The sequence below is a fragment of the Peribacillus sp. FSL H8-0477 genome, from assembly GCF_038002765.1.
Lineage (GTDB): Bacteria > Bacillota > Bacilli > Bacillales > DSM-1321 > Peribacillus.
Genome location: NZ_JBBODE010000002.1, coordinates 1 through 113,645 on the forward strand (window position 1 = coordinate 1; position 113,645 = coordinate 113,645).

The following is a 113,645-nucleotide window of genomic DNA, read 5'->3' on the forward strand; positions in this document are numbered from 1 at the left end:
AACAAGAAAGAAAAGATCAGCTGCATAGCTGGTCTTTTTTTTGTGGTGTCTTTTAGAAGTTGAGCAGGATACGTGGTACCCTTAGGGGTATTTTGTGCTTGAAAGTAGCTCCCAGACGGGAATACGAGGTCTCTAGACGGGAATATGCAGGGCATGGACGGGATTAACGTGAACTCAGACGGGAATATGGATACTCCAGAAGGGATTAATGGTTGGAATAGCATAAAAAAAGATAAAATACCCCCCATGGAAACTTAGTTACCAGGTCTTCCTAAAAAGTGTATCTAAAGAAGTAGACCTAAAGAGTAGCGACCCATTTTCAAAAATCCTTCAAACAATGATGCCCAGTGGGGTAATTTGGGGATGAAACTAGTCCCCAGAAGGATTATTAAGCAGAATAACAAAAAAAGATAAAATACCCCCCATAACAAATCCAGAAGTCAGCATGTTTTCAAAGAATAGCGCCCCATTTTCAACCGCTTTGAAAAATAGATAGGAATAATATCATAAGTGGCAAATATATATGATATCCCTAAGAGCCAGGATGTTTCCTATTAGAATGACTCTCTGTGGACTTAATTCAAAACCCTTTTAATTTTGCGAAGGGTTTTATCAGCAGCTATAGGAGGTATACTGCAAATAGAGCCAAATTTTAAAATGCACGTGTGTAAATGAACTAAAATGGAAAAAATAATTTATGGATGAGAAAATGCGTTAAAGTTGCAAATAAAAACATTCATTTGTATAATATTAGTCAAATATAGTCAAAGTCAGGATGGGGGAGGATAGGTGAGAAATATATCCGATGTTATCGAAATTTATTTAAAGAAAATTTTTGAAATGAGTCAAAATGACACACTTGAAATTAAAAGAAGTGAGATAGCTGATAAATTTCAGTGTGTACCTTCCCAAATAAATTATGTGATTAATACTAGGTTCACCATTGAACGCGGATATTTAGTAGAAAGTAAACGAGGCGGCGGCGGGTATATCAGAATCATGAAAGTCCAATCGTATGATGATGTGGATTTAATTGATCAATTACTATCTTTAATTGGCATGCGGGTTTCGCAAGCTGCTGCTGAAGGAATGATAAATCGTTTAGTCGAAGAAGAAATTATTAATAACCGTGAAGCAAAAATCATGATGAGTGTAATTGATCGTTCAGTGATTTATATTGATTTACCAGAACGTGATGAGCTTAGGTCGCGGATATTGAAAGCAATGTTAACTACTTTAAAGTATAAATAGGGTTTTTGCTGAGGTGATAATGATGCTTTGTCAAGAATGTAATCAGATGCCAGCGACTCTCCATTTTACCAAGTTTATAAATGGCGAGAAGAATGAAATTCATATCTGTGAGAAGTGTGCTCAAGAAATGGGCGAGGTTTATATTAATCAAGCAGGGCAGGGTTTCTCTTTTAATAATTTACTATCAGGATTATTAAATATTGAACCTATATTTCAGTCATCTACGGCGAGTGCGAAGCCTAAAACAGAGGAACTGCGCTGTAAGCGTTGTAACCTTTCTTTCAAAGAGTTTGTCCATGTAGGCAAATTTGGTTGTGAGGATTGTTATAAAACATTTGATAATCAACTGAATCCGATTTTAAAAAGAGTGCATAGCGGCAATACTGCCCATATTGGTAAGATTCCAAGCAGGATGGGTGATACGATTCATCTTCGGAAACAAGTGGCACAGTTAAAAGAGGTTTTAAAAGACTTAATTGAAAAAGAAGAATTTGAAAAAGCAGCGGAAATTAGAGATGAGATTCGTTCACTCGAGAAACAAAATGATCATCACGTTGATGGGGGGCCTCAATCATGAGTTTTGAACGATTTGTGCAAAGTGCTTTGAGTTCTTGGATGAATGAGGATGGTCCTGATACGGATATTGTATTAAGTTCTAGAGTGAGATTAGCGAGAAATTTTAAAGACTTTACTTTTCCTACCGTTTTTTCAGACAAAGAAGGGCAGGAAGTCATTGAGTTAATTAAAAAGGAGTTCGTAGGTAAGAAAATAAGTGATTGCGGCCAGTTAGAATTACTGGAAATGGATTCACTTGAACCTCTGCAAAAAAGAGTGTTAGTCGAAAAACACTTAATCTCCCCAAATTTAGCCAGTGATTCTTCTTTTGGAGCTTGTCTCTTATCTGACAACGAGAAGGTTTCCATTATGATTAATGAGGAAGACCATATTCGAATTCAATGCTTAGCTCCTGGTCTGCAGCTGACGGAAGTTTTACAAATGGCTAATCATATTGATGATTTGGTTGAGGAAACCGTTGACTATGCATATGATGAAGAACGCGGGTATTTGACCAGCTGCCCAACAAACGTTGGGACTGGGTTAAGGGCTTCAGTAATGATGCATTTACCTGGTCTGGTTCTAACTCAACAATTGAATCAAATTATTCCAGCTATGAACCAGCTTGGCTTAGTGGTACGAGGAACATATGGTGAGGGCAGTGAGGCTCTGGGGAATATTTTTCAAATATCGAATCAGATTACACTAGGCAAATCAGAGAAGGATATCGTAAATGATTTAACGAGTGTAGTTCAACAGATAATTGCGCAAGAGAGATCAGCTAGAAACGCTCTCGCGAAGACCTCTCATATACAACTCGAAGATCGGATTTACCGGTCATTCGGTACGCTGATTAACGCAAGAATTATCGAATCCAAAGAAGCGGCTACTTGTATATCTGATGTACGTTTAGGGATCGACCTTGGATATATTGATAGTATCTCTAAAACAATTCTAAATGAATTGATGATTTTAACCCAGCCAGGATTTTTACAAAAATATGCTGGAGGACCGTTACAGGCATATGAACGTGACATTCGCAGAGCATCGTTAATTCGCGAACGGTTAAAGCTGGAGAAAAACGAAAATTCTTAAGGAGGATTTAACCTATGATGTTTGGTCGTTTTACTGAAAGAGCGCAAAAAGTATTAGCATTGGCACAAGAGGAAGCTATACGTTTAGGACATAATAATATCGGTACGGAACATATTCTGCTCGGCCTTGTGCGCGAAGGAGAAGGAATTGCTGCTAAAGCTCTTTACGCACTTGGATTGGGCTCTGATAAAATTCAGAAGGAAGTTGAAAATCTGATTGGTCGGGGTCAAGAAACGGCACAAACGATTCATTATACACCGCGTGCAAAAAAAGTGATTGAACTTTCAATGGATGAGGCACGAAAACTAGGTCATTCTTATGTGGGAACAGAACATGTGTTACTTGGTTTAATCCGCGAGGGTGAAGGGGTCGCTGCCCGTGTACTTAATAATCTTGGTGTAAGTTTGAATAAAGCTCGCCAACAGGTATTACAATTGCTAGGCAGTAATGAGTCAGGAAGCCACCAAGGCTCGACATCAGCAAACGCGAGTACGCCTACTCTAGACAGTCTGGCTAGAGATCTAACAGCCATCGCACGTGAAGGCAGTCTTGATCCGGTTATTGGCAGAGGTAAGGAAATTCAACGTGTCATTGAGGTCCTAAGCCGACGTACTAAAAACAATCCGGTTCTAATTGGTGAGCCGGGTGTTGGTAAAACAGCCATCGCTGAAGGTCTTGCGCAGCAGATTATTAATAATGAAGTGCCAGAAATTTTACGCGATAAACGTGTAATGACTCTTGATATGGGAACAGTTGTAGCAGGAACTAAATATCGTGGAGAATTTGAGGATCGATTGAAGAAGGTTATGGACGAAATCCGTCAGGCTGGAAACATCATTCTTTTCATTGATGAACTTCATACGTTAATTGGTGCAGGAGGAGCAGAAGGAGCTATCGATGCTTCTAATATCTTAAAACCTTCTCTAGCTCGCGGGGAACTTCAATGTATTGGTGCTACAACACTTGATGAATACCGTAAGTATATCGAAAAAGATGCAGCACTCGAGCGTCGATTCCAACCGATAACCGTTAATGAGCCAACCATTGATGAGTCTATTCAAATCCTTAAAGGATTGCGTGACCGTTATGAAGCCCATCATCGTGTGTCTATTACAGATGAAGCCATCGATGCGGCTGTAAAAATGTCAGATCGTTATATCTCTGATCGTTTTCTTCCAGACAAAGCGATTGATTTGATTGATGAGGCAGGTTCAAAGGTTCGGCTGCGATCGTATACAACTCCTCCAAATTTAAAAGAGCTTGAATTGAAACTTGATGAAGTGCGAAAAGAAAAGGATTCTTCCGTGCAGAGTCAAGAATTTGAGAAAGCTGCATCGCTTCGAGATACAGAACAGCGATTACGTGAACAGTTGGACGAAACGAAGAAAGTATGGAAAGAAAAGCAAGGCCAAGAAAATAGTGAGGTTACAGTAGAAGATATTGCCCATGTTGTATCCAGCTGGACTGGGGTGCCTGTAACAAGACTCGCACAGACTGAATCAGATAAGTTATTAAACATGGAGGCTATTCTTCATGACAGGGTTATCGGTCAGGACGAAGCTGTTAAAGCAGTTTCAAAGGCGGTTCGACGTTCAAGAGCAGGATTAAAGGATCCAAAACGTCCAACCGGTTCATTCATTTTCTTAGGACCAACTGGGGTTGGTAAAACAGAATTAGCAAGAGCACTTGCTGAGTCAATCTTTGGCGATGAAAATGCGATGATCCGTATTGATATGTCTGAGTATATGGAAAAACATTCGACTTCACGTCTAGTTGGTTCGCCTCCAGGATATGTAGGGTATGAGGAAGGCGGCCAGTTGACAGAAAAAGTACGTCGTAAGCCGTATTCTGTAGTTCTGTTGGATGAAATTGAAAAAGCACATCCAGATGTATTTAACATTCTTCTGCAAGTGCTTGAAGACGGAAGACTTACTGATTCTAAAGGCAGAACCGTTGATTTCAGAAATACGCTTTTAATTATGACATCGAATGTCGGAGCATCCGCGTTAAGAATGAATAAGTACGTTGGATTTGCTGTACAGACTCAGGCGAATGGGTATTCAGATATGAAAGGAAAGGTTATGGAAGAGTTAAAACGTGCCTTCCGTCCAGAATTCCTGAATCGTATTGATGAGACCATCGTATTCCATTCACTTGAGAAAAAACATCTGAAGGAAATTGTTTCTTTAATGACCAATCAATTAACAGAACGATTGAAAGAACAAGACATCTTATTAGAACTTACCGATAAAGCAAAAGAAAAGATAGCAGACGAAGGGTATAATCCGGAATATGGAGCACGACCAATTCGCCGGGCTATTCAAAAGCATGTGGAAGACTATCTTTCCGAAGAATTACTTAAAGGAACCATTGTAAAAGGAAAGAAAATTATTATGGACGTTGAAAATGGTGAATTCCTAATAAAAGACGGGGAAACTGTTGATAGTAGTAAATAATAAGAAATAGATTCTTCACGGAGGTACACGTGTTTCATGCCGTGTACCTCTATTTTTTTTATAATTCCCCCGAAAATCACTTTTTAGCATGTGACTTGCAGAAACAGTCGATAAATGAAAGGAACTTTAAGAAGGATAATAGCAGGGTTCTATATAATTTATAAAGTAGTTATTTTTTTCAAGGTTAACTCGATAAGGAGTACTATCCTTTGGAGCCCGCCTGTTGATGTTATTTCGTCAGGTAGATAGACTAACCAGGAGAGGGACTGAACTGCATGAAGGAGGCGGCTACACTAGATGTGAGAAATTAGAACCCTCTGATTAGCAGACGTTTCACCGATGTGAAAACTCTTAAATAGGTGGAGGAGGGTGAAGATGACCGATAAAAAGACATATGAAAAAATGAGATTGGACATTCTTCAACTAGTGGCACCAGGAACCCCTTTGCGAGAAGGTATAGATAATGTCCTGCGGGCTAATACAGGTGGGTTAATTGTCATTGGAAGTTCAGAAAAAGTCCGTTCGGTAGTGGATGGCGGGTTTCCGATTAATTGCACCTTCACACCCAGCACTCTTTATGAATTAGCAAAAATGGACGGAGCCATTATTCTAAACGACAAAGCTGACCGAATTATCCTTGCTAATGCTCAGCTGGCACCAGACACGACTGTTCCTTCTAGGGAAACCGGAATGCGCCACAGGACGGCTGAGCGGGTAGCCAGGGAAACCAAAGCAATGGTGATTGCCATTTCGCAGCGTCGGAACATCATTACTTTATATCAAGGGACCTTTCGGTATGTTTTAAAGGATATAGAAGTTATTCTCGCGAAAGCCAATCTAGCTGTACAAACACTGGAGAAATATAAAGTTGTGTTTCAGCAGAGTATAACGGATCTCGGGTTAATGGAGTATGAAGAGGTGGTTCGTTATGCCGATTTACTTCAAGTATTTCACCGCTACTTAATGGTGCTGCGCATAAAAGCAGAGCTGGCAGCCTATTTAAATGAATTAGGTACCGAGGGGCGGTTAATACAGCTGCAAATGAATGAACTGTTAGCAACCTTAGAAACAGAAGGACTGCTATTGATTAAGGATTATTCTAATCATACAGATGAACAGCCTGCTTCTATTCTTAGCCGAATGCATGAGCTTGCTCAACAGGAAAAACATGAGGAGAGCGTAGTATTAAAAATTCTCGGACATAACGGATATATTCATCTTGATGAAATAATCCATCCAAAAGGATACAGGATCCTGCATAAAATTCCTCGCCTCCCATTATTAATTGTCGATAATCTAGTCGCTCGTTTTAAAAACTTCGGCAATATTACAAAAGCCTCCACACAAGAGCTCGATGAAGTGGAAGGAATCGGAGAAGTAAGAGCAAAAAAAATTCAAGAAGGACTCAAAATCTTGAAAAATCAATTATTAGCAGAGCGGAGGATGTAAGCAAGAACAGATATTATGTGTCAAGAGGGAATTATTTTTGACACGTAAATTTTTGGGTGCTAGTCTAGAAATGAATGAGAGAGACACGCTGTACCATGGCATATGGCGGAATTATAGCAATATAGAAGGAAAATCATACACGTAAATGTTTCATTTTTAAAAATATGTTAATAATGATAATAGGGAGGTGAAGGAATGTTAAAACGCATCATACAAGCTTGTTTCTTAATAGTAGGTGGAACGCTGGGAATAGTGTTAATTCCTGAACTATTTAATGTTATACAGACAGATAATTTTGCATTTATAAACAATCCTTATGTATCTGCTATTTTAGGTGCAATTATATTTTATCTTATTACGTTTTGGGCAATAGAGTACGTGGTCGAATTTATGAAGTGGCTGGAGGAAACGCTGATAAAAGCTCCTATTACTGATATTATTTTCGGGAGTGTTGGTTTATTAGTTGGACTGCTGGTTGCATTTATCTTTGGTTCCGCTTTTAATGCCATTCAGGTTCCTATTTTGAACACTGTTGCGCCTATTCTCTTAACATTGTTATTTGGTTATCTCGGTTTTCAAGTTGGATTTAAAAAGCGTGATGAGCTATTAACATTGTTTAGAACGAATAAGAAGAAGGATACGGATCCTGAAGAAGTGGTTGAAGGAGCAAGCAAACTCAAAATTCTTGATACAAGTGTTATTATTGATGGGCGTATAGCTGATATCTGTCAGACAGGATTTTTAGAAGGTACGATTGTTATTCCTCAATTTGTTTTAGCAGAGCTGCAGCATATTGCTGATTCGTCTGATGCTTTAAAACGAAATCGAGGCAGACGGGGGCTCGATATTCTTAATCGAATTCAAAAAGAGCTTTCAGTTAAAGTAGAGATGTACGAAGGTGATTTCGAAGAGATACAGGAAGTTGATGCAAAATTGGTCAAGCTTGCAAAGGTTTCGAATGGAGTCGTTGTGACCAATGACTTTAATTTAAACAAAGTTTGTGAATTTCAGAGTGTACCAGTTCTAAATATCAATGACCTTGCGAATGCTGTGAAACCGGTTGTTCTGCCAGGTGAAGAAATGAATGTACAAGTGATTAAGGATGGTAAGGAACAAAACCAAGGAATTGCTTATCTAGACGATGGAACGATGATTGTTGTAGAAGGTGGAAGGGACTTTATCAGCAAACGAATTGATGTGCTGGTAACAAGTGTTCTTCAAACGTCTGCAGGAAGAATGATTTTTGCAAAACCAAAAATTCTAGAAAAAGCTTTATAATAGGGAGTAACGATATGTATGAAGTAGTAATTCCAGCTGCAGGGCAGGGAAAAAGAATGAAGGCGGGAAAGAACAAGTTATTTCTCGAGCTATCTGGAGTGCCGATTATTGTCTATACATTGAGAGTCTTTGATGAAGACCCTCAATGTGCAGGCATTATTTTAGCTATTAATCCGGATGAAGAAGAGATGTTTGCTAATTTGATAGCAACGTATAAATTAAAAAAGATCAAACAATTGATACCTGGTGGTAAAGAGCGGCAGCAAAGTGTTTATAATGGCATAAAGGTCATTCATGCTGAAACCGATATCGTTCTGGTTCATGATGGGGCACGTCCTTTTATCCATCATGCGCTTATCAATCAACTAACTGAAGCTGCTACGACTCATGGAGGAGCGGTGCTTGCAGTCCCTGTTAAGGATACAATTAAGAAAGCAACAGATAATATAGTTGTTGAAACGGTAGAACGATCAAGCTTGTGGGCTGTTCAAACACCACAAGCTTTTCGTGTGCCTCTATTGACCAAAGCCCATGAGACCGCTGACAGTGAGGGCTTCTTAGGGACAGATGATGCAAGTCTCCTTGAGAGAATTAACGAACCTGTTATCATTATAGAAGGCGAGTATGATAACATAAAAATAACCACTCAAGAAGATTTATATTTTGCAGAAGCCATTTTACAAAAACAACGCTCATTTAAGGGCTAAGGAGAGAAAGATATGTTTCGAATTGGACAAGGATATGACGTTCATCAACTAGTTGAGGGGCTCCCGCTGATTATTGGTGGAATAACGATTCCCTATGAAAAAGGACTACTAGGGCACTCGGATGCAGATGTATTGCTTCATACTGTAGCTGATGCCTGTCTTGGAGCTATTGGGGCTGGCGATATAGGGAAGCATTTCCCGGACACGGATCCTAATTTCTTGGATGCTGATTCAGCTGAATTGTTAAAGCATGTTTGGGGTATTGTGAAAAATGAGGGGTATGTTCTGGGTAATGCGGATTGTACGATTATTGCACAAAGTCCAAAAATGGCTCCTTATATTGAAGAGATGAGATCAAAGATAGCAGAGCTGTTAGAAGCCGCTCCGAGCCAAGTAAATGTTAAGGCAACGACCACTGAAAAACTTGGATTCACAGGTCGTGGTGAAGGGATTGCTTCACAAGTAGCAGTTCTGTTAGTAAAGGCAGATTGATGGGATTTCTCTGAACCTTTATTCTCACCAATAGAAGTGATAAACTATATACATAGAGGAATTTAGGAGGCGTCAAAAAATGAGCAGTGATATTCGGGTTCGTTATGCACCAAGTCCGACTGGGCATTTACATATAGGAAATGCACGTACCGCTTTATTTAATTATCTTTTTGCAAGAAGTACTGGTGGTCAATTCATTATTCGAATTGAAGACACGGATTTAAAACGCAACATTGCAGGTGGCGAAGAAAGCCAGCTTAAATACTTAAAGTGGCTTGGAATGGATTGGGATGAAAGTATTGATATAGGTGGAGAATATGGGCCGTATCGTCAATCTGAACGTCTTGATATTTATAAAGAGCTCTATGATCAGCTTCTGGAAAAAGGGCTTGCTTATAAGTGTTATTGTACAGAAGAAGAAATTGAAGCAGAGCGAGAAGAACAAGTTTCTCGTAATGAAACACCGCATTATTCGGGAAAATGCCGTCATTTAACGGATGAGGACAGAGAACGTTTAGCGCTTGAGGGAAGAAAACCTAGTATTCGTTTTGCTGTACCAGCAGGGAAGATTTTGACTTTCAAAGATATGGTTAAAGATGACGTGTCCTTTGAATCCGATGGTATTGGTGATTTCGTCATTGTGAAAAAAGATGGAATTCCTACCTATAACTTTGCTGTAGCAGTGGATGATTATTTGATGAAAATCTCTCATGTTCTTCGGGGCGATGATCATATTACGAATACGCCGAAACAGCTAATGATATATGATGCGTTTGGCTGGGAACCGCCAATCTTTGGTCATATGACATTAATCGTTAATGAAAGTCGCAAGAAATTAAGCAAGCGGGATGAGTCTATCATACAGTTTATTGAGCAGTATGAGGAACTAGGCTATCTTCCAGAAGCATTATTCAATTTTATTACCCTACTCGGCTGGTCGCCGGTTGGAGAAGAAGAACTGTTTTCTAAAGAAAAATTAGTTGAAATCTTTGATGCAGCTCGTTTATCCAAATCACCAGCACTATTTGACCAACAGAAGCTTGCTTGGATGAATAATCAATACGTGAAACAAATCGAAGTAGGAAAAGCGGTAGAACTAGCTTTACCACATCTTGTGAAATCGGGCAGAGTATCTAGTGAGTTAACTGAAAGTGAAATGGAATGGGTAACTGATTTAGTTTCTCTTTATCAGGAGCAAATGAGCTTTGGGGCTGAAATTGTTAGTCTGTCTGAGATTTTCTTCAAGGATGACATTGAATTCGAGGCAGAAGCCAAAGAAGTGCTTTCTGAAGAGCAGGTACCAGAAGTAATGCAGGCTTTCCTTCAAGAAGTTGAAGCTATTGAGAATTTCCAACCTGAGGAAATCAAAAAAGCCATAAAAGCTGTTCAAAAAGGAACCGGCCACAAAGGTAAGAAACTGTTCATGCCAATTCGTGCTGCAGTGACAGGACAAACGCACGGACCGGACTTACCTAAGGCAATCTCATTATTAGGCAAAGAAAAAATTAAACAACGCCTAGAGAGTATTTTAAGTTAACAATTCGTTGAAAATATAATATAGTATTAAATAATTATAGTGATTAACACGAAGATAGGGAGAAGTAGAAAAACGATGCTTGTAGAGAGAATCACATCTGCTGAAAGTGATTTAAGTTTCTCGTTTTTCGAAATGCACCCTTGAGTCCCTTATTGAAACAGCTACAGCTGCTAGGTAAGGGCGGAAGATCCTCCGTTATAGGGATTAAGTTGGGGATGGCTTGTTTTGTTGATAAAACAAAAACAATTAAGGTCATGTCAAACAGAGTGGAACCGCGCCTGCAAGCGTCTCTGTCTATATGACAGGGGCGTTTTTTGTGTGTCGGTAAAGGGATAAGGAAATGAAGGGTGATGGAGGTAACGACGGTGTTTAAAATGCTAAAGGAAGACATAGAGGTTATCTTCGATCAGGATCCGGCTGCTCGTACCTATATTGAAGTCATGTTGACCTATTCAGGGCTGCATGCCATATGGGGACATAGGCTTGCACATGCTTTTTATAGACGTAAATTCTTTTTTCTAGCCAGGTTTATTTCCCAAGTCAGCCGTTTCTTCACGGGTATTGAAATTCATCCAGGCGCCCAGATTGGCAGGCGGTTTTTTATTGATCATGGAATGGGAATTGTGATTGGTGAAACATGTGAAATTGGGGATAATGTTGCGGTGTTCCAAGGGGTTACTCTAGGGGGAACAGGGAAAGAAAAAGGAAAACGTCATCCAACGATTAAGGATAATGTTCTAATCGCCACAGGAGCTAAAGTGCTTGGGTCTATAACAGTCGGAGAAAATTCAAAGATTGGCGCCGGATCAGTAGTCCTAAAAGAAGTGCCGCCTAATTCAACAGTTGTCGGCATACCGGGAAAAGTAGTTATTCAAGATGGTATACGAATAAAAAAAGACTTAAACCATACAGATCTTCCAGACCCAATTGCAGATCGTTTTAAAGAGCTTGAACAGGAAGTAGCTCTTCTTAAAGCAGAACTTCGCAGTCGGAAGGAAGAAAAGGAGCAAAGAACATGACCATAAAAATCTATAATACGCTGACGAGAAAAAAAGAAGTATTCACACCGCTTGAAGAAGGTAAGGTCAAGATGTATGTCTGCGGGCCTACTGTCTATAATTACATTCATATCGGTAATGCACGACCAGCCATCGTCTTTGATACCGTTCGCAGGTACTTCGAGCATCGCAAGTATGATGTGCAGTTTGTGTCGAATTTTACGGACGTTGATGACAAGTTAATTCGAGTTGCTAAGGAGCTCGGGGAAGATGTCCCGACCATCTCAGACCGATTTATTAAAGCTTATTTTGAAGATGTCTCAGCATTAGGCTGCAAAAAAGCGGATGCCCATCCAACGGTTATGGATAATATGGATGTCATTATTGAATTTATTAAAGAATTAGTGGACCGCGGCTATGCTTATGAATCAGAAGGAGACGTATATTACCGTACACGCAAATTCGATGGGTACGGGAAATTATCTCAGCAATCGATTGATGAGCTGCGTGTAGGCGCTCGTATTGAAGTAGGTGAAAAGAAACAAGATGCTCTAGATTTCGCCTTATGGAAAGCTGCAAAAGATGGCGAAATATCTTGGGAGAGTCCGTGGGGAACGGGCCGTCCAGGATGGCACATTGAGTGCTCAGCAATGGCGAGGAAATACTTAGGGGATACCATTGATATCCATGCAGGAGGCCAGGACCTCACCTTCCCGCATCATGAAAATGAAATTGCACAGTCAGAAGCCCTAACAGGTAAGACATTTGCTAACTACTGGATGCATAATGGGTACATTAATATAGATAATGAAAAAATGTCGAAATCTCTTGGTAATTTTGTGCTTGTTCATGACATTATTAAACACCATGATCCGCAAGTATTAAGATTTTTCATGCTGTCTGTCCATTATCGTCACCCAATTAACTATAGTGAAGAGTTAGTAGAAAAGACAACGGCCGCATTAGGCAGATTAAAAACATCTTATCAAAACCTTAAGCATCGATTGGATATAAGTACAGGATTGACGGAAAAAAATGATGAATGGCTGCAAAAAATAGCGGATCTAGATGCAGAGTTTATTCGTGAAATGGACGATGATTTTAATACAGCAAATGCTATTTCAGTATTGTTTGAGTTATCCAAGCAGGCGAATTATTACCTCATGGAGAAAAACACAGACAAAAAGGTAATTGAGGCATTCATGGGTGAATTTGAACAGTTATTTGGTGTCCTTGGTTTGACGCTGATTGAAGATCAGTTGCTGGATGAGGATATTGAATTATTAATTGAACAGCGGAATCAAGCACGCAGAGACCGTGATTTCCAACTTTCTGATGATATCCGTGATCGTCTAAAGGACATGAGTATTATACTAGAAGACACTCCTCAGGGCACAAGATGGAAACGAGGATGATTTATGTTACATTATGAAGATAAAATTGACGAAAGATATTTAAACAGCTTGGCTCTTGCCTACATTGGCGATGCCGTATATGAAACCTATATTCGGCATCACCTCATTCAAAAAGGAGCGGTTAAGCCTCACTTTCTTCACAGAGAGGCAACGTCTTTTGTGTCGGCTAAAGCGCAAAGTAAAATCATTCATTATTTTATTGAAACCAATCAGTTGTCGGAAGAAGAATTAGCCGTCGCCCGTCGAGGCAGGAATGCAAAATCGGGTTCTGTACCAAAGAACACGGACGTACAAACCTATCGTTATGGGACAGCCTTTGAGGCATTATTCGGTTATCTATATTTAGCAAAAAGAATCGATAGGCTCGAAGCGTTAGTTGAGGCTGCCATTGAATACATTGAAGCAGAAAAAAGGGAGATGAAGTCATGAGTATGGAATATACGATCGGGAGAAACCCGGTCTTAGAAGCATTACGTTCTGAACGTGATATAAATAAAATTTGGATTGCCGAAGGTTCTCAAAAAGGACAGATGCAGCAAATTATTGCAATGGCCATTGAGCAGCAAGTATTAATACAATACGTGCCACGGAAAAAAATTGACCAAATGGTGGAGGGAATCCATCAAGGGGTTGTTGCACAAGTCGCTGCATACGATTATGCAGAAATTGACGATTTATTTGCCTTAGCGGAATCAAGAAATGAAGCACCGTTCTTTATTCTGCTTGATGAAATTGAAGATCCTCACAATCTCGGTTCAATCATGAGGACTGCAGATGCAACAGGAGCTCATGGTATTTTAATCCCTAAACGAAGGGCAGTTGGCCTAACTGCAACGGTTGCTAAATCATCGACTGGAGCTATTGAATACATACCCGTAGCTCGAGTGACGAATATGGCAAGAGCTATAGATGAGTTAAAAGAACGCGGCGTTTGGATTGTAGGCACTGATGCAAAGGGAACAGATGATTACCGGAACATGGATGGCAAGATGGCAGTTGGACTTGTTATCGGCAGTGAAGGAAAAGGAATGGGTCGTTTAATCAAAGACAAATGTGATTTCCTTATTAGGATGCCAATGGTTGGAAAGGTTACTTCTCTTAACGCGTCTGTTGCAGCAAGTTTATTGATGTATGAGGTCTATCGTAAAAGAAACCCGCTGGGAGAATAGGGATGAATACCATTCTGCTGGTGGACGGTTACAACATAATCGGTGCCTGGCCGGAATTAAGAGAATTGAAGGAGCGGGATTTTGCTGCATCACGAGATCGATTGATTGAGCAGATGGCTGAATATCAGGCTTTCACAGGTATTAGGGTAATTGTTGTCTTTGATGCACAATTTGTCCAAGGAATAGAGCGGAAGTACAAAAACCACAAAATTGAAATTATTTTTACAAAAGAAAACGAAACGGCTGATGAGCGGATTGAAAAGATGGCAATCGCTCTTAATAATGTCAAAACACAAGTGCATGTAGCTACCTCGGATCTCACAGAACAATGGGTCATTTTTGGACGAGGAGCCTTACGTATATCTGCACGCGAACTCCTAATTGAGATGGAACAAATTCATCGAGATATTGAAAAAGATGTCCGTGTAACGGTTAAAAAAAAGCCCGTTTCGAAGATTCCTCTAACAGATGAAGTGGCCGAAACCTTTGAAAAATGGCGTCGTGGGAAATTATGAGTTGTTGACGGACAAAATTCCTCTACTGTATAATATTGGTTAAGTATTTTGTTCGGTCAGGGGGATAAAGTGTGGGTATCAACTTCGGAATGAAACTGAATGAAAACTATTTACAGTTTGATGATGATGTATTGGTGGACTTGGTACACAAAGGGGACAGCGAAGCGCTGGATTATTTGATCCAAAAATATCGTAATTTTGTAAGGGCAAAGGCACGGACGTACTTTTTAATTGGTGCAGATAAGGAAGATATAGTCCAAGAAGGCATGATTGGTCTTTACAAGGCAATACGTGATTTTAAAGGAGATAAACTTTCTTCTTTTAAAGCGTTCGCTGAGTTGTGTATAACTCGGCAAATTATAACGGCAATTAAGACTGCTACCCGGCAAAAGCATATCCCGCTCAATTCCTATGTTTCATTGGACAAGCCTATTTATGACGAGGAGTCCGACCGCACGTTAATGGATGTTATATCAGGAACGAAGGTTCTGGATCCTGAAGAACTAATTATAAATCAAGAAGAATTCGATGATATTGAAATCAAAATGGCTGAGCTTCTAAGTGATCTGGAACGGAAGGTGTTAGCTCTGTATTTGGACGGGCAGTCATATCAAGAAATTTCTGAAGAACTAAACCGCCATGTCAAATCCATTGATAATGCGCTGCAACGTGTAAAAAGGAAGCTGGAACGCTACCTAGAGGTGAGAGAACTTACACAGTGACCGCAGATAAAGATTTTCTGTAACCGATTGACAAAAAAAGACAGCCATGATACATTTTTAACGTAAAGTTAGGATAGGTGTATTATATGAGAAAAAAGATTATTTTGGCCTGTAACGATTGCAGTTCAAGAAACTATAGCTCCGAAAGTAATAAGGAAACAAGTTCTGAACGAGTAGAAATCAAAAAATACTGCAGTACGTGCAACGCCCATACGATCCATAAAGAAACAAAATAAATAATGTTTAAATAGATTGACAGAAGCTATCGCTTGGAGGTTGCATTCATGAAACGTATTACTGACTTTTTCCGTAATGTTGCACGCGAGATGAAAAAGGTAAGCTGGCCAAAACGGAAAGAGCTTACGAAATACACAATCATCGTCATCACAACTGTGATGTTCATGGCCCTGTTCTTTACAGTGGTGGATTTTGGACTTTCTAAATTAATTCGTCTAGTTATTGAATAAGAGATTCGAAAATAAGGTATAATAGTGATAGAATCATATCAAGAAGCAAAGAAGCCCGGTGACGGGTTTTTTAATTTGTCTTTTTTCTTACAGCTGCAAAGGCGGATAGATTGTTAGTAATAGAGACATGCAGCAGATAGATATAATAGCAACAATCATAAATGTTATCTTACGGGGAGGGAAGGACGAACTAGTCCTAGTAAAAATGGAAAAAAATTGGTACGTCGTACACACTTATTCTGGTTATGAAAATAAGGTGAAGGCAAATCTTGAAAAACGAGTAGAAACGATGGGGATGGAAGATAAGATCTTCCGTGTAGTTGTTCCTGAAGAAGAAGAAACTGAAGTAAAAGACGGCAAGAAAAAAGTTGTTAAGAGAAAAGTATTCCCTGGTTATGTATTGGTTGAAATCATCATGACGGATGATTCATGGTATGTTGTTCGTAATACACCAGGAGTAACTGGTTTCGTTGGCTCTTCAGGTGCGGGTTCAAAACCAACGCCGCTTCTTGATGAGGAAATCGAGGTCGTTCTTAAACGTATGGGTGTGAATGAACAACGCTATGAAGTCGATTATGAAGTCGGCGATACGGTTCAGGTTAAAGAAGGTCCATTTGCTACCTTTGCAGGTGCTATTGAAGAACTGGACAAAGATAAAGGCAAGGTACGAGTTCTTGTTAATATGTTCGGTCGTGACACCCCGGTAGAACTAGACTTTAACCAGGTGGAAAAAATATAATTTGAAAAAACTTGAATTCTTATTTTGAAAGTGATAAAATTTTAAAGGTCAGTATGTTTACATTACAGACCTGATTTAGGAAAACATTCTTTATTTTATTATTATAACTATAAAGAATATAGATGAGTGGGAGGGGAAAACCCCTATTACCACATCACGGACTTAGACTTATAAGGAGGTGTGTCTCGTGGCTAAAAAAGTAATTAAAATGGTTAAATTGCAAATTCCTGCTGGAAAAGCAAATCCGGCACCGCCAGTTGGTCCTGCACTTGGTCAAGCTGGAGTTAACATCATGGGATTCTGTAAGGAGTTCAACGCTCGTACAGCAGACCAAGCGGGTCTTATTATTCCAGTTGAAATTACGGTATTCGAAGACCGTTCATTTACATTTATAACAAAGACTCCACCTGCTGCTGTTTTACTTAAAAAAGCAGCTGGAATCGAATCTGGTTCTGGTGAACCTAACCGTGTTAAAGTTGCTGTAGTCAAGCGTGATCAAGTACGCGAGATTGCTGAAACTAAAATGCCCGATCTAAACGCTGCAAACGTTGAGTCTGCAATGCGTATGGTTGAAGGTACTGCTCGCAGCATGGGTATTACAATCGAAGATTGATTCGTGCTTAAGTAAGTGTTCTACGGGGTTGCGACTGATACTCGCAACCTTTATTCGTGGGAGGTTATTCCGTTAAAACCACAATCTAGGAGGATTATATATCATGGCTAAAAAAGGTAAAAAGTATCTTGAAGCAGTAAAGTTAATTGACAACTCTAAAGCTTATGCAGTTGCAGAAGCAGTAGAACTTGCTAAAAAGACTAGTTTTGTAAATTTCGATGCAACTGTTGAAGTAGCATTCCGTCTGGGTGTTGACCCTAAGAAAGCTGACCAGCAAATTCGTGGAGCAGTAGTGCTTCCAAACGGAACTGGTAAAACTCAACGCGTTTTAGTATTTGCTAAAGGTGAAAAAGCTAAAGAAGCTGAAGCAGCTGGTGCTGATTACTTTGGTGATACTGACTACATCGAAAAGATCCAAAAAGGTTGGTTTGATTTCGACGTAATCGTTGCTACTCCAGATATGATGGGTGAAGTTGGTAAACTTGGACGCGTATTAGGACCAAAAGGCTTAATGCCGAATCCTAAAACGGGAACAGTTACTTTCGACGTAACGAAAGCTGTTAACGAAATTAAAGCTGGTAAAGTTGAATACCGTGTTGATAAAACAGGTATCATCCACGCTCCTATTGGTAAAGCTTCTTTCGAAGACAACAAACTTGTTGAAAACTTTACAACAATTTATGATACATTAATCAAAGCAAAACCAGCGGCTGCTAAAGGAACTTACATGAAGAACGTTTCTGTAACAACTACAATGGGTCCTGGTGTGAAAGTAGATCCTTCTTCTTTCTAAAAAGTAATTGACATAACAAAGACATTGTTGTTATAATATGTTTTGTTGTGAATAATTGAATACCATTTGTACCGTAGACAGCAGGAGCTCTTTTGAGCTTAATATCCTGCCGAGGTAATTCGATAAATAGTCATTGACTATGAACTTGTAATTACTGCCTCCATGTCTGCAAGATATGGGGGCATTTTCTTTGACCGGTATAAATGTTTTCAAGCAAATCTAACAGGAGGTGTAAGGATGAGCGCCATTATTGAACAAAAGGTTAAACTGGTTGATGAGATTACTGAGAAGTTAACAGCCAGCCAATCAACTGTTGTTGTTGATTACCGCGGTCTAACTGTTTCTGAACTAACAGAACTGCGTAAACAACTTCGTGAAGCCGGCGTTGAGTTTAAAGTATACAAAAACTCAATGGTTCGTCGTGCTGCTGAAGCAGCTGAACTTTCTGGTTTAGTTGACTCTCTAACTGGTCCAAATGCAATTGCATTCTCTAACGAAGATGTTATTGCTCCAGCGAAAATCCTTAATGATTTCGCGAAGAAACATGAAGCATTAGAAATTAAATCCGGAGTTATTGAAGGTAATGTTGCATCTGCTGAAGAAATCAAAGCACTTGCAGAACTACCATCACGCGAAGGCTTGCTTTCTATGCTGCTTAGTGTGCTACAAGCACCTATGCGCGGTCTTGCTCTTGCTGCAAAAGCTGTTGCAGATCAAAAAGAAGAACAAGGCGCGTAAGCTAATTCTTTTGTAATTAATAAAAAAAACCCATACCTTTAGGAGGAAATATACAATGACTAAAGATCAAATCATTGAAGCAGTTAAAAATATGACTGTTTTAGAATTAAACGACCTTGTAAAAGCAATCGAAGAAGAATTTGGCGTAACTGCTGCTGCTCCTGTAGCTGTAGCTGGCGGAGCTGACGCTGGTGCTGCTGAAGAGCAAACTGAATTTGAAGTTATCCTTACATCTGCTGGAGACCAAAAAATCAAAGTTATCAAAGCTGTTCGCGAAATCACAGGCCTAGGTCTTAAAGAAGCTAAAGAAGTTGTTGATAACGCACCAAAAACTGTTAAAGACGATGTTTCTAAAGCTGATGCTGAAGAAATCAAAGCTAAACTTGAAGAAGTTGGAGCTGGCGTTGAAGTTAAGTAATTCTTTCTGAAAAAAAGCTCGCTGAAATTTGGCGGGCTTTTTTTCGCTTACTAAATCCAGTACCATGAAGGCTGTTCCAGAAAGCGAAGCTATTGCTATCCATCACATGGAAAACAAACTCCTTACTCTTCAATAACCTTCTCTCTTAATAATCTTCAACTATTTCTTTCTATAAGGAGGAGATGACCCTGGCAGATCATTACTACACAAAAAAGCCGGATGTCGAAAGCAATCCGAAATATTGGGACTATACGTTAAGAGGACGCAGTTTTCGCTTTAAAAGTGATAACGGTGTATTCTCAAAAAACGATATTGATTTTGGTTCCCGCCTCTTAATTGAAACCTTTACGCTTGATGAAGAGCTAGAAGGGGATATCCTCGATGTTGGATGCGGCTATGGCCCTATCGGATTATCCATTGCGGCATCATATCCCGAAAAAAACATAGAAATGATCGATATTAACAGCAGAGCAGTAGAGCTAGCCAAGGAAAATGCTGAATTGAACCGCATTAGAAATGTTATGGTTCATGAAAGTGATCGTCTTGAAGGAGTAACATCTACTCGATTATCTGCCGTTCTAACCAATCCGCCTATCAGGGCTGGAAAAAATGTAGTTCATGCAATTCTTACCGAAAGTTTTCAACGCCTAATTCCAGGTGGAGTGCTTTGGGTAGTTATCCAAAAGAAACAAGGAGCGCCTTCAGCTATGGAAAAGATGGAGAATCTCTTTGGAAACGTTGAAGTAGCAGCAAAAAGCAAGGGTTATTTTATTCTTGTATCTAAAAAAGTTTGACTCTGTTTTTTTGCTATGTTAGTATTATAAAATGCATATATATAATTCCTTTACTATGCAATTTTTATACTTCTTAAGTATAGACATTGGTTAAAATGGGAAAAATATATAAATAATAGTTCGTTTTATGAGAAATAGTGGTTTTTATAATGAAAACCATTTTCTTTTTGTCTGAGGAATTTTGCAGTTTCCGAAGCAAATAGATCCTTATTAACGCTTGATTTAAGGGGTGAATCAGTTGACAGGTCAACTTGTTCAGTATGGACGGCACCGCCAACGTAGAAGTTATGCAAGAATTAGTGAGGTTTTGGAATTACCAAACCTAATTGAAATTCAAACAGCTTCGTACCAGTGGTTCTTGGATGAAGGATTACGTGAAATGTTCCAGGATATTTCACCTATCGAAGATTTTACAGGTAATTTATCGTTAGATTTTATTGATTACAGCCTAGCTGATCCAAAGTATCCAGTAGAAGAAACGAAAGAGCGTGATGTAACTTATTCTGCGCCGCTTCGTGTCAAAGTACGACTGGTAAATAAAGAAACGGGAGAAGTCAAAGACCAAGATGTCTTCATGGGTGACTTCCCGCTAATGACCGAAACCGGCACCTTTGTAATTAATGGTGCGGAACGTGTTATTGTTTCACAGCTTGTTCGTTCTCCTAGTGTTTATTACAACGGGAAAATGGATAAGAACGGTAAACGTGGATTTACAGCTACTGTCATTCCGAACCGTGGTGCTTGGCTTGAGTTTGAAACTGATGCCAAAGATGTCGTTTATGTAAGAATTGACCGTACTAGAAAATTACCGATTACTGTATTGTTACGTGCCCTTGGGTTCGGAACAGACCAAGAAATCATTGATTTAATTGGTGATAACGAATACATCAGAAACACGCTTGAAAAAGATAACACTGAGAGTGTGGATAAAGCACTTTTAGAAATCTATGAGCGTTTGCGTCCAGGAGAACCACCAACTGTTGAAAATGCGAAAAGCCTTATGGTTACACGCTTCTTTGACCCTAAACGTTATGATTTAGCGAATGTTGGTCGTTACAAAATTAATAAAAAGCTTCATATTAAAAACCGTTTGCTCGGCCAGCGTATTGCAGAAACGTTAATTGATCCTGAAACAGGTGAAATAATCGTTGAATCCGGTACAGTGCTTGATCGACGTATTTTAGACCGGATTATTCCGTTTCTTGAAGCTGGAATTGGAAATAAATCTTATCAGCCAGTGGGCGGCGTAGTAGAGGAAGATACCATTCTTCAACCTATTAAAGTATATGCTCCTATTGATCCTGATGGAGAAAAAGTGATTAATATCATTGGTAACGCTAATGTTTCAACTAAAGTGAAAAACATTACGCCAGCTGATATTATTTCATCAATTAGTTACTTCTTTAACTTGCTTCATGGTGTCGGAATCACAGATGATATTGATCATTTGGGTAACCGCCGTCTTCGTTCTGTAGGAGAATTGCTTCAAAATCAATTTAGAATTGGTTTGTCACGGATGGAACGTGTTGTTCGTGAAAGAATGTCTATTCAAGATACAAATACAATCACACCACAGCAGTTAATCAATATCCGACCTGTTATTGCCTCTATTAAAGAGTTCTTTGGCAGCTCGCAGTTGTCTCAGTTCATGGACCAAACAAATCCGTTAGCAGAATTGACGCATAAACGTCGTCTGTCAGCGCTTGGACCCGGTGGTTTAACAAGGGAACGTGCTGGATTCGAAGTACGTGACGTTCACTATTCCCACTATGGTCGTATGTGTCCGATTGAAACGCCTGAGGGACCGAATATTGGATTAATTAACTCCTTATCGAGTTATGCAAAAGTTAACCCATTTGGGTTTATTGAAACACCTTTCCGTCGGGTTGACCCGGAAACAGGGAAGGTAACTAGTAGAATTGATTACCTAACTGCTGATGAAGAAGATAACTATGTAACCGCACAAGCAAACGTAAAATTGTCTGATGATGGTTCATTCCTTGATGACAAAGTCGTTGCTCGTTTCCGTGGTGAGAACACTGTTGTTCCACGTGACCGTGTCGATTACATGGATGTTTCTCCTAAGCAGGTTGTGTCAGCTGCGACGGCTTGTATTCCATTCCTTGAGAATGATGACTCCAACCGTGCTCTTATGGGAGCGAACATGCAGCGTCAAGCAGTGCCTTTAATGCAGCCTGAAGCACCAAGGGTAGGTACAGGTATGGAGTATGTGTCAGCGAAAGATTCTGGTGCTGCTGTTATCTGTAAACAGCCTGGTATCGTAGAGCATGTTGAATCCCGTGAAGTTTGGGTACGACGTGTCAGCGAAGTAGACGGTAAACAAGTAAAAGGTAACCTTGATAAATACCGTATGCAGAAATTTATTCGTTCCAATCAGGGAACTTGTTATAACCAACGTCCGATTGTAAGTGTTGGAGATGAAGTTGTTAGAGGAGAAATCCTTGCAGATGGACCTTCAATGGAAAAAGGCGAATTGGCACTAGGCCGAAACGTACTTGTTGCATTCATGACTTGGGATGGTTACAACTATGAAGATGCGATTATTATGAGTGAACGTCTTGTAAAAGATGATGTTTATACATCGATCCATATTGAAGAATATGAATCAGAATCTCGTGATACGAAGCTTGGACCTGAGGAAATTACGAGAGACATACCAAACGTAGGGGAAGACGCTTTGCGCAACCTCGATGAACGCGGTATTATCCGTATTGGTGCTGAAGTAAAAGACGGAGATTTACTTGTTGGGAAAGTAACACCTAAAGGTGTAACTGAACTTACAGCTGAAGAACGTCTACTACACGCTATCTTTGGTGAAAAAGCTCGTGAAGTTCGTGATACATCCCTTCGCGTACCACATGGCGGCGGCGGAATTGTACATGATGTTAAAGTGTTTAATCGAGAAGATGGAGATGAACTTCCACCAGGTGTTAACCAGCTTGCCCGTGTTTATATCGTTCAAAAACGTAAAATACACGAAGGCGATAAAATGGCTGGACGACATGGTAACAAAGGTGTAATCTCTCGTATCCTTCCTGAAGAAGATATGCCTTATATGCCGGATGGCACTCCAGTCGACATCATGTTGAACCCATTAGGCGTTCCATCACGTATGAACATTGGTCAGGTATTAGAACTTCACTTAGGTATGGCAGCTCGTTCACTAGATATTCATGTAGCGTCACCAGTATTTGATGGTGCTCGTGAGGAAGATGTATGGGAAACAATTGAAGAAGCTGGAATGGCTCGTGACGCGAAGACTGTCCTTTATGATGGTCGTAACGGTGAACCATTTGATAACCGTGTATCAGTCGGAATCATGTATATGATTAAACTGGCTCACATGGTTGATGATAAACTTCATGCTCGTTCAACTGGACCATACTCACTTGTAACGCAACAGCCACTGGGCGGTAAAGCACAGTTTGGCGGACAGCGTTTCGGTGAAATGGAAGTTTGGGCACTTGAAGCGTATGGTGCAGCTTATACACTTCAAGAAATTCTTACTGTTAAATCCGATGACGTTGTGGGCCGTGTGAAAACATATGAAGCAATTGTTAAAGGTGAAAATGTACCAGAACCAGGTGTTCCTGAATCATTCAAAGTATTAATTAAAGAACTTCAAAGTTTAGGATTAGATGTTAAAATCATGAACGCTGAAGATCGTGAAATTGAAATGCGTGATTTAGAAGATGATGAGGATGTAAACCAAGCAGATTCATTGAACATCGAATTAGATACTAAAGACGCAGCTCCACAAGGTGCTGGGCTTAAAACAAACGCGATTATAACTGAATAATTCATTGATTGAGCCAAAATCCTTTCCGCTTAGCCGGCAGCGGACCCTGATAATGAACAGGGCTGCTGCTGGCTTAAGCTGATTGTAGTACGAAACATCCGACGGGGTAAAAGCAACACCGCCTGGTGCATGTCCGTTTATATAAGTAAGTTGTTGAAAGAACCTGGAGATCAAAAGGGAGGTAGGCCCCTTGTTAGACGTTAATAATTTTGAGTATATGAAAATTGGTCTAGCATCACCGGACAAGATTCGTTCTTGGTCCCATGGTGAAGTTAAGAAACCAGAAACCATTAACTATCGTACATTGAAACCTGAAAAAGACGGTCTGTTTTGTGAGAGAATATTTGGACCACAAAAAGATTGGGAATGTCATTGCGGAAAATACAAACGTGTTCGCTATAAAGGCGTAGTTTGTGACCGTTGTGGTGTAGAAGTAACTCGTGCGAAGGTCCGCCGCGAACGGATGGGCCACATTGAACTAGCTGCTCCTGTATCACACATCTGGTATTTCAAAGGAATCCCAAGCCGGATGGGTCTCGTATTAGATATGTCTCCACGTGCTTTGGAAGAGATCATTTACTTTGCATCATACGTAGTCACTGAAACAGGCGATACTTCTTTAGAAAAGAAACAACTTCTTTCTGAAAAAGAATACCGCGCATACCGTGAAAAATACGGTAAGAAGTTCCAAGCTGCAATGGGTGCCGAAGCTATCAAAAAACTCTTACAAGATATTGATACTGAAAAAGAAGGCGAAGCCTTGAAGGAAGAGCTTAAAACAGCTCAAGGCCAACGTAGAACTCGGGCAATTAAACGCCTAGAGGTACTAGAAGCTTTCCGTAATTCTGGAAATGAACCATCTTGGATGATCCTTGATGTTCTGCCAGTTATTCCTCCTGAACTTCGTCCGATGGTGCAATTAGATGGTGGACGTTTTGCAACATCTGATTTGAACGATCTTTACCGTCGCGTTATTAACCGGAATAATCGCTTAAAGAGACTATTAGACCTTGGAGCTCCGAGTATCATTGTTCAAAATGAAAAACGGATGCTGCAAGAAGCTGTAGATGCTCTAATCGATAACGGTCGCCGCGGCCGTCCAGTTACAGGACCAGGTAATCGTCCGCTTAAATCATTGTCACATATGTTAAAAGGTAAACAAGGACGTTTCCGTCAGAATCTACTTGGTAAACGCGTAGATTACTCTGGCCGTTCGGTAATTGTTGTTGGACCAAACTTAAAAATGTATCAGTGTGGGTTACCAAAGGAAATGGCGATTGAATTATTTAAGCCGTTCGTAATGAAGGAGCTTGTTCAAAAAGGACTTGCACACAACATTAAATCGGCAAAACGTAAAATCGAACGTCTATCTCCAGAGATATGGGATGTACTTGAAGAAGTTATTAGAGAACACCCTGTACTGTTAAACCGTGCACCAACATTGCATAGACTTGGTATCCAAGCCTTTGAACCAACCTTAGTAGAAGGACGCGCAATTCGCCTTCATCCGTTAGTATGTACTGCATACAATGCGGATTTTGATGGTGACCAAATGGCCGTCCACGTTCCGTTATCATCTGAAGCTCAAGCTGAAGCACGTCTTTTGATGCTTGCTGCGCAGAACATCTTGAATCCTAAAGATGGTAAGCCAGTTGTTACCCCTTCACAGGATATGGTTTTAGGAAACTACTACCTAACCTTAGAAAGAGAAGGCGTAATGGGAGAAGGCATGATCTTTAAAGATACAAGCGAAGCTCTAATTGCGTACCAAAATGGATATGTACATCTTCATTCTCGTGTAGCAGTTGCAGCCTCTTCTATGAATAACGAAACATTCACTGAAGAACAAAACAAACAGCTCTTGATTACAACAGTAGGAAAAATGATCTTCAATGAAATTTTACCTAAATCGTTCCCGTATATTAATGAACCTACATCATATAACTTGGAAGTGAAAACGCCTGAGCATTATTTTGTTGAAAAAGGTGCAAATATTCCTGAACTGATTAAGGCACAACCAATTGTAGAGCCATTCAAGAAGAAAATTCTTGGGAATATTATTGCTGAAGTCTTCAAACGCTTCAAAATCACAGAAACATCTAAAATGCTTGACCGTATGAAAAACCTTGGTTTCAAACACTCGACTAAAGCTGGAATTACAGTTGGTGTCGCAGATATTGTTGTACTAAGTGAGAAACAAGAAATTATCACTGAAGCACAGATTAAAGTCGATAATGTTATGAAGCAGTTCAGACGTGGTCTTATCACTGAAGACGAACGTTATGATCGAGTCATTTCGATTTGGAGTGCGGCTAAGGATACAATTCAGTCTAAACTGATGAATTCTCTTGATCGTCATAATCCAATCTTCATGATGAGTGATTCTGGTGCCCGTGGTAACGCATCTAACTTTACACAGTTAGCTGGTATGCGCGGACTGATGGCCAACCCGGCTGGACGTATCATTGAATTACCGATTAAATCAAGTTTCCGAGAAGGCTTAACAGTTCTTGAATACTTCATCTCAACACATGGTGCTCGTAAAGGTCTTGCGGATACAGCATTGAAAACAGCTGACTCAGGTTACCTGACACGACGTCTAGTTGATGTAGCACAAGATGTTATTATTAGAGACGATGATTGTGGAACAGATAGAGGTCTCTTGATTTCTCCGCTTAGAGAAGGTACTGAAATCATTGAAACACTTGAAGAACGTCTGATTGGCCGTTATGCACGTAAGGCGATTAGACATCCAGAGACAAATGAGCTGATTGTAGCTCAAAATGATTTAATTACTGAGGATCTTGCGAAGTACATTCAAGATGCTGGTATTGAACAAGCATGGATTCGTTCTGCATTTACGTGTAATACAAGTCATGGTGTTTGTAAGAAATGTTATGGACGTAACTTGGCTACAGGTCAAGAAGTTGAAGTTGGCGAAGCTGTGGGAATCATTGCTGCCCAATCTATCGGTGAGCCAGGTACACAGTTAACAATGCGTACCTTCCATACAGGTGGTGTGGCCGGAGATGATATCACACAAGGTCTTCCTCGTATCCAAGAAATATTTGAAGCTCGTAATCCTAAAGGGCAAGCCATTATTTCTGAGATAGAAGGAACGGTCGTTTCGATTAACGAAATCCGTGATAAACAACAAGAGATTGTTGTTCAAGGGGCAATCGAATCACGTACGTATACTGCACCTTATACAGCCCGTTTAAAAGTGACTGTTGATACGCAAGTACGTCGTGGTGAAGAATTAACAGAAGGATCAATTGATCCGAAAGAACTGTTAAAAGTAACCAATGTTCTTACTGTTCAAGAATACCTGCTTCATGAAGTTCAAAAGGTATATCGGATGCAGGGTGTTGAAATTGGCGATAAACATATCGAAGTTATGGTTAGACAAATGCTTCGTAAGGTACGTGTAAATGATGCAGGGGATACAGATGTTCTTCCGGGAACGCTGCTTGACGTGAATCAATTTACTACTGCTAATACAAGTGCAGTTGTTGGCGGGAAAACACCAGCTACTGGTCGTCCAGTCTTACTCGGTATTACAAAAGCATCACTTGAAACAGATTCATTCTTATCGGCTGCGTCGTTCCAAGAAACGACAAGAGTACTCACAGATGCTGCAATTAAAGGTAAACGTGATGAATTGCTCGGCCTGAAGGAGAACGTAATCATCGGTAAACTGATCCCAGCTGGTACAGGAATGCTTCGTTACAGAAAAGCAAACCCGGTTTTAGCAGATGGAACAGTTGAAGATACTGTTTCTGTAGACTAACAAAACATGCTGGCTCGTAGATGTTAACCTTTAAGATTGGTAATAGGGTGTTAATTCACCTTATTATCAATTGGTCAGCAGATACGAGTCAGCAATATTTTACGATTGGAAATCCACTTGCTAGATTTATTTCACAAAGTCGGGTTGACAGTGTGAACATAAAGATGATATTATAGCAAAGGTGCTCCTATGATACCCTGTAACTTTGGAGGATATGAAATATGTCTTATGAAAAAGTATTACAGGCAAAGTCAGTTGTTATAGGAACAAAACAGACAGTGAGAGCTCTTAAAAACAATATGATTGTTGAAGTGTTCATTGCTGAGGATGCTGATCCTTTTATAACATCCCGGGTAGCGATGACATCCCGCGAATTAAATGTTCCAATCACATATGTTGATTCGATGCGTTTGCTTGGAAAAGCATGCGGCATAGATGTCGGAGCAGCAACTGTTGCCATTAAAAAGTAAAACTGTTTTTGCAGAATAGACTGCAAGAACTTTGTTTTTACCCAATTATGAACCACCTGGATGTGTGGTTCTAGATGAAAAAATGAAGGGAGGAAAAAATAATGCCTACTATTAATCAATTAGTTCGTAACGGTCGTGTATCTAAGATCGTAAAGTCAGGATCTCCTGCACTTAATAAAGGCTTTAACAGCTTTAAAAAAGCTCAAACAAATGCAACATCACCGCAAAAACGTGGGGTATGTACTCGTGTTGGTACAATGACACCTAAAAAACCTAACTCCGCATTACGTAAATATGCGCGTGTTCGTTTAACAAATGGTATCGAAGTTACAGCATATATCCCAGGTATCGGTCACAACCTACAAGAACATAGTGTTGTACTTATCCGCGGAGGACGTGTAAAAGATTTACCAGGAGTTCGTTACCACATCGTTCGTGGAGCGCTTGATACTGCTGGAGTACAAAATCGTATGCAAAGCCGTTCTAAATACGGTACTAAGCGTCCGAAAGCTGCAAAAAAATAATAATAAACTAGCAAGCTTACCGAAAGGAGGAAAAACACATGCCACGTAAAGGTCCTGTAACAAAAAGAGACGTATTACCAGATCCAATTTATAATTCAAAACTTGTGACTCGTTTAATCAACAAAATGATGGTTGACGGACAAAGAGGTAAATCACAAAAAATTCTTTACTCTGCATTTGATTTAATTCAAGAGCGCTCTGGCAACAACCCAATTGAAGTGTTTGATCAAGCACTTAAAAATATCATGCCGGTATTAGAAGTTAAAGCACGCCGAGTAGGTGGAGCTAACTATCAAGTACCAATCGAGGTGCGTCCTGATAGACGTTCAACTCTAGGCCTTCGTTGGTTAGTTAACTATTCTCGTCTTCGTGGAGAAAAAACGATGGAAGAACGTTTAGCTAACGAAATCATGGATGCTGCTAACAACACTGGCGGTTCTGTTAAGAAACGCGAAGATACACACAAAATGGCTGAAGCTAACAAAGCATTCGCTCATTATCGTTGGTAGAATTCACACTATAAAAAGATACCTAAACCAGAAGGGAGAAAGACCAAATGGCAAGAAAGTTCTCCTTAGCAAATACTCGTAATATTGGTATCATGGCACATATTGATGCTGGTAAAACGACAACTACAGAGCGTGTGCTTTATTACACCGGTAAGATTCACAAAATCGGTGAAACCCATGAAGGTGCATCTCAGATGGACTGGATGGAGCAAGAACAAGAACGTGGTATTACAATTACTTCTGCTGCAACTACAGCAGAATGGAAAGACCACCGCGTAAACATCATCGATACACCAGGTCACGTGGATTTCACTGTTGAAGTTGAACGTTCACTTCGTGTACTTGATGGTGCAGTAGCAGTTCTTGATGCTCAATCAGGCGTAGAACCGCAAACAGAAACTGTTTGGCGCCAGGCTACTACTTACGGGGTTCCTCGTGTAGTATTCGTAAACAAAATGGATAAAATCGGTGCTGATTTCCTATATTCTGTAGGAACTATCCATGATCGTCTTCAGGCTAATGCACATCCAATTCAACTTCCAATTGGTGCAGAAGATGATTTCTCTGCAATCATTGACCTTGTGGAAATGAACGCTGTTTTCTATGGTAATGACCTTGGAACTGATATTACAGTTGGAGAAATTCCTGAAGAACATAAAGAATTAGCAGAAGAGTGGCGTGAAAAGTTACTTGAAGCTGTTGCTGAACTTGATGAAACCTTAATGGAGAAATTCCTTAACGGAGAAGAAATTACTAAAGCAGAACTAAAAGCTGCTATCCGTAAAGGTACTGTTAACGTTGAATTCTACCCAGTAATCTGTGGTTCTGCATTCAAAAACAAAGGTGTTCAATTAATGCTTGATGCAGTAGTGGACTACCTTCCATCACCACTGGATGTACCAGCTATCACTGGAACACTTCCAGACAGTGAGGAAACAGTTGAGCGTCATCCTGACGACAGCGAACCATTCGCAGCACTTGCGTTTAAAGTTATGACGGACCCTTATGTTGGTAAGCTAACATTCTTCCGTGTATACTCTGGAACATTGAACTCAGGTTCATATGTTAAAAACTCTACTAAAGGTAAGCGTGAGCGCGTAGGACGTATCCTGCAAATGCATGCTAACTCTCGTGAAGAGATTTCAGTAGTTTACGCTGGGGATATTGCAGCTGCTGTTGGTCTTAAAGATACTACTACTGGAGACACTATCTGTGATGAAAAGGATCTAGTTATCCTTGAGTCTATGGTATTCCCAGAACCAGTTATCTCGCTTTCAATTGAGCCAAAATCAAAGGCTGACCAAGATAAAATGACTACTGCACTACAAAAACTTCAAGAAGAAGATCCTACATTCCGTGCACATACTGACCAGGAAACTGGACAAGTTATCATCGCTGGTATGGGTGAACTTCACTTAGATATTCTTGTAGACCGTATGCGTCGTGAATTCAAGGTTGAAGCTAATGTTGGTGCTCCACAAGTTGCATACCGTGAAACTTTCCGTGCATCAGCTAAGGTTGAAGGTAAGTTTGTACGTCAATCAGGCGGACGCGGACAATTCGGACACGTTTGGATTGAATTTGGTCCAAACGAAGAAGGAAAAGGTTTCGAATTCGAAAATGCGGTTGTTGGTGGAGTAGTTCCACGTGAATACATTCCTGCTGTTCAAGCTGGTCTTGTTGACTCTCTTGATAGAGGTGTACTTGCTGGATATCCTTTAGTTGATATTAAAGCAAAACTTTATGATGGTTCTTACCATGATGTTGACTCCAACGAAATGGCATTTAAAATTGCTGCTTCAATGGCACTTAAAAATGCAGCATCAAAATGTAAGCCTGTCATTCTTGAGCCAGTTATGAAAGTTGAAGTTGTTATTCCTGAAGAGTACATGGGCGACATTATGGGTGATATTACATCACGCCGTGGCCGTGTAGAAGGTATGGAAGCTCGTGGAAACACGCAAATGGTTAAATCCATGGTTCCATTATCTGAAATGTTCGGTTATGCAACATCACTTCGTTCTAATACTCAAGGACGCGGAACATTCTCTATGCACTTTGACCATTATGAAGAAGTGCCGAAGAGTATTTCTGAAGAAATCATTAAAAAAAATAAAGGTGAATAATTGATTTTCATCTCTATTTACAGTATAACTACTATTGAAAGCTGTGGAAGTTTCTGACTTTCACAGCATTTAAATACTTATAATCAATACAATTCTGAGGAGGAATATCCTAATGGGTAAAGCTAAATTTGATCGTACTAAACCACACGTTAACGTTGGAACAATTGGTCACGTCGACCACGGTAAAACTACATTAACAGCTGCTATCACAACTGTTCTTGCAAAATCAGGCGGAGCAGAAGCTCGCGCTTATGACCAAATCGATGGTGCACCAGAAGAAAGAGAACGTGGTATCACAATCTCTACTGCACACGTTGAGTACGAAACTGAAACTCGTCACTATGCACACGTTGACTGCCCAGGCCATGCTGATTACGTTAAAAACATGATCACTGGTGCTGCACAAATGGATGGCGGAATCTTAGTTGTTTCTGCTGCTGATGGCCCAATGCCGCAAACTCGTGAGCACATCCTTCTTTCTAAACAAGTTGGTGTTCCGTTCTTAGTAGTATTCATGAACAAATGCGACATGGTTGATGACGAAGAACTTCTTGAATTAGTAGAAATGGAAATTCGTGACCTTCTTTCTGAATACGATTTCCCTGGCGATGACATTCCAGTTATCAAAGGTTCTGCTCTTAAAGCTCTTGAAGGAGACGCTGCTTGGGAAGAAAAAATTCATGAATTAATGACTGCTGTTGATGAATATATCCCAAATCCAACTCGTGACACTGACAAGCCTTTCATGATGCCTGTTGAGGATGTATTCTCAATCACTGGACGTGGAACAGTTGCTACTGGCCGTGTAGAACGTGGAGTAGTTAAAGTCGGAGATGTTATCGACATCATCGGTCTTAACGAAGAGCCAAAACCTACTACAGTAACTGGTGTTGAAATGTTCCGTAAACTTCTTGATTATGCTGAAGCTGGCGACAACATCGGCGCACTACTTCGTGGTGTAGCTCGTGAAGATATCCAACGTGGACAAGTACTTGCTAAACCAGGTACAATCACTCCACACAGCAAATTCAAAGCTGAAGTATATGTATTATCAAAAGAAGAAGGTGGACGTCATACTCCATTCTTCACAAACTACCGTCCACAGTTCTACTTCCGTACAACTGATGTAACTGGTATTTGTAACCTTCCTGAAGGCGTAGAAATGGTTATGCCTGGTGATAACATCGAAATGTCTGTTGAGCTTATCGCTCCAATCGCTATCGAAGAAGGTACTAAGTTCTCTATCCGTGAGGGTGGACGTACTGTTGGTGCTGGAGTAGTAGCTTCTATTACTGAATAATTGATCTAGAACTAAATATGGAAGGGACGCCTTCCGAAAGAAAGCAGCTGGGACGCCGGCTGCTTTTTTTTATGACATTTTATTATATTTAAAATTAGACATTTATCTTTAATGATGTATAATAACATTCTAGCTGTTTTCATAGCTAGTCGTTATAAGTCGCCTTTCTTCTATAGTATACTTACTAAACGGCTGAAGGATCTATGAGAGCGAATACGGGTATTTGACGTATTATTGACACAGTTGGAAATTACCAACCATTAAATTTATTATCCTCTTGAAAATCACTAATCATGTATGTATAATAGTAAAAGTGTGCTACATAATGTTTATAAGTTATTACTTGCTTATTCATTATGTTTTATGTATAATAGACAATGTTGGTCTTTGACTGCGATGATATGGAAGGTTGCTGACACACCCGGCCGCTTTGCCATGGCGAGTGTGTGGGAAATTTCCATTGAGAGAGTCTATTTTAAAAATAGGCGAAAAGGAGGGAAAATTATGGCAAAACAAAAGATTCGTATCCGTTTAAAAGCATATGATCACAGAATTCTTGATCAATCTGCTGAGAAAATTGTAGAAACTGCAAAACGTTCTGGTGCGGCTGTATCTGGTCCGATTCCATTACCAACTGAAAGATCTGTATATACAGTTCTTCGTGCGGTTCATAAATACAAAGATTCTCGTGAACAATTTGAGATGCGTACACACAAGCGTTTAATCGATATCGTTAACCCAACACCACAAACTGTTGATTCGTTAATGCGTTTAGACTTACCGTCTGGTGTGGACATTGAAATTAAACTTTAAGAATAGATGCAAGGAAAAATTATAGGAGGTGTGACTAATGACCAAAGGAATCTTAGGAAGAAAAATCGGTATGACGCAAATTTTTGCTGAAAACGGTGAGCTAATCCCAGTAACAGTTGTCCAAGCTGCTGATAACGTAGTTTTACAAAAGAAAACTGTTGAAAACGACGGATATGAAGCAATCCAAATCGGTTTCGAAAACAAACGCGAAAAACTTTCAAACAAACCTGCTAAAGGCCATGTTGAAAAAGCTAATACCGCACCTAAGCGCTTCATTCGCGAATTCCGCGAAACGAATCTCGATGCTTACGAGATCGGTCAAGAAGTCAAAGTTGATATTTTTGCTGAAGGCGATGTAGTTGATGTAACTGGAATTTCGAAGGGTAAAGGTTTCCAAGGCTCAATCAAACGCCACGGACAATCTCGCGGACCAATGAGTCACGGTTCTCGTTACCATCGTCGTCCAGGTTCTATGGGACCTGTAGCTCCTAACCGTGTTTTCAAAGGTAAAAAATTACCTGGCCGCATGGGTGGAAAACAAATCACTGTTCAAAACTTAACTATCGTTAAGGTTGACGTTGAGCGTAACATTCTACTAATCAAAGGTAATGTACCTGGCTCGAAAAAAGCTATGATTAAAGTAGTAAGTGGCGTAAAAGCTAAGTAATTTTTTAAGAAAGGAGGAGCATTAAATGCCTAAAGTTACTATGTTCAGCCAAGCTGGATCAGAAGTTGGAGCAATCGAACTTAATGATTCTATCTTTGGTATCGAACCAAATAACCATGTATTATTCGAAGCAATCATCATGCAAAGAGCGTCTTTGCGTCAAGGAACACATAAAGTAAAAAATCGTTCTGAAGTTGCAGGCGGTGGTCGTAAGCCTTGGAAACAAAAAGGAACTGGACGTGCGCGTCAAGGTTCTATTCGTTCTCCACAATGGCGTGGCGGTGGGGTTGTATTCGGTCCTACTCCAAGATCATATGCTTACAAATTGCCTAAAAAAGTACGTCGTTTAGCTATCAAATCTGCATTATCTGCTAAAGTATTAGAAGAAAATGTATTGGTGCTGGATAACCTTGCTTTTGAAGCTCCAAAAACAAAAGAATTTGCAGCTGTTTTAGCTGGTCTTTCTATTGATACTAAAGCGTTGATCGTTACTGACGGTTTAGATGAGAAAGTTGCCCTATCTGCTCGTAATATCCCTGGTATTACTGTAGTGGAAGCTACTGGTCTTAATGTTCTTGATGTTGTATCACACAACAAATTGATCATGACTAAGTCAGCTGTCGAAAAAGTAGAGGAGGTGCTTGCATAATGGATGCACGCGATATCATTAAGCGCCCCGTAATTACTGAAGCTTCTTCAGACCTTATGGCTGAAAAAAAATATACGTTTGAGGTTGATGTTCGGGCTAACAAAACTCAAGTTAAAGATGCTGTTCAAGAAATTTTCAGTGTTAAAGTTGAGAAAGTTAACATCATGAACTACAAAGGTAAATTCAAACGTATGGGTAAACACGCAGGATATACGAACAAGCGCCGTAAAGCGATTGTTAAATTAACTGCAGATAGCAACGAAATCGAATTATTCGAAGCTTAATCTAATAGAGAAGGAGGGAAATACACATGGGAATCAAGAAGTATAAACCTACCTCTAACGGACGACGCGGCATGACTGTTTCTGATTTTGCTGAGATTACAACTAGCACACCAGAAAAATCATTGCTTGCTCCTTTACACAGAAAAGGCGGCCGTAACAACCAAGGTAAGTTAACCGTTCGTCATCATGGTGGTGGACACAAGCGTCAATACCGTATCATCGATTTCAAACGGAATAAAGATGGTATACCTGGACGCGTTGCCACGATCGAGTACGATCCCAACCGTTCAGCAAACATTGCATTAATCAATTACATGGATGGAGAGAAATTGTATATCCTTGCTCCTAAAAACCTAGAAGTAGGTATGGAGATTATGTCAGGTACAGAAGCTGACATTAAAGTAGGAAACGCTCTTCCATTATCAAATATCCCAGTGGGTACAGTTATACACAATATCGAATTAAAACCAGGCAAAGGTGGACAATTAGTCCGTTCTGCTGGTACATCTGCACAGGTTCTTGGTAAAGAAGGCCGTTACGTGCTTGTACGTTTAAATTCAAGTGAGGTTCGTATGATTCTTGCTACTTGTCGTGCTACAATCGGTCAAGTTGGTAATGAGCAGCATGAACTTATCAATATTGGTAAAGCTGGACGTAACCGTTGGTTAGGAAAACGCCCAACAGTTCGTGGATCAGTAATGAATCCGAACGATCACCCGCATGGTGGTGGTGAAGGTAAATCTCCTATCGGACGTAAATCACCAATGTCTCCTTGGGGTAAACCAACACTTGGTTATAAAACTCGTAAGAAGAAGAACAAATCCGATAAATTTATCGTGCGTCGTCGTAAAAAATAACGCGGTTGAACTACGGTTCAAGATTCGGACCGTAGAACAATCACGAAGGGAGGTACCCACATGGGTCGCAGCTTAAAAAAAGGACCATTCGCTGATGAACATTTAATCGTTAAAGTTGAAAAATTAAATGAAGCTGACAAAAAGCAGGTTGTTAAAACTTGGTCTCGTCGGTCAACAATCTTCCCGCAATTCATCGGACATACTATCGCAGTATATGATGGTCGCAAACATGTACCAGTTTATGTTACTGAAGATATGGTCGGTCACAAACTTGGTGAATTCGCACCTACACGTACTTATAAAGGTCACGCAAGTGACGATAAGAAAACAAGACGTTAATGAGAGGAGGGCATCTCATGGAAGCAAAAGCTGTTGCTAGAACAGTACGTATTGCTCCTCGTAAAGTCGGTTTAGTCGCAGATTTGATTCGAGGAAAAAAAATTGGTGAAGCACTTGCAATTCTTCGTTTAACACCGAAAGCTGCATCTCCAGTCGTAGAAAAAGTTCTTAAGTCTGCTATTGCAAATGCGGAGCATAACTACGAAATGGATATTAATAACCTGTTTATTTCAGAGGCTTACGTTAACGAAGGACCAACCTTAAAACGTTTCCGTCCTCGTGCGATGGGTCGTGCTAGTGCAATTAACAAACGTACTAGTCATATTACAATCGTAGTATCAGAAAAGAAGGAGGGATAATCTGTGGGTCAAAAGATAAATCCAATCGGATTGCGAGTAGGCATTATTCGTGATTGGGAGTCTAAATGGTACGCTGATAAAGACTACGCCGTTCTTTTACATGAAGATCTTAAGATTCGTCAATACATTGCAAAACGTTTAAGCGAAGCTTCAGTATCTAAAGTAGAAATCGAACGTGCAGCCAATCGTGTGAATGTTTCCGTTCATACTGCTAAACCTGGTATGGTTATTGGTAAAGGCGGTACGGAAGTCGAAGCACTTCGTAAAGCATTGAATCAACTTACAGGTAAAAGAGTTCATATTAACATTATTGAAATTAAGAGAGCAGATCTTGATGCGAAATTAGTCGCAGAAAATATCGCTAAACAATTAGAAAATCGTGTTTCTTTCCGTCGTGCACAGAAACAAGCTATCCAACGCACAATGCGTTCTGGCGCTCAAGGAATTAAAACACAGGTTTCTGGTCGTCTAGGCGGAGCAGATATCGCTCGTTCTGAACATTATAGCGAAGGAACAGTTCCTCTTCACACACTTCGCGCTGACATTGATTATGCGCATGCTGAAGCAGATACTACTTATGGTAAGCTTGGCGTGAAAGTATGGATCTACCGTGGAGAAATTCTTCCTACTAAGAAGAAATCCGAGGAAGGAGGAAAATAATATGTTATTGCCTAAACGCGTAAAGTATCGTCGTGAACATCGTGGTAAAATGCGTGGTAAAGCAAAAGGCGGAACAGAAGTTCATTTTGGTGAATTTGGTTTAAAAGCTACTGAAGCTTCTTGGATCACTAACCGTCAAATTGAAGCTGCCCGTGTTGCAATGACTCGTTACATGAAACGTGGTGGTAAAGTTTGGATTAAGATTTTCCCAAGCAAGCCGTTCACTGCTAAACCACTTGAAGTGCGGATGGGTTCTGGTAAAGGTGCTCCTGAAGGCTGGGTAGCTGTCGTAAAACCAGGCAAAGTTATGTTTGAAATCGCAGGTGTACCTGAAGAGGTGGCTCGTGAAGCATTACGTCTTGCCGCACACAAACTTCCTATCAAATGTAAGTTTGTAAAACGTGAAGAAATTGGTGGTGAATCCAATGAAAGCTGATGAAATTAAAGATCTAACCACGGCTGAAATTGAACAAAAAGTAAAATCTCTTAAAGAAGAATTATTTAATCTTCGTTTCCAGTTAGCTACTGGACAACTTGAAAATACAGCACGTATCCGTGAAGTACGCAAATCGATCGCTCGTATGAAGACAGTTGTTCGTGAAAGAGAGATCGGCGTCAACAATCGATAATGAGGGGAGGTTTGCATAATGAGCGAACGCAACCAACGTAAGATATACACTGGCCGTGTTATTTCCGACAAAATGGATAAAACGGTAACAGTAGTAGTTGAAACGTACAAAACGCATTCTCTATACGGGAAACGCGTTAAGTATTCAAAAAAACTTAAAGCTCATGACGAACAAAACGAAGCTAAAACTGGTGATGTTGTCCGTATTATGGAGACTCGTCCACTTTCAGCAACAAAACGTTTCCGTCTAGTAGATATAGTAGAAAAAGCAGTAATTATTTAATCAGTGTTCGGATTAAGTTAATTCCGAAGGGAGGTTTCGTACATGATTCAACAAGAATCACGTTTAAAAGTAGCTGATAACTCTGGAGCTCGTGAAGTTCTAACAATTAAAGTCCTTGGTGGTTCCGGCCGTAAGTATGCTAACATCGGTGATGTTATCGTATGTACAGTAAAACAAGCAACACCAGGTGGCGTTGTTAAAAAAGGTGAAGTAGTTAAAGCTGTAGTTGTTCGTACAAGACGCGGTGTACGTCGTCCTGACGGTACTTACATTCGTTTCGACGAAAATGCTTGTGTAATTATCCGTGACGATAAGAGCCCGCGTGGAACTCGTATTTTTGGACCTGTTGCTCGTGAATTACGTGACAGCAGTTTCATGAAAATCGTTTCACTAGCTCCAGAAGTATTATAAAGATAAATCCCTTAAAAGGCCTTTCAAGGAGGTGCGAAGCTAATGCATGTTAAAAAAGGTGATAAAGTCGTAGTTATCTCTGGTAAGGACAAGGGCAAACAAGGTGTTATTCTTGAGGCATATCCTAAGAAGGATCGTGTGCTTGTTGAAGGAATTAACATCGTGAAAAAGCATTCTAAGCCGTCACAAATTAATCCACAAGGTGGAATTATTAGTCGCGAAGCTGCTATTCACGTATCAAATGTTATGCCACTTGATCCTAAATCAGGAACACCTACTCGTGTTGGTTACAAGGTGGAAGACGGCAAGAAAGTACGCGTAGCTATTAAATCAGGTGAAATTCTAGATAAATAAGTTTATAAAGAAGGGAGGTACACTAAGCAATGAGCCGCCTAAAGGAAAAATTCCAAAGTGAAATCACTCCTGCTCTAATGAGCAAATTTAGTTATAAATCAGTAATGCAAGTACCACAAGTAGATAAAATTGTATTGAACATGGGTGTTGGTGATGCAGTTTCTAATTCAAAAGCATTGGATAATGCTGTTGAAGAACTTGCACTAATCACTGGTCAAAAACCTGTTATTACAAAAGCTAAAAAATCAATCGCTGGTTTCCGTCTGCGTGAAGGTATGCCAATCGGTGCGAAAATCACACTACGCGGTGAGCGTATGTATGATTTCCTAGATAAGTTAGTAACTGTATCTTTACCTCGTGTACGTGACTTCCGTGGGGTTTCTAAGAAATCTTTCGATGGTCGTGGTAACTACACATTAGGAATTAAAGAACAACTTATCTTCCCTGAGATTGACTACGATAAAGTAAGCAAAGTTCGTGGTATGGATATCGTTATCGTAACTACTGCTAATACAGACGAAGAAGCTCGTGAACTACTTACTCAAATCGGAATGCCGTTTCAAAAGTAATCATCTCTAAATAAAGGGAGGCGAAAACGTGGCTAAAAAGTCTATGATCGTCAAGCAAAAACGTACACAAAAATTCCAAGTACAAGAGTATTCTCGTTGCGAACGCTGCGGTCGTCCACACTCTGTATATCGTAAATTTAAGCTTTGCCGTATTTGTTTCCGTGAACTTGCACATAAAGGACAAATTCCAGGCGTTAAGAAAGCTAGCTGGTAAAACCCGAGTTTGGGAAGGAGGTAAAATATAATGGTCATGACAGATCCTATTGCAGATTTGCTTACTCGTATCCGTAACGCGAACATGGTTCGTCACGAAAAACTAGAGGTTCCTGCTTCAAAGATTAAGCGTGAAATCGCTGAAATCTTAAAGCGTGAAGGTTTCGTACGTGATGTTGAGTTTATCGAGGACAGCAAACAAGGTATTATCCGTATCTTCTTAAAATACGGTGCAAATAATGAACGTGTTATCACTGGTCTAAAACGTATAAGCAAACCAGGTTTGCGTGTATATGCTAAGACAGGTGAAGTACCACGTGTCCTTAACGGACTAGGTATTGCAATTGTTTCTACTTCTAACGGAGTTTTCACAGATAAAGAAGCTCGCGCTAAACAAGTTGGCGGAGAAGTACTAGCATACGTTTGGTAATACATTTTCACAGGAATGGAGGTGCACTAGATGTCACGTATAGGTAAACAACCTATTGAGATCCCTGCAGGCGTAACTGTTACTATTGCTGGTAGCGATGTAACAGTAAAAGGCCCTAAAGGGGAATTAACTAGAACTTTCAACTCAGATATCACTATTGCTTTGGAAGATAACATTCTTACAGTAACTCGTCCTTCAGACGCGAAGATCCACCGTGCTTTACACGGTACAACACGCGCACTTATTTCTAACATGGTCGAGGGTGTATCTGCAGGTTTTGAAAAATCACTTGAACTTATCGGGGTTGGGTACCGTGCACAAAAGCAAGGTACTAAGCTTATCCTTAACGTAGGATATTCTCACCCAGTTGAAATAGAACCAGAAGCAGGAATTGAAGTTGAAGTTCCTACTAATACAAAAATCATCATTAAAGGTGCGAGCAAAGAACGTGTTGGAGCTCTTGCAGCAAACGTTCGTGATGTTCGTCCGCCTGAGCCGTACAAAGGTAAAGGTATTCGTTACACTGGCGAAGTTGTTCGTCGTAAAGAAGGAAAAACAGGTAAATAATGCTGCTTAAGTAAACGAAAGGAGTGACGTAAATGATTACGAAGCTTGATAAAAATGCTACTCGTCAGAAAAGACATGCGCGTGTACGTGCTAAACTTTCTGGATCGGAAGCTCGTCCTCGTTTAAATGTGTTCCGTTCAAACAAACACATTTACGCACAATTAATTGACGATGCAAACGGCGTAACATTGGCTAGTGCTTCAACTCTTGATAAAGAGATCTCAACTGAAACTACTAGTAACAATGCTGAAGCAGCTCAAAAGGTTGGCGAACTTATTGCAAAACGTGCTGGTGAAAAAGGTATTAAAGCTGTGGTATTTGACCGCGGTGGTTACCTCTTCCATGGCCGTGTTAAAGCATTAGCTGACGCTGCTCGTGAAAACGGCTTAGAATTTTAAGGATAAGGAGGGACAAAACAGATGCTTCGTATTGATCCTAATAAATTAGAACTTGAAGAACGCGTAGTTACAATTAACCGTGTAGCTAAAGTTGTTAAAGGCGGACGTCGTTTCCGTTTCACTGCACTTGTAGTTGTTGGTGATAAGAACGGACATGTCGGTTTTGGTACTGGTAAAGCTCAAGAAGTTCCAGATGCTATCCGTAAAGCTATTGAAGATGCTAGAAAGAATCTAATTACTGTACCAATGGTAGGAACTACAATTCCTCACGTTGTTAATGGTCGTTTTGGTGCAGGACACATTCTATTGAAACCTGCTTCTGAAGGTACTGGCGTTATTGCTGGTGGTCCAGTTCGTGCAGTACTTGAACTTGGCGGAGTAGCAGATATCCTTTCTAAATCACTTGGTACTAACACACCTATTAACATGGTTCGTGCTACTATCCAAGGATTAGAGCAATTAAAACGTGCTGAAGATGTAGCGAAGCTACGTGGTAAGTCAGTACAAGAATTGTTAGGATTTGGAGGAAAGTCTAATGGCTAATAAATTAGAAATTACTCTTACTCGCAGTTTAATTGGTCGCCCTAAAGACCAACGTGTTACAGTAAACACCCTGGGTTTACGCAAAATGCATCAAACAGTTGTTCATAATGATACCCCTGTTACACGTGGTATGATCAACAAAGTTGCTCATCTTGTTACTGTAAAAGAACAATAAAATCAATTTTTTCTTATAACAAGGAGGTGCCAACATATGAAACTTCATGAGTTGAAAGCTGCAGAAGGATCCCGTAAAGATCCGAAACGCAAAGGACGCGGTATTGGATCTGGTAACGGTAAAACAGCAGGTAGAGGTACTAAAGGTCAAAACTCTCGTTCTGGCGGCGGTGTACGTCTTGGATTTGAAGGTGGTCAAACACCATTATTCAGACGTTTACCAAAACGTGGATTCTCTAACGTTAACCGTAAAGATTACGCGATCGTTAACCTTGATCTGCTGAACCGCTTTGAAGATGGTACAGTAATCACTCCAGCTCTATTAATTGAGACTGGAATTGTCAAAAATGAAAAATCGGGAATTAAAATTCTCGCCAAAGGTACTGTAGAGAAAAAGCTTACAATCCAAGCTCACAAATTCTCTGCTACTGCTAAGGAAGCTATCGAAGCTGCCGGCGGTACAACTGAGGTGATTTAATGTTTCGCTCGATCTCCAACTTTATGCGCGTGGCTGACATAAGAAACAAAATTCTTTTCACACTGATTATGCTAATCGTCTATCGCATCGGTACGTTTATACCTGTACCGAATGTGAATGCCGATGTGCTGGCAGCGCAGGATCAGCTAAGCGTCTATGGTATCTTGAATACCTTCGGCGGCGGTGCACTGAGTAACTTCTCAATCTTAGCGATGGGTATCATGCCGTATATTACAGCATCCATTATCATTCAGTTGTTGCAGATGGACGTTGTTCCTAAGTTCACTGAGTGGTCTAAACAAGGAGAGTCAGGGCGACGTAAATTAGCACAGTTTACACGTTACGCTACTATAATCCTAGGATTTATCCAAGCTTTGGGTATGTCTTATGGATTTAATAGTATGTCTAGTGGACAACTGATCAACAATCCAGGGATTGGAACCTATTTGCTAATTGCCACTGTTCTTACAGCAGGTACAGCTTTTCTCCTGTGGTTAGGGGAGCTGATTACCTCTAAAGGCGTTGGTAACGGTATATCCATCATCATTTTCGCAGGGATTGTAGCAAGTTTACCGACAACGATAAACCAAATCTACGCTCAGCAATTTGAAGATGTTGGAGATCAATTATTCATTAAGATCGCTACAATGATCCTTCTGGTAATTGCGGTCCTAGCCGTTGTTGTAGCTGTTATCTTTATGCAGCAAGCATTACGCAAAATTCCAATTCAATACGCTAAGCGTGCTGCAGTTGGCCGTACGCAATCTGGCGGACAATCTACACATTTACCGTTAAAAGTAAATGCTGCAGGCGTTATACCAGTCATCTTCGCGACAGCGTTTATCATTACTCCAAGGACGATTGCTTCGTTCTTTGGAACAAATAGCACGACCACTTGGATTCAAAACACATTTGATTATACTCAGCCTATTGGGATGATTGTCTATGTGGCCCTTATTATCGCCTTCACATATTTTTATGCCTTTATACAGGTTAATCCTGAACAAATGGCTGAAAATCTGAAGAAACAAGGCGGTTATGTTCCGGGGATTCGCCCAGGTAAGAGCACACAGGATTATGTAACGTCTGTGTTGTATCGCTTGACGTTTGTTGGATCTATCTTTCTAGCTGCGATTGCAATATTACCGGTATTCTTTATAAATATCGCTAATCTGCCTCAATCTGCACAAATCGGAGGAACGAGCCTTCTAATTATAGTTGGTGTCGCTCTTGATACGATGAAACAGCTTGAATCACAGTTAGTAAAACGGCATTATAAAGGTTTCATAAAGTAATGAGAATTTGGGGACATTTGTGTTCCCAAAATCACATTATGGAGTTTGAGGGGGAAAGAGAAACGTGAATTTAGTCTTAATGGGTCTTCCAGGTGCTGGTAAAGGTACCCAAGCCGAGAGAATCGTAGAAAATTATCATATCCCTCATATCTCTACAGGAGATATGTTCCGGGCAGCTATTAAAGAAGGTACGGAACTTGGTTTAAAAGCAAAGTCATTCATGGATAAAGGTGAACTTGTTCCCGATGAGGTAACAATTGGCATTGTTCGTGAACGATTAGGCAAAAGCGATTGCGAAAAAGGTTTCTTGCTTGACGGTTTCCCTCGTACAGTGGCTCAGGCGGCTGCACTTGAGGATATTACAGCAGAACTTAATCGTCAAATCGATTTTGTGATTAATATCGACGTTGATAAAGATATTCTTATGGAAAGATTGACTGGACGCCGGATCTGTAAAGCTTGCGGTTCTACCTATCACCTGGTGTTTAATCCACCAGCAAAAGAGGATACTTGTGATCGCTGCGGCGGTGACCTTTACCAACGAGCTGACGATAATGCTGAAACGGTTCAAAATCGTTTAGATGTGAACCTTAAGCAAACACAGCCCCTTCTTGATTTTTATCAAGAAAAAGGCTATGTGCGTAACATTAACGGCCAGCAAGATATTAATAAAGTATTTGAAGACATCGATGTGCTCCTTGGTGCTGTACGTTAAGAATCGTTTGTAAAACCCCGCTGAAATCTGTATTAATCGATCAACTACTGAATTAGACTGCTCTGCAGGAAGGTTTATAGTGAAACATAATGCATTCCCTTCAGTTAAAGGGTATAATGGATTTCGCGGCAGTATTTGCCCATCTGTTAACAATGATCTCGTGTGCATGGTAATCCAGGTTACGAGTTAGGCAAGAAGCCGGTATCAGAAATGATATTGTTACTTGCTATCAATGTGACTCAGCTTGGTCATTCCCTGTCGGCAAAATTGATGATGAAACGCAGCGACTCTTACAGGTTACCGAAGAGTCATTATATAGAGGGTTGGAAGAAGCAATAGTTATGCGCCTTTCAAACATCTCCCATGCTATACAAACCTATGTCGAGGCTGAACGCTTCTCTGTTGTAAGAGAGTATGTCGGTCACGGAATCGGTCAAGACTTACATGAGGATCTACAAATTCTCATTTCGGTCCACCTGATAAAGGTCCTCGGTAAAAGCCTGGCATGGTGCTCGCTGTTGAATTATGAATAGTGCTAGCAGAATGTTTTAGACTTTGGAGGATTATTGGACTGTCGTAACGGCTGACGGAAAGATGTGTACCCATTTTGAGCATACAGTTGCAATCACAGAAACAGGGTTTTAATCCTGAAGAAGCTATAAGCAGAAGTGATTGTGTTGAATGCTTCCGATATGAGTTCACGCATAGAGAAGGGAGAATCAATTTAATGGCGAAAGACGATGTAATTGAAGTTGAAGGCACGGTCACTGAGACTTTGCCAAATGCAATGTTTAAGGTAGAATTAGAAAATGGTCATACTGTTTTAGCTCATGTATCCGGTAAAATTCGTATGCACTTTATTCGCATTTTGCCTGGAGATAAAGTTACGGTTGAGCTTTCCCCGTATGATCTAACTCGCGGCAGAATCACTTACCGATTTAAGTAATCGGGTACGCTCCGATCTGTATAAGGAGGTTAGATAGCAATGAAAGTCAGACCATCTGTTAAGCCCATCTGCGAAAAATGTAAAGTTATCCGCAGAAAAGGTAAAGTTATGGTTATTTGCGAAAACCCTAAACATAAACAAAAACAAGGCTAATAGAAGGAGGTGCACTCACCAATGGCACGTATTTCTGGTGTAGATATTCCCCGTGACAAACGTATTGTTATTTCATTAACATACATTTTCGGTATCGGTAAACAAACTGCTATCAAGATTCTTGATCAAGCTGGTGTTTCCCAAGAAACTCGCGTTCGCGATTTAACTGAAGATGAATTAAATAAAATTCGTGAAATCATCGATTCACTTAAAGTAGAAGGCGATCTTCGTCGTGAAGTTTCCCTTAACATCAAACGTCTAATGGAAATCGGCAGCTATCGCGGTCTTCGTCACCGTCGTGGTCTTCCTGTTCGTGGACAAAATACTAAAAACAACGCTCGTACGCGTAAAGGACCTCGTCGTACAGTAGCTAACAAGAAAAAATAATCAGTAAAGGAGGTTACTTTTCATGGCTCGTAAAACTAATACACGTAAACGTCGTGTGAAAAAGAATATAGAAACTGGTATCGCTCATATTCGTTCTACTTTCAATAATACTATCGTTACAATTACTGATGCTCATGGTAATGCCATTGCTTGGTCAAGTGCTGGTGCTTTAGGTTTCCGTGGTTCACGTAAATCTACACCTTTCGCTGCTCAAATGGCTGCTGAAACTGCTGCTAAGACATCAATTGAACATGGTATGAAAACACTTGAAGTTACTGTTAAAGGACCTGGTGCAGGACGTGAAGCTGCTATTCGTGCTCTTCAAGCTGCTGGTTTAGAAGTAACTGCAATTAAAGACGTAACTCCAGTTCCACATAACGGATGCCGTCCGCCAAAACGTCGCCGTGTTTAATTAATAATTCTGTATAGATTTTGTATATTTGTCTATAATGGGATATATTAGTACGTTTGCGTTCTTACAGAATGATTATTTCAGTTGTTGCGTACAAGCGGGAACGTAGACATGGGGAATTTCGGTTTTAGTGAGATCCTTCACGGACCGGGGTTTCGACGTTTTGAAGGAGGGTTTATTGAATGATCGAAATAGAAAAACCAAAAATCGAAACGGTTGAAATCAGCGATGACGCCAAGTATGGCAAGTTCGTCGTAGAGCCACTAGAGCGTGGATATGGTACTACATTAGGAAACTCCTTACGTCGTATTCTTTTATCCTCACTCCCAGGTGCTGCTGTCACATCTATACAAATTGATGGAGTGCTGCATGAGTTCTCAACAATTGAAGGTGTCGTAGAAGATGTAACTTCTATCATTCTGAATGTGAAAAAGCTTGCTCTTAAGATTTACTCCGATGAAGAAAAGACGCTTGAAATCGATATACAAGAAGATGGCATTGTTACTGCAGCCGACATTACTCATGACAGTGATGTAGAAATCCTTAATCCGGATCTTCACATTGCAACTCTTGGGAAAAACGGTCATTTGCGTATGCGTTTAATGGCACGTCGCGGACGCGGATACACTCCAGCAGAGCAAAACAAACGTGAAGATCAACCAATCGGTGTGATTCCAATTGATGCTCTATATACTCCTGTATCTCGTGTTTCTTATCAAGTTGAAAATACTCGTGTTGGCCAGCTTTCAAACTTTGACAAACTAACGTTTGACGTTTGGACTGATGGCAGTAATGGCCCTCAAGAAGCTGTAGCACTTGGAGCTAAGATTTTAACTGAGCATTTAAATATTTTTGTTGGTCTAACTGACGAAGCTCAAAATGCCGAAATCATGGTAGAAAAAGAAGAAGACCAAAAAGAAAAAGTCTTGGAAATGACTATTGAAGAGCTTGATCTTTCTGTCCGTTCTTATAACTGCCTAAAACGTGCTGGAATCAATACTGTTCAAGAGCTTGCTCATAAAACAGAAGAAGATATGATGAAAGTACGTAATTTGGGACGCAAATCACTTGAAGAAGTGAAAGCGAAACTTGATGAATTAGGCTTAGGACTCCGTAAGGATGACTGATGACTAGTCAGCACATGCTGAACTAGCTCTTCTATTGCGAGTCAAAAGACTTAGAATATATAACTTCGACAGAAGGAGGGAATCTCTAAAATGGGTTACAGAAAGTTAGGACGCACTAGCGCACAACGTAAAGCTTTACTTCGTGATTTAGCTACGGACCTTATTATCCATGAGCGTATCGAAACTACAGAAGCTAAAGCTAAAGAATTACGCTCTGTTGTTGAAAAAATGATCACTCTTGGTAAACGTGGTGACTTGCACGCTCGTCGTCAAGTTGCTTCATATATCCGTCCAACAGCTGCTGATGCTGAGAAGAGCCAAAACGCTATCCAAAAATTATTCGCTGACATCGCTCCTCGTTATGAAGAACGTCAAGGCGGATACACTCGTATTATGAAAGTCGGTCCACGCCGCGGAGACGCAGCACCAATCGTGGTTATCGAATTAGTTTAATAACACCGATCAAGAGGGCGTGGACAGTTGAACAATGACTTGTTCTACGCCCTTTTTGAATATATTTTTTCAAAGGAAAATCTTGCATACAAGAATACGCATTGAGTGTTACGATGGCTGGTTACCCGTTCGATCAGGGAACCTTCTCGTCTAGCTCAAGTACCCCTTCCCGCTTATTATAAGCGTTTATAAAAGACATCCGTTTATCGAAATGGAGATTAGAAATGCTGCTCTTAATTTACCGAATTCTTTCGGTGGAAGGGGTGCAGCGTTTTTTTATATCCAAAAATAAGACGGTATCTTTTTATTTTGGGACCGCTTAAGATAAGATGGTGAGAAGTTCAACTCTAGGGAGGACCATATGGGAAAAAAGCTTGTATCACTAGATCACGTTATTTTTAACTATGAAGGTTCGGACAGTCATGCAATAAATGATGTGTCCTTTGATATATATGAAGGTGAATGGCTCGCGATAGTAGGGCATAACGGGTCAGGTAAGTCGACACTTGCCAAGCTATTAAATGGGCTTCATTTTGCTAGTTCAGGTGTAATTACCATTAATGGCTCTGAATTAACTCAAGCTACGGTTTGGGAGGCTCGACGAAAAATAGGGATGGTTTTTCAAAATCCCGATAATCAATTTGTTGGAACAACGGTTGAGGATGATGTGGCTTTTGGTTTAGAAAATAACGGAATACAGCAAGATATCATGGCTGAACGTGTTAAGCGTGCCCTAATGAAAGTTAAAATGGATGCTTTTCTTGATCAAGAGCCGCACCATCTTTCCGGAGGCCAGAAGCAACGGGTTGCCATAGCCGGTGTATTGGCATTGCAGCCAGATATTATTATCCTGGATGAAGCTACCTCTATGCTTGACCCAAGAGGACGTGAAGAGGTCCTTGAGACGGTTCGAGAACTTAAAGAGGAAAACGTTCTGACTGTTGTATCAATTACTCATGATTTAGAAGAGGCAGCAAAGGCGGATCGGATCATTGTCATGAATAAAGGCCAAGTGTATCGCGAAGGAAGTCCAATGGAAATTTTTCGTCTTGAAGATGAACTGATTGAGCTCGGACTTGATATACCATTCTCAGTAAAGCTGAGTAAGGCGCTGCAGAAGACCGGTCTCGATCTTAAAAATGACCATCTGACAGAGGAAGAGCTGGTGAAGGATTTATGCGAATTACACTCGAAGATGTAGAATATCGTTATTCAGTGAACACCCCTTTTGAGCACTTGGCATTGCATGATGTGAACATGACGATTGACCCTGGGACATATACGGCCGTTATAGGCCATACAGGTTCTGGTAAATCCACACTTTTACAGCATTTAAATGTATTGCTTAGACCGACTAAAGGACGGGTTATCATTGGTGATCGAACCATAGGAGCTCAAAAGAAAAAAGAAAAAAATTTAAAATCTATTCGGCAGAAGGTCGGTATTGTTTTTCAGTTTCCTGAGCATCAATTGTTTGAAGAAACAGTTGAAAAGGATATTTGTTTCGGTCCAATGAACTTTGGGGTACCCGAAGTGAAAGCAAAGGAACTTGCTCGCATCGCATTAAGTCAAGTGGGACTTGAACAGGAAATTCTTAAAAAATCCCCATTTGATTTATCAGGAGGCCAGATGCGGCGTGTGGCGATTGCAGGTGTAATAGCAATGGAACCGGATGTACTTGTTCTTGATGAGCCGACAGCTGGTTTAGATCCACGCGGACGTAAGGAAATTATGGACATGTTTTATCAGCTTCATAAGGATAGAGGCATTTCTACCATTCTTGTTACACATAGTATGGAGGATGCGGCCCGTTATGCGGATGATATTATTATCATGCATAAGGGAACTGTTTATCAAAAAGGAAAGCCAGAGGAAATCTTCTCAAAACCTGATCAATTATTAGAATTGGGCCTGGATGTTCCAGATACAGTGCGTTTTCAGTTACTGCTGCAAAGAGAAATGGGAATTCAATTTTCACGCCCAAGCTTAAGTCTAGAAGATCTGGTAGCTGATATTAAAGAGGCGATGAAACGAGGGAACCGCTTATGATGGACAAAATGATTTTTGGCCGCTATGTTCCTGCAGATTCCCCCATTCATAAAATGGACCCTCGAGCGAAGCTAATGCTCGTATTTTTATTTGTTTGTACGATATTCTTGGCAAATAATATTGTGACATATGGTCTTGTGGCTATTTTTACTCTTGGACTGATTAGTTTGTCAAAAATACCTCCTCGTTTCCTGTATAACGGATTGAAGCCGGTGTTCTTTTTAATTATCTTTACCTTTTTGCTTCATATCCTTTTCACAAAAGAAGGAGAGGTCATCTTTGAATTTGGTTTTTTAAACATTTATGAAGGTGGTCTTAGACAAGGTGCGTTTATATCGTTACGATTTACTTTCTTGATTTTGGTCACGTCCTTACTGACATTGACGACGACTCCTATCTCTATTACAGATGGTATGGAGGAGCTGTTGAATCCATTTAAAAAATGGAAGTTGCCGATTCATGAGCTTGCCCTGATGATGTCCATCTCCCTGCGTTTTATTCCAACATTGATGGAGGAAACGGACAAAATTATGAAAGCACAGGCGGCCCGAGGGGTGGATTTTACTTCAGGCCCTTTAAAAGACCGGGTTAAATCAATTGTTCCACTGCTTGTACCGCTATTCGTAAGCTCATTTAAACGAGCTGAGGAACTAGCAACTGCTATGGAATCAAGAGGTTACCGGGGCGGTGAAGGAAGAACGAAATACCGTCAATTGAGTTGGAATACTCGTGATAATCTTCTAATGGCGGCACTCGTAGTGCTTGCTGTCTTACTATTCTTATTACGTTCATAATGAGGGACAAGATATGCACAGAATAAAATGTACAATCTCGTATGACGGTACCATGTTTGCCGGGTATCAAGTTCAGCCAGATAAGCGTACCGTTCAGAGTGAGCTGGAAACAGCACTGGCAAGGATGCATAAAGGACAGGGTGTCAAAGTGACGGCCTCTGGCAGGACAGATGCTGGGGTTCATGCCAAAGGCCAAGTTATTCATTTTGATACTCCTTATACAGTACCGGTGAAAAATTGGCAACGAGGACTCAATTCCCTCCTGCCTGATGATATTGCCATTGTGAATGCTGAAGTTGTTGAGGATACATTTCATGCTCGGTTTGATGCAGCAGCTAAGGAATATCGTTATTTTGTATCACGTTCCGCTCAGAAAGATCCATTCCGAAAAAATTATATGTACAGCTTTCCATTTCACTTGGACCTGGAACTCATTAAGCAGGCAATTCCTCATCTCCTTGGGACTCACGACTTCACCAGCTTCTGCTCTGCAAAAACAGAGGTGGTAGATAAGGTCCGCACGATTCATGAAATTGAGCTCTATGAAGAAGGAGACGTACTTGTATTTCGCTTTAGAGGAAATGGCTTTCTTTATAATATGATTCGAATCCTCATGGGGACATTATTGGAAATTGGAAATGGAAAATTAATTTCCAGTATGATCCCGGAAATTCTTCAAAGTAAGGATCGAAGCGCCGCAGGAAGAACCGTTCCAGGCCAGGGTTTATACCTTTGGGAAGTTGAATATAAAAAGTCTTAGAGAAATATTTTCAGGACAACTAAACCTGGTGTAACATTCTCTTGACAATGGACTTGGTAGAAGGTAATATAATATGGTATGAATTTTAATCCCGCGATAAGCCCCGGAATCTTATTGTGATTGAAAATAAATATAACTAATGAAACAATTTTTAGGAGGGTAATTATGCGCACAACATTTATGGCGAAAGCCACTGAAGTTGATCGTAAATGGTATGTAATAGATGCTGAAGGTAAAACTTTAGGTCGTCTAGCTAGTGAAGTAGCATCCATCTTACGTGGTAAACACAAACCAACATTCACACCTCACGTAGATACTGGTGATCACGTGATTCTAATCAATGCAGGAAAAATTCATTTGACTGGTAAAAAATTGACTGATAAAATTTATTACCGTCACACTATGCATCCAGGCGGTCTTAAAACTAGAACTGCTCTTGAAATGCGTACAAACTATGCTGAGAAAATGCTTGAGCTTGCTATCAAAGGTATGCTTCCAAAGAATTCTCTTGGTCGTCAGATTTTCAAAAAATTGCACGTATACGAAGGCGCTGAGCACAAGCACGAAGCTCAACAACCAGAAGTATACGAATTACGCGGATAATTATTAAAGGAGGTTAACTATTTTGGCACAAGTTCAATATTATGGTACTGGTCGCCGTAAGAGCTCAACAGCTCGTGTACGTTTAATCCCAGGCGAAGGTCGCGTTATCATTAACGGTCGCGATATCAACGAATATATCCCTTTCGCAGCACTACGTGAAGTTGTTAATCAACCACTAGTTGCTACTGAAACTACTGGCACTTACGATATCCTTGTTAACGTAAAAGGCGGTGGATACACTGGCCAAGCAGGCGCAATCCGTCACGGAATCGCACGTGCTTTGTTGTTAGTAGATCCTGAATACCGTCCTGCTCTTAAATCAGCAGGTCTGTTAACTCGTGATCCACGTATGAAAGAGCGTAAAAAATACGGTCTTAAAGGCGCACGTCGTGCACCTCAGTTCTCAAAACGTTAATATTTTGGAACAATCAAAAGCTCCAGCCCATTATGCGGCTGGAGCTTTTTTTTATTAGTTGCCCCCATGCTAAGCTCGGTCTGTAAACCATAAGAAATTACCAGCGAGTCACGTGTATGTCTTCTGTCCCCTGGTGGACACTACTGGTAAACCCGGTATAAGTCCGGAACGATGAGGTGCTGAATATGAATGTGATTATGGGCCTGCAGGAGAGACAGCGTGAGAAACAAATTAACTATGAGCGGCGTCTCTTGCGTGATTTATCAATAGAGAAACTAAAGGTAAGGATTCTCGATTTTTTTAATCATGATTATTCCTTAGGGTTATATGTAACGGATGTTCTTGAGGAAGGGTGTTTTGATGTAGCAATCGAGGCTTTTTTGCTTGGTGGAAATTACGGTAAATTCGGCTACTATGGTGAGTCTATGGAGGATTCTAGACTTCGCTGCAAGCAAGAAGAGAAGCACCTTGTTGATACATTATTTAATTTTATCTTGTATTGGGGCAAGGCTGGAAAAATGGATATCTATAGTGAAAGTTTGTTTTATCACTGTAGTGCTTATGTAGAAACTTGGTGGCTTCAGGGATTTCAGGCGGGTGCGAAGTACTATAAGCTAAGACTTCATTAAGCGACTGCGAGTTGTATCTGCTTGTTCTATTTTATAATTAGTTCCCATAGTTATAATTATAGAGGACAAGCGGAAGGGGAAAGATCATGCGAAGGAAACTGAAGTACACGGGGTTTTCAATTGGTCTTATTATGCTTTTTTTAATTATCACATTGAAGTTTATAGAAGATGATTCGTGGAATGCTTGGAATTTGCCCCTGGCAGGAAAGATTATTGTGCTTGATGCCGGCCATGGGGGAATGGATGGCGGTGCAAATTTCGAATCGATACAAGAAAAGGAAATTTCACTTGCTGTTACTAAGAAAATTCAAGACTTTCTACAAGAGCAGGGGGCATTGGTGCTATTAACAAGGGAAGATGATAGTGATTTAGCGAAAGATGGAACCAAAGGGATTCGAAATCGCAAGAGAGAAGATTTGCAGAATCGTGTAAAGGTAATTAATGAATCAGAAGCAGATTTATTTTTGAGTATCCATTTAAATGCCTTTCCGTCTAGAAGCTCAAGCGGTGCACAAACCTTTTATACAACTCGATATCTTGAAAATAAACAGGCCGCAACATTTATACAAGAAGAAATTATCCGTAATTTAGAAAACACATCACGACAACCAAGAATAATCCAAAATATTTATCTAATGACGAACGCAACAAAACCAGGTGCATTAGTAGAAATCGGCTTTATATCGAATGCTGCAGAAAGACAGAATTTAATTCAAGAATCGTATCAAGAGAAAATAGCGGCCTCTGTCTATAAAGGAATCTTGAGGTATTTCACTGAAGACCCTATTGAAGAAGAGGACAAGGATCAGTCCAGATAATATTCTGTTATGATATATAGGGATTTTGTACTAAGTACAGAATCCTTTTTTTTGATTTGCTTAAGTGCGTCTTAGAAGCAATAAAATGTTAATATGTTATACTTAAAAAGGGTAAAATGAAAATAAAAAGGTGGGGAAATACGTGTTTACTGAAGAAATTGCATTAAATATACTAAAGGATCTTAAAGACCCTTTTCTGAATAAAAGATTCGAAGAAACAAATGGAATTATGGAAGTGAAAGTTAAAGCTGAAAAGAAGCATGTGAGTGTAAAATTAGCCATTGCTAAAACAAATACACCAGAGCAGCTTCAATTACAGCAACAGGTTGTTAAGATTCTGAAAGAAGGCGGCGCTGAATCAGTGGGGATTCGTTTTGCTGAACTTCCTGAAGAAGAATTGGCTAAGCACCGTACAAACACGCCTCCTGTAGAAGAAGATGCTGGCTTACTTGGGCCGACTAGTAAAACGAAGTTTATCGCAGTTGCAAGCGGAAAAGGCGGAGTTGGAAAATCAACAATTTCTGTTAACCTAGCAATTTCCTTAGCTCGCTTAGGGAAAAAGGTCGGGATTGTGGATGCTGATATTTATGGTTTTAGTGTTCCAGATATGATGGGGATTACAACACGTCCAGTCGTACGCGGGAAAAAGATTATACCTGTGGAACGTATGGGGGTTAAGGTCATCTCAATGGGCTTTTTCGTTGAGGATAATGCACCAATTATTTGGAGAGGTCCGATGCTTGGTAAAATGCTTAACAGCTTTTTCAATGAAGTTGAATGGGGCGAACTGGATTACTTAGTTCTTGATCTTCCTCCTGGTACGGGTGATGTGGCGTTAGACGTACATTCAATGCTTCCATCATGCAAAGAGGTCATTGTCACTACTCCGCATCCGACAGCGGCATTCGTAGCAGCACGGGCAGGTGCGATGGCAATTAAAACTGAACATGAGGTAATTGGAGTCATTGAGAATATGTCGTATTTCGAAAGCAAAACGACAGGTCAGAAGGAATATGTATTTGGTAAAGGCGGCGGTGCGAAGCTTGCTGAAGAACTACGTACAGAAGTTCTTGGACAGCTTCCACTCCAGCAGCCGGATTGGAACGAAGATGATTTTGCTCCGTCTGTGTATGCGGAAGATCATCGCTTAGGCAGAATTTTTACAGATATTGCAGAAAAAATAGTAGCAAAAGTTAAGTAAAGGAAAGAGGCAGACAAATCGTCTGCCTCTTCTTATTTTTCTTCTTGTTTATTACCGGTTTCGGTTGAAGCTTCTTTGGCTTTAGAAGAGTTCTCTTTCGATAACTCTTTTGCCGCTTTAAGAAGAATATCTTCAATTTTGGCTTTTACCAACGGACTATCCATCGTTTCGATTAAGGTTTCTTTAGAAAGCTCTCTCATTTCTTTGGTTTTGAGTAAGTCTTTAAACTCTTTCTGTAAGTCTGGTTCCTTCAATATGTCAATAATCATTCCTCGATAGGTTGGATCCTTTGTTAGATCCTTTAAAAGGGTTTCGTGTTCGGTCTTGAGGCTGTTTGCATATGCTTTAGCAAACTTAGGATCTTTAAACGCCTTTTTCCAAAATTTCTTGCCGTCATCAGAGATAAGTGTTTCTTTAATGGTCTTTTCTATAGCTTCCTGATCCATGATAAATTCGCTTTTTACTTTTTCATCTGACAATACATCTTGAACGGCTTTTTTACCTTCGTCGGATTTAAGGATGTCCACAACCATTTTTTTCGTTTCTTCATAATCCAACTTCTCGGTGCTTGTCTCATTCTGGTTGCAGCCGGAACATATGAGACATAAGAAAAATATAGGTAAGATACCACTGTATCTCATAATCAGAGCCCCTTTCATTCTTTCATATTTTTAATATGGATTACTTGCTGGGTTTTATTCCGGATCTTAGAAAATGTAGATATTTGAAGAGGGAATTGTTACAATTAGATTAGGATAATGATCGACTGGGGGAGCATAATGAATAGCCGGAATATAGTGAACTTATTTATATCTACGTTAGTAATTGGCGGAGTAGCAGCGGGGCTGGCGGGGTTTGTTTTCCGTTGGGATCAGTTTCAGCCGCTTTTTAGTTCTTTTGAAATAGGGGAAATAATTATATCGTTCATTTGGATGATTGGGGTAGGACTGATTTTCAGTGTTCTAAGTCAGGCGGGCTTTTTTGCCTATTTGACGGTTCATCGATTTGGATTAGGGATATTTAAAAGTGTATCTTTATGGAATTCAGTTCAGATAGTATTGATTATCTTTGTTCTCTTTGATTTAGTGTATCTTAGGTATACCAATTTCGCCTCCAAGGGAGATGACCTATTTCCGTATATAGTGGTTGCGATTATGTTATTGGTCATTGGTTTAATTACGGCTTACTTTAAGGCGAAACAAACTAATAAGCAGGCCTTTATTCCTGCCTTGTTTTTTATGACTGTTATCACAACACTGGAATGGACACCTGTTCTACGGGCGGATGATGTCAGCTGGATGTATTTCATGTTTATTCCGTTAATTGTCTGTAATATTTATCAGCTGCTAATCCTAGACAAGCTTATTCGTAAATCACAGGTAGAATTAGAAGCTAGAAGAGCGGAGAAAGCTGCTAGTAAGTCTAAAGGGAAAAACAAAGTGCAGAAGTTGAAAGAAGTTTAATATGGTAAAGAGGCTGTCCCTGAGAAGGGTCAGCCTCTTTTTGTTATGGGTAACATGTGTCTGGGTTTTCAAACGATTTACTGGACCTCTTCACTTTTGGTGCTTGAATTTGAAATCATTTCTGAAACGGTAACAAGGGTCAGTTTTTTTGCTTGTAGGTCATGAATAAGTTCTGGTAACGCTTTGTTAGTCTGTTTGGCAGAGTCAGAGGCGTGTAATAGGACGATATCTCCTTTGTCTGCTCGGTGAACGTTTTGGACAATCTTATCAACCCCTGGATTGGTCCAGTCTTGAGAATCAATGCTCCAATGTACAACGGTATAGCCATAGCGCTCGCTTATTTTGAGAAGCCTGCGGTCGAAATGACCGGTGGGGGCGCGTAGTAAGGTTATATCTTTAACATTTAGTTTTTTAAATGCTTCTTGGGCTCTGCCTATATCTTGCTGAATTTCTTCATCCTTTAATTCGGAATAATCTTTATAAGCGTATCCTAGCATTCCGATTTCATAGCCTTCTTTTATAATCGATTCAACTATTTCTGGATGTCTCTCCGCCCAAGAACCAGAAAGAAAGAAAGTAGCTGATCGAACGTTTTCCTTTTTGAGGGTTTTTAAAATAGGTACTGTTCTTTCGTCGCCCCATCCGATATTAAAAGTTAAAGCAATGTTCTTTTCTCCTTTATACACGGCTTTAGGGCCGCCCGAAGTAGAAAATACAGGGGCATGAAATAGATTTTGTACAAACAAAAACCAGGCGGAAAAGAAAGCTGCTAATAATATTAGGGCGGCTTGCTTAAACCCTCTTGAATGAAGAACCCAAAAAAACTTCATGTTTCATCACCTCGTCCATCTTCTCTTTTTTTCATCCTATGCTGTTTTTTGAGATATATAACCTAGTTACATCAGAAAGCATTTATAAAATCAGGATAACTGGTACAACATACATACATACGTGTGGAGGTGGGGACAGTGTTCGGTATGATCATTGATCAACAAGAGCGGCTTGAAATAGAATATCTGTTAAAAAGAGAAATGGATGAGATTTTATTTGATTTTCAGGATGAAAGAATAGAACGTATCGTAAAGAATGCTATGGAGGAGCGGTATAAGATTTTGTTTGCGTTATTTAAGCGTGTAGCACCAGCAAATGAGTGTATGAGATATATTCCTGGTCACTTGAAGTCCAAAGATTAAGCGTTATTAATGTCTTTTGGATAAGGTTTTAGTACCGGACTTATTTTTTTATAAAAAAAGCAAAAAGAATCTTGACTATTGTTTTTAACGCTGATATATTAATAAAGCTGCTACAAGAGCTGACCGAGTATTCAACGGGTTATGAAAAACTTTTTTTAAAAAAGTTATTGACGCAGTAAAAGCTATTATGTTATGATAATCAAGTCGCTTCGGAAGAAACGACAACGAAATTGCTCTTTGAAAACTGAACAAAACAAAGCGTCAACGTTTTAAAGAAGTGAGTACACACTATAAAAACAACCGAGCAAGTCAAACATTCTACGGAGAGTTTGATCCTGGCTCAGGATGAACGCTGGCGGCGTGCCTAATACATGCAAGTCGAGCGAATTGTTGAGTTTACTCAACAGTTAGCGGCGGACGGGTGAGTAACACGTGGGCAACCTGCCTATAAGACTGGGATAACTTCGGGAAACCGGAGCTAATACCGGATATGTTCTTTTCTCGCATGAGAGAAGATGGAAAGACGGCGTCTCGCTGTCACTTATAGATGGGCCCGCGGCGCATTAGCTAGTTGGTGAGGTAATGGCTCACCAAGGCAACGATGCGTAGCCGACCTGAGAGGGTGATCGGCCACACTGGGACTGAGACACGGCCCAGACTCCTACGGGAGGCAGCAGTAGGGAATCTTCCGCAATGGACGAAAGTCTGACGGAGCAACGCCGCGTGAACGATGAAGGCTTTCGGGTCGTAAAGTTCTGTTGTTAGGGAAGAACAAGTACCAGAGTAACTGCTGGTACCTTGACGGTACCTAACCAGAAAGCCACGGCTAACTACGTGCCAGCAGCCGCGGTAATACGTAGGTGGCAAGCGTTATCCGGAATTATTGGGCGTAAAGCGCGCGCAGGTGGTTCCTTAAGTCTGATGTGAAAGCCCCCGGCTCAACCGGGGAGGGTCATTGGAAACTGGGGAACTTGAGTGTAGAAGAGGAAAGTGGAATTCCACGTGTAGCGGTGAAATGCGTAGAGATGTGGAGGAACACCAGTGGCGAAGGCGACTTTCTGGTCTATAACTGACACTGAGGCGCGAAAGCGTGGGGAGCAAACAGGATTAGATACCCTGGTAGTCCACGCCGTAAACGATGAGTGCTAAGTGTTAGAGGGTTTCCGCCCTTTAGTGCTGCAGCTAACGCATTAAGCACTCCGCCTGGGGAGTACGGCCGCAAGGCTGAAACTCAAAGGAATTGACGGGGGCCCGCACAAGCGGTGGAGCATGTGGTTTAATTCGAAGCAACGCGAAGAACCTTACCAGGTCTTGACATCCTCTGACACTCCTAGAGATAGGACGTTCCCCTTCGGGGGACAGAGTGACAGGTGGTGCATGGTTGTCGTCAGCTCGTGTCGTGAGATGTTGGGTTAAGTCCCGCAACGAGCGCAACCCTTGATCTTAGTTGCCAGCATTCAGTTGGGCACTCTAAGGTGACTGCCGGTGATAAACCGGAGGAAGGTGGGGATGACGTCAAATCATCATGCCCCTTATGACCTGGGCTACACACGTGCTACAATGGATGGTACAAAGAGCTGCAAACTCGCGAGGGTAAGCGAATCTCATAAAGCCATTCTCAGTTCGGATTGCAGGCTGCAACTCGCCTGCATGAAGCCGGAATCGCTAGTAATCGCGGATCAGCATGCCGCGGTGAATACGTTCCCGGGCCTTGTACACACCGCCCGTCACACCACGAGAGTTTGTAACACCCGAAGTCGGTGAGGTAACCGCAAGGAGCCAGCCGCCTAAGGTGGGACAGATGATTGGGGTGAAGTCGTAACAAGGTAGCCGTATCGGAAGGTGCGGCTGGATCACCTCCTTTCTAAGGAAAATTAACGTGACGCTTTTGTTTTGTTCAGTTTTGAATGAGTAATTCATTCAACCTTGTTCTTTGAAAACTAGATAATAGATAGAAGGCAAATTTTGCATCAATTTTTAAAACACCGAATGTTTTTTTTAGTAGGTTAAGTTAGAAAGGGCGCACGGTGGATGCCTTGGCACTAGGAGCCGATGAAGGACGGGACTAACACCGATATGCTTTGGGGAGCTGTAAGTAAGCGTTGATCCAGAGATTTCCGAATGGGGAAACCCACTGTTCGTAATGGAACAGTATCTTTACCTGAATACATAGGGTACTGAAGGCAGACCCGGGGAACTGAAACATCTAAGTACCCGGAGGAAGAGAAAGCAATAGCGATTTCCTGAGTAGCGGCGAGCGAAACGGAATCAGCCCAAACCAAGAGGCTTGCCTCTTGGGGTTGTAGGACACTCAATATGGAGTTACAAAGGAACGGGGTAAATGAAGAGGTCTGGAAAGGCCCGTCAAAGAAGGTAAAAACCCTGTAGTTGAAACTTCGTTCCCTCCTGAGTGGATCCTGAGTACGGCGGGACACGAGAAATCCCGTCGGAAACAGGGAGGACCATCTCCCAAGGCTAAATACTCCCTAGTGACCGATAGTGAACCAGTACCGTGAGGGAAAGGTGAAAAGCACCCCGGAAGGGGAGTGAAATAGATCCTGAAACCGTGTGCTTACAAGTAATCAGAGCCCGTTAATGGGTGATGGTGTGCCTTTTGTAGAATGAACCGGCGAGTTACGATCCCATGCGAGGTTAAGTTGAAAAGACGGAGCCGCAGCGAAAGCGAGTCTGAATAGGGCGAATTAGTATGTGGTCGTAGACCCGAAACCAGGTGATCTACCCATGTCCAGGGTGAAGTTCAGGTAACACTGAATGGAGGCCCGAACCCACGCACGTTGAAAAGTGCGGGGATGAGGTGTGGGTAGCGGAGAAATTCCAATCGAACCTGGAGATAGCTGGTTCTCTCCGAAATAGCTTTAGGGCTAGCCTCAAGATGAGAGTATTGGAGGTAGAGCACTGATTGGACTAGGGGCCCCCAACGGGTTACCGAATTCAGTCAAACTCCGAATGCCAAATACTTATTCTTGGGAGTCAGACTGCGAGTGATAAGATCCGTAGTCAAAAGGGAAACAGCCCAGACCACCAGCTAAGGTCCCAAAGTATACGTTAAGTGGAAAAGGATGTGGAGTTGCTTAGACAACCAGGATGTTGGCTCAGAAGCAGCCACCATTTAAAGAGTGCGTAATAGCTCACTGGTCGAGTGACTCCGCGCCGAAAATGTACCGGGGCTAAACGTATCACCGAAGCTGTGGATGGACACCGTAGGGTGTCCGTGGTAGGAGAGCGTTCTAAGGGCGTCGAAGCTAGACCGTAAGGACTGGTGGAGCGCTTAGAAGTGAGAATGCCGGTATGAGTAGCGAAAGAAGGGTGAGAATCCCTTCCACCGAATGCCCAAGGTTTCCTGAGGAAGGCTCGTCCGCTCAGGGTTAGTCGGGACCTAAGCCGAGGCCGAAAGGCGTAGGCGATGGATAACAGGTTGATATTCCTGTACCACCAATTTATCGTTTGAACGATGGGGGGACGCAGGAGGATAGGGTAAGCGCGCTGTTGGATATGCGCGTCTAAGCAGTTAGGCCGGAAACGAGGCAAATCCCGTTTCCATTAAGGCGGAGCTGTGATAGCGAGGGAAATTAAGTACCGAAGTTCCTGATTCCACACTGCCTAGAAAAGCCTCTAGTGAGATAAAGGGTGCCCGTACCGCAAACCGACACAGGTAGGCGAGGAGAGAATCCTAAGGTGTGCGAGAGAACTCTCGTTAAGGAACTCGGCAAAATGACCCCGTAACTTCGGGAGAAGGGGTGCTTTTTAGGGTGAATAGCCCGGAAAAGCCGCAGTGAATAGGCCCAGGCGACTGTTTAGCAAAAACACAGGTCTCTGCGAAGCCGCAAGGCGAAGTATAGGGGCTGACGCCTGCCCGGTGCTGGAAGGTTAAGGGGAGAGGTTAGCGTAAGCGAAGCTTTGAACCGAAGCCCCAGTAAACGGCGGCCGTAACTATAACGGTCCTAAGGTAGCGAAATTCCTTGTCGGGTAAGTTCCGACCCGCACGAAAGGCGTAACGATCTGGGCACTGTCTCAACGAGAGACTCGGTGAAATTATAGTACCTGTGAAGATGCAGGTTACCCGCGACAGGACGGAAAGACCCCGTGGAGCTTTACTGTAACCTGATATTGAATTTTGGTACAGCTTGTACAGGATAGGTAGGAGCCTTTGAAACCGGAGCGCTAGCTTCGGTGGAGGCATTGGTGGGATACTACCCTGGCTGTATTGAAATTCTAACCCGCGCCCCTTATCGGGGTGGGAGACAGTGTCAGGTGGACAGTTTGACTGGGGCGGTCGCCTCCTAAAGAGTAACGGAGGCGCCCAAAGGTTCCCTCAGAATGGTTGGAAATCATTCGTAGAGTGTAAAGGCACAAGGGAGCTTGACTGCGAGACCTACAAGTCGAGCAGGGACGAAAGTCGGGCTTAGTGATCCGGTGGTTCCGCATGGAAGGGCCATCGCTCAACGGATAAAAGCTACCCCGGGGATAACAGGCTTATCTCCCCCAAGAGTCCACATCGACGGGGAGGTTTGGCACCTCGATGTCGGCTCATCGCATCCTGGGGCTGTAGTCGGTCCCAAGGGTTGGGCTGTTCGCCCATTAAAGCGGTACGCGAGCTGGGTTCAGAACGTCGTGAGACAGTTCGGTCCCTATCCGTCGTGGGCGCAGGAAATTTGAGAGGAGCTGTCCTTAGTACGAGAGGACCGGGATGGACGCACCGCTGGTGTACCAGTTGTCTTGCCAAAGGCATAGCTGGGTAGCTACGTGCGGACGGGATAAGTGCTGAAAGCATCTAAGCATGAAGCCCCCCTCAAGATGAGATTTCCCATAGCGTAAGCTAGTAAGATCCCTGAAAGATGATCAGGTAGATAGGTTTGAGGTGGAAGCGTGGTGACACGTGGAGCTGACAAATACTAATCGATCGAGGACTTAACCATTCGTTTTAATATTGTGCATTAACCTTCCTATTATCTAGTTTTGAAAGAACAAGAAATTTGTTCTTGAAAAATCCATAAAAAGATATTATAATAATAAATGTCTTTGATAAATGAATAATGTCTGGTAATGATGGCGAAGAGGCCACACCCGTTCCCATTCCGAACACGGAAGTTAAGCTCTTCAGCGCCGATGGTAGTTGGGGGTCTCCCCCTGTGAGAGTAGGACATTGCCAGGCAGATTCACTTTTAATTTTTATCTATCGAAGAGTTTTAGGAAACATTATACCATTCCGCAGTAGCTCAGTGGTAGAGCATTCGGCTGTTAACCGAACGGTCGTAGGTTCGAGTCCTACCTGCGGAGCCATGCTTCCATAGCTCAGTAGGTAGAGCACTTCCATGGTAAGGAAGAGGTCAGCGGTTCGAATCCGCTTGGGAGCTTACTAGTTTACTTGGAATTGATATGAAAATTAGTTAGGCCCCTTGGTCAAGCGGTTAAGACACCGCCCTTTCACGGCGGTAACACGGGTTCGAATCCCGTAGGGGTCACCACTTTATATATATGGAGGATTAGCTCAGCTGGGAGAGCATCTGCCTTACAAGCAGAGGGTCGGCGGTTCGATCCCGTCATCCTCCACCATGTTTTATTTTACACTTGCCGGTGTAGCTCAACTGGTAGAGCAACTGACTTGTAATCAGTAGGTTGGGGGTTCAAGTCCTCTTGCCGGCACTGTTTTTCTGGAGGGGTAGCGAAGTGGCTAAACGCGGCGGACTGTAAATCCGCTCCTTAGGGTTCGGCAGTTCGAATCTGCCCCCCTCCACCATTATAAAATCAATTAGTGGACAGTTATATATTTTCTCATTTAGGGGAATATATGATTACCACCTATTTTTTTGTCAGGTATACAATATATTGGGCTATAGCCAAGCGGTAAGGCAACGGACTTTGACTCCGTCATGCGTAGGTTCAAATCCTGCTAGCCCAGCCATATTATTATATGAAGTATCAAGTGCTCAGTTGTGAGTTTACGTTTGAATAGTAAACATATACATCTGACTTTTTATTTTGTTAATTAATATGAGCCATTAGCTCAGTTGGTAGAGCATCTGACTTTTAATCAGAGGGTCGTAGGTTCGAATCCTACATGGCTCACTTTTATGCGGAAGTAGTTCAGCGGTAGAATACAACCTTGCCAAGGTTGGGGTCGCGGGTTCGAACCCCGTCTTCCGCTCCATCTCAATCGTACATTACTGTACAAGAGGGGCCTTAGCTCAGCTGGGAGAGCGCCTGCCTTGCACGCAGGAGGTCAGCGGTTCGATCCCGCTAGGCTCCATACAAAAACCTTAAACCATTCTTTGGTTTAAGGTTTTTTTTGTATCTTTATACAACCTTTTGTTTTGTTGAACCATCTGCCTATATTGGTATAAAATGGTTTAAAGGGGTTGAGGAATTGAAGATAGAGAAAATAACAATCATTGGTCTGCCTATGGATCTCGGTCAAAATAGACGTGGGGTAGATATGGGACCAAGTGCAATCAGGTATGCCGAGGTAGTAGAGAAACTTGGAAGCTTAGGGATTGATGTAGAGGATTTAGGAGACATTACGATTGGAAGACCCGAACAGTTGGCTGCTTCAGAAACAAAGCTGAATAACTTGAAAGAGGTCACTGTCGGGAGCAGGGTGCTGGCAGAAAAAGTCGATGCTATTCTGGGTAAGAACTCATTTCCTCTTGTATTAGGTGGGGATCATTCAATTGCCATTGGAACATTAGCAGGAGCGTCAAAACACTATGAGAATCTGGGTGTGATTTGGTTTGATGCTCATGGCGATCTAAATACAGATGAGACGACGCCTTCTGGTAATATTCATGGGATGTCACTAGCAGTTAGTATAGGGCTGGGAAACGATGGGCTTGTAAACATCCATGGATACTCGCCTAAAATTAAACCCGAAAATATTGTCATTATTGGTGCTCGTTCTTTAGATGAGGGAGAAAGAGAATTAATAAGTTCGAAAGAGATTAAAGTTTTTTCGATGCATGAAATTGATAGACGCGGGATGGCAGCAGTAATGGAAGAGACTATTGCTTTCTTTAAAGATAAAACAGACGGTGTCCATTTATCAGTAGATATGGATGCGTTAGATCCGATAGATGCTCCAGGAGTAGGAACCCCCGTGTTGGGAGGAATCACATACAGAGAAAGTCATCTGGCGATGGAAATGCTTTCAGAGTCAGGTATTGTGACTTCTGCTGAATTTGTAGAAGTTAATCCTATCCTAGATGAAAAAAATAAAACAGCGACGGTTGCTGTTGCCTTAATGGGTTCTTTGTTTGGAGAAAAGTTAGTGTAAAGTAGATTACACTGCTTTTACATAATGCAAGACAATTAAACAGTAACTTCCTCGTTACTGTTTTTTGGTTAGATGAATATATTGAATGATTAAAGTATCCAGTTCTGCGCTGACCTCTACTACTCGATTATCTCTTATTGAGGAATATCCTGCCAAATGAATCATTCTTTCTCTATATTCTTCTATTCTGGTTAACAGCTGTTCTGCTATCATAGTAAAGACATCCTCACTTTGTTTTGTATTTTTAAACAATTTACCCAATATTAATTTAATTAAACAATAAATGTTAAAATTTGATAAAATTAAAGTAATTATTTTTTGAAACCTTTTAGCGTGCGATTCGTAAGTATCGTATAGCCGCATGAGCGGGGGTAATACACAAAATGGAAGTCATCATTAAACAGAGGATTAATCAGGTCTTAAAGGGAGACCAAAATGCGTTTGGGGAAATTGTTGAATTGTATAAGGATAAGGTTTTTCAATTGTGCTTTAGAATGCTTGGAAACCGTCATGAGGCCGAGGATATGGCACAAGAGGCATTCGTTCGTGCATTTGTTAATATTCACCGATTTAATATTCAAATGAAGTTTTCAACATGGTTATACCGAATTGCAACAAATTTATGTATTGACAGAATCCGTAAAAAGAAACCAGATTACTTCTTGGATGCTGAAGTAGCTGGGACAGATGGGTTAAATATGTATTCAATAATTGCTGATGATAGTGCTTTACCTGAAGATGAGGTAGAGTCATTAGAGCTGCAGGAGACCATACAAGACGAGATTCTAAAGCTTCCAGAGAAGTATCGATCGGTGATTGTCTTGAAGTACATTGAGGAATTATCCCTAAAAGAAATAAGCGATATTTTGGATCTGCCAATTGGAACGGTCAAAACGAGAATTCACCGAGGCCGTGAAGCATTGAGAAAACAATTGAGTAACTTTTAAAAAGAAGGTGAAAAACGATGAGTTGCCACGAGGATATCGTTGACTATATGCATGATTATTTAGACGAAGCGATAACAGAAGAAAACAAAGAACATTTACGAGAACATTTGCAAAGTTGTGCTGATTGTCGTTCCTATTTTCATGATATGAAAAAGGCGATAGCTCTAGTTCAGAGTACGGCTAGGATTAAAGCGCCCGATGATTTTACAGCACGAGTAATGGCAAGTATTCCGAAGGAAAAGAAAAACATAGGGATGAAACGCTATTTGAGAAATCACCCTCTATTAACAGCGGCTTCATTGTTTATTGTCCTAATGGGCGGGTCGGTTTTCTCAACTTGGGGTGAGGAACAAAACTTTGCCGTGTCTAAGCAAGAAAACATTGTAGTTGAAAATGAAATGGTCATTATACCAGCCGGAAAAGTAGTTAAGGGCGACGTAGTAGTTAAGAATGGCGATATACGTATTGAAGGTGAAGTAAAGGGCGATGTAACGATTATTAATGGGGAGCAGTACTTGGCTTCTGCTGGTAAGGTAACGGGACAAATTGTTGTGATTGATGAGATGTTTGAATGGCTCTGGTTTAAAGTGAAAAGTACAGGAAAAGCTTTATTTAAGGGAGACGAGAACGAATAAATATAACTGACTTACTTGTATAATGAAGTAGAGCCTTTGCCCTATGGGTGCAGGCTTGTTTGGGTTTGCATATACTTAGGATTGTGTTTTTTTTCCTATTTACTAGGTATACTAACTTTAGAAGAATAAGAACATTAGTGGTATAATGGTTTAGTTACGATTAGCGTAAACGTTTTACTGATTGGAGGAAAAACCATGTCATTATCCACATTATCCAATCTTCCATTCATTGATTATGTAATCAATTTAATAGATATCCTCCTTGTATGGTTTGTTTTATATAAATTACTCGTCATTATACGAGGTACAAAAGCCATTCAACTATTAAAGGGGATTTTCGTAATTGTGATTGTCCGGAGTCTAAGCAGCTTAATCGGCTTTAATACACTGGGCTGGCTAATGCAGCAAGTAATGAACTGGGGAGTCCTCGCTGTTATTATCATCTTCCAGCCTGAATTACGCCGTGCCCTTGAACAGTTAGGAAGAGGGCAGTTGTTCACGAGGACAACTGTTGGACAGGAAGAAGATGAGCAGGATAGGTTAGTTGAAAGTATAGTGAAATCAACATCTTATATGGCTAAGCGTAGAATTGGCGCTTTAATCTCAATTGAAAAGGAAACAGATTTAAGTGATTACATAGAAACAGGCATACCTATAGAATCACACATTTCCTCAGAACTATTGATCAATATTTTTATACCAAATACACCGCTTCATGATGGAGCAGTTATTCTTCGAAATAATCAGATAGCTGCAGCTGCGTGTTATTTGCCGTTATCGGAAAGTCCGTTTATTTCAAAAGAACTTGGTACTAGACATAGAGCTGCTATGGGGGTTAGTGAGGCGACTGATTGTCTAACGATTATTGTATCGGAGGAAACAGGGAGTATATCCCTGACGAAAAACAGCGAGCTTTATCGTGATTTGGATATAGAAACATTTAAGAGTATGTTATCAAAAGAATTAATTTTGGATAACAAACAAGCTTCCTCGACACTCTGGAATTGGAGGGGGAAGAAAAATGGATAAATATACAAACAGCGTCTGGTTTTCAAGGTTGGTTGCTTTGGCAATAGCTGCTCTTCTATTTACATCTGTTAATTTCGAATCCAAAAATGAAAATGGTTCCTTGGGTTTTAATACGCCTGGTAAGGTTTCTCAAGAAGTAATAGAAGATGTACCAGTTGAAATAGATTATGATCAAGAAAACTTGGTCGTTACAGGTGCCCCGGAAACAGTGAGAATTACCCTTGAAGGGGTTAAAAGTTTGCTGCTCTCGGCTAAAACTCAACGAGATTTCCAAGTCTATATTGACCTTTCTGATCCTGAAATTACATTGGGAGAGAAAAAGGTACCGTTAAAAATCCGTAATCTTAATGAAAAATTAACAGCTACCCTCTCACCTGCGTATGCAACCGTTATGGTTCAGGAAAAGGTGACAAAAGAATTTTCAGTAGATGTTGATTACAACCGTTCGTTATTAGAAGAGGGATACACAGCTGAAAATCCAACGAGTAATCCTCAAACGGTTAAGATCACAGGAGCCAAAGATGTTATTGATCAAATTTCTTTTGTAAAAGCGACACTTGGTTTAACAAAAGGAATGGATGAATCAGTTAATCGTGAAGCAACCGTTAAAGCGCTGGATCGAGACCTGAATAAGCTTAATGTGACGATTGAACCAGCAGTGGTGAACGTCTCATTAAAAGTGAATATTCCTTCTAAAACAGTCCCAATTAGGCCAATACAGTCAGGCAAGCTAAAGAGCGGACTGGAGATAAAAAGTCTGACCACGGATGATAAAGAAGTGACGATTTATGGAAAAGAATCAGTTCTTGAGAACATCAACGAAGTTACTGTCCCAGTCAACGTTTCTAATATAACAGGGGATGCTGTATATGAACTTCCAATTAGTGTTCCAGATGATGTGAAAAAAGTTTCGAAGGATACAGTGAAGGTGAACATTAAGACCAAAAAAGCGGATTCTGATTCGGAGACTGATTCCGAAACTGAGCCCGATACCGATTCTGAGACTACTAAACCCGATGATACAAACAATGCAGATAAACCTGTAGATAACCCGACTGAGGATACCAATACAGATGAAGATGAAGAGGTAAGCATTCAAACCAAGAAATTCTCGAATCTTAAGATCCAAACAGTTGGGCTGGACAATGATCGTTCGATGAAGTTTGTAAATCCTTCAATTGGCTCGATGGGTATTACCTTTAAGGGCACTAGAGCCGAGTTGAATAAACTTAAAGAGGCGAATATACAGTTATCTGTTAATGTAAGTCAGTTGGAAGCAGGGACTCATGATGTCGCTGTGCAGGTTAAGGCGCCGGATAAAACAAATTGGGAACTTGATTCAAGAATGGTCACAATTTCTATTACTGATAATGAGGAAGAGACTTCCTAACGTTTACGGGAACAATTAGAAAAAGGAGCGATTATGAAAATGGGTAAATATTTTGGTACTGACGGGGTAAGAGGGGTTGCCAACAGCGAGTTGACACCAGAATTGGCTTTTAAACTAGGACGTTTCGGCGGATACGTACTAACAAAAGATACACAGCGTCCTAAAGTTTTAATTGGCAGGGATACCCGAATTTCCGGTCATATGCTTGAAGGAGCCCTTGTTGCTGGTCTTTTATCAATCGGAGCAGAAGTCATGCGCTTAGGTGTTATTTCTACACCAGGGGTTGCTTATCTTACGAAGGCGCTAAGTTCCGAAGCTGGTGTTATGATTTCAGCATCGCATAATCCGGTTGAGGATAATGGGATTAAATTCTTTGGACCAGATGGCTTCAAGTTGTCAGATGCACAAGAAAATGAAATTGAGGCATTAATGGATTTATCAGATGATACACTTCCAAGACCAGTGGGAGAAAACCTTGGCCACGTAAATGATTATTTTGAAGGCGGCCAGAAATATTTGCAATATCTAAAACAAACAATTGATGAGGACTTCACAGGTATACATATAGCTCTTGATTGTGCACATGGAGCAACGTCATCCTTGGCAACCCATTTATTTGCGGACCTTGATGCTGATATCTCAACCATGGGAGCATCTCCAAATGGACTGAATATCAATAAAGGAGTTGGGTCAACACATCCTGAAGCACTTTCAGCCTTTTTACTCGAAAAAGGGGCCAGTATCGGGTTAGCATTTGATGGTGACGGTGACCGGTTAATTGCCATTGATGAAAAAGGACAGATTGTCGATGGTGACCAAATCATGTACATCTGTGCACGATATATGAATGATCATAACCTTCTTAAGCATGGAACGGTCGTATCAACAGTAATGAGTAACCTTGGCTTCTATAAAGGGACTGAGGAGCATGGAATTAAAAGCATCCAAACGGCAGTCGGCGATCGCTATGTAGTAGAAGAAATGAAAAAAGGCGGATATAATTTAGGCGGCGAACAATCAGGCCATATTATTTTCCTTGATCACATCACCACTGGTGATGGTCTGTTAACTGGCTTACAGTTGGTAAACATCATGAATATGACGAAAAAGTCACTTTCTGAGCTTGCAGGCGAAATGAAAAAGTTCCCGCAAAAGCTTGTGAATATTCGTGTTACAGATAAACATGGTGTAACTGAAAATGAAAAGGTTCATGCGATTATCAGCGAGGTGGAAGCTGAGATGAATGGAAATGGACGAATTTTGGTCCGTCCTTCAGGAACAGAACCATTAGTACGAGTGATGGCAGAAGCTCCAACGGCTGATCAATGTGAAACATATGTTGATCGTATCGCCGCTGTTGTAAAAGAAGAAATGGGTTTAGCTGAGTAAAAAAGACCTAATATAAAAAAACAAATATGCATAAGAGGAACGCTTTTTTCCTCTTATGCATATTTTTATAACTAGATCAGTTTTAACTGATTTGATATATATGCGCGATTAAAGGAATATTAAATTGACGGAAAGACCATTATGGGTTATGATAATCCTGTTTTAACATCCATTTTTTCAAGAAATGGGTATTTAAATGGAAAGGAAGGGCAAGTAGTAGATTCAAACAAAGCGCCTGAACTAAGCGTACGGTTTTAAAGGCTTAGTTGACGAGGAGGAGGTTTATCGATATTTCGGCGGATACCTCCCGGCTGAACGTGTACAGCCGCAGGAACCTTGACCTTAAAACAGCGTGGCAACGCGCTGCACAAAGGGTGAGGGATACACATATAAAAATATAAGAGACAAGGGGGCAGGAGTGCCCCCGTGCATTCCTGTTCCCTTGCTTAGACGGAGGAACGGATTTATGTGTGGAATTGTTGGATATATCGGTAATACGGATGCAAAGGAAATTTTGTTAAAAGGATTGGAAAAGCTAGAATATAGAGGATACGATTCTGCAGGAATAGCAGTTGTAACTGAATCTGGTGTTCAAGTATTTAAGGAAAAAGGCCGGATTGCTGATCTTCGCAGTGTTGTAGATGAAACAGTTCTAGCTCACACAGGAATTGGCCATACTAGATGGGCAACTCATGGTGTGCCAAGCCATAACAATGCACATCCGCATCAGAGTACATCAGGTCGTTTGACCCTGGTGCATAATGGTGTAATTGAAAACTATTTAGGTCTTAAACGTGAGTATCTAGAGGACGTTACGTTTGCTAGTGATACAGATACTGAAGTCATTGTTATGCTTATTGAGAAGTTTGTGAATGATGGTCTTACAGTAGAAGCGGCTTTCCGTAAAACGTTAAAGCTGTTAAAAGGATCATATGCACTCGCTTTATTGGATAATCAAAATGAAGATGTAATCTTCGTTGCTAAGAATAAGAGTCCATTATTAGTAGGTGTTGGTTCTGATTTTAACGTAGTGGCTTCCGATGCAATGGCGATGATACAAGTGACTGATCAGTATTTGGAAATCATGGATAAAGAAATGGTTTTCGTTTCAAAAGAAAAGGTAACGATTAAAAACCTAGAAGGGGAAGAAATTCTCCGTGCACCATATACAGCTGAAATCGATGCTAGTGATATCGAAAAAGGCACATATCCGCATTATATGCTGAAAGAAATTGACGAACAGCCGCTGGTTATTCGTAAAATAGTTCAAGCGTATCAAAATGAGGAAGGCAAGCTGACGATTGATTATAATATTTCAGAAGCTGTTAGTGAAGCTGACCGCGTGTATATTGTTGCGTGTGGAACGAGTTATCATGCTGGTTTAATCGGTAAGCAGTTCATTGAAAAAATGGCTAAGATTCCAGTCGAGGTCCATGTGGCGTCTGAATTTGTTTACAACATGCCGATACTTTCGGAAAAGCCGCTGTTCATTTTCATTTCTCAAAGTGGAGAAACTGCAGACAGCCGTGCCGTGCTTGTAGCAATTAAAGAACTTGGTTATAAATCATTAACGATTACGAATGTACAGGGTTCTACGCTTTCTCGTGAAGCAGACTTTACCATGCTGCTGCATGCAGGTCCAGAAATAGCTGTAGCATCTACAAAAGCATATACAGCTCAAATTGCCGTACTTGGTATCCTTGCTAACGTAGTTGCAGAATTCCGTGAGCAACAAGTTGATTTTGATCTAGTCAAAGAGCTAGGGATTATCGCTACGGTTATGGAAGCATTATGTGATTCCAAGGAACAATTTGAGGAAATTGCTCGTGAGTATCTTGCTGTAACACGTAACTGTTTCTTTATCGGCCGCTCTCTTGATTATTATGTTGGCTTAGAAGGGGCACTAAAGCTTAAAGAGATCTCGTACATCCAAGCAGAAGGATTTGCTGGCGGCGAACTCAAACATGGTACAATTGCGCTGATTGAAGAAGGAACACCAATTATTGCAATATCCACTCAAAATGAGGTAAACCTTAGCATACGAGGCAACGTAAAAGAAGTCGTAGCTCGTGGTGCGAATCCATGTATTATTGCCATGAAAGGTCTGGAAGAAGAAGACGATCGTTTTGTCATTCCAGAAGTTCATGAACTCTTATCACCTCTTGTCTCAGTAATACCGCTTCAACTAATTGCTTATTATGCAGCGCTGCAACGCGAATGTGACGTTGATAAGCCGCGTAACCTGGCAAAGAGTGTAACTGTCGAGTAAGAACTATATAAAAAAGAAGAACCGAAATCTCCTATTCTAGTAAATAGGGGGTTTCGGTTTTTCTTATTGATAAATTCCATTTTATTGGAAAACGGGTAATAAAGGAATCGGCCAATTTATGTTAAACTATAAAGAAGAGAAAGAATAAATAGGGAAAAGGTGAATGATAATGGATGTGCGGTTTCCAATTGGAGAATTACAAGTTCCTGAAAAAGTGACAGCAGAAAGTCTTCATGGATGGCTAAAGGAAATTGAGTCTTACGTAAGTAAATTAAGGGAAACGGTCAATTCATTAAGTGATGAGGAGTTAAGCAAAACATATCGAGAAGGCAGCTGGACCGTTCGTCAGCTAGTGCATCATATTGCAGATTCTCAGTTGAACATGTATCAACGATTGAAGCTGGCTTTAACAGACGAGAATCCAACTGTACCCGCTTTTGACGAAGAAAAGTGGGCAGTTCAACCGGATACAGAACTTCCAATTGAAAGTTCTATTAAAATGCTGGAAGGTTTAAATGAGCGGATTGTTTCTTTAGGACATAGGTTAACGGAAGAGCAATTAGAGCGAACCTTTACTCACCAAGTAAATGGGGAAGTAACAGTTGCAAAAAAAATTGCCAAATTAGCTTGGCACGAAGAGCACCACTTAGCTCATATAAAAATTGCATTATCAAATTAATAGTATGCAGGGAGTTGGCCTATTATTGAAATCGTTAGGTCAACTTTAAAAGTAAGGAATAGTACTTACTACAGGAACATAATCTAAATGATAACTCTAACTTCGTTGTTTAGGGGAAATTCCCTTGAAAGTATGGAAGGCTAATATACACCTTTAGTCATCCAAATAAAGATTGTACTAAACCGCATATATAATGAAAAATGGACAATAGGCTTTCACTTATTGTCTTTTTTATCGTATCTAAAGTAATGTCCAAGAGTATGAAAACAATAAGTTTGCTATTGTTGAATAAAAAGGAATAAAGTGTTAATATAAACAGCTGATTGTTATATTATAGATACTATCGTTTTAGGAGGTTGTTACATTAAGTTACTACTAGTGAGAACAAGGTCGGGCATAAAGCTAGTATAAATAAAAGTCTTTTACACTATAAGGCTTTCTTTTTTTATGTGGTAAATACTATACAAATAGAATTGATGGAGGATTTATGAGTAATTTATATGAAAAGCGCAATAAAATTGTGCTTCCATTTTTAATCGCAGCTTTTTTCGGTCTTTTTAATGAAACAGCTTTAAATATGGCGTTTGTTGAGATTGCCAAAGATTTTGGTATTGAAACATCTACCGTACAATGGCTTACAACTGGCTATTTATTAGTACTGGGTATTTTTGTTCCTGTTTCTTCTTTCTTAATGCAGCGCTTTACAACACGCCAATTATTCGCAGCTTCACTAACTCTATCAGTGATTGGAACGTTTATTGCAGCTATTGCACCAAACTTTGCTGTATTGTTGATTGCCCGGGTTGTGCAGGCGCTTGGTACTGCAATTGTTTTACCTCTCATGACAACCGTTGTTTTACTTGTTTATCCCGCTGCAAAACGAGGAGCTGCAATGGGTAAAATCGGTTTAGTCATTGTCTTTGCACCAGCGATAGGTCCAACGCTTTCCGGCATTATTTTAGAGCAGCTTTCATGGCACTTTATTTTTTGGGTGACATTACCATTCTTGCTGATTGCCTTATTCGTTGGTATGCGTTTTATTGAAAACGTGAGTGAAGTACGCCCGACGAAGCTTGATTTCATTTCTTTTTTACTTTCGACAATTGGTTTTGGCGGCGTCGTATACGGCTTCAGTATTTCGGGTGAAAGGGGGACATTTTTAACAACGGAAGTATATATTGCAGTAGGTGTTGGACTTGCCGCACTTATAATCTTTACGATCCGTCAGCTTAAATTGGAAACACCTATGTTAAATGTCCGAGTCTTTAAATATCCAATGTTCACATTAGGTGTCATTATTATCTTGGCGGTTATGATGACGTTATTATCTGTTATGGTGTTACTACCTATTTATCTGCAAAATGCGCTAATGCTGGCTCCAATGGCCGCTGGCTTACTTTTGCTGCCAGGCGGTGTGGTCAACGCGTTCATGTCCGTTGTGGCTGGGAATTTATTTGATAAATTCGGACCAAAATGGATGGTGCTAAGCGGAATGCTGTTAGCCATTATCAGTTTACTCTTTTTACGTATGATTGATCTGGATACAACAAGTATCTATATAATAATGATGCATGTTATTTTATTGATTGGTATTTCATTTATTATGATGCCTGCTCAAACGAACGGGTTAAATGAGTTGCCGCGTGAATTATATACAGATGGTTCAGCGGTTATGAATACCTTACAACAAGTAGCTGGTGCAATTGGTACAGCGGTAGCGGTTACCATTATGTCAATTACACAAAAAGGCTATGACAATCCTATTGTTGGGTTAGTTGAAGGGGTGCAAAATTCAATTATATTTGGATTGATTATCTCAATTATCGCTTTTATAGTGTCACTTTTCTTAAAACGAGTCAGTACAGAGCAAGGAAAACAAGGAAATTAAGCATCAAAAAGACACTAAAACATGTACATATGTTTTGGTGTCTTTTTGCTGTCTAAACTAAAGTTCGAGCAAGGCGGAAACCAAGGTCTTCTATGCAAAATGATGGGTGACTTCGACGTCGACACGTGGATCCGCAGCCTCTTTCGTCTTCAGCCCAGCTTCCCCCGCGGAAAATTCTACAGGGACCGTATTCTTTTTCATCATATACATCCCAGCACCATTCCCAGACATTCCCTATCATATCGTATAAGCCCCACGCATTAGGCTCTTTTTTTCCTACTTTACAAAGTTCACCTCCTGAATTCTCTTTATACCAAGCAATATTATTAATATCTCCGTATCTATATCCGGCTGTTTCTGCTTTGCATGCAAATTGCCATTCTGCTTCTGATGGAAGGCGATACCCGTTTGCTTCCCAATCACAATTAATCCCTTCAAAAGTAGACGTATAACATCTCGATAATCCTGCTGCATCCGAAAGGAGATTACATAAATAAATCGCCTCATACCAAGAAAGATTAACAACTGGTTTTTGCTTATTTATTGAGGAGGTTTTCTTTGTTAGTAACTTATATTGTTCACCAGTTACAGGATACTGACCAAGAAGAAATGGTTCTATTTTAACACTCCAGTTCTTTTTTGTCCGGTCATCTCTTAATACTATTTCTCCACCTTGAATAGGAACCATAGGAAAGCGAAAATCCTTCTGTACACCACTCAATCTATCGGCCTCCTTACTAGTATTTACTTTATGGTGAATTTCTTAGTTTTTAATCATGACGTCGTTTTAGAGTTAAAAACTAGTCATATGTAGGTACATTGGTTTAAAGATGGGTTCACTGCGGGGACTCCTTTAATGTTAAATTTTGATAATATTATTCTCAATTGGATAATCGGGTTGGAATTAAGAAAGAGTCAGTATATAATGAATCTTGTATGTAATGATAATCATTTTCATTAAGAGGATTATTTAAAAATAGAAAATAGAATAAATGGGGATTATGAAATGAGATTATGGATGTTAGTAGTGGCAGCTGTTATCTTATCTTTCGTCTCACTGTTTATAGGAGCCATAGATATTAAGCCAACTGATTTATTGGATTTCCAATCAGATGAAGTTCACATTTTTCTGGTAAGTCGTTTACCACGATTAATGGCTATTATCTTAGCTGGTGCAGGTATGAGTATTGCCGGGTTGATTATGCAATCATTGAGCCGCAATAAATTCGTATCTCCTACAACAGCAGGTACGTTAGATGCAGCAAAATTAGGTATTGTTATAGCAATGATTTTTTTCACAAATGTTACATATATGCAGAAAATTATTTTCGGTTTTACCTTTGCCCTAGTTGGAACGTTTATCTTTATGCGTCTATTAGATCGCATTAAATTCAAAGATGTTATTTTTGTACCACTAATCGGTATTATGTACGGAAATATCATTTCATCAGTGACAACCTTTTTAGGCTATGAAGCAGAAATTTTACAAAACGTGAGTGCATTCTTTCTCGGTAGCTTTACTTTAGTTGTTTCCGGCCGCTATGAGTTACTGTATGTAGCAGTACCAGCAATCATTCTTGCTTATATTTTTGCGAATAAGTTCATGGTTGCGGGGATGGGCGAGGATTTTGCGAAGAACCTAGGTTTGAGCTATAAAACGGTATTGAATATCGGTCTCGTTTTAATTGCAGTTATTTCAACGACAGTCGTTTTAACCGTAGGTGTTATCCCATTCTTAGGATTGATTGTTCCTAATATCGTCTCGCTGTATCTAGGGGATAATTTACGCAAAACCATTCCTCATACTATTGTGCTTGGTGCCGTATTCCTCCTTGTATGTGATATTCTGAGCCGTATTGTTGTAGCTCCGTATGAAATTCCGGTTAATACAACGGTAGCGGTTATCGGTAGTGCAATCTTCTTAATCATGTTACTTAGGGGGAAAGCATATGCAAAGTAGTGTGAAGAAGGGTAATACAATAAAACTTTTAATTTTAGCAGTGATTGCGATTCTTTCAATTATTGGCTTCTTGTTTTACAACATTCAAGGCGGCTTTAGCTATGCCTTTCCGAAACGTGTAGTACGAGTTTGTGCGATGATTATCACAGGCGTTGCGATTGCGTATGCGACAGTTATGTTCCAAACAGTAACACGCAACCGAATTTTAACACCATCCATTATTGGTGTGGATTCGATGTATGAAGTAGTCCAAACGGTGCTTTATTTCTTCTTAGGATCAGCATCAGTGTTCGTAGTTGACCGTTATGTAAACTTTGGGACAGCAATTGTGGTGATGGTTATCTTCGCATTACTATTGTATCGTTTCTTATTCCGTGCAGATAAGTATCCAATTTTCCTTCTGCTATTGGCTGGGATGATTATCGGTACATTGCTAGGAAGCTTAGTGACATTTTTACAAGTCATCATCGATCCAATAGAATATTTGAGTCTTCAAAGTCGTTTATTTGCAAGCTTTACCAATGTGAAATCGGAACTTGTGGGAATTTCCGCAATTATTTTACTGGCTTGCTTCATTTATGGCAGCCGAATGATGCGTGATTTAGATGTGATGAATTTAGGTCGTGATACGGCAATTAACTTAGGTGTGAATTACGATAAAATCGTGTTGAATGTACTTGTATTGGCATCGATTTTACTGGCAACATCAACAGCCTTAGTGGGTCCGATTACCTTCTTGGGACTAATCGTATCAAACTTGGCTTATCAATTTTTAGTTACATACAAGCATTCTGTTCTAATCCTGGGAGCAAGTTTAATTAGTATTATTGCACTTGTTGGTGGTCAGTTCCTTGTACAGCACGTTTTCCATTTAAATACGACGCTTAGCGTTATTATCAACTTTATCGGTGGCGTATACTTCATTTACTTATTACTTAAAGAAAGTAGGGCAGCAGGATGATAGAAATTAAAGGATTAACAAAGTTTTTTGGTAAAAAGCCTGTTGTAGAAGATGTGTCGGTGAAGATTGAAACGGGTAAAATCACATCATTTATCGGACCAAATGGCGCTGGTAAATCGACGTTATTATCCATGGTTAGTCGCTTACTAGATTCAGATACTGGTGAAGTGTTATTAGATAATGACAATGTGAAAAAGATGAAGTCTCAAGATTTTGCGAAACGTGTCGCAATCTTGAAGCAATCCAACTTTATTAACGTGCGTCTAACGATTCGAGAACTTGTGGCATTCGGTCGTTACCCGTATTCAAAGGGACGTTTAACAAAAGAAGATAATGCTAAAGTAGACGAAGCTTTATCCTATATGAATTTAATCGATATGCAGGATAAATTTTTAGATGAGCTGTCCGGTGGTCAAAAACAACGTGCGTTTATTTCAATGGTGATTGCACAAGATACGGAATATATTCTACTGGATGAACCGTTGAATAATCTAGACATGAAGCACTCTGTCCAAATTATGAAAATTTTACGTAAGCTTGTTGATGAGTTAGGAAAGACGGTTGTTATCGTATTGCACGATATTAACTTTGCTTCTGTTTATTCAGATCGCATCGTTGCGCTTAAAGATGGTCGTCTCATAAAAGACGGCTTAACGAGTGAAATCATAAATTCTGAATCGCTTCGTGATGTGTATGATATGCACATCCCAGTTCAAGAACAGGATGGATGCCGAATCTGTGTCTATTTCCAATCACAATAATTTTTTGGAAAATATGTATTGACAATGGGAAAGAAAGTCAGCTAAGATTGAGGTATCTAATTGATAAAGATAATCACTCTCAATTGCGAAGGGTGTACAATTTTAGGAGGAGAACTTGAAAATGAAAAAATGGAGTATTTTAGCTGCAACTGCAGCGTTGACTTTAATGTTGGGTGCTTGTGGTACGGACGAGACTAAGGAAAAATCTTCTGGTGAAACAGAGCAGACTTCAACAGATAAAGAAACTTCAGCTGAATCAAATGCAGCATTCCCAATGACAGTTAAATCATTAACGGCAAGTAGTGAAGATCGTGAATCAGGCAGTTCAACTGTATTTGAAGATGTCACGTTCAAAGAACAACCTAAACGCATCGTAACACTAGATTACGGTTTCTTAGATACCCTTGATGCATTAGGGGTTGAAGGAATCGTTGGAGTTGCTGCTAATGGTGGTAAAGGGAATATTCCTGAACATTTAAAAGAAAAATACATAAACGATGACGTTACTGACGTCGGTTCTTTAAAAGAACTAAATTTAGAAGCAATAGCTGCAGCTGAGCCAGATGCCATTTTCATTTCTGGTCGTCAAACTTCTTACTATGAAGAGTTGAAAGAAATCACACCAAACGTAGTCTTTATCGGTTCTGATAACACGGACTACATCGGTGGTGTTAAAGAATCAGTTGATTTAGCTGCTAAAATCTTTGATAAAGAAGATGAAGCTAAAACACTGAATGATAACTTAGAAGCTAAAGTAGCTGAAGTTAAAGAAAAAGCTGCTGGTTACGGAAATGCTTTAGTAGCGATGTACAATGATAAGGCAATCTCTGGTTTTGATGATGGGAAAGAGTCTCGTTTCGCATATGTATACAATGATTTCGGCTTCAAGCCAGCAACAACTAATATTGAAACAGGATCGCACGGTTCTGACTTCTCTTATGAGTCAATCTTGAAAGTTGATCCAGAAGTATTATTAGTAGTTGATCGTGGTGTTGAATCGGTTGACGTACTTAAAGGCCAAATTGAAAATGATATCATTAAGAAAACACGAGCTTACAAAGAAGGCAAAATTGTCTATCTTGACGGAACAAATTGGTACTTTTCTTCAAATGGTATCACTACTGAAGTAGAAAAAATGCAAGAAATTTTAGATGAGTTAAAATAATTCACAAAGGGAGCATGTCTCAATCAGGGCATGCTTTTTTTACAAAAGGAGTATGTTATGTTTGTTCAAATGCGACGCACTGTAGTAACTGAGGGGAATGCTCATAAGATTGTTGAGCGGTTTAAGAAAAACCCAGAGAAACCATCAAAAGTTGAACAACGTGAAGGCTATATTGATCGAGAAGTGTTAGTGAAAAAAACACGTCGTGGTGAAGAAGAAGTAATCGTATTGATTCGTTGGGAATCAGAAGAGGCTTGGAAAGCTTGGGAAAAGAGCCCAGAGCATATCGAAGGCCACAAAAAGAAAATCGCTGAACATGGCGGCAAGCCACCAAAACCAGATTATGTTATCTCTTCAGAGGGCGGCGGCTATTACGTACAATAAGCGATGATGGCAGATAATAGGATTTACACTTGAAGTGACAGCCCGTAAAAACACCTCCAATGGAGGTGTTTTTCTTATAGTGTTCGAGCAAACCGGAATCCAATCGTCTCAAACAATGCTCAGCCCAATGTCCCCCTTGTAAATTGTACATCTCTGTTCCTTGAAATTGAGCTAAGGAAAACAATTAGAAATTTATGTTAAAGTAAATTCATATAATCTATCTAAAATGAGGTGTGAGACTGTTGAAAAGGCTTTTTGTTGCCATTAAACACGGAGACCTGCATCAAATGAAGGCTATCTTGAAGAAAAATCCAGCACTCATTAATTGTACAGCCAAACACCCCCCAAAAAAAGATGATGGACAATCACCTTTACAGGTAGCGATTAAAACGGGAAATTTTAAAATTGCAGATTATTTGATTGATGCCGGTGCAGATGTGAATTTTATCGAGTCTGAAAGTTGTAATGAATGGAAAATGCCTGTCATACAAGATGCGATAAGAGCCACAATAATGAGTTCGAGGTTTCTAACATTTATGTATAAAAACGGAGAAAAAGTGTGGGAGCCCTATAACACAAAAGAGCAATTCAATGCAGCCTTTACTCTGTTAAAAAAAATAATTGAAGCAGGCGCAGATATTCATTCGTATGATTCATACGGGAATTCTTGTTTAGGAAGAGCGGTACTGGATGCCAAGCAAGTTATACCAGCCGGAGTTCAAGATCCCAAAGATAAGCGGCCATTAAATAATGAATTAAAGGAAGATTTAACGGTGGTTTTTCGTTTGCTTTTCAAGAGTGGAGCCAATATAAATGAAGTGCATACAGATAAAGAGAAGAGCAAGATGATTTTACACAGTTTTTATAAAATAGAGGAGCTCATACTGAATAATGCCGAGGACCAAGCGGGGCATATATAAGAAAAGAATCCATTTTACTAATGGATTCTTTTTCATTATCGAACAATAGGTGTTTAGTAAGCGGACCATCCCGCATCGGCAGCCATAACTACCCCGTTAACGTAAGAAGATTCGTTACTAGCTAAGAAAAGAGCAATATCTGCAATTTCTTCAGGTGTGCCGGCACGCGGCATCAGGTTTACCCCACGCGTTGCATACTTTATACCTTCCATGTCCATTCCTTCCATTGAAGCGACTAACCCTGTTTCTACTTGTGCTGGAGCGATTGCGTTACAGCGAATTCCTTGCGGACCATAGTGTGAAGCTATGTTTTTTGTCATACCCGTTACGGCGTGTTTAGCAGCTGTATACGTGAAGCCTCCACGTCCCCCAGTTAAGCCGGCAATCGATGAAAGGTTTACAATTATGCCACTGCCTTGTGCTTGAAATAGTGGCAATATTTTACGTGTGCTTCGCATAACCCCGCCAACATTAATATCCATAACACGCTGCCATACATCATCTTCTACATTGTGTGCAGCCTGCATTTTATCTAACACACCCGCACAATTCACTAAAATATCAACGCGGCCGAAAGCTGCGACAGTATCATCGATCATTCTCTGAATGTCTTCTTCAACTGCTACATTAACTTTCACACCTAGAGCTTGTACGCCTTTATCTTTAAACATTTCAACTGTACTATTTAAAGCCTCTTCATTGAAATCCGCAATGACTATTTTTGCCCCTTCTTGTGCATAACGCCCTGCAATTGCTTTGCCGATCCCATTTGCACTACCTGTAATAATGGCTACTTTATCTTGTAATCGTGTCATTTTATGTTTCCTCCCAACTAATATGTGTGATCATTAGTATAACTGAAAATTACCTTTTTTATAAAATAATCGGAAACCCAATAATTTTAAAAGTATAATAGTGTAAAAGAAGGTGAATAGATGAATAAGAAACAAGAACGTCGCAATCAGATGGTTACGGCTGCGCATAAGTTATTTGCCCAAGAAGGTTTTGAAAAAGCAACCATGCAAAGAGTGGCAGATGAAGCAGATGTGGGTGTTGCAACACTTTTTCGATATTTTCCAGATAAAGAGGCACTGATAATAGAAGTCGTCAAAAGAATTATTGAAAAGCAGGTTCCTTACTTTGAAGAGATTTATGCGGTCAATAAACCAGGCATTGAAAAAGTGGATGATGTGTTAACTACATATATTCGATTTATTTTTGAAGAAAATCAGGCATCGATTAAGCTTCTGGAATCATTTGAGTTATATATCGTGTTTCATACAATTGACATGCATTTACTAGAACGAATTAAAAAAGCATATAGTGCAGTCTGGGAAATCATATTAAAGATCGTGAAGGAAGGGAAAGAGGATGGTTCTATTCAGCTTTCAATTAGTGATGAACAAATCATAAGAACCATGCTTAGTATGTTTGGTACATCCATCAAGAAGTATGCACTCTATTCTATTTTGCCTGAAACGATTATTCCTGTTCCTTCACGAGACGAATTAATCGGTGCAAAGAGAGTACTATTAACCTATCTGCAGCACCCAAAGTAAAAGAGTAGTCTAGTTAATAGACTACTCTTGATAATTATTTAACAAAGTTTATTTCCAGAAGTTTAGCTACAATTGCATCTGTTAACTCTTGTGCTGTTTGCGGAACAAATTTAGTTAAGATTTGATTAATCATCGGGCCCATCATTCCGGCAGCTGTAATATCTAAATAACCCGTCATGTTCGTTGTGTTTTCGTCGATAGATTCTGCTTTGAAATAACCGCCGCCGATGAAATTATCTGAAAGACCCTTTAAATCAAATAGTACTTCACTTGGTTCGTTCCATTCTTTAATATCTATTTGAAGCTTGACCTTTTTTTTCATGAATCCTAAGTCACCTTTGAAAGACCAAGTGGATTGACGCTCTGTGATTACTTCATGATCAATATAGCCTGGTACAAGAGGTGCCCAATTATTCATATCGTGGACAAAAGCCCAGATTGTTTCGATATTTAGCGGTACTTCTACTGTGTGCGATCCTTGCGGCATCATTAGCACTTCCTTTAGTTATTAGTTAGTTGCTGCGTGTTGACCTGCTAAAAAGCCAAATACGATGGCTGGTCCAATGGTTCCTCCTGCGCTAGGATAAATAGGGCCAAGCGGATTGCCGGCAGCGTTTCCAGCGGCGTATAAACCAGCAATTGGTTCTTCATTAAAATCTACTACCTGTCCATTTTCGTTGATTTTCGGTCCGCCATTTGTACCAAGTGCGCCTAGATAGATGGGTAATGCATAGAAGGGACCTTTTTCAATCTTACCTAAGTTCTGTTTTGGACTGCCGCCGCCTGTTGTTAAGGCTTCAAACTGGATGGTACCGCGATTGAAGTCAGGATCAACACCTTGATCACAGTAAGCATTCCACTTTTGAATTTCCTCTTCTAAACCGTTTGCATCTACGCCGATTTTTTCTGCAAGTTCATGGATGGTTGCCGCTTGATCAACCCATTCTGGCGCAGGATCTCCAGGCATCATGGTGACAATTAATTGGCTGTCTTTTAGCTGTTGATCGAAAATCATCCAAACGGGTGCTTTATTAGGGAAATCAATTGTTACCGGGTCGTAATTAAAGAAGGCGCGCGGCATGTCATTATAGGTTGTCCCTTCGTGTACAAAACGACGTCCATGTTTATTGACTACAATTGAATTAGGTCCTTGACGACCACTGCCAAGCTGAGCCATGACACGGTCTTCGTATTCAAATGTCGGATCGACCATTGCGGGATACCACCATGCCTCACTCATATTCTCAAGGGCTGCACCCGCTTTCATTGCCATCTTCAATGCGTCCCCTTCATTACCAGGAGGGGTTACCGGATGTGTGAATTCAGCTTTTAAGAAGGTTTTGACTAATTGCTTATTCCATTCAAATCCGCCTGAAGCTAAAATAACCCCTTTTTTTGCTCCATAATAATGCGTTTCCCCATCATTTGTTTCAGCAATAACGCCTATTACTTTACCGGTTTCATCCATGATTAATTCTTTTCCTGCTGTATGTATAAGCGTTTCAGCACCTCTGTCTAAACAAGCTTTAAACATGGATGCAATAAGAGAACGGCCCATTGTAACAATGTTTTCCTGCATGCGTTCTGCAACCACCTGAAAGTCAATACCACCAACGGCGCCGCCCTCTTCTAAGGTAAGAGGTGGGAAGAGTGGGTTTTGGCGAACTAAATTACCCCATTCACCAATTTCATTTAAACTATATGGTGCAGGATCTAACGAACGCGTTCCTTCTTTTAAGGCCTCGTCCATATGGGCGTAATATTCAGGATAGGATTTTGGTGTGACAAATTTTACTGGCGTATGATCATGTAAAAATTGAATGACTTCATGTCCCTTTTCTACGAATGTTTCAATCATTTTATCATTAGCTCGATCTAAAGCTAATCGTTTAATATAGCGGATGGCATCTTCTTGATTATCTTCAAAACCAGCCTCTTTCATGTAATGATTCACTGGAATCCATGGTACGCCGCCTGAAAAAGCTGTCGTTCCACCGATTTGATGTGTTTTTTCTAATATCAGCACTTTTGCACCGTTATCAGCTGCGGCTATAGCAGCACTTAAAGCAGCGCCGCCTGTGCCTAAAACGATTACATCAACTTCTTTATCCCATTCTATATGTAGTGAGTTTCTCATAGGCTAATCCTCCTCTAAAATTGATAGTAACGCTATCATTAATTTAATTATCTGATATAACAGAAAATTACGCAAGAATATTTATAGAAAATAAAGGAAAAAGATATTCTTTATCTGAGTTTTATTAGAGGATAGGAAAAAAGGGACCAATGGACAGCCCCTTAACAACTCCTAAATGATTTGACCAGCGGGTACAAGTGATTTCGATACATACTCTTTTACATGATTAGCTGAAATATAACCAAATACAGTAGTTGGTCCTAATGTGGATCCAGGACCTGGGTAAACACGTCCCATAACAGATGCTGAACAGTTCCCTGTTGCATATAATCCTTCTACAGGCTGACCGTTTTTTAAGGCTTGACCATGCTCATTGGCAACAATTCCGCCTTTTGTACCTAAATCACCAGGATAGATTTTACATGCATAAAACGGCGGTTTTAACATTGCCCCTAAGTTTGGATTTTTGTAGGTCGGATCACCGTAATAATTATCATATGCTGAGTTCCCACGGCCAAAATCTTCATCTGTCCCGCTTTCAACAAATCGATTAAATCGTGTAACAGTAGATTGTAAACCTTTTAAATCAATCTCACATTTACTTGCAAGTTCTTCTATAGTAGATGCTTTGACAAAGAACCCACTCTCAACAGCTTTCTTAGGTGTCATACGAGGCAGCATATCACTAAAAAGGTATTTATTTCGATTCCGGCTTTCGAGTATGAGCCAAGAATGAATAGCTTTCCCGTTTCTTTCGTGTCGTTCTAAAATAGCGTGACCAGCGTCGACATACGATTCTGATTCATTGAAATATCTTTCGCCAGTTTGATCTACAATGATACAGTGAGGCATTGAGCGTTCATAGACTAGAAACTTACGTGCTCCATTTGCATCCAGTGTGGCAGGGCCCCACCAAGCGTCATCTAAAAGAGCTGTATCAAGGTTATGCTTTTGTGCAATGAGCAGCATATCTCCCGTATTACTTTCGCTGGCAGAGGTCCAGTTCGTATCTACATTATGATATTTTTTACGTAATTCTGGATTTCGTTCAAACCCACCTCCCGCTAAAATAACACCTTTACATTTAATGAAATAGGGTTGATGATCTTTCTCTACTTCAATTCCAATGATTTTGTCATTTTCAATGATTAGGTCTTTTAATGGGGTAGAAAGCCGAAGCGGCACTTTTTTATCTAAGGCAATTTGTAATAAGCGTGAAACTAAGCCAGCACCAATCGAAATGGCTTTCTGCCCTTTGACTTTTCGTTTAAAGCCGTTAAAAAACATACCGACAACTGTATTGAAGTCTTTGGCATTCGTAAAGGCTTTTGGCAATGATGCCACTTTCCCGGAATATAGCGGCATAGGGGCTTCTAATTCTCCTGAACACATGGTACTTGCATAATCACCTAACAAGTTTGAATCGAAAATCTCACCCTCAATTGAACGACCGATTTTTCCTCCTGGCTTCTCAGGATAATAGTCAGGATAAAGTGAGCCGGCTACCCATTTCATACCGAGATCCTCAAGGAACTTCACCATTTTTTGCCCATTTTTTACGTAGGCTTCTTTTCGTTCATAGGTAGAGGCAGGACCTGTATCTTCGATAACAGTTTGCATATAAGTTAGAGCTTCTTCATCACTATCTTGTAACCCAGCCTTTTTTGACACATGATTATTCGGAATCCATAAACCGCCCCCTGAAAGAGCTGAAGACCCGCCCCAAGCCGAGCTTTTTTCAATGAGTAATGTACTTAAGCCGTTGTTTGCAGATGTAATAGCTGATACTAGTCCACCTGCACCGCTCCCAACAACCACAACGTCAAATTCTTCATGCCATTCCATAATGACTCCTCCTTATTTAATTCACTGTTTTAAAGCGCTTGGAACTAAAATGAGTACCTAAACCCTAAACAAGAAAGCGTTTTCATTTATTCGTAAACAATTTGTCTCTATAGATAAATATACAGGTTGTATAGTTAAATTATACCATTATAAAACAACTGATTATAGACGTTTAAGGTATGAAAAACAATTAAAGATTTTTATCTTTACTCTGTTCGTTTGGATCTATCTGTATTCAAACGGTAGTTTTTTGTATGATTCGTTCACGTCTTCAGATTTGCTGAACGGAAAAATATTCTAGAAAAGTTCAAAGTAGTTTGTTAATAGAAGAGGTGTGTGGCAGTATAGGCATAGATGGACATTTTTTAAAATTGTAATTTGTAATGGAGGAAACCTGATGGCGGAATTGCCGAAATGCCCGAAGTGTAGTTCAGAATATACATATGAAGATGGATCTTTATTGGTTTGTCCAGAGTGCAGCCATGAATGGACAATAGGTACAGAAACGGAAGAACAACCAATAATTAAAGATGCTAACGGAAATAAACTCAATGACGGTGATGCAGTGACGATTATTAAAGATCTTAAAGTAAAAGGAAGCTCATCGGTTTTAAAAATGGGTACTAAAGTAAAAAGTATTCGACTAGTAGAGGGCGACCATAATATTGATTGTAAGATTGATGGCTTTGGTGCGATGAAATTAAAATCTGAATTTGTTAAAAAGATATAAATGTGTAAGTGCAGAAAAGCCATTTCAAGAAAATGGCTTTTTTGTGTTTTAGGCAACAATAGGTTTCCAAATAGAAAGCCTTTTGTTTAGGATGAAGCGACTGAATGGTTTCGTTGTTTCTGAACTTCTTTCAGTTCGGATACGGTCACGAGTTGATACTGTTGTTCACTGAGTAATCGTATGATCTCTTCAGCTGCTTCGGCACTTGTTTGATAAATATCATGCATGAGAATGATTTTACCATCATCGGCTTTGCTCATTACCTTATGGATAATCTCTTCTTTATTTCTTATCTTCCAATCTTCGGGATCGATGTCCCAGAGAGCAATATCCATACTCTTACATGAAGCAATGACTTTATGATCAAAGGCGCCATAAGGTGGACGAAGGAGCGTAGGCTCATAATTACTAGAGTCTTTAATGATCTGTTGAGTTTTGTTTACTTGTAGGGCTATTTTTTTAGGGATTAACTTGGTTAATTGTGAATGATCCCAAGAGTGATTTCCAACTTCATTTCCTAATGCGGTCATCTTTTTGATGATTTCAGGATGAGTTTCAACCCTGCTTCCCAACACAAAAAATGTGGCATGAGCATTAAACCTCTTTAATGATTCTAGAATTAGATCAGTTGAGTCTACAGAAGGACCATCATCAAATGTTAAGGCAATGACTCTGGATTTTGGATCGATTTTCTTTGTTTGATCCGGGAGCTTGCTGATGACATGCGTTGGAACTCTGTCTAGCAGGTGATCTTTATTCGCGTTTTTTTCTTTGTATGTATGTACAAGACTGGCATTAAACAGCCTTTTTTTTATGGCCATTACTTTTGGTTTTTTAGATGAATTTTGCTCTGCTTGCATATAAAAAAGTAAGGTATCACCCTGCACAATAAATTGATTAAAGTCAGTTTGTTTATTCTTTACTTGGATGTGTTCTCCATTTGCAATATTCGAGAGAGTTTCAAGATAATCGGTCTCTTTTAAGAATAAATCATGAATCGTCAGCCTTTTTTGTGACGGTATATCAAAGGTAAGGAGTTGAAAAGCAGTCGTATTGTCTTCTTTAAAAAGAATAGAAACAGTCTGTTCACTGAAATGCTTAATCTCATAGGAAATTTTTTGTGAGTTTGGGATAGATGGGTGTTTAGTAATATGATCAGCTAATTTTCCTTCTGCATATGACGAAAGAATGGTATCAATCTTAGGGATATCCAGAACCGGGTAGCTTACTGTATAACCGTCTGTTTCATTAGTAAGTGTCTTAACGGCTACATCTTGATAGTTAGTGTCGTATTGTTTTTTCTTATTATCCTTGATCGCTATTGCTGTAGTACCTGCTAGTAGAACTATACTAAATACTAAAATAAAAATGCGTTTATAATTGGGTTTCATGATGCCTCCACCTTAAAGATTCTTAGATGTAACGTAGTGATAATTTAATAATATACTTGATAGAACCCTATATCTACCAATATATTAATAATGAGTCTAGGAAATATAATGGAGGTTATGTAATTAATGGAAGATAATTTTCAAGAATATAATATACCTGAACTTTATGATATAGAAAATGATTCCTTGCACGATCTCGCACTACTTGAAGAATATGCAGACTCGAATGGGATAAATATTGATTTAGCCTGCGGAACGGGTAGGGTTACCATTCCTTTTTCTGAAAAAGGCTATAGGTTGATTGGGGTTGATAACCATGAAGGGATGCTGTCCCGAGCAGAAGAGAAGACGAAGAATCCTTTGATTGATTGGGTTAAACAGGATCTAAAAAAATTAAAGCTCGATGTTACTAGCCAATTTATCTATATGGTTGGAAATTCATTTCAACACTTCCTGACAAATGAAGATCAAGATCAGCTTTTACAAAGTGTTCATGCCCATTTAGATGCGAACGGTGTGTTCATCTTTGATACGCGTTTTCCTTCTAAAGAGGAACTTTTGCAGCCGGAGACAGAGGAATATTGGCGTTCGTTTACTGATCACCTTGGCAGAAAGGTAGATGTATCGACAATTGCGGTTTATCAGGCAGTAACACAGGTTCAGACCTATTTGACCATTCGTAGATTTCAAGAGTGTGATGGCAGTATCTTAAAGACAGAATCTAAGATTTCATTACGGTATGTCTATCCCGGAGAAATGGACAGGCTATTAGCAAGTCATGGATTCTCTGTCGTCCATAGGTATCAGGATTGGCGTAAAACAGAATTGACTAATGATGCAACAAATATGGTGTATGTCTGCAGGAAAAGATAAAATGAGTTTAGCATAGTGAATGGGAGAGTGGGTATGACTAGAATCGGATTTATCAGACATGGTAGTACTGCTTGGAATAAGGCAGGAAGGGCACAGGGGCACACAAATATCCCACTGGATGCTGAGGGCCTGAATCAAGCACAAAGGCTTGCAGAGCGGCTAAGTAAAGAGAAATGGGATGTTATCTATTCAAGTGATTTAACAAGGACAAGACAAACAGCTGAAGCTGTTCATAAGAAACTGGGAGATATACCAATCTTTTTTGATGAGCGTTTGCGTGAAGCTGGCGGAGGGTTAATTGAAGGAACAACAGAAGCCGAACGAATAGAAAAGTGGGGCAGTGATTGGCGAAATCTTGATTTAAAAAGGGAAACTAAAGAAGATGTTGAAGCTCGTGGTCTGCCGGCTATTGAAGAAATGCTCCAAAAACATCCCGGTCAGAATATCTTAATCGTCAGTCATGGTGCTTTCAATCGGCATCTGTTAAATAAGCTGGTACCCGTTAAGGATGGGCATGGACCATTAAATAATACCTCGGTAACGAAAATTCTTTTGACAGCGGATAAATGGGATTGTGAATTGTTTAATTGTACACATCATCTCGAAGCAGTACTCGAAGCGGAATGAATTTCATTAATCAATCGATTGATTAAATGCTATAAAGCTTGATAGAGAGAGAATAGAGGGCAGTTTTTGAAAGATCTTCTTTGTTATAGCTTATACCTTCAAGCACACGGAATTTATTAATCAATCGTTTAATTAAATTTGAATGGTTAATCGTTTCGTTAAAGCTAGTTCATACCTTCGAATAAGAATATCGTGATAAAGTAGAGATATTAGTTTCAAAACGGGCAAGGAGTGTTGAGGATGATTAAGATTACAGATCGAGCGAAAGAGAAAATTAGAGAAATACAGGAGAATGATGAAGAAAACAGATTTTTACGATTTGGAGTAAGAAGTGAATGCTGTAACGAAATGCACTATTCCTTAAGCCTGACAAGAGAAAAATCTGATCAAGAAGAAATCCTACTTATTAACGAAATTCAAGTACTGATTCATACTGTCGATACTCGTTATATTAATCAGACAGAAATTGATTATCAGGAAAATGGCTTTTGGATCAATAACCCGAATCCTTTAGTGTCTCCCTTAAAATAGGGGGTGTCTGCAATAGAAACCTCTTTTTAATAGGATAGTCAGTCTATTTTAATAGATGACTATCTTTTTTTAGTTAAAAGTTGAAAGTACAAATGGAAATGTATAAAATGGATATATAGATAAGAACGTATGTTTGTTTTTGCTGGTGAACAATGCTCCGCATGATTAGAGGGGGGATGGGTTGTTACGGAATTTTTTATTATAAAGAACGCTTTAAGAATGATGTGATGAATTACAAGTTATCTGAAGAGCAGCTTCAATTTACGAATACACCTCTCGAGTGTGTTGAATGATCTGAGAGGGACAAAAGCAGGCATTGTTGAAAAGAATGAACTTGTGACCTTCTTTGTACTTCACGAAAAAGATGGGATATTCAGAAAATCGGAAAGCCTGTTATTGAGGGGATTTTCAACGGATTTCTATCATCAAGGAAAAGGGTATGCTAAGAAATCGCTGATGTTGTTACCTGGGTTTATACATAATGAATGTTCATATATAGGAGATTGTATTAGCCGTAAATGTGAAAAATAAAACAGCACAGTCTCTTTATAAAAAGTGTGGTTATGTTGATGAAGGTGCTCGAAAAATGGGAAGAAAAGGCGAGTTAATAATAATGAGCTATTATTTTTAATAAACAGCAAAAATTATCTAACATAAACAAAAGATTTTTTTTAGTTCGATATTAAAAAGAGTTTTCCTATTATATAGTGCTGGGAGCGATTAGATGAAAAAAGTGATTGTAGCTTATGCTTTCATTTACAATGAGGCTGAAGAAAAGGTATTAATTGTCAATAATGTTGGGGCTGGCTGGACACTTCCGGGTGGTGAAGTAGAGGATGGAGAAAACATCAAACAGGCTGTTATTCGCGAAGTAAAGGAAGAGACAGGTCTGACTGTAGAGGCGGGCCATATTGTTGCTGTCAATGAAGCCGTCATTACGGCAAGAGGAAATCAGCCTTTATTCATCACCTTTAGGGGACGGATTTCTGGTGGAGAACTTGGTGTACAAAATAAAACGGAAATTTCGGAGGTAAAGTGGGTGGAGATAGAAGCGGCGAATCAGTTCATCCCCTATCATCCTGGAGGGGTTCTAAATTTATTAGAAGGTTCTGTACCTTATTTATTTCGAAAACAATAAATAACTTTATACATCCATGTTAAACGGATAGAAGTAATGAATAAGAGTGTAAGAATACCGTAAACTGCCTCTTTTAAGTGAATTTCCAGCGGCTTCCGGATTCTTCCGTTCTTATCTAATTGCTGTATTTCTGGTACAATGGTGTATAGCACTATTTTGGAGGTTACTAACAACATGATTAAAGCAAATAGAAATGATCCTTGTCCATGCGGAAGCGGGAAAAAGTTTAAGAAATGCTGTGAACGTAAGGTTACGGAGATTCCTGTAATGATCAACTACGAGGAAGCTAGACAAATCCAGAAAGATCTTATCGATTATACAGAAAAACAGTATCAAGATGAGATCGTTAAACTTGCGGAAAAACAGCCAATTTATTCTACTTTAGATGAGGAAACACAAGATTTATATTTATTTAACTTTAGAATGTGGAGCATGCTGTCACAACCACTCGTCAATGGCCATACGATACTAGAAGAGTATTTAACTGAACAGGGTGACTCAATTATCCGGACAAAAACGAAAGAAATCGTTGAGTCATGGGTAAATACGGCTCCTTCATTACTAATGATTCAAGGAATCAATGAGGACGTGTTGTCTCTTGAGGATATTGTTACGAAGAAAACCTATTCGCTTCCAATGGATGGCTATCGGGAACAGAATATGGACGGCGATAGTTTAATTCTTGGCTATCCTGTTGAAATGGAAGAAGTCATGAGCTTCTTTACACCATTTATTAGTATTGAAATGCAGCATACTGAAAAAATTCTTGAAGCAATGAAAGAGCAATTGGCTGCATTTAGCGGTCAAGCTGAAGAGTTTATGGTAAAACAATTCCCTGAAGTGCTGAATACACTGTTTGCTGTAGTTAAAGGAAATGAACTTTCCGAATCTGCTGGGCTTGATTGGGGAAATGAGAAGCAAGAAGAAACTGCGCGAATTCTGCAAAAGGGGATGGAGCAGGAGGAGTATCCAGAGGAGCTTATACAGTTAACTCAGAAACTTTGGAACACATTCTGTCTGCAAGAATCACCTGTCATTCGTAAGCCGGAAGCATTTGCAGCTGCTATGGAATATGCTGTGAAGCAAATTTCAGCAGGTGAATTTGGTCTTTCTCAAGGGAAGCTTGCCGAGAAATATAGTGTAGGAGCATCCACTATTTCTAAGCGTTTTAAAGAAATTGAGACTGTACTTAGTGAGGAACTTACTCCTGCACGCTAAATGAAAAGTACCTGTTTAGTCAAACTGTCGAGATTCTCGACAGTTTTTTTGTTGTCTCTTTTTAGACTTTATTGAAGCTCAATGTGTTTACAAATTATGTGGATAGGCATACACTATAACCATTCAAAAAGTTTCGCATGGCAAACATTCTTTGTTGCAAGCCTTTGTTTTGTTAGGAGGGAACATCGAGATGAAAGAAACAAAAACATCATTACTTCCGCTTAATGAAAATAGTAAAGCGGCTCAAGCAGTTTTAGATGGAAAGGTAAAAGGGTGGAAACGAATTCTGCCGTTTATGGGACCTGCCTTTATTGCTGCTGTAGCGTATATTGACCCGGGGAATTTCGCGACGAATATAACAGCGGGTTCAACGTATGGATATTTGCTGCTATGGGTAATTGTTGTCGCTAATATCATGGCCGTGTTGATTCAATCCTTGTCAGCAAAGTTAGGTATCGCGACAGGAAAAAACCTGCCAGAGGTAGCACGCGACCGTTTTTCGAAGCCTGCTTCCATTCTTTTATGGATTCAGAGTGAGCTCGTCATCATCGCCACTGATCTCGCTGAATTTATTGGTGCAGCTCTAGGGTTATATTTGGTTTTTGGCATCCCTATGCTGCCGGCTGCCTTAATCACAGCAGTTTGTTCATTTGCGATTCTCGAATTACAAAGAAGAGGGTACCGAACCTTTGAGACGGTTATTACCGGAATGGTACTGATGGTTGTCTTGGCTTTCGCCGTTCAAACTTTCTTAGCGAAGCCGGATGCTGCGGAGGTTGTAAGTGGTATGTTCATACCACGGTTTGAGGGGACGGATAGTATTTTACTTGCTGCAGGGATACTCGGAGCGACAGTTATGCCGCATGCTATTTATCTTCATTCTTCTTTGACTCAGAATCGAATTATTGGTGTGAATGATTTACAGAAACAAAAAATATATAAATATGAACGTATTGATATTGTGGTTGCCATGATTTTTGCAGGGGCTATTAATATGGCCATGCTTGTTGTATCCGCAGCACTTTTTTTTAAGAAAGATATGATTACTGATGATCTAAGTGTTGCTTATGAAATGTTTGGTGTCTATTTAGGACCAGCTGCAGCTCTTTGTTTTGGCCTTGGCCTTTTAATAGCAGGTCTTTCTAGTTCATCAGTTGGAACGATGGCTGGAGATGTGGTGATGCAAGGTTTTATTAATAAACGAATTAACTTATATCTTCGCAGGGCAATTACCATGCTTCCACCGCTCATTATAATTATCGGCGGAATTAATGCAACAAAAGCACTTGTAGCAAGCCAAGTTATTCTTTCGTTCGGTATTGCTTTCGCTCTAGTTCCTCTTATTATCTTCACAAGTAATAAGTCACTGATGGGGAGTTTGGTTAATCGAAAGCTGACGACATTACTTGCTTGGATGATTGCAGGGATTGTGATTGTGCTGAATGCATACTTGTTATATAAAACATTCATGTAGAGATAGTAGTAAAGATTCACTAGTAAATATAATTGACAATATTCTGAATAATAAGTATGATTAATTCACACCGAATAAGTACGCTTTACAATTAAATAATGAAATTCTTATCAAGAGAGATGGAGGAACTGGTCCTGTGAAGTCTCGGCAAAAGGCTCTTTATGAGTACTGTGCCAATTCCAGCGAACGTAAAAATTGTTCGAGAGATAAGAAGAGACCCTGTAGTCTATTTATGTACAAAACTCTTCTTATCTATTGGTAAGAAGAGTTTTTTTGTTTTTAGTCCAAATAAAAGGAGACATAAACAATGACAAAAAAAGAAGAGACGACATTAAATTTTGACACAATCGCTTTACATGGCGGACAAGTGATGGATTCAGTAACCCGGTCAAGAGCTGTACCCTTATATCAGACAACGTCTTATGGTTTTGAGGATTCAGATCATGCGGCCTCGCTTTTCAAAATGGAAAAGGAGGGCTACATCTATTCGCGTAATGCGAACCCGACAAATGCGGTATTGGAAAAACGACTTGCCCAGCTTGAAGGGGGAAATGGAGCCTTTGCTGTATCCTCGGGGCAAGCGGCCATTTCTATAGCACTGTTAACACTTGCTAAGGCAGGTGATGAAATCGTTGCTACCAATGCGCTTTATGGAGGAACATATAATTTATTTTCGGTTACCTTTCCACGCTTTGGTGTAAAGGTACGATTTGTTGATGGAAGGGATCCTATTGCTGTTGCCGCAGCTATTACGGATAAAACAAAAGCTGTATTCACTGAAACGATTGGCAATCCGGGACTTCAAATTGCTGATTTAAAGGTTCTTTCAGAAATTGCCCATGAAAAGGGAATTCCGCTGGTCGTTGACAGTACATTTACCACTCCATACCTTCAAAAACCACTTGAATATGGAGCAGATATTGTGGTTCATTCTATTACAAAGTTTGTTGGCGGTCATGGGACTTCAATTGGGGGAGCGATCATTGATTCTGGAAAGTTTCCATGGGATAACGGTAAGTATCCTGAATTTACCGTGAAAAAGCCGAGCCTTAATAATCGTTCATATCTAGAAGTAGGTGGTTCGAATGCATTGATTGTAAAGGCACGTTTTGAGTTGGGGCATGATTTGGGAGCTTCACTTTCGCCATTTAACGGCTGGTTATTCATTCAGGGACTTGAGTCATTATCACTCAGAGTTCGCCAGCATGTGAGCAATGCGGAAAAAGTGGCTGCTTTTCTTGATGCTAATGAGCATGTTGCATGGGTTAATTATCCGACCTTAAAAGACAATCCACAATACGAGCTTGCTAAAACTTATCTGCCCAAGGGAGCAGGATCCATTTTCACCTTTGGAATAAAGGGTGGGCTAGAAGCAGGGAAGAGGTTCATTGATTCGGTTAACCTTCTTTCACATGTTGCGAATGTTGGTGATTCCAAGACATTGGTCATCCATCCAGCGAGTACAACTCATTCGAGGCTGCTTCCAGAAGAACAAGTTGAAGCGGGGGTTACACCTGAGCAAATCAGACTATCAATTGGACTTGAGGATATTGAGGACATTATTAATGATATTGACCAAGCACTTGAAGCAGCCGTTAAATATAGCGAAGCGAGCAAGGGGTGAAAGAGATAACTTTATTATTAGTGGATTTTGGTGATCTGGGTGAATGGGTCAAAACTGCGTAGGTGTTCAAAACATTAAATAACCCCTGAAAATCAGGGGTTATTTTTTATTCGTCTCGTTTAGACAAACAGTGATCACATTCCATTAGGTACGATTCAACCTGTTCATTGATATGAGTTCCGCATTCGGGGCATTGTTTGGACGGAAGATTTCTGAAAAATTCTTTAGATTTAATGATTTGCATTATTTATTCCTCCTTAGTATGAGTCCGTTTCAATCTTCACGTTTGGCCAAACAGTGATCACATTCCATTAAGTAAGATTCTGCTTGCTCACTAATTTCAATACCACATTCGGGACATTGTTTTGGCGGAAGGTTTCTGAAGAACTCCATTGGTTTAATTGTTTGCATAGTAGTTTCCTCCTCAAGATTAATCTTCTCTTTTTGCTAAACAGCGGTCACATTCCATTAGGTAGGATTCTGCTTGTTCATGGACTACATCACCGCATTCCGAACATTGTTTAGATGGCAGATTTCTGAAAAATTCCATTGGGTTTTTAGTTTGCATGGTAAGGTTTCCTCCCTTTTTATAGTACAGTTTGTTATTTTTGTTTCTTGTTGTAATACAGTATATACCCGTGATTTAGAAATGTATAGGTTTTTATAATAAAAAAATTAAAAAATCTGATAATTTATAAATAAGTAAAAGGACTTGCCATGAGGCAAGCCCTTTTACTTTCTTTTACTTTTTATTTTTTCTTCCGAACGGCAAGAATAATAGCTGCTATAGAAAGAATCAACGAAGAAATGGAAAGGATGAGAGGAGCAGTCTGGCTTGGAGAATCAGTATCTTCCACGTCGGCCTTGTTCGACTCTGTCTCTGTCCCTTTGTCAGGTGCCATCTGTTCTGTTTCTACAGCATCGTGTTCATGGTGGCTATCCTGTTGTTTAGGCGACGTACTGGCCGTACTTACCTTCGTTACTGAGTGAGGTGTTGCCGAACCTTCTTTTCCATTCCACTCAACAATGCTGCCATCTTTGTAATACTGAAAAGCATCCCATGCAATATCAGTTTCACTCTCCGGATTTTTCGCTACAAATGTAAACTGTTGGAATTGTCCAGCTAGGATTCCTTCACCTGTGGCCGTCCAAGAAACTGTTTGAACAGTGTTAGATGAACCTTTATCCAGCGTTACCTCCCATTCCGCAACTTGTTGGTAATTAACGAACGTTACACCATCTGGTATCTTTATAACGACTTTGGTTGTGGGAATGTCTTTTTCAACGGGTACCTTTATGGTGTAAGTTTCCCAGGCGGAAGGTGTTGACGCTGCTGGTTGAACGGATACGTGAGCACTTGCTGCTCCTGCAAATAAAAACACTCCTGTAAATGAGGCAATGATTACTTTTGAAAAAGTGCTGACTATATTTTTCATTCTTGTTATCTCCTAGCATTTATTTTGGTTTGCTGATTGTGATGGGAAAGTCCGCATCAAATGAATCGTACTCTTTGGTTAGCACATGAATAGACAACTTCCAAGAACCGTCCATAGAGATAATAGGTTCGGCTGTATAGGTTCCAGACTCTTTTTTCTTAAGCTCAATATTCCCTTCACCCATATTCATATTCGATGACACAAGCGTTCCAGTGATCTGTTCAATATCAGGTATATCCCCATTTTTCTTAGACAACTGGACCTTCATTTCGTTCACGCCTGTTTGAGAAGGCGTTAGCTCAAGGGAAATCTGGTAGTTTTCTATGGTTACTACTTGTGAATTGTCTATTTCATGAGAATTGGCAGTCGGTAGATTTGTCAGAAGTGCTGCCAACATAATAATAATCAGGCCGATTGAAAATTCAATCAGGACACTCGGTCCTAATTTTTTCTCTTTACATTTACCCCTAAAGGAATGGTAAGCTCCCATTCCAATCATAATCAGCATTAACAGTATTTTGCCAATGAGTACCTTTCCATACGAAGTGGTCACTAATGACTGTATGGAGGAAACATGCTGAACACTTGAATAGATACCGGTAACAAGGAGTATAAGGACAAAAACAATGGCAAATGCTGAAAAGCGCTGTATGGTTTGCCAATAAATCGAGTGGTCTTTTCCCTTTTTAGATTCTCCCGGCAACAGAATCACCAGGGCCAATAAAGTACCCAGCCATAAAGCCATTCCTAACAGATGGAAAAAATCCATAATCACAGCTAGTACTTGGTTATTGACTGCAGCTGTATGGCCGATAGATGCCTTGCATAGTATTAAAGCAGCGATAAGCAGAAATGATCCATAGGCAGCTGAAATTGCTTTTTTAGTTAGTAAAAGACTACTAAAAAGAATGACAAGCAAACCCATCTCTATCATCCAAATCGTTCCGAAGGTTGTATGAAAGATGGTCTCTTTTAATAAGGATATCTTGAATACCCTGTTCCATCCTACTTCAGCATCAGTTGTTGTCTGAAGCGGGAGGCTAAACAGAATACTGAGTGTCAGCAACGTAAAAGCTATCCAAATAATGCCCGAAAAGCGAGAGTTATAGGACGTTTTTTTTCGAGGATACAGCCATAAATGGAAAAATAAAAACCCAATTAGTAAGGAAAAACTAAGGTATTGCATGCCTTGTATTAGTATCTTATCAAGTCCAGGAAAATAAACCGAAGCATCATCTTCTGCATCATCTTTAGTAACAAACTCTTTGCCAATTGTGAAGGGGATGGTCCCTTCAATTGGGTGTCCGTCACTAGAAATTACCCGCCATTTTATAGTATATACACCTTTCCCAAGGTCTTGTTTCAACTTAGCAATCAGCTGTGTTTCATTGTCATCTGGAATAAAGCTTTCATCTAATTCGGCTTTCCCGTCCTCGCTGAAAACCTCAACATGGTGAAAAGCTGGTTGGATCGGTTCACTGAATACTAAGCTGATATTCTTGGGTGATGTTTCAAGCATTGTATTTACTGAAGGATTTGACTGTTTAAGATAGGCATGTGCCGATGTCATTTCTGGCAGTGCCATCAGGCAGATTATACAGACCATCAGCCAAATCATCCGTTTCATAATTTTTTCATCCCCCTTAGTGAGCAAATAGGATAGAGTTGGTCTCTAATATTATCTATTAACTAGTATAAACAATAATTGTGAAATAACAGTGAAAAAAAACTGATCATTTTAAATCAAAAAAAAAAGCCTGCTTGGAGGCTTTTTTTTATCTCTATCTTTAGATGCGCTTTGCGCCAATATATTTTGGTTTCCAATAGCTGTTGTTTGTGCTTGCTATTGATACGCCTTTAGAAGAAGCGGCGTGAATCATTTTGCTAGAGCCCATATAGATGGCTACATGTGTTGGTCTAGTTGCTTTATTTGGTGCGAAAAATAATAAATCACCTGTTGTGAGTTTGCTTTTGCTTACTTTTTTACCCTTTTTGTACATATCTGCTGCAGTACGAGGTAATGTTTTTCCGGCTTTCTTATATGAATATTTGACAAGGCCTGAACAATCAAATCCTTTTGGTGAAAGGCCTCCATATGTATATTTAACGCCTATATTTTTCTTAGCTGTTGTAATGGCTTGTTTATGATAAGTAGCAGCCTCACTCATAGATGGTGCAATAAAGCTGAAAATAGCGGCAATAGACAAGGCAGCGATCATTTTCTTTAACATATATTTATTCCCCCTGATGTGAATGCTAAACCTACTATAAACCAAAAGGGGTAACATATTAGTAACAGGGAGATTACAATATTATTACAAAAAAACAGGTGCTTACTAGAACCTTGATATATAAGGGTTTTACTCTATTAAAATATCTAACTTTATTATTTTGAAGATAGAAGATTCATATCTACAACGGTTCCTAAATTTTTTTTACTATTAAAAGTGAGTGATCCATGGTTGTTCTTCATGATTTTAAAGCACACGGTGAGGCCGAGTCCTGTACCTTTATCCTTGGTTGTATAAAAAGGCTCACCTAATCGAGCAATCTTGTCTTTTGAAAGCCCTAATCCGTTGTCGATGATACGAATTCTTATGGAAGAGGAATCCTGTTCGAGTTTTATTCTTATTTTCCCGCCGTATGGAAGTGCCTCAATCGAATTCTTTACTAGGTTGATTAATACTTGCTTTAATTGCTTCTTTTCAATAGATTGGCAGGTTATCTCTTTATAAGGAATAACTTCGATAGTTACTTGATTCATAATGGCTGTGGGATCAAGCAGAATCACGACTTCTTCTACAATTTTATCTAACTGATAGGGAAGGATAACTCCTTCTGAGGCTTGGGGTCTAGCCATAAATAAGAGTTCGCTGACGACTTCATTGATTCGATCGATCTCATCAGCAATAATGGATAGGTAGTATTTTTCCCGCCCCTTATTCGTATCCTCGAGAAGCGTAATAAATCCTTTAATAGAGGTTAAAGGGTTTCTGATTTCATGAGCGATACCGGCAGCCATCTCTCCTAATACCCGCAGATTTTCAGATTTAATTAATACGGTTTCTTCCAGTTTATTTTGGGTAACATCAACGCCAATCGCTAACGTGTGGCCCTCGCTGTTATAAGGAACAGGCAGAAAGGTCCAATCAATATAAATAGGATTGGTGCCGTTGTCCACATATTCCATGGTATCAGTCTGTTTGTTTTTTTCGTGTAGGATAACTTGGTTGATGAAAGGATGCTTACCTATCCCCATCAAATCATCACTGCTTTTCTCTAAAGCTTTGGAGAGCGCATCATTCACAATCACCAAGGAACCTTCACTATCTCTAACAAACATGTAATTTGGATTGAGATTAAGGATGAGATCCAAGAAGTTTCGCTGCTCATTTAATTGTTTATTTCCATCCTGGATTAATTGGTGCTGCAAGTTAAAGTACGCAACGAATAAACTTATACCAGCAAATAGAGAGTTGAAGTTGGAGACAAATAAAGGCAAAATCAGAATACCAGAAACTATGCCGCCAATGAAAATAAAGAATACAGCGAATACGAGCGATTGAAAGATACGTCGAATAAAAATGTTCTTAATTTTAAAACAGACATGTAATAATACCACGGTATTAATTAACGTTAAGATCACATTAATCGTATACATAATATGAAATGAACCATATTCCGGTATAAGGTGCAAAGGTTCTAACCTGTCGTTATAAAAGTAGGTTAACTGTTGGATACCATACGGAGTCCAATTAATCATATAGACGACAATGGAATAACTTAAAAGAAGATAAAAACTATATCTATGTAAAACGACTTTATAAAGGCGGTTGAACCGAAACCTTTTTTCTATGACATGGTTATATAGATAAGATGAAAAATAGTGCATCATTGGCATTATCATAATCGAACCAAACCGAAGTAAACGAAAAATCGTCTCAATCGTAGATTCGTTTAGAAGGTTTCCAGCATATAAAAAGGCGACATCGCCCTGCCAAAGAAATAATAAAAATAGAAAATAAGCGACTGATCGGGTCAGGCTATTATTATCTTTAAAAAATATGATCAAACCGCAGATTAAAGGTATGGTGGCGATGGCGAATATTAAGACAAATTCCATAGGTAGCACCTTTCTGTTGTCAGGTTAATAACCTTTCGTATTTAACAATATTTACATTTTTGGCTGACTTAATCAATAATTCTTAGAGAAATGCGTATATTTCTAACCAATATGCCGGGGTTTAACATAAGTGAAACCGAGGTATCTTCTTAATAGGTAAAATGCCGGAAATCTTTGGAGGATATAGATGACAAAAGCGATGATAATCTGTAATCCGTCTGCTGGTAAGGAAAAAGCAAGAGAGCTCCTGCCAACGGCGATTTCTAATCTGAAAGAAGTCTACGATGAAGTGTATGTACGGGAAACAAAACAAGAAGGGGATGCTGTTGTTTTTGCTCAAGATGCATGTGTCGAACAATATGATGCTGTTATTTCTATGGGGGGAGATGGAACGGTCAGTGAAACCATTAACGGATTGGCTGAACAGCGTCATCGTCCGGCGTTTGGGCTAATACCGCTTGGGACTGTCAATGATTTTGCCAGAGCGCTGTCTATTCCTCTTGATCCTGAAGAAGCAGCGTGTGTGGTATCCTCACAACGTACGAAGGCAGCTGATATTGGGAAAATAAACAACCAGTTTTTTATGAATGTTTTAGCTGTGGGGGCAGTTGCCGAAGCAACTTATAATGTGAGCGTCAAACAAAAAACTCTTCTCGGCCCACTGGCTTATTTAATTGAAGGAGGCAAGGCACTTGTTAAGAAGACGCCTTTCAAGCTAACGGTAGAGCATGATTCGGGGAAATGGCAGGGAGAATCCTATCTAATGGTGGCAGCTTTAACAAATTCAGTAGGCGGATTCAATACTGTAGCTCCAGATGCACGGATCAATGATGGAAAGATACATGTGCTTATTATCAAGGATCTCTCACTCCCTAATATAATGAAAATTGTTCCGAGTCTGCTATGGGGCGAACTAAAAAAGCATGACCAAGTAGAATATTTTCAGACTTCCTTCTTAGACGTTAGTTCTGATGAAGAACTTGCTGTAAATATCGATGGTGATGAAGGGGTACCACTCCCTTTTAGAGCCCAAATTCTTAACCAGCATCTAAATGTTATTGTTCCAAAGTAAAATTCATGCATGAGCATAAGTGGAGTTTACAGAAAAACCCCTGCTATTTCTCTTCGAAATTTGGTATAATAAATGACTGTAAGAGAACAGGATCACCGTCCCTATACTATATCTTGCAAATATAACTTGATAGGTGGTAACAAGAATGTCTGAAAGTAAGCCGTACAGAGTGTTGCTGTACTATATGTATGTACCGATTGAAAATCCTGAGGTGTTTGCCAAAAAGCACCTTGAGTACTGTAAGGAAGTTGGACTAAAAGGCCGTATCCTTGTAGCAGCTGAAGGGATTAATGGAACTGTTTCAGGTACCGTAGAACAAACGGATATGTACATGGAAATGATGAATGAAGATCCAAGATTTAGTGAAATGGTATTCAAAATAGATGAGGCTGAGCATCATGCATTTAAGAAAATGCATGTTCGTCCACGTAATGAGCTTGTTACCCTTCGTTTAGAAGATGATATTAATCCGAACGAACTAACTGGCCGTTATTTAAGCCCGAAAGAATTTTATGAAAAAATGCAAGAGGAAGACACGGTCATTCTAGATGCTAGAAATGATTATGAATATGAAGTAGGACATTTCCGTAATTCCATTAAGCCGGATATTAAATCCTTCCGTGAGCTTCCCGAGTGGGTTCGTGAAAATAAGGAAATGCTTGAAGGAAAGAAAATCCTCACTTATTGTACAGGCGGTATTCGTTGTGAGAAGTTTTCAGGCTGGCTTGTTAAAGAGGGATTTGAAGATGTAGCACAGCTGCATGGCGGGATTGCTACCTACGGTAAAGATTCTGAAGTTCAAGGTGAGCTTTGGGATGGACAGCTTTACGTGTTTGATGAGCGGATTACCGTTCCGGTTAATCGCAAAGAGCATGTGATTGTTGCCCGTGATTATTTCACAGGTGAACCTTGTGAACGCTATGTAAATTGTGCCAATCCAGAATGTAATAAGCAAATTATTGCGACAGAAGAAAGTGAACATAAGTACTTACGTGGTTGTACACATGAGTGTCGAGTAACCCCGCGTAACTTATATGTCAAAGAACAAAATCTGTCTGAAGCAGAAGTAGCAGAAAGACTAAAAGGTATTGAAGAAACCGTTACTGCTGAATAAATAATTAACACATCTTGAGCACCTGCTCAAGATGTTTTTTATCTGATTTTTGGCAGTTGAAGGAAACGGGAGAGGAGAACCCATTAAATATCAATACATACTTCCTCTTATGAATCACCCTCACAGTAGAAATGTAATGGGAATGAAGATATTATGGTACCCTAACAGATAACTTTGTAAAATATATCGGAGGATCTTACGTGTATGGAAATGTTTCTTATTGTCCTTGTTTTGTTATTACTAATTGGAATTTCTAATATGATTAATCACTTTATCCCTTTTATTCCAGTACCTTTAATTCAAATAGCCCTTGGAGCGATTTTGGCTTTACTACCATTAGGTTTTCATGTGCCTATGGAAACAGAGCTTTTTCTCGTCCTATTTATTGCTCCTTTATTATTCCACGATGGGAAAAATGTTCCGAGAAGTGCTCTTTGGAAATTACGTAAGCCGATTTTATTGCTTGCATTAGGTCTAGTATTCGTAACCGTCTTTGTTATTGGTTATTTAATACATTGGTTAATTCCCTCAATTCCACTGCCTGCTGCATTTGCACTCGCGGCGATTCTCTCACCAACGGATGTGGTGGCGGTGAGTGCTATTTCCAGTCGATCTAAATTACCTTCAGGAATCAAACACCTCCTTGAAGGGGAAGGGCTGATGAATGATGCTTCAGGACTTGTTGCTTTTAAGTTTGCAGTAGCGGCAACTGTAACGGGTGTATTCAGTTTAGGCCAAGCAACGGTCAGCTTTGTCCTTATTGCAGTAGGCGGCATGATTGCTGGTATTATTCTCTCTTATATAATCATTAGACTGCGCATATTGATTAGGCGTTGGGGGATGGAAGATGTCACGATCCATATGCTTATCCAACTATTAACGCCATTTATCATCTTTTTGATTGCTGAACACTTTGGTGTTTCTGGGATCTTAGCCGTTGTGGCTGGTGGGATCGTACATGCAATAGAAAGAGACCGAGAAGAATCACCGACAATGAAGCTGAAAATTGTGTCGACAAGTACTTGGTCCGTTATCCTCTATATTTTAAATGGTCTGGTCTTTGTTTTGTTGGGTTTACAATTACCAAGTGTGTCCAAAACGATTTTCTCAAATCCAGAATTCAATAATTTCCAAGTTATTTGGTATATTGTCATTATTACGGCTGCACTTCTTGCTCTTCGATATATCTGGCTCAATTTATCATGGTGGCTGGGATGGAAAATGAGAAAAATCGAATTGTTTAAGCTTAAACAAAGGACAGCTCTCATTACAACTGTGTCAGGGGTAAGAGGAGCAGTCACGTTAGCAGGTGCATTTTCTATCCCTTATGTTTTGAATGATGGCAGTCCTTTTCCAGAACGATCATTATTTATTTTTATTGCTGCGGGGGTCATCTTACTGACACTAATTGTAGCGAGTATTTGCTTACCAATTCTATCTAAATCTGAGGAGCCATCGATAAAAGAAGATAAAGATGAGCTTGAAAGAAAAGCCATCATTCATGTAAAGGAATCTGCTATTCAGAGCATTGAGGCGGAGATGAATGAGGAAAACAGGGCTGCTTCACTAGCTGTGATCACTAAATATACGCAGTTAATTGAACGACTTAAGTTGCCGGAACGTCCAGAGGACACAGCTAATAATCAATATATGGAAGAAAAAATTCGTTTCAAAGCATTAGTAGCGGAAAAACGCTGTATTAATGAACTAATTAAAGAAGAAAAGGTAGACCGAGAAACCGCCTATATCGGCCAACAGCTTATCCACCGGATGGAAGTAGCTGTTACCAATAAAATGAAGTACCGATTAATGACATCTGTTGTCTTTATGAAACGAACATCATTTAAGATGCTTAAATCTATTTCACCGGAGAATGAAAAAAAGGTCAAGCTTTCAATACAAACCGTTGTGGCCGTACGTAATTTAAAGATACAAACAGCAAAGGCAGCCATTGTTGCGATTAAAGCTGATATGACTCCAGCAAATAGAGGTCCATCCTTACTTGTGATTAGAGAATATCGCAGATTAATTTCGAAGCTGAACCGTGAAAACATGTTAAAAAGTTCAAATGATAAATTGCTAAAGCTTGAAAAAGAACTGCATTATAAGGCCTTTCAAGCGGAACGAGATGAGGTACAAGCTATGTATGAGCAGGGTAAACTTACAAGGGAACTTGCTCAAAAAATTCGGCAGCAAATTAACCTCCGAGAAGCATTTCTAATTGAAGAAAAGACGTACGAGTCTTAAAAAAACGTGCTAGGGGACCAGTCCTTTAGCACGTTTTTTTCATTATTCTTTAGTTGGCAGACCACGCAGATTACTCTGAAGCATATTGTCTAAGTATTTATTAATTTCTTCATGGTTCCCAGCAACTTTTTCTTCTCGGATTTTGTCACTTTTTTGCTTTTTAAGCGCTTTGTTCAGGATCACTTCACTTAGTGCTTGTGGGATGACCACTACGCCATCGGCATCCCCGACTATAATGTCTCCAGGGCATACTGCGGTTCCACCGCAGGAAATGGGAATATTGACTTCCCCAACTCCTGCTTTCCCGCCAGCTGCCACTGTGGTTCCTTTACAGAATACCGGGAAATCAAGTGCCTTAACCGGTATTACATCACGAATCGCTCCATCCACTACAAGAGCCGCAATTCCCTTGGTTTGCATCATGCCAATCACAAAATCACCGGCTATTGCTCGGTAAGTATCCTTTTGGCATCAATTATTAATACATCACCATGTTGAGCTTTCCGGATTCCTTCTAATACAGAGAGATTATCACCCACAGGCATTTTTATCGTAACTGCTCTGCCTGCAAAGCGATAGGTAGTCTTTAAGGGTTTAATCGCTGAATCTACATTATTTATTCCTTCCATTGCATCAGAAAGGCAGGTGGTTGACAAATCCTTAAATAAATCGATCATTTCCACTTTCGCTCCTTTTTTATTCAGCAAGTTGAGAGTAGGCTCGTAAAAATCTGACACTAAAGGTAGTACCTTTGTTCGGTTCACTTTTAACGGTGATGGATCCTGAGTGGTTTTGAATTATTTTGTAGCTGACCATGAGCCCAAGTCCATTTCCACTAGCTTTTGTTGTGAAAAAAGGTTCTCCTATTCTTTGGAGCTGTTCTGATGAAAGGCCAATGCCATTGTCGATAATAGAAATAATCACCTCTTCCATTGTCGTTTCCATGGTCACGGTTACATTTCCGCCGTTTGGTAAAGCTTCAATGGCATTTTTAATGAGATTTAAAAAGACTTGTTTAAGCTGATGTTTCTCTCCAGAAATGGTGACATGTTCTTTCGGCAAGTGTTGAGTAATCGTAACATTTTTTAGAAGAGCCTCAGGTTTGAGAAAACTGATTAAATCTTGCAGCACTATACTTAGATTACATTCGCTGAAGAGGACATCATGCGGTTTAGCAAACACCATAAATTCATTAACAATAAAATTGATCCGTTCAATTTCACCCAATATGGTTTCAGTGAAATAATCTTCTTGTTTCGATTCTCCCATCAATTGGACAAAACCTTTTATTGTGGTTAGGGGATTGCGAATTTCATGAGCGATGCCTGCAGCCAGCTCACCAACCATTGAAAGCTTTTCCGTTTTTTGCAGCATTTCTTCCGCCCGTTTTTTTTCGGTAATATCATATTGGATGGAAATGAACTGATACGGTGTACTTGTGTGGTCTAGCAGCGGAACGATGGTCGTATCTACCCAATAGTGACTGCCATCTTTGGCCTGTTTTAATACTTCACCCTTCCAAACGTGTCCTTTTAGAAGTGTTTTATCTATTTGCTCGAAAAAAAATGGAGGATGGTATGCGGAATCTAATATTGAGTGAGGCTGACCAAGCAATTCTTCCTTTGAATACTGAGAGGCATTGCAAAATTTATCATTTACATATGTAAATTGGTGGTGTAAATCACAAATTGAAAATATAGTCGCCTCGTTTAATGCATTTTTTAATTCAGTCAGCTCTTTAAGCGTAATTCTTAAATCTTCATTTGATTCATCAAGAGCAAACTTTGTAGATGAAAGTTTATCGTTATAATGATTAATAAATGTGTTAGAAATACTTAGACAAATTGGGTCAATAATTTTCATCGTTTGGAAGACAGTGTCCATCTGAATGAATCCTTGTTTTAATTCTTCCTCTAGAAAATCAGAAATAATGGTCCTTGATAGATAAACGAAGCGCATTACTTGATCAAGAGTAGACAATCGGCTAATAGCTTTCTGGGCATAAATATCAGCAAAGCTGAGTAAGGTTTTCTTGGTGTCTTCATCACATGAAGCTAGATAGCTGCCAAGGAGGTAAAACGTTCTTGTCTGCATCGAATGAATGCTCTCTGAGCGTGTATAATTGAGGCTGTAGACATGGTCTTCTTTAGAAAACGCAACTGTTTTCAGCGCTAGTTCTGTACTTTTCTCTTGTATTTTTTTTCCGATGTACTCTAATTGATCGTTCATGCCGGAGCTCCTTTCTCGCTTATAGGATGATATACCTTAGGATTAGACATGTAGAGAGAAAAACCTCTTTTTTGAGGTAAAATTTACCTAAAAAGTTCGCTATGTTGAATTTGTCTGTTTTGTTAACAAGTGGACGACACGCGCGGATTCGGACTACGCTCAATTCATTAAGGTGAATCATTATGGTACAATTTATATATTGTGTAATAGAGTAGCAGCAAATAAATGAGGTGGCATGAGTGAAAACAGTTGTTGTCATTGGCGGAGGTATTACTGGGTTATCAGCCATGTATTACTTAGATAAAGCCGTAAAAGAAAAAGGTCTTGATTTAAAATTAATATTAATAGAAGCTGACGAACAGTTAGGTGGAAAAATTAAAACCATCAAAAACGGTGAATTTATTATGGAAGCAGGAGCAGATTCAATTGTGGCGCGTAAACAAAATGTTGCTCCTTTTCTATCAGAATTAAATTTAGAAAAAGAAGTCGTTTATAACGCTACAGGCACGTCGTTTATCCATGCAGATGGTGTGTTAAAAAAAATTCCCGCCGATGCTGTATTTGGGATACCATCTAGTCTAGAATCACTTGCGAAGAGTGAACTAGTATCTGCTGAAGCAAAGGTAGAGGCGCTAAAAGATTTCTATCTAGTCAATGAATCTTTCACGAAGGACGATTCAATCGGCGAGTTCCTCGAAGCTTTTCTTGGCAAGGAACTAGTTGAAAAACAAATTGCTCCGGTTCTTTCAGGTGTTTATTCTGGTAAACTGCACGACTTAACGATTGCATCGACGCTTCCTTATCTCCTTGATTATAAGGATAAATACGGGAGTATTATCAAAGGCATCGAAGAGAATAGAAAGCAAACTCAAGGATCTGGAGATAAGAAGTTCTTATCTTTTAAGAACGGCCTGGCAACGATCATCCAACAGCTAGAAGAAAACCTAGAGTTTGCAGAAGTATGGAAGAATACAAAAGCAGAAAAAATTAGTAAAGAAGACGGCCGGTACCGAATTTCTTTAAATGGTAAGGAAGACATTGAAACCGATTATCTTATTCTTAGCACACCCCATACAACGGCGCATAAATTGCTGCAAGATGAAGAACTCTCTAAAGAGTTTGGACAGCTGAAAGCAAGCTCGCTTATTAGCATCTATATGGGTTTTACGATTCCTGATTCTTTACTTCCAGCGGATGGTACGGGGTATATTACCTCTGAAGAAAGTGAGCTCACCTGTAATGCCTGTACATGGACAAGCCGGAAATGGTCTCATACCTCTGAAAACAATAGGTTGTTAGTCAGACTTTTTTATAAAAGTTCCAATCCTGCCTATGAGGAATTAAAGGACCTAAGTGAGCAGGAATTAGTGAAGGTTGCGCTTTCAGATATTGAACGGAGTCTTGGGATTACATCAGAGCCTGTTTCGAGCCAAGTAACTAAGTGGCATGATAATATGCCAAATTATTCGCTAAAACATCATCAGTTTGTCGAGAAACTTGAACAAAGGTTGGATCAAGCATTTCCGGGGATCTTACTTGCAGGCTGTTCGTATTACGGGGTAGGTATTCCTGATTGTATTGCCAATGGGAAGAAGACAGCAGAAATAATTATTGATCAATTAAGATAAACAAAGGCCGCATTACTCATTGAGCAATGCGGCCTTTAGTCGGCAGATTCTTATTTTAAAGCTTCAAGAACGTTATCAATGGTCACATCACTAGCAATTTTTCCGTTAATCGTCCAGTTGCTTGGATCTTCCATATCATAAACTTGGTTATTTTTTACGGCAGGAAGGCCTTTCCACACTGAGCTGTCCTTTAATGCTTGAAGTCCATCTTCACCTGGAAGACTAGCTAGGAAGATATGGTCAGCATCAAGTTCAGCCAGTGCTTCTAAAGCGATTGGATTCCAGCTTGCTCCAGCAGCAGGAAGGTCTTGGATCATCTTCGGCTGAGTAATACCAAGATCATCATAAAGCACATTACCAGCGTAGCGGTTATTTTCTAATAAATAGTATTGTTTAGCAATGACCCAAATAACAGCAGCAGATTCATCACCGATAGACGTTTTAAGTTCACTTGCTGCTTGCTCAGCTTTTTTATCATAATCTGCAAGGGCTTCTTTAGCTTTATCTTCTTTATCAACGATTTGTCCCATTATTTGCAGCTGCTTGCGCCAGTCTGCAGCATCTTCATCTTTAAACACATAAGTAGGGGCGATCTTTTTATATTCTTCATATTTTCCTTCTTCAATTGCGGAAGGGGAGCTAAAGATTATTAACTCAGGGTCAGCATTCATGGTTTGTTCAAGCGGCATATTCCATTCGATGGTTGGGACATCCTTCAAAAATGGCTGTAAATAGTCATGTACAGATGTTCCGATTGCCCATTGTGCGGCAGGCGTTACATCTAATGCAACTAATGAATCCTCAAGATTGGAAGCAAGAATACGCTTTGGATCTGCAGGAATCTTTACCTCACCCATTGCATCAGTCAGTGTAATTTCTTTTTTTGGTTCACTTTCAGATTTCTTTTCTGATTGTTCGTTGTCCTTACCACAAGCTGTTAAAAGTAATAATAGACACAGAAACGCGCCCATTAGAGCTTTATATGAATGCTTTTTAGTCAAAATAATTCCTCCTTATTAGTAACCTTTACCTAAATGATAATCATTATCAATTAATATGTCAATAGGACTAGCTAAATTTTCCTAATAAAGGATCTGATCTTTAGTTCATTGCAACATCTGGCAGTTCCTTTTATACTAGTTTTATTGATAATCGTTCTCATTTTTTTGAACGAATGGCAGGAAGGTTGAAGAACTTTGAAAATTACAGGCAAAACAAATGTAAGACCGAGTAGTAAAACAAACAGAACTATGTGGATATTATTACTTGGCATGATTGGTTTAATCGCAGCAATGGCTTTATCCCTAAGGCTTGGTACTAAAACTTTTCAAATTGAAACCATCATTCAAGCCATTTTTACTTATAATCCAGAAATAACAGCTCATCAAATTGTGAGGGATATTCGCTTTCCACGAGCGCTAGGGGCAGCTCTGATTGGTGCATTTCTTGCTTTATCAGGGGCAATTATGCAAGCTTTAACTCGAAACCCGCTGGCAGAGCCGTCTTTACTAGGCGTGTCACATGGTGCCGCGTTTGCTCTAGTCCTCACGCTCGTTTTTTTTCCAAAGCTTTCACTAGCAGGGACTACAGCTGCTGCAATGGCTGGAGCGGGATTAACTGTGCTGTTTATTTTCTCGCTGACCGCCCGTGCAAAGGGTGGGATTACTCCTGTTAAACTAGCTTTAGCCGGAATAGCAATTGGTATGTTTCTTAGTTCGCTTACATCAAGCCTAGGACTCTATTTTAATGTAGCCAAGGATATGAGTTTCTGGTATGCAGGCGGGCTTGCCTATATCACCTGGAGTTCATTGAAGATACTAAGTGCAGCCGGAGTGGTTGGCGTAGTCATTGTCACCTTACTTGCAAGGTCGCTTACTTTGCTTGGACTCGGAGTAGATGTTACGAAAGGACTCGGAATTAATCTCCATATTGTAAGGATTCTTGGCGTTCTAGCCGTGCTGTTGTTGACGGGCAGTTCAGTTGCTGTTTCTGGAGCGATTGGTTTTATTGGGCTAGTTATTCCACATATCAGCCGGATGCTGGTTGGCTCGGACTATCGACTGCTCCTTCCTGTATCTGCTTTACTCGGTAGTGTACTTCTTGTTACAGCGGATGTTGGTGCTCGATTAATTAATCCTCCCTATGAAACGACGGTAGGCATCGTAACTGCGGCAATTGGTGTCCCATTTTTCTTATACTTAGTAAGAAACGAAGGGAGTCGATCATCATGAAGCGGGTGCCTAAACATATTATTTGGAAGATGTCGCTGCTAGTCGTACTTCTCATACTAGCGGTACTCGCAAGTTTAAACTTTGGCATTATTTCTATCTCACCTGGAGAAGTCTTACAAACGTTTCTAGGAAATGGCACGCCTAAACAAAAACTGGTCTTATTTGATCTTCGTATGCCTACAGTGATCTTAGCCATACTCGTTGGTGCGTTTATGGCGGTCTCTGGAACCATTTTGCAGGGCATTACCCGTAATGAGTTAGCAGACCCTGGAATTCTTGGGATTAACTCAGGAGCTGGTCTTGCTGTCGTCTTATATATAACTTTTTTTAAAACATCAACCGGTAGTTTATCCATGGCTCATACGTTTATTTTACCGCTGTGCGCATTCTTAGGTGCTCTGTTGACCGCAGGGCTGATCGTGGCAATCGCGTGGAAGGGCGGCTTTAAATCGATTCGCTTAGTTTTAGTAGGAGTCGGGATAAATGCAGGTTTAAGCGCCATATTGGTGGCACTGCAATTAAGACTAGATCCGCTTGATTTCACGAAAGCAATGGTTTGGATATCAGGCGATTTATGGGCGAACCAATGGACATATGTTTATGCTTTATTGCCTTGGTTTTTACTTCTTATTCCTTATGCTCTTTACAAGGCCCATACCCTAAACGTTTTAAATTTGGGAACTCAGGTAGCCAATGGACTTGGCATTCGGACAAACAGGGAACGTCTCTATTTACTTATCCTTGCCGTTGCCCTTGCAGGTCTTGGCGTCTCAGCAGGCGGAGGGATTGCTTTCTTAGGGTTAATTGCTCCTCATATTGCACGAAGACTTACGGGTCCAAAGCATCTAACACTGATTCCAGCAGCTGTATTGATCGGCGCGGTTATTTTACTGACAGCCGAGACCGTTGGCAGAAATGTATTAG

At 40.1% G+C, this 113,645-nt stretch carries 119 protein-coding genes, 10 tRNA genes, 3 rRNA genes, 2 pseudogenes, 1 riboswitch and 2 other annotated features (1 of these 137 running past the window's edge); of the genes and pseudogenes, 115 read left to right on the forward strand and 19 right to left on the reverse strand.

Features of this window, described 5'->3' with window-relative positions:
* The first annotated feature begins 789 nt into the window (after positions 1–789).
* The 69 genes and pseudogenes from MHI18_RS11750 to MHI18_RS12090 all read left to right on the forward strand — a co-directional run bounded on the left by MHI18_RS11750 (position 790) and on the right by MHI18_RS12090 (position 55,173).
* Positions 790–1,251, forward strand: coding sequence for a CtsR family transcriptional regulator (locus tag MHI18_RS11750; RefSeq protein ID WP_340847672.1), 462 nt, complete (start codon positions 790–792; stop codon positions 1,249–1,251).
* A 46-nt stretch (positions 1,252–1,297) separates the two neighbouring features.
* On the forward strand, positions 1,298–1,828 hold the full coding sequence (locus tag MHI18_RS11755) for a UvrB/UvrC motif-containing protein (RefSeq protein WP_445669991.1): 531 nt from the start codon (positions 1,298–1,300) through the stop codon (positions 1,826–1,828).
* Entirely contained in the window at positions 1,825–2,901 is a 1,077-nt protein-coding gene (locus MHI18_RS11760; RefSeq protein ID WP_340847675.1) for a protein arginine kinase, read from the forward strand. Before MHI18_RS11755 ends, MHI18_RS11760 begins: the two co-directional genes overlap by 4 nt.
* A gap of 14 nt (positions 2,902–2,915) precedes the next feature.
* Positions 2,916–5,357: an ATP-dependent protease ATP-binding subunit ClpC gene (gene clpC, locus MHI18_RS11765; RefSeq protein WP_340847676.1), complete on the forward strand. Its 2,442-nt coding sequence runs from the start codon at positions 2,916–2,918 to the stop codon at positions 5,355–5,357.
* Between the two features lie 375 nt (positions 5,358–5,732).
* On the forward strand, positions 5,733–6,806 hold the full coding sequence (gene disA / locus MHI18_RS11770) for a DNA integrity scanning diadenylate cyclase DisA (protein ID WP_340847677.1): 1,074 nt from the start codon (positions 5,733–5,735) through the stop codon (positions 6,804–6,806).
* A 195-nt stretch (positions 6,807–7,001) separates the two neighbouring features.
* On the forward strand, positions 7,002–8,084 hold the full coding sequence (locus MHI18_RS11775; RefSeq protein ID WP_340847679.1) for a PIN/TRAM domain-containing protein: 1,083 nt from the start codon (positions 7,002–7,004) through the stop codon (positions 8,082–8,084).
* A 14-nt stretch (positions 8,085–8,098) separates the two neighbouring features.
* Positions 8,099–8,791, forward strand: a complete 693-nt coding sequence (gene ispD / locus MHI18_RS11780; protein WP_340847681.1) for a 2-C-methyl-D-erythritol 4-phosphate cytidylyltransferase — start codon at positions 8,099–8,101, stop codon at positions 8,789–8,791.
* 12 nt (positions 8,792–8,803) lie between these two features.
* Positions 8,804–9,283, forward strand: coding sequence for a 2-C-methyl-D-erythritol 2,4-cyclodiphosphate synthase (gene ispF, locus MHI18_RS11785; RefSeq protein ID WP_340847683.1), 480 nt, complete (start codon positions 8,804–8,806; stop codon positions 9,281–9,283).
* Positions 9,284–9,362: 79 nt separating this feature from the next.
* Positions 9,363–10,820, forward strand: coding sequence for a glutamate--tRNA ligase (gene gltX, locus MHI18_RS11790; RefSeq protein WP_340847684.1), 1,458 nt, complete (start codon positions 9,363–9,365; stop codon positions 10,818–10,820).
* Positions 10,821–10,862: 42 nt separating this feature from the next.
* Positions 10,863–11,115, forward strand: a binding site (T-box leader).
* A gap of 70 nt (positions 11,116–11,185) precedes the next feature.
* Positions 11,186–11,839, forward strand: coding sequence for a serine O-acetyltransferase (gene cysE / locus MHI18_RS11795; RefSeq protein ID WP_340847685.1), 654 nt, complete (start codon positions 11,186–11,188; stop codon positions 11,837–11,839).
* Positions 11,836–13,233 (forward strand): cysteine--tRNA ligase, encoded by a 1,398-nt coding sequence (cysS, locus tag MHI18_RS11800; protein WP_340847686.1) that lies wholly within the window; start codon positions 11,836–11,838, stop codon positions 13,231–13,233. Before cysE ends, cysS begins: the two co-directional genes overlap by 4 nt.
* 3 nt (positions 13,234–13,236) lie before the next feature.
* Complete coding sequence (locus MHI18_RS11805; RefSeq protein ID WP_340847687.1) at positions 13,237–13,662, forward strand: Mini-ribonuclease 3; 426 nt, start codon at positions 13,237–13,239, stop codon at positions 13,660–13,662.
* Positions 13,659–14,402: a 23S rRNA (guanosine(2251)-2'-O)-methyltransferase RlmB gene (gene rlmB / locus MHI18_RS11810; RefSeq protein ID WP_340847688.1), complete on the forward strand. Its 744-nt coding sequence runs from the start codon at positions 13,659–13,661 to the stop codon at positions 14,400–14,402. The genes MHI18_RS11805 and rlmB overlap by 4 nt, the downstream gene beginning before the upstream one ends.
* 2 nt (positions 14,403–14,404) lie before the next feature.
* On the forward strand, positions 14,405–14,917 hold the full coding sequence (locus MHI18_RS11815; protein ID WP_340847689.1) for an NYN domain-containing protein: 513 nt from the start codon (positions 14,405–14,407) through the stop codon (positions 14,915–14,917).
* A gap of 89 nt (positions 14,918–15,006) precedes the next feature.
* Entirely contained in the window at positions 15,007–15,639 is a 633-nt protein-coding gene (sigH, locus tag MHI18_RS11820) for an RNA polymerase sporulation sigma factor SigH (RefSeq protein ID WP_161629093.1), read from the forward strand.
* A gap of 86 nt (positions 15,640–15,725) precedes the next feature.
* Entirely contained in the window at positions 15,726–15,875 is a 150-nt protein-coding gene (rpmG, locus tag MHI18_RS11825; protein ID WP_081704729.1) for a 50S ribosomal protein L33, read from the forward strand.
* 48 nt (positions 15,876–15,923) lie between these two features.
* Positions 15,924–16,106, forward strand: a complete 183-nt coding sequence (gene secE / locus MHI18_RS11830) for a preprotein translocase subunit SecE (RefSeq protein WP_340847690.1) — start codon at positions 15,924–15,926, stop codon at positions 16,104–16,106.
* A gap of 205 nt (positions 16,107–16,311) precedes the next feature.
* Positions 16,312–16,845, forward strand: coding sequence for a transcription termination/antitermination protein NusG (gene nusG / locus MHI18_RS11835; RefSeq protein ID WP_040373021.1), 534 nt, complete (start codon positions 16,312–16,314; stop codon positions 16,843–16,845).
* A gap of 187 nt (positions 16,846–17,032) precedes the next feature.
* Positions 17,033–17,458 carry a 50S ribosomal protein L11 gene (gene rplK, locus MHI18_RS11840; protein WP_040373023.1) on the forward strand — a complete coding sequence of 142 codons (426 nt, stop codon included), beginning with the start codon at positions 17,033–17,035 and terminating at the stop codon, positions 17,456–17,458.
* Between the two features lie 103 nt (positions 17,459–17,561).
* Positions 17,562–18,251 (forward strand): 50S ribosomal protein L1, encoded by a 690-nt coding sequence (gene rplA, locus MHI18_RS11845; protein WP_340847694.1) that lies wholly within the window; start codon positions 17,562–17,564, stop codon positions 18,249–18,251.
* A gap of 53 nt (positions 18,252–18,304) precedes the next feature.
* Positions 18,305–18,449: a sequence feature (ribosomal protein L10 leader region), on the forward strand.
* 39 nt (positions 18,450–18,488) lie between these two features.
* Positions 18,489–18,989, forward strand: a complete 501-nt coding sequence (gene rplJ / locus MHI18_RS11850; protein WP_340847696.1) for a 50S ribosomal protein L10 — start codon at positions 18,489–18,491, stop codon at positions 18,987–18,989.
* A gap of 55 nt (positions 18,990–19,044) precedes the next feature.
* Positions 19,045–19,407, forward strand: coding sequence for a 50S ribosomal protein L7/L12 (rplL, locus tag MHI18_RS11855; protein WP_340847697.1), 363 nt, complete (start codon positions 19,045–19,047; stop codon positions 19,405–19,407).
* Between the two features lie 188 nt (positions 19,408–19,595).
* Positions 19,596–20,201: a class I SAM-dependent methyltransferase gene (locus MHI18_RS11860; RefSeq protein WP_340850275.1), complete on the forward strand. Its 606-nt coding sequence runs from the start codon at positions 19,596–19,598 to the stop codon at positions 20,199–20,201.
* Between the two features lie 238 nt (positions 20,202–20,439).
* Positions 20,440–24,021: a DNA-directed RNA polymerase subunit beta gene (gene rpoB / locus MHI18_RS11865; RefSeq protein ID WP_340847698.1), complete on the forward strand. Its 3,582-nt coding sequence runs from the start codon at positions 20,440–20,442 to the stop codon at positions 24,019–24,021.
* 190 nt (positions 24,022–24,211) lie between these two features.
* Positions 24,212–27,811 carry a DNA-directed RNA polymerase subunit beta' gene (gene rpoC / locus MHI18_RS11870; protein WP_340847699.1) on the forward strand — a complete coding sequence of 1,200 codons (3,600 nt, stop codon included), beginning with the start codon at positions 24,212–24,214 and terminating at the stop codon, positions 27,809–27,811.
* Between the two features lie 221 nt (positions 27,812–28,032).
* Positions 28,033–28,281 (forward strand): 50S ribosomal protein L7ae-like protein, encoded by a 249-nt coding sequence (locus tag MHI18_RS11875; protein WP_340847701.1) that lies wholly within the window; start codon positions 28,033–28,035, stop codon positions 28,279–28,281.
* Between the two features lie 101 nt (positions 28,282–28,382).
* On the forward strand, positions 28,383–28,805 hold the full coding sequence (gene rpsL / locus MHI18_RS11880) for a 30S ribosomal protein S12 (protein WP_040372532.1): 423 nt from the start codon (positions 28,383–28,385) through the stop codon (positions 28,803–28,805).
* A gap of 38 nt (positions 28,806–28,843) precedes the next feature.
* Positions 28,844–29,314, forward strand: a complete 471-nt coding sequence (rpsG, locus tag MHI18_RS11885) for a 30S ribosomal protein S7 (protein ID WP_340847702.1) — start codon at positions 28,844–28,846, stop codon at positions 29,312–29,314.
* A gap of 47 nt (positions 29,315–29,361) precedes the next feature.
* A complete protein-coding gene (gene fusA, locus MHI18_RS11890; protein WP_340847703.1) occupies positions 29,362–31,440 on the forward strand; it encodes an elongation factor G in 2,079 nt (692 codons plus the stop codon).
* Between the two features lie 112 nt (positions 31,441–31,552).
* Complete coding sequence (tuf, locus tag MHI18_RS11895; RefSeq protein ID WP_340847704.1) at positions 31,553–32,740, forward strand: elongation factor Tu; 1,188 nt, start codon at positions 31,553–31,555, stop codon at positions 32,738–32,740.
* 504 nt (positions 32,741–33,244) lie between these two features.
* A complete protein-coding gene (gene rpsJ, locus MHI18_RS11900; RefSeq protein WP_040372540.1) occupies positions 33,245–33,553 on the forward strand; it encodes a 30S ribosomal protein S10 in 309 nt (102 codons plus the stop codon).
* 37 nt (positions 33,554–33,590) lie between these two features.
* Complete coding sequence (rplC, locus tag MHI18_RS11905; protein ID WP_040372542.1) at positions 33,591–34,220, forward strand: 50S ribosomal protein L3; 630 nt, start codon at positions 33,591–33,593, stop codon at positions 34,218–34,220.
* A 25-nt stretch (positions 34,221–34,245) separates the two neighbouring features.
* On the forward strand, positions 34,246–34,869 hold the full coding sequence (gene rplD / locus MHI18_RS11910) for a 50S ribosomal protein L4 (protein ID WP_040372544.1): 624 nt from the start codon (positions 34,246–34,248) through the stop codon (positions 34,867–34,869).
* Positions 34,869–35,153 carry a 50S ribosomal protein L23 gene (gene rplW, locus MHI18_RS11915; RefSeq protein ID WP_340847706.1) on the forward strand — a complete coding sequence of 95 codons (285 nt, stop codon included), beginning with the start codon at positions 34,869–34,871 and terminating at the stop codon, positions 35,151–35,153. The genes rplD and rplW overlap by 1 nt, the downstream gene beginning before the upstream one ends.
* Before the next feature lie 26 nt (positions 35,154–35,179).
* Positions 35,180–36,010: a 50S ribosomal protein L2 gene (gene rplB / locus MHI18_RS11920; protein ID WP_340847708.1), complete on the forward strand. Its 831-nt coding sequence runs from the start codon at positions 35,180–35,182 to the stop codon at positions 36,008–36,010.
* Between the two features lie 60 nt (positions 36,011–36,070).
* A complete protein-coding gene (gene rpsS / locus MHI18_RS11925; RefSeq protein ID WP_040372550.1) occupies positions 36,071–36,349 on the forward strand; it encodes a 30S ribosomal protein S19 in 279 nt (92 codons plus the stop codon).
* Between the two features lie 17 nt (positions 36,350–36,366).
* Positions 36,367–36,708: a 50S ribosomal protein L22 gene (rplV, locus tag MHI18_RS11930; protein ID WP_040372552.1), complete on the forward strand. Its 342-nt coding sequence runs from the start codon at positions 36,367–36,369 to the stop codon at positions 36,706–36,708.
* Between the two features lie 3 nt (positions 36,709–36,711).
* Positions 36,712–37,368 (forward strand): 30S ribosomal protein S3, encoded by a 657-nt coding sequence (gene rpsC / locus MHI18_RS11935; protein WP_340847711.1) that lies wholly within the window; start codon positions 36,712–36,714, stop codon positions 37,366–37,368.
* A 1-nt stretch (position 37,369) separates the two neighbouring features.
* Positions 37,370–37,804, forward strand: coding sequence for a 50S ribosomal protein L16 (gene rplP, locus MHI18_RS11940; protein ID WP_340847713.1), 435 nt, complete (start codon positions 37,370–37,372; stop codon positions 37,802–37,804).
* On the forward strand, positions 37,794–37,997 hold the full coding sequence (gene rpmC / locus MHI18_RS11945; protein WP_040372558.1) for a 50S ribosomal protein L29: 204 nt from the start codon (positions 37,794–37,796) through the stop codon (positions 37,995–37,997). Before rplP ends, rpmC begins: the two co-directional genes overlap by 11 nt.
* A gap of 18 nt (positions 37,998–38,015) precedes the next feature.
* Positions 38,016–38,279 carry a 30S ribosomal protein S17 gene (gene rpsQ, locus MHI18_RS11950; protein ID WP_340847716.1) on the forward strand — a complete coding sequence of 88 codons (264 nt, stop codon included), beginning with the start codon at positions 38,016–38,018 and terminating at the stop codon, positions 38,277–38,279.
* 42 nt (positions 38,280–38,321) lie between these two features.
* A complete protein-coding gene (rplN, locus tag MHI18_RS11955) occupies positions 38,322–38,690 on the forward strand; it encodes a 50S ribosomal protein L14 (protein WP_340847717.1) in 369 nt (122 codons plus the stop codon).
* 42 nt (positions 38,691–38,732) lie between these two features.
* A complete protein-coding gene (gene rplX / locus MHI18_RS11960; protein ID WP_040372561.1) occupies positions 38,733–39,044 on the forward strand; it encodes a 50S ribosomal protein L24 in 312 nt (103 codons plus the stop codon).
* Between the two features lie 29 nt (positions 39,045–39,073).
* The gene (rplE, locus tag MHI18_RS11965; RefSeq protein ID WP_040372562.1) at positions 39,074–39,613 is read left to right on the forward strand and encodes a 50S ribosomal protein L5; all 540 of its coding nucleotides are present in this window, start codon (positions 39,074–39,076) and stop codon (positions 39,611–39,613) included.
* 28 nt (positions 39,614–39,641) lie between these two features.
* Complete coding sequence (locus MHI18_RS11970; protein WP_040372563.1) at positions 39,642–39,827, forward strand: type Z 30S ribosomal protein S14; 186 nt, start codon at positions 39,642–39,644, stop codon at positions 39,825–39,827.
* Positions 39,828–39,857: 30 nt separating this feature from the next.
* Complete coding sequence (rpsH, locus tag MHI18_RS11975) at positions 39,858–40,256, forward strand: 30S ribosomal protein S8 (protein WP_340847719.1); 399 nt, start codon at positions 39,858–39,860, stop codon at positions 40,254–40,256.
* Positions 40,257–40,286: 30 nt separating this feature from the next.
* On the forward strand, positions 40,287–40,823 hold the full coding sequence (rplF, locus tag MHI18_RS11980; protein ID WP_340847720.1) for a 50S ribosomal protein L6: 537 nt from the start codon (positions 40,287–40,289) through the stop codon (positions 40,821–40,823).
* A 32-nt stretch (positions 40,824–40,855) separates the two neighbouring features.
* Complete coding sequence (rplR, locus tag MHI18_RS11985) at positions 40,856–41,221, forward strand: 50S ribosomal protein L18 (protein ID WP_340847721.1); 366 nt, start codon at positions 40,856–40,858, stop codon at positions 41,219–41,221.
* A 21-nt stretch (positions 41,222–41,242) separates the two neighbouring features.
* Positions 41,243–41,764: a 30S ribosomal protein S5 gene (gene rpsE, locus MHI18_RS11990; RefSeq protein WP_340847723.1), complete on the forward strand. Its 522-nt coding sequence runs from the start codon at positions 41,243–41,245 to the stop codon at positions 41,762–41,764.
* Complete coding sequence (gene rpmD, locus MHI18_RS11995) at positions 41,757–41,939, forward strand: 50S ribosomal protein L30 (RefSeq protein WP_340847725.1); 183 nt, start codon at positions 41,757–41,759, stop codon at positions 41,937–41,939. The genes rpsE and rpmD overlap by 8 nt, the downstream gene beginning before the upstream one ends.
* Before the next feature lie 36 nt (positions 41,940–41,975).
* Complete coding sequence (rplO, locus tag MHI18_RS12000) at positions 41,976–42,416, forward strand: 50S ribosomal protein L15 (protein WP_340847726.1); 441 nt, start codon at positions 41,976–41,978, stop codon at positions 42,414–42,416.
* Positions 42,416–43,711 (forward strand): preprotein translocase subunit SecY, encoded by a 1,296-nt coding sequence (gene secY, locus MHI18_RS12005; RefSeq protein WP_340847727.1) that lies wholly within the window; start codon positions 42,416–42,418, stop codon positions 43,709–43,711. The genes rplO and secY overlap by 1 nt, the downstream gene beginning before the upstream one ends.
* A gap of 64 nt (positions 43,712–43,775) precedes the next feature.
* On the forward strand, positions 43,776–44,426 hold the full coding sequence (locus MHI18_RS12010) for an adenylate kinase (RefSeq protein WP_340847729.1): 651 nt from the start codon (positions 43,776–43,778) through the stop codon (positions 44,424–44,426).
* Between the two features lie 40 nt (positions 44,427–44,466).
* Positions 44,467–45,071 (forward strand): annotated as a pseudogene (map, locus tag MHI18_RS12015) (type I methionyl aminopeptidase); the annotation flags it as partial.
* A gap of 82 nt (positions 45,072–45,153) precedes the next feature.
* On the forward strand, positions 45,154–45,372 hold the full coding sequence (gene infA, locus MHI18_RS12020) for a translation initiation factor IF-1 (protein ID WP_040372572.1): 219 nt from the start codon (positions 45,154–45,156) through the stop codon (positions 45,370–45,372).
* A 39-nt stretch (positions 45,373–45,411) separates the two neighbouring features.
* Positions 45,412–45,525 (forward strand): 50S ribosomal protein L36, encoded by a 114-nt coding sequence (gene rpmJ / locus MHI18_RS12025; RefSeq protein ID WP_003156543.1) that lies wholly within the window; start codon positions 45,412–45,414, stop codon positions 45,523–45,525.
* A gap of 21 nt (positions 45,526–45,546) precedes the next feature.
* Positions 45,547–45,912: a 30S ribosomal protein S13 gene (rpsM, locus tag MHI18_RS12030; RefSeq protein WP_040372574.1), complete on the forward strand. Its 366-nt coding sequence runs from the start codon at positions 45,547–45,549 to the stop codon at positions 45,910–45,912.
* 22 nt (positions 45,913–45,934) lie between these two features.
* Positions 45,935–46,324: a 30S ribosomal protein S11 gene (gene rpsK, locus MHI18_RS12035; RefSeq protein ID WP_340847732.1), complete on the forward strand. Its 390-nt coding sequence runs from the start codon at positions 45,935–45,937 to the stop codon at positions 46,322–46,324.
* Positions 46,325–46,506: 182 nt separating this feature from the next.
* The gene (locus tag MHI18_RS12040; protein ID WP_340847734.1) at positions 46,507–47,451 is read left to right on the forward strand and encodes a DNA-directed RNA polymerase subunit alpha; all 945 of its coding nucleotides are present in this window, start codon (positions 46,507–46,509) and stop codon (positions 47,449–47,451) included.
* A gap of 90 nt (positions 47,452–47,541) precedes the next feature.
* Positions 47,542–47,904, forward strand: coding sequence for a 50S ribosomal protein L17 (rplQ, locus tag MHI18_RS12045; protein WP_040372577.1), 363 nt, complete (start codon positions 47,542–47,544; stop codon positions 47,902–47,904).
* 361 nt (positions 47,905–48,265) lie between these two features.
* A complete protein-coding gene (locus MHI18_RS12050; RefSeq protein WP_340847735.1) occupies positions 48,266–49,105 on the forward strand; it encodes an energy-coupling factor ABC transporter ATP-binding protein in 840 nt (279 codons plus the stop codon).
* The gene (locus MHI18_RS12055; RefSeq protein WP_340847736.1) at positions 49,081–49,953 is read left to right on the forward strand and encodes an energy-coupling factor ABC transporter ATP-binding protein; all 873 of its coding nucleotides are present in this window, start codon (positions 49,081–49,083) and stop codon (positions 49,951–49,953) included. The genes MHI18_RS12050 and MHI18_RS12055 overlap by 25 nt, the downstream gene beginning before the upstream one ends.
* Positions 49,950–50,747 carry an energy-coupling factor transporter transmembrane component T family protein gene (locus tag MHI18_RS12060; protein ID WP_340847738.1) on the forward strand — a complete coding sequence of 266 codons (798 nt, stop codon included), beginning with the start codon at positions 49,950–49,952 and terminating at the stop codon, positions 50,745–50,747. Before MHI18_RS12055 ends, MHI18_RS12060 begins: the two co-directional genes overlap by 4 nt.
* A 13-nt stretch (positions 50,748–50,760) precedes the next feature.
* Positions 50,761–51,507: a tRNA pseudouridine(38-40) synthase TruA gene (truA, locus tag MHI18_RS12065; protein ID WP_340847740.1), complete on the forward strand. Its 747-nt coding sequence runs from the start codon at positions 50,761–50,763 to the stop codon at positions 51,505–51,507.
* A 165-nt stretch (positions 51,508–51,672) separates the two neighbouring features.
* The gene (gene rplM / locus MHI18_RS12070; RefSeq protein ID WP_040372583.1) at positions 51,673–52,110 is read left to right on the forward strand and encodes a 50S ribosomal protein L13; all 438 of its coding nucleotides are present in this window, start codon (positions 51,673–51,675) and stop codon (positions 52,108–52,110) included.
* A 22-nt stretch (positions 52,111–52,132) separates the two neighbouring features.
* Positions 52,133–52,525 (forward strand): 30S ribosomal protein S9, encoded by a 393-nt coding sequence (gene rpsI / locus MHI18_RS12075; RefSeq protein WP_040372584.1) that lies wholly within the window; start codon positions 52,133–52,135, stop codon positions 52,523–52,525.
* 185 nt (positions 52,526–52,710) lie between these two features.
* A complete protein-coding gene (locus tag MHI18_RS12080) occupies positions 52,711–53,154 on the forward strand; it encodes a DUF2521 family protein (RefSeq protein WP_340847744.1) in 444 nt (147 codons plus the stop codon).
* 86 nt (positions 53,155–53,240) lie between these two features.
* Complete coding sequence (cwlD, locus tag MHI18_RS12085) at positions 53,241–53,972, forward strand: N-acetylmuramoyl-L-alanine amidase CwlD (protein WP_340847746.1); 732 nt, start codon at positions 53,241–53,243, stop codon at positions 53,970–53,972.
* A 142-nt stretch (positions 53,973–54,114) separates the two neighbouring features.
* Positions 54,115–55,173, forward strand: coding sequence for an Mrp/NBP35 family ATP-binding protein (locus MHI18_RS12090; RefSeq protein WP_340847747.1), 1,059 nt, complete (start codon positions 54,115–54,117; stop codon positions 55,171–55,173).
* Between the two features lie 32 nt (positions 55,174–55,205).
* On the opposite strand, the gene gerD is transcribed toward MHI18_RS12090, so the two are convergent.
* On the reverse strand, positions 55,206–55,814 hold the full coding sequence (gene gerD / locus MHI18_RS12095; protein WP_340847749.1) for a spore germination lipoprotein GerD: 609 nt from the start codon (positions 55,812–55,814) through the stop codon (positions 55,206–55,208).
* Between the two features lie 138 nt (positions 55,815–55,952).
* Between gerD and MHI18_RS12100 the strand changes: the two genes are divergently transcribed.
* Complete coding sequence (locus MHI18_RS12100) at positions 55,953–56,636, forward strand: KinB-signaling pathway activation protein (RefSeq protein ID WP_340847750.1); 684 nt, start codon at positions 55,953–55,955, stop codon at positions 56,634–56,636.
* Positions 56,637–56,713: 77 nt separating this feature from the next.
* Here MHI18_RS12100 and pdaB read toward each other — a convergent pair whose 3' ends face one another.
* Complete coding sequence (pdaB, locus tag MHI18_RS12105) at positions 56,714–57,466, reverse strand: polysaccharide deacetylase family sporulation protein PdaB (RefSeq protein ID WP_340847752.1); 753 nt, start codon at positions 57,464–57,466, stop codon at positions 56,714–56,716.
* Between the two features lie 147 nt (positions 57,467–57,613).
* On the opposite strand from pdaB, the gene MHI18_RS12110 reads away from it, so the two are divergent.
* The 15 genes from MHI18_RS12110 to rocF all read left to right on the forward strand — a co-directional run bounded on the left by MHI18_RS12110 (position 57,614) and on the right by rocF (position 65,117).
* Entirely contained in the window at positions 57,614–57,829 is a 216-nt protein-coding gene (locus MHI18_RS12110) for a hypothetical protein (protein WP_445670033.1), read from the forward strand.
* Positions 57,830–58,146: 317 nt separating this feature from the next.
* Positions 58,147–59,693, forward strand: a 16S ribosomal RNA gene (locus MHI18_RS12115).
* Positions 59,694–59,833: 140 nt separating this feature from the next.
* Positions 59,834–62,766 (forward strand): 23S ribosomal RNA (locus MHI18_RS12120).
* Between the two features lie 120 nt (positions 62,767–62,886).
* Positions 62,887–63,002, forward strand: a 5S ribosomal RNA gene (rrf, locus tag MHI18_RS12125).
* Together the 16S, 23S and 5S rRNA genes with 10 tRNA genes alongside form the textbook arrangement of a ribosomal RNA operon.
* A 53-nt stretch (positions 63,003–63,055) precedes the next feature.
* Positions 63,056–63,130, forward strand: a tRNA-Asn gene (locus MHI18_RS12130).
* A gap of 1 nt (position 63,131) precedes the next feature.
* A tRNA-Thr gene (locus MHI18_RS12135) sits at positions 63,132–63,204 on the forward strand.
* A gap of 36 nt (positions 63,205–63,240) precedes the next feature.
* Positions 63,241–63,315 (forward strand) — tRNA-Glu (locus tag MHI18_RS12140).
* Between the two features lie 12 nt (positions 63,316–63,327).
* Positions 63,328–63,403, forward strand: a tRNA-Val gene (locus MHI18_RS12145).
* A gap of 17 nt (positions 63,404–63,420) precedes the next feature.
* Positions 63,421–63,493: transfer RNA gene (locus MHI18_RS12150), tRNA-Thr, on the forward strand.
* Positions 63,494–63,503: 10 nt separating this feature from the next.
* Positions 63,504–63,587 (forward strand) — tRNA-Tyr (locus tag MHI18_RS12155).
* Between the two features lie 90 nt (positions 63,588–63,677).
* Positions 63,678–63,752 (forward strand) — tRNA-Gln (locus MHI18_RS12160).
* Positions 63,753–63,843: 91 nt separating this feature from the next.
* Positions 63,844–63,916: transfer RNA gene (locus MHI18_RS12165), tRNA-Lys, on the forward strand.
* Between the two features lie 7 nt (positions 63,917–63,923).
* A tRNA-Gly gene (locus MHI18_RS12170) sits at positions 63,924–63,998 on the forward strand.
* A gap of 26 nt (positions 63,999–64,024) precedes the next feature.
* Positions 64,025–64,097, forward strand: a tRNA-Ala gene (locus tag MHI18_RS12175).
* 123 nt (positions 64,098–64,220) lie between these two features.
* Positions 64,221–65,117 (forward strand): arginase, encoded by an 897-nt coding sequence (gene rocF, locus MHI18_RS12180; RefSeq protein ID WP_340850276.1) that lies wholly within the window; start codon positions 64,221–64,223, stop codon positions 65,115–65,117.
* A gap of 54 nt (positions 65,118–65,171) precedes the next feature.
* Here rocF and MHI18_RS12185 read toward each other — a convergent pair whose 3' ends face one another.
* A complete protein-coding gene (locus MHI18_RS12185) occupies positions 65,172–65,330 on the reverse strand; it encodes an aspartyl-phosphate phosphatase Spo0E family protein (RefSeq protein WP_340847756.1) in 159 nt (52 codons plus the stop codon).
* A 170-nt stretch (positions 65,331–65,500) separates the two neighbouring features.
* Here MHI18_RS12185 and sigW point away from each other — a divergent pair, with 170 nt between their 5' ends.
* The 8 genes from sigW (at position 65,501) to MHI18_RS12225 (ending at position 75,343) form a co-directional block, all read left to right on the forward strand.
* Complete coding sequence (gene sigW / locus MHI18_RS12190; RefSeq protein ID WP_340847757.1) at positions 65,501–66,064, forward strand: RNA polymerase sigma factor SigW; 564 nt, start codon at positions 65,501–65,503, stop codon at positions 66,062–66,064.
* Between the two features lie 17 nt (positions 66,065–66,081).
* Positions 66,082–66,699, forward strand: coding sequence for an anti-sigma factor family protein (locus tag MHI18_RS12195; RefSeq protein WP_340847759.1), 618 nt, complete (start codon positions 66,082–66,084; stop codon positions 66,697–66,699).
* Positions 66,700–66,894: 195 nt separating this feature from the next.
* Positions 66,895–67,728 (forward strand): diadenylate cyclase CdaA, encoded by an 834-nt coding sequence (gene cdaA / locus MHI18_RS12200; protein ID WP_340847761.1) that lies wholly within the window; start codon positions 66,895–66,897, stop codon positions 67,726–67,728.
* Positions 67,721–69,118: a CdaR family protein gene (locus MHI18_RS12205; RefSeq protein WP_340847763.1), complete on the forward strand. Its 1,398-nt coding sequence runs from the start codon at positions 67,721–67,723 to the stop codon at positions 69,116–69,118. The genes cdaA and MHI18_RS12205 overlap by 8 nt, the downstream gene beginning before the upstream one ends.
* Before the next feature lie 39 nt (positions 69,119–69,157).
* Entirely contained in the window at positions 69,158–70,507 is a 1,350-nt protein-coding gene (glmM, locus tag MHI18_RS12210) for a phosphoglucosamine mutase (RefSeq protein ID WP_340847765.1), read from the forward strand.
* A 466-nt stretch (positions 70,508–70,973) separates the two neighbouring features.
* Positions 70,974–72,776 carry a glutamine--fructose-6-phosphate transaminase (isomerizing) gene (gene glmS, locus MHI18_RS12215; protein ID WP_340847766.1) on the forward strand — a complete coding sequence of 601 codons (1,803 nt, stop codon included), beginning with the start codon at positions 70,974–70,976 and terminating at the stop codon, positions 72,774–72,776.
* 169 nt (positions 72,777–72,945) lie between these two features.
* Entirely contained in the window at positions 72,946–73,455 is a 510-nt protein-coding gene (locus MHI18_RS12220; RefSeq protein ID WP_340847768.1) for a YfiT family bacillithiol transferase, read from the forward strand.
* A 487-nt stretch (positions 73,456–73,942) separates the two neighbouring features.
* Positions 73,943–75,343 (forward strand): MDR family MFS transporter, encoded by a 1,401-nt coding sequence (locus MHI18_RS12225; protein ID WP_340847769.1) that lies wholly within the window; start codon positions 73,943–73,945, stop codon positions 75,341–75,343.
* A 52-nt stretch (positions 75,344–75,395) separates the two neighbouring features.
* Here the strand turns inward: MHI18_RS12225 and MHI18_RS12230 are convergent, their stop codons facing one another.
* Positions 75,396–76,031 carry a formylglycine-generating enzyme family protein gene (locus MHI18_RS12230; protein ID WP_340850277.1) on the reverse strand — a complete coding sequence of 212 codons (636 nt, stop codon included), beginning with the start codon at positions 76,029–76,031 and terminating at the stop codon, positions 75,396–75,398.
* Positions 76,032–76,349: 318 nt separating this feature from the next.
* Between MHI18_RS12230 and MHI18_RS12235 the strand changes: the two genes are divergently transcribed.
* The 6 genes from MHI18_RS12235 to MHI18_RS12260 all read left to right on the forward strand — a co-directional run bounded on the left by MHI18_RS12235 (position 76,350) and on the right by MHI18_RS12260 (position 81,494).
* On the forward strand, positions 76,350–77,303 hold the full coding sequence (locus MHI18_RS12235; protein ID WP_340847770.1) for an ABC transporter permease: 954 nt from the start codon (positions 76,350–76,352) through the stop codon (positions 77,301–77,303).
* Complete coding sequence (locus MHI18_RS12240) at positions 77,293–78,264, forward strand: iron chelate uptake ABC transporter family permease subunit (RefSeq protein WP_340847773.1); 972 nt, start codon at positions 77,293–77,295, stop codon at positions 78,262–78,264. Before MHI18_RS12235 ends, MHI18_RS12240 begins: the two co-directional genes overlap by 11 nt.
* Positions 78,261–79,025, forward strand: a complete 765-nt coding sequence (locus tag MHI18_RS12245; protein WP_340847774.1) for an iron ABC transporter ATP-binding protein — start codon at positions 78,261–78,263, stop codon at positions 79,023–79,025. The genes MHI18_RS12240 and MHI18_RS12245 overlap by 4 nt, the downstream gene beginning before the upstream one ends.
* Positions 79,026–79,146: 121 nt before the next feature.
* Positions 79,147–80,190 carry a siderophore ABC transporter substrate-binding protein gene (locus tag MHI18_RS12250; protein WP_340850278.1) on the forward strand — a complete coding sequence of 348 codons (1,044 nt, stop codon included), beginning with the start codon at positions 79,147–79,149 and terminating at the stop codon, positions 80,188–80,190.
* Between the two features lie 57 nt (positions 80,191–80,247).
* Positions 80,248–80,574, forward strand: a complete 327-nt coding sequence (locus MHI18_RS12255) for an antibiotic biosynthesis monooxygenase family protein (protein ID WP_340847775.1) — start codon at positions 80,248–80,250, stop codon at positions 80,572–80,574.
* 242 nt (positions 80,575–80,816) lie between these two features.
* The gene (locus tag MHI18_RS12260; protein WP_340847776.1) at positions 80,817–81,494 is read left to right on the forward strand and encodes an ankyrin repeat domain-containing protein; all 678 of its coding nucleotides are present in this window, start codon (positions 80,817–80,819) and stop codon (positions 81,492–81,494) included.
* 53 nt (positions 81,495–81,547) lie between these two features.
* Here the strand turns inward: MHI18_RS12260 and MHI18_RS12265 are convergent, their stop codons facing one another.
* Positions 81,548–82,309 (reverse strand): glucose 1-dehydrogenase, encoded by a 762-nt coding sequence (locus MHI18_RS12265; protein WP_340847778.1) that lies wholly within the window; start codon positions 82,307–82,309, stop codon positions 81,548–81,550.
* A gap of 120 nt (positions 82,310–82,429) precedes the next feature.
* Here MHI18_RS12265 and MHI18_RS12270 point away from each other — a divergent pair, with 120 nt between their 5' ends.
* Entirely contained in the window at positions 82,430–83,053 is a 624-nt protein-coding gene (locus tag MHI18_RS12270; RefSeq protein ID WP_340847779.1) for a TetR/AcrR family transcriptional regulator, read from the forward strand.
* A 34-nt stretch (positions 83,054–83,087) separates the two neighbouring features.
* On the opposite strand, the gene MHI18_RS12275 is transcribed toward MHI18_RS12270, so the two are convergent.
* The 3 genes from MHI18_RS12275 to MHI18_RS12285 form a co-directional block, all read right to left on the reverse strand.
* Complete coding sequence (locus MHI18_RS12275) at positions 83,088–83,540, reverse strand: CoxG family protein (RefSeq protein WP_340847781.1); 453 nt, start codon at positions 83,538–83,540, stop codon at positions 83,088–83,090.
* Between the two features lie 21 nt (positions 83,541–83,561).
* Entirely contained in the window at positions 83,562–85,190 is a 1,629-nt protein-coding gene (locus MHI18_RS12280) for an FAD-dependent oxidoreductase (protein WP_340847783.1), read from the reverse strand.
* 171 nt (positions 85,191–85,361) lie between these two features.
* Complete coding sequence (locus MHI18_RS12285) at positions 85,362–87,035, reverse strand: FAD-binding protein (protein ID WP_340847785.1); 1,674 nt, start codon at positions 87,033–87,035, stop codon at positions 85,362–85,364.
* Positions 87,036–87,432: 397 nt separating this feature from the next.
* Between MHI18_RS12285 and MHI18_RS12290 the strand changes: the two genes are divergently transcribed.
* Complete coding sequence (locus MHI18_RS12290; RefSeq protein ID WP_340847786.1) at positions 87,433–87,765, forward strand: zinc ribbon domain-containing protein YjdM; 333 nt, start codon at positions 87,433–87,435, stop codon at positions 87,763–87,765.
* An 86-nt stretch (positions 87,766–87,851) separates the two neighbouring features.
* Here MHI18_RS12290 and MHI18_RS12295 read toward each other — a convergent pair whose 3' ends face one another.
* Positions 87,852–89,156, reverse strand: coding sequence for a polysaccharide deacetylase family protein (locus tag MHI18_RS12295; protein ID WP_340847787.1), 1,305 nt, complete (start codon positions 89,154–89,156; stop codon positions 87,852–87,854).
* A gap of 126 nt (positions 89,157–89,282) precedes the next feature.
* Between MHI18_RS12295 and MHI18_RS12300 the strand changes: the two genes are divergently transcribed.
* The 8 genes from MHI18_RS12300 to MHI18_RS12335 all read left to right on the forward strand — a co-directional run bounded on the left by MHI18_RS12300 (position 89,283) and on the right by MHI18_RS12335 (position 96,641).
* A complete protein-coding gene (locus MHI18_RS12300) occupies positions 89,283–90,029 on the forward strand; it encodes a class I SAM-dependent DNA methyltransferase (protein ID WP_340847789.1) in 747 nt (248 codons plus the stop codon).
* 33 nt (positions 90,030–90,062) lie between these two features.
* Positions 90,063–90,656 (forward strand): histidine phosphatase family protein, encoded by a 594-nt coding sequence (locus MHI18_RS12305; protein ID WP_340847791.1) that lies wholly within the window; start codon positions 90,063–90,065, stop codon positions 90,654–90,656.
* Positions 90,657–90,896: 240 nt separating this feature from the next.
* Positions 90,897–91,187, forward strand: coding sequence for a HesB/IscA family protein (locus tag MHI18_RS12310; RefSeq protein WP_340847793.1), 291 nt, complete (start codon positions 90,897–90,899; stop codon positions 91,185–91,187).
* 285 nt (positions 91,188–91,472) lie between these two features.
* Positions 91,473–91,718, forward strand: a complete 246-nt coding sequence (locus tag MHI18_RS12315; RefSeq protein ID WP_340847794.1) for a hypothetical protein — start codon at positions 91,473–91,475, stop codon at positions 91,716–91,718.
* A gap of 193 nt (positions 91,719–91,911) precedes the next feature.
* Positions 91,912–92,325 (forward strand): NUDIX hydrolase, encoded by a 414-nt coding sequence (locus tag MHI18_RS12320; RefSeq protein ID WP_340847796.1) that lies wholly within the window; start codon positions 91,912–91,914, stop codon positions 92,323–92,325.
* 174 nt (positions 92,326–92,499) lie between these two features.
* Positions 92,500–93,543 (forward strand): SEC-C metal-binding domain-containing protein, encoded by a 1,044-nt coding sequence (locus MHI18_RS12325; RefSeq protein ID WP_340847797.1) that lies wholly within the window; start codon positions 92,500–92,502, stop codon positions 93,541–93,543.
* Positions 93,544–93,733: 190 nt separating this feature from the next.
* Positions 93,734–95,017, forward strand: coding sequence for an Nramp family divalent metal transporter (locus MHI18_RS12330; RefSeq protein WP_340847799.1), 1,284 nt, complete (start codon positions 93,734–93,736; stop codon positions 95,015–95,017).
* Positions 95,018–95,121: 104 nt separating this feature from the next.
* Positions 95,122–95,230, forward strand: a riboswitch (SAM riboswitch).
* Between the two features lie 94 nt (positions 95,231–95,324).
* Positions 95,325–96,641 (forward strand): O-acetylhomoserine aminocarboxypropyltransferase/cysteine synthase family protein, encoded by a 1,317-nt coding sequence (locus MHI18_RS12335; RefSeq protein WP_340847800.1) that lies wholly within the window; start codon positions 95,325–95,327, stop codon positions 96,639–96,641.
* Positions 96,642–96,747: 106 nt separating this feature from the next.
* On the opposite strand, the gene yhfH (MHI18_RS12340) is transcribed toward MHI18_RS12335, so the two are convergent.
* The 7 genes from yhfH (MHI18_RS12340) to MHI18_RS12370 form a co-directional block, all read right to left on the reverse strand.
* Complete coding sequence (gene yhfH / locus MHI18_RS12340; RefSeq protein WP_340847801.1) at positions 96,748–96,885, reverse strand: protein YhfH; 138 nt, start codon at positions 96,883–96,885, stop codon at positions 96,748–96,750.
* Positions 96,886–96,914: 29 nt separating this feature from the next.
* Positions 96,915–97,052 (reverse strand): protein YhfH, encoded by a 138-nt coding sequence (yhfH, locus tag MHI18_RS12345; RefSeq protein WP_340847802.1) that lies wholly within the window; start codon positions 97,050–97,052, stop codon positions 96,915–96,917.
* Positions 97,053–97,071: 19 nt separating this feature from the next.
* Entirely contained in the window at positions 97,072–97,209 is a 138-nt protein-coding gene (gene yhfH / locus MHI18_RS12350; protein ID WP_340847803.1) for a protein YhfH, read from the reverse strand.
* A gap of 181 nt (positions 97,210–97,390) precedes the next feature.
* Positions 97,391–98,077 carry a YcnI family copper-binding membrane protein gene (locus MHI18_RS12355; RefSeq protein ID WP_340847805.1) on the reverse strand — a complete coding sequence of 229 codons (687 nt, stop codon included), beginning with the start codon at positions 98,075–98,077 and terminating at the stop codon, positions 97,391–97,393.
* Positions 98,078–98,096: 19 nt separating this feature from the next.
* Positions 98,097–99,704 (reverse strand): copper resistance protein CopC, encoded by a 1,608-nt coding sequence (locus tag MHI18_RS12360; RefSeq protein WP_340847807.1) that lies wholly within the window; start codon positions 99,702–99,704, stop codon positions 98,097–98,099.
* A gap of 160 nt (positions 99,705–99,864) precedes the next feature.
* Positions 99,865–100,308: a C40 family peptidase gene (locus MHI18_RS12365; RefSeq protein ID WP_340847808.1), complete on the reverse strand. Its 444-nt coding sequence runs from the start codon at positions 100,306–100,308 to the stop codon at positions 99,865–99,867.
* 155 nt (positions 100,309–100,463) lie between these two features.
* On the reverse strand, positions 100,464–102,200 hold the full coding sequence (locus tag MHI18_RS12370) for an ATP-binding protein (protein ID WP_340847809.1): 1,737 nt from the start codon (positions 102,198–102,200) through the stop codon (positions 100,464–100,466).
* 187 nt (positions 102,201–102,387) lie between these two features.
* Between MHI18_RS12370 and MHI18_RS12375 the strand changes: the two genes are divergently transcribed.
* The 3 genes from MHI18_RS12375 to MHI18_RS12385 all read left to right on the forward strand — a co-directional run bounded on the left by MHI18_RS12375 (position 102,388) and on the right by MHI18_RS12385 (position 106,633).
* A complete protein-coding gene (locus tag MHI18_RS12375; RefSeq protein ID WP_340847811.1) occupies positions 102,388–103,272 on the forward strand; it encodes a diacylglycerol/lipid kinase family protein in 885 nt (294 codons plus the stop codon).
* A 145-nt stretch (positions 103,273–103,417) separates the two neighbouring features.
* Positions 103,418–104,386, forward strand: a complete 969-nt coding sequence (gene trhO, locus MHI18_RS12380) for an oxygen-dependent tRNA uridine(34) hydroxylase TrhO (protein ID WP_340847813.1) — start codon at positions 103,418–103,420, stop codon at positions 104,384–104,386.
* Between the two features lie 204 nt (positions 104,387–104,590).
* A complete protein-coding gene (locus MHI18_RS12385) occupies positions 104,591–106,633 on the forward strand; it encodes a Na+/H+ antiporter (RefSeq protein ID WP_340847815.1) in 2,043 nt (680 codons plus the stop codon).
* Between the two features lie 42 nt (positions 106,634–106,675).
* Here MHI18_RS12385 and MHI18_RS12390 read toward each other — a convergent pair.
* Positions 106,676–107,310: pseudogene (locus MHI18_RS12390) on the reverse strand (RraA family protein).
* A gap of 19 nt (positions 107,311–107,329) precedes the next feature.
* Complete coding sequence (locus tag MHI18_RS12395; RefSeq protein ID WP_340847817.1) at positions 107,330–108,862, reverse strand: ATP-binding protein; 1,533 nt, start codon at positions 108,860–108,862, stop codon at positions 107,330–107,332.
* Between the two features lie 239 nt (positions 108,863–109,101).
* On the opposite strand from MHI18_RS12395, the gene MHI18_RS12400 reads away from it, so the two are divergent.
* A complete protein-coding gene (locus MHI18_RS12400) occupies positions 109,102–110,490 on the forward strand; it encodes a protoporphyrinogen oxidase (RefSeq protein WP_340847818.1) in 1,389 nt (462 codons plus the stop codon).
* Positions 110,491–110,540: 50 nt separating this feature from the next.
* Here MHI18_RS12400 and MHI18_RS12405 read toward each other — a convergent pair whose 3' ends face one another.
* Positions 110,541–111,491, reverse strand: coding sequence for an ABC transporter substrate-binding protein (locus tag MHI18_RS12405; RefSeq protein ID WP_340847819.1), 951 nt, complete (start codon positions 111,489–111,491; stop codon positions 110,541–110,543).
* Between the two features lie 249 nt (positions 111,492–111,740).
* On the opposite strand from MHI18_RS12405, the gene MHI18_RS12410 reads away from it, so the two are divergent.
* Together MHI18_RS12410 and MHI18_RS12415 are read left to right on the forward strand one after the other, a co-directional pair.
* Positions 111,741–112,721 (forward strand): FecCD family ABC transporter permease, encoded by a 981-nt coding sequence (locus MHI18_RS12410; RefSeq protein WP_340847820.1) that lies wholly within the window; start codon positions 111,741–111,743, stop codon positions 112,719–112,721.
* Positions 112,718–113,645 carry the 5' portion of a FecCD family ABC transporter permease gene (locus MHI18_RS12415; protein WP_340847821.1) on the forward strand. The gene runs 83 nt beyond the window's last position, so the window shows 928 of its 1,011 coding nt (coding positions 1–928); its start codon is at positions 112,718–112,720; its stop codon lies beyond the right edge, outside the window. The genes MHI18_RS12410 and MHI18_RS12415 overlap by 4 nt, the downstream gene beginning before the upstream one ends.

What these genes read in the sequence shown, in the direction of transcription:
- MHI18_RS12230 (WP_340850277.1), bottom strand. Translation starts at nt 76,031, where the DNA reads ATGGTTCCTATTCAAGGTGGAGAAATAGTATTAAGAGATGACCGGACA.
- rpsM (WP_040372574.1), top strand. Translation starts at nt 45,547, where the DNA reads ATGGCACGTATTTCTGGTGTAGATATTCCCCGTGACAAACGTATTGTT.
- rpmJ (WP_003156543.1), top strand. Translation starts at nt 45,412, where the DNA reads ATGAAAGTCAGACCATCTGTTAAGCCCATCTGCGAAAAATGTAAAGTT.
- yhfH (WP_340847803.1), bottom strand. Translation starts at nt 97,209, where the DNA reads ATGCAAACTAAAAACCCAATGGAATTTTTCAGAAATCTGCCATCTAAA.
- gltX (WP_340847684.1), top strand. Translation starts at nt 9,363, where the DNA reads ATGAGCAGTGATATTCGGGTTCGTTATGCACCAAGTCCGACTGGGCAT.
- rlmB (WP_340847688.1), top strand. Translation starts at nt 13,659, where the DNA reads ATGAGTATGGAATATACGATCGGGAGAAACCCGGTCTTAGAAGCATTA.
- rpsS (WP_040372550.1), top strand. Translation starts at nt 36,071, where the DNA reads ATGGGTCGCAGCTTAAAAAAAGGACCATTCGCTGATGAACATTTAATC.
- rplJ (WP_340847696.1), top strand. Translation starts at nt 18,489, where the DNA reads ATGAGCGCCATTATTGAACAAAAGGTTAAACTGGTTGATGAGATTACT.
- rpmG (WP_081704729.1), top strand. Translation starts at nt 15,726, where the DNA reads ATGAGAAAAAAGATTATTTTGGCCTGTAACGATTGCAGTTCAAGAAAC.
- MHI18_RS12335 (WP_340847800.1), top strand. Translation starts at nt 95,325, where the DNA reads ATGACAAAAAAAGAAGAGACGACATTAAATTTTGACACAATCGCTTTA.
- rplV (WP_040372552.1), top strand. Translation starts at nt 36,367, where the DNA reads ATGGAAGCAAAAGCTGTTGCTAGAACAGTACGTATTGCTCCTCGTAAA.
- MHI18_RS12300 (WP_340847789.1), top strand. Translation starts at nt 89,283, where the DNA reads ATGGAAGATAATTTTCAAGAATATAATATACCTGAACTTTATGATATA.
- rplP (WP_340847713.1), top strand. Translation starts at nt 37,370, where the DNA reads ATGTTATTGCCTAAACGCGTAAAGTATCGTCGTGAACATCGTGGTAAA.
- MHI18_RS12250 (WP_340850278.1), top strand. Translation starts at nt 79,147, where the DNA reads ATGAAAAAATGGAGTATTTTAGCTGCAACTGCAGCGTTGACTTTAATG.
- gerD (WP_340847749.1), bottom strand. Translation starts at nt 55,814, where the DNA reads ATGAGATACAGTGGTATCTTACCTATATTTTTCTTATGTCTCATATGT.
- secY (WP_340847727.1), top strand. Translation starts at nt 42,416, where the DNA reads ATGTTTCGCTCGATCTCCAACTTTATGCGCGTGGCTGACATAAGAAAC.
- MHI18_RS12245 (WP_340847774.1), top strand. Translation starts at nt 78,261, where the DNA reads ATGATAGAAATTAAAGGATTAACAAAGTTTTTTGGTAAAAAGCCTGTT.
- MHI18_RS12255 (WP_340847775.1), top strand. Translation starts at nt 80,248, where the DNA reads ATGTTTGTTCAAATGCGACGCACTGTAGTAACTGAGGGGAATGCTCAT.
- MHI18_RS12040 (WP_340847734.1), top strand. Translation starts at nt 46,507, where the DNA reads ATGATCGAAATAGAAAAACCAAAAATCGAAACGGTTGAAATCAGCGAT.
- MHI18_RS12385 (WP_340847815.1), top strand. Translation starts at nt 104,591, where the DNA reads ATGGAAATGTTTCTTATTGTCCTTGTTTTGTTATTACTAATTGGAATT.
- ispF (WP_340847683.1), top strand. Translation starts at nt 8,804, where the DNA reads ATGTTTCGAATTGGACAAGGATATGACGTTCATCAACTAGTTGAGGGG.
- MHI18_RS12055 (WP_340847736.1), top strand. Translation starts at nt 49,081, where the DNA reads ATGCGAATTACACTCGAAGATGTAGAATATCGTTATTCAGTGAACACC.
- MHI18_RS12220 (WP_340847768.1), top strand. Translation starts at nt 72,946, where the DNA reads ATGGATGTGCGGTTTCCAATTGGAGAATTACAAGTTCCTGAAAAAGTG.
- MHI18_RS12295 (WP_340847787.1), bottom strand. Translation starts at nt 89,156, where the DNA reads ATGAAACCCAATTATAAACGCATTTTTATTTTAGTATTTAGTATAGTT.
- rplL (WP_340847697.1), top strand. Translation starts at nt 19,045, where the DNA reads ATGACTAAAGATCAAATCATTGAAGCAGTTAAAAATATGACTGTTTTA.
- rplB (WP_340847708.1), top strand. Translation starts at nt 35,180, where the DNA reads ATGGGAATCAAGAAGTATAAACCTACCTCTAACGGACGACGCGGCATG.
- glmM (WP_340847765.1), top strand. Translation starts at nt 69,158, where the DNA reads ATGGGTAAATATTTTGGTACTGACGGGGTAAGAGGGGTTGCCAACAGC.
- rpsG (WP_340847702.1), top strand. Translation starts at nt 28,844, where the DNA reads ATGCCACGTAAAGGTCCTGTAACAAAAAGAGACGTATTACCAGATCCA.
- rpsQ (WP_340847716.1), top strand. Translation starts at nt 38,016, where the DNA reads ATGAGCGAACGCAACCAACGTAAGATATACACTGGCCGTGTTATTTCC.
- rpsK (WP_340847732.1), top strand. Translation starts at nt 45,935, where the DNA reads ATGGCTCGTAAAACTAATACACGTAAACGTCGTGTGAAAAAGAATATA.
- MHI18_RS12195 (WP_340847759.1), top strand. Translation starts at nt 66,082, where the DNA reads ATGAGTTGCCACGAGGATATCGTTGACTATATGCATGATTATTTAGAC.
- cdaA (WP_340847761.1), top strand. Translation starts at nt 66,895, where the DNA reads ATGTCATTATCCACATTATCCAATCTTCCATTCATTGATTATGTAATC.
- rplE (WP_040372562.1), top strand. Translation starts at nt 39,074, where the DNA reads ATGAGCCGCCTAAAGGAAAAATTCCAAAGTGAAATCACTCCTGCTCTA.
- MHI18_RS12320 (WP_340847796.1), top strand. Translation starts at nt 91,912, where the DNA reads ATGAAAAAAGTGATTGTAGCTTATGCTTTCATTTACAATGAGGCTGAA.
- MHI18_RS11775 (WP_340847679.1), top strand. Translation starts at nt 7,002, where the DNA reads ATGTTAAAACGCATCATACAAGCTTGTTTCTTAATAGTAGGTGGAACG.
- MHI18_RS12265 (WP_340847778.1), bottom strand. Translation starts at nt 82,309, where the DNA reads ATGACACGATTACAAGATAAAGTAGCCATTATTACAGGTAGTGCAAAT.
- sigW (WP_340847757.1), top strand. Translation starts at nt 65,501, where the DNA reads ATGGAAGTCATCATTAAACAGAGGATTAATCAGGTCTTAAAGGGAGAC.
- MHI18_RS12100 (WP_340847750.1), top strand. Translation starts at nt 55,953, where the DNA reads ATGAATAGCCGGAATATAGTGAACTTATTTATATCTACGTTAGTAATT.
- cwlD (WP_340847746.1), top strand. Translation starts at nt 53,241, where the DNA reads ATGCGAAGGAAACTGAAGTACACGGGGTTTTCAATTGGTCTTATTATG.
- MHI18_RS12060 (WP_340847738.1), top strand. Translation starts at nt 49,950, where the DNA reads ATGATGGACAAAATGATTTTTGGCCGCTATGTTCCTGCAGATTCCCCC.
- MHI18_RS11805 (WP_340847687.1), top strand. Translation starts at nt 13,237, where the DNA reads ATGTTACATTATGAAGATAAAATTGACGAAAGATATTTAAACAGCTTG.
- MHI18_RS12325 (WP_340847797.1), top strand. Translation starts at nt 92,500, where the DNA reads ATGATTAAAGCAAATAGAAATGATCCTTGTCCATGCGGAAGCGGGAAA.
- pdaB (WP_340847752.1), bottom strand. Translation starts at nt 57,466, where the DNA reads ATGAAGTTTTTTTGGGTTCTTCATTCAAGAGGGTTTAAGCAAGCCGCC.
- rplO (WP_340847726.1), top strand. Translation starts at nt 41,976, where the DNA reads ATGAAACTTCATGAGTTGAAAGCTGCAGAAGGATCCCGTAAAGATCCG.
- MHI18_RS12275 (WP_340847781.1), bottom strand. Translation starts at nt 83,540, where the DNA reads ATGCCGCAAGGATCGCACACAGTAGAAGTACCGCTAAATATCGAAACA.
- MHI18_RS12235 (WP_340847770.1), top strand. Translation starts at nt 76,350, where the DNA reads ATGAGATTATGGATGTTAGTAGTGGCAGCTGTTATCTTATCTTTCGTC.
- MHI18_RS12270 (WP_340847779.1), top strand. Translation starts at nt 82,430, where the DNA reads ATGAATAAGAAACAAGAACGTCGCAATCAGATGGTTACGGCTGCGCAT.
- MHI18_RS12240 (WP_340847773.1), top strand. Translation starts at nt 77,293, where the DNA reads ATGCAAAGTAGTGTGAAGAAGGGTAATACAATAAAACTTTTAATTTTA.
- rplM (WP_040372583.1), top strand. Translation starts at nt 51,673, where the DNA reads ATGCGCACAACATTTATGGCGAAAGCCACTGAAGTTGATCGTAAATGG.
- MHI18_RS12280 (WP_340847783.1), bottom strand. Translation starts at nt 85,190, where the DNA reads ATGAGAAACTCACTACATATAGAATGGGATAAAGAAGTTGATGTAATC.
- MHI18_RS12410 (WP_340847820.1), top strand. Translation starts at nt 111,741, where the DNA reads ATGTGGATATTATTACTTGGCATGATTGGTTTAATCGCAGCAATGGCT.
- tuf (WP_340847704.1), top strand. Translation starts at nt 31,553, where the DNA reads ATGGGTAAAGCTAAATTTGATCGTACTAAACCACACGTTAACGTTGGA.
- MHI18_RS12285 (WP_340847785.1), bottom strand. Translation starts at nt 87,035, where the DNA reads ATGGAATGGCATGAAGAATTTGACGTTGTGGTTGTTGGGAGCGGTGCA.
- fusA (WP_340847703.1), top strand. Translation starts at nt 29,362, where the DNA reads ATGGCAAGAAAGTTCTCCTTAGCAAATACTCGTAATATTGGTATCATG.
- secE (WP_340847690.1), top strand. Translation starts at nt 15,924, where the DNA reads ATGAAACGTATTACTGACTTTTTCCGTAATGTTGCACGCGAGATGAAA.
- MHI18_RS12225 (WP_340847769.1), top strand. Translation starts at nt 73,943, where the DNA reads ATGAGTAATTTATATGAAAAGCGCAATAAAATTGTGCTTCCATTTTTA.
- rplN (WP_340847717.1), top strand. Translation starts at nt 38,322, where the DNA reads ATGATTCAACAAGAATCACGTTTAAAAGTAGCTGATAACTCTGGAGCT.
- rpmD (WP_340847725.1), top strand. Translation starts at nt 41,757, where the DNA reads ATGGCTAATAAATTAGAAATTACTCTTACTCGCAGTTTAATTGGTCGC.
- rplW (WP_340847706.1), top strand. Translation starts at nt 34,869, where the DNA reads ATGGATGCACGCGATATCATTAAGCGCCCCGTAATTACTGAAGCTTCT.
- MHI18_RS11755 (WP_445669991.1), top strand. Translation starts at nt 1,298, where the DNA reads ATGCCAGCGACTCTCCATTTTACCAAGTTTATAAATGGCGAGAAGAAT.
- nusG (WP_040373021.1), top strand. Translation starts at nt 16,312, where the DNA reads ATGGAAAAAAATTGGTACGTCGTACACACTTATTCTGGTTATGAAAAT.
- MHI18_RS12205 (WP_340847763.1), top strand. Translation starts at nt 67,721, where the DNA reads ATGGATAAATATACAAACAGCGTCTGGTTTTCAAGGTTGGTTGCTTTG.
- rplR (WP_340847721.1), top strand. Translation starts at nt 40,856, where the DNA reads ATGATTACGAAGCTTGATAAAAATGCTACTCGTCAGAAAAGACATGCG.
- trhO (WP_340847813.1), top strand. Translation starts at nt 103,418, where the DNA reads ATGTCTGAAAGTAAGCCGTACAGAGTGTTGCTGTACTATATGTATGTA.
- MHI18_RS12330 (WP_340847799.1), top strand. Translation starts at nt 93,734, where the DNA reads ATGAAAGAAACAAAAACATCATTACTTCCGCTTAATGAAAATAGTAAA.
- rplX (WP_040372561.1), top strand. Translation starts at nt 38,733, where the DNA reads ATGCATGTTAAAAAAGGTGATAAAGTCGTAGTTATCTCTGGTAAGGAC.
- rpsE (WP_340847723.1), top strand. Translation starts at nt 41,243, where the DNA reads ATGCTTCGTATTGATCCTAATAAATTAGAACTTGAAGAACGCGTAGTT.
- MHI18_RS12370 (WP_340847809.1), bottom strand. Translation starts at nt 102,200, where the DNA reads ATGGAATTTGTCTTAATATTCGCCATCGCCACCATACCTTTAATCTGC.
- MHI18_RS12110 (WP_445670033.1), top strand. Translation starts at nt 57,614, where the DNA reads ATGATCATTGATCAACAAGAGCGGCTTGAAATAGAATATCTGTTAAAA.
- rpmC (WP_040372558.1), top strand. Translation starts at nt 37,794, where the DNA reads ATGAAAGCTGATGAAATTAAAGATCTAACCACGGCTGAAATTGAACAA.
- MHI18_RS12395 (WP_340847817.1), bottom strand. Translation starts at nt 108,862, where the DNA reads ATGAACGATCAATTAGAGTACATCGGAAAAAAAATACAAGAGAAAAGT.
- clpC (WP_340847676.1), top strand. Translation starts at nt 2,916, where the DNA reads ATGATGTTTGGTCGTTTTACTGAAAGAGCGCAAAAAGTATTAGCATTG.
- rplQ (WP_040372577.1), top strand. Translation starts at nt 47,542, where the DNA reads ATGGGTTACAGAAAGTTAGGACGCACTAGCGCACAACGTAAAGCTTTA.
- MHI18_RS12365 (WP_340847808.1), bottom strand. Translation starts at nt 100,308, where the DNA reads ATGTTAAAGAAAATGATCGCTGCCTTGTCTATTGCCGCTATTTTCAGC.
- MHI18_RS11875 (WP_340847701.1), top strand. Translation starts at nt 28,033, where the DNA reads ATGTCTTATGAAAAAGTATTACAGGCAAAGTCAGTTGTTATAGGAACA.
- rpsJ (WP_040372540.1), top strand. Translation starts at nt 33,245, where the DNA reads ATGGCAAAACAAAAGATTCGTATCCGTTTAAAAGCATATGATCACAGA.
- MHI18_RS12050 (WP_340847735.1), top strand. Translation starts at nt 48,266, where the DNA reads ATGGGAAAAAAGCTTGTATCACTAGATCACGTTATTTTTAACTATGAA.
- MHI18_RS12360 (WP_340847807.1), bottom strand. Translation starts at nt 99,704, where the DNA reads ATGAAACGGATGATTTGGCTGATGGTCTGTATAATCTGCCTGATGGCA.
- MHI18_RS12290 (WP_340847786.1), top strand. Translation starts at nt 87,433, where the DNA reads ATGGCGGAATTGCCGAAATGCCCGAAGTGTAGTTCAGAATATACATAT.
- MHI18_RS12185 (WP_340847756.1), bottom strand. Translation starts at nt 65,330, where the DNA reads ATGATAGCAGAACAGCTGTTAACCAGAATAGAAGAATATAGAGAAAGA.
- cysS (WP_340847686.1), top strand. Translation starts at nt 11,836, where the DNA reads ATGACCATAAAAATCTATAATACGCTGACGAGAAAAAAAGAAGTATTC.
- sigH (WP_161629093.1), top strand. Translation starts at nt 15,007, where the DNA reads ATGAAACTGAATGAAAACTATTTACAGTTTGATGATGATGTATTGGTG.
- rplC (WP_040372542.1), top strand. Translation starts at nt 33,591, where the DNA reads ATGACCAAAGGAATCTTAGGAAGAAAAATCGGTATGACGCAAATTTTT.
- rplF (WP_340847720.1), top strand. Translation starts at nt 40,287, where the DNA reads ATGTCACGTATAGGTAAACAACCTATTGAGATCCCTGCAGGCGTAACT.
- MHI18_RS12305 (WP_340847791.1), top strand. Translation starts at nt 90,063, where the DNA reads ATGACTAGAATCGGATTTATCAGACATGGTAGTACTGCTTGGAATAAG.
- rpsH (WP_340847719.1), top strand. Translation starts at nt 39,858, where the DNA reads ATGGTCATGACAGATCCTATTGCAGATTTGCTTACTCGTATCCGTAAC.
- yhfH (WP_340847802.1), bottom strand. Translation starts at nt 97,052, where the DNA reads ATGCAAACAATTAAACCAATGGAGTTCTTCAGAAACCTTCCGCCAAAA.
- MHI18_RS12355 (WP_340847805.1), bottom strand. Translation starts at nt 98,077, where the DNA reads ATGAAAAATATAGTCAGCACTTTTTCAAAAGTAATCATTGCCTCATTT.
- MHI18_RS11760 (WP_340847675.1), top strand. Translation starts at nt 1,825, where the DNA reads ATGAGTTTTGAACGATTTGTGCAAAGTGCTTTGAGTTCTTGGATGAAT.
- rplA (WP_340847694.1), top strand. Translation starts at nt 17,562, where the DNA reads ATGGCTAAAAAAGGTAAAAAGTATCTTGAAGCAGTAAAGTTAATTGAC.
- rplD (WP_040372544.1), top strand. Translation starts at nt 34,246, where the DNA reads ATGCCTAAAGTTACTATGTTCAGCCAAGCTGGATCAGAAGTTGGAGCA.
- glmS (WP_340847766.1), top strand. Translation starts at nt 70,974, where the DNA reads ATGTGTGGAATTGTTGGATATATCGGTAATACGGATGCAAAGGAAATT.
- yhfH (WP_340847801.1), bottom strand. Translation starts at nt 96,885, where the DNA reads ATGCAAATCATTAAATCTAAAGAATTTTTCAGAAATCTTCCGTCCAAA.
- infA (WP_040372572.1), top strand. Translation starts at nt 45,154, where the DNA reads ATGGCGAAAGACGATGTAATTGAAGTTGAAGGCACGGTCACTGAGACT.
- MHI18_RS12080 (WP_340847744.1), top strand. Translation starts at nt 52,711, where the DNA reads ATGAATGTGATTATGGGCCTGCAGGAGAGACAGCGTGAGAAACAAATT.
- MHI18_RS12310 (WP_340847793.1), top strand. Translation starts at nt 90,897, where the DNA reads ATGATTAAGATTACAGATCGAGCGAAAGAGAAAATTAGAGAAATACAG.
- MHI18_RS12375 (WP_340847811.1), top strand. Translation starts at nt 102,388, where the DNA reads ATGACAAAAGCGATGATAATCTGTAATCCGTCTGCTGGTAAGGAAAAA.
- rpsL (WP_040372532.1), top strand. Translation starts at nt 28,383, where the DNA reads ATGCCTACTATTAATCAATTAGTTCGTAACGGTCGTGTATCTAAGATC.
- ispD (WP_340847681.1), top strand. Translation starts at nt 8,099, where the DNA reads ATGTATGAAGTAGTAATTCCAGCTGCAGGGCAGGGAAAAAGAATGAAG.
- truA (WP_340847740.1), top strand. Translation starts at nt 50,761, where the DNA reads ATGCACAGAATAAAATGTACAATCTCGTATGACGGTACCATGTTTGCC.
- disA (WP_340847677.1), top strand. Translation starts at nt 5,733, where the DNA reads ATGACCGATAAAAAGACATATGAAAAAATGAGATTGGACATTCTTCAA.
- MHI18_RS11815 (WP_340847689.1), top strand. Translation starts at nt 14,405, where the DNA reads ATGAATACCATTCTGCTGGTGGACGGTTACAACATAATCGGTGCCTGG.